The 115,343-nt window shown below is 43.6% G+C and carries 101 protein-coding genes, 1 tRNA gene, 1 other RNA gene and 1 pseudogene (2 of these 104 cut by a window edge); 60 read left to right on the top strand and 44 right to left on the bottom strand.

Going from position 1 to position 115,343, the window contains the following annotated elements:
• The 3 genes in view from dhaK to ptsP are tightly spaced (at most 15 nt apart) and all read left to right on the top strand, a layout consistent with a single transcriptional unit that may run on beyond the window.
• Nucleotides 1-119 carry the end of a dihydroxyacetone kinase subunit DhaK gene (dhaK, locus tag FR741_RS13575; protein WP_167426950.1) on the top strand. It extends 940 nt beyond the left edge of the window, so only the last 119 of its 1,059 coding nucleotides appear in the window; its start codon lies off the left edge, out of view; the stop codon is at nucleotides 117-119.
• 15 nt (nucleotides 120-134) lie between these two features.
• Nucleotides 135-770 carry a dihydroxyacetone kinase subunit DhaL gene (gene dhaL, locus FR741_RS13570; RefSeq protein WP_005379705.1) on the top strand — a complete coding sequence of 212 codons (636 nt, stop codon included), beginning with the start codon at nucleotides 135-137 and terminating at the stop codon, nucleotides 768-770.
• A 1-nt stretch (nucleotide 771) separates the two neighbouring features.
• Nucleotides 772-3,171, top strand: a complete 2,400-nt coding sequence (gene ptsP, locus FR741_RS13565; RefSeq protein ID WP_167426949.1) for a phosphoenolpyruvate--protein phosphotransferase — start codon at nucleotides 772-774, stop codon at nucleotides 3,169-3,171.
• A gap of 80 nt (nucleotides 3,172-3,251) precedes the next feature.
• Here the strand turns inward: ptsP and dhaR are convergent, their stop codons facing one another.
• The 6 genes from dhaR to FR741_RS13535 form a co-directional block, all read right to left on the bottom strand.
• On the bottom strand, nucleotides 3,252-5,177 hold the full coding sequence (gene dhaR, locus FR741_RS13560; protein WP_167426948.1) for a dihydroxyacetone kinase operon transcriptional regulator DhaR: 1,926 nt from the start codon (nucleotides 5,175-5,177) through the stop codon (nucleotides 3,252-3,254).
• Nucleotides 5,178-5,325: 148 nt separating this feature from the next.
• A complete protein-coding gene (locus FR741_RS13555) occupies nucleotides 5,326-5,856 on the bottom strand; it encodes an MltR family transcriptional regulator (protein ID WP_012841150.1) in 531 nt (176 codons plus the stop codon).
• Nucleotides 5,857-5,913: 57 nt separating this feature from the next.
• Complete coding sequence (locus FR741_RS13550; protein WP_167426947.1) at nucleotides 5,914-7,062, bottom strand: mannitol-1-phosphate 5-dehydrogenase; 1,149 nt, start codon at nucleotides 7,060-7,062, stop codon at nucleotides 5,914-5,916.
• Nucleotides 7,063-7,174: 112 nt separating this feature from the next.
• Nucleotides 7,175-9,127, bottom strand: a complete 1,953-nt coding sequence (locus FR741_RS13545; RefSeq protein WP_167426946.1) for a PTS mannitol transporter subunit IICBA — start codon at nucleotides 9,125-9,127, stop codon at nucleotides 7,175-7,177.
• Between the two features lie 603 nt (nucleotides 9,128-9,730).
• A complete protein-coding gene (locus tag FR741_RS13540) occupies nucleotides 9,731-11,479 on the bottom strand; it encodes a lysophospholipid acyltransferase family protein (protein WP_167426945.1) in 1,749 nt (582 codons plus the stop codon).
• A 136-nt stretch (nucleotides 11,480-11,615) separates the two neighbouring features.
• Nucleotides 11,616-11,882, bottom strand: coding sequence for a hypothetical protein (locus FR741_RS13535; RefSeq protein ID WP_031780245.1), 267 nt, complete (start codon nucleotides 11,880-11,882; stop codon nucleotides 11,616-11,618).
• A gap of 163 nt (nucleotides 11,883-12,045) precedes the next feature.
• Between FR741_RS13535 and FR741_RS13530 the strand changes: the two genes are divergently transcribed.
• Nucleotides 12,046-12,765, top strand: a complete 720-nt coding sequence (locus tag FR741_RS13530; RefSeq protein WP_005392213.1) for an SIMPL domain-containing protein — start codon at nucleotides 12,046-12,048, stop codon at nucleotides 12,763-12,765.
• 53 nt (nucleotides 12,766-12,818) lie between these two features.
• Here FR741_RS13530 and FR741_RS13525 read toward each other — a convergent pair whose 3' ends face one another.
• Entirely contained in the window at nucleotides 12,819-13,868 is a 1,050-nt protein-coding gene (locus FR741_RS13525) for a DUF4382 domain-containing protein (RefSeq protein ID WP_065644976.1), read from the bottom strand.
• A 229-nt stretch (nucleotides 13,869-14,097) separates the two neighbouring features.
• On the opposite strand from FR741_RS13525, the gene FR741_RS13520 reads away from it, so the two are divergent.
• The gene (locus tag FR741_RS13520) at nucleotides 14,098-14,373 is read left to right on the top strand and encodes a hypothetical protein (RefSeq protein ID WP_048626615.1); all 276 of its coding nucleotides are present in this window, start codon (nucleotides 14,098-14,100) and stop codon (nucleotides 14,371-14,373) included.
• A gap of 93 nt (nucleotides 14,374-14,466) precedes the next feature.
• Here FR741_RS13520 and FR741_RS13515 read toward each other — a convergent pair whose 3' ends face one another.
• Entirely contained in the window at nucleotides 14,467-15,270 is an 804-nt protein-coding gene (locus FR741_RS13515; protein ID WP_167426944.1) for a MetQ/NlpA family ABC transporter substrate-binding protein, read from the bottom strand.
• A 664-nt stretch (nucleotides 15,271-15,934) separates the two neighbouring features.
• Between FR741_RS13515 and FR741_RS13510 the strand changes: the two genes are divergently transcribed.
• From FR741_RS13510 to FR741_RS13480, 7 genes are all read left to right on the top strand, one after another.
• Nucleotides 15,935-16,405, top strand: a complete 471-nt coding sequence (locus tag FR741_RS13510) for a hypothetical protein (RefSeq protein WP_167426943.1) — start codon at nucleotides 15,935-15,937, stop codon at nucleotides 16,403-16,405.
• A 95-nt stretch (nucleotides 16,406-16,500) separates the two neighbouring features.
• Nucleotides 16,501-16,875 carry a hypothetical protein gene (locus FR741_RS13505; protein ID WP_025536544.1) on the top strand — a complete coding sequence of 125 codons (375 nt, stop codon included), beginning with the start codon at nucleotides 16,501-16,503 and terminating at the stop codon, nucleotides 16,873-16,875.
• A 70-nt stretch (nucleotides 16,876-16,945) separates the two neighbouring features.
• The gene (locus FR741_RS13500; protein WP_140319866.1) at nucleotides 16,946-17,125 is read left to right on the top strand and encodes a hypothetical protein; all 180 of its coding nucleotides are present in this window, start codon (nucleotides 16,946-16,948) and stop codon (nucleotides 17,123-17,125) included.
• A gap of 534 nt (nucleotides 17,126-17,659) precedes the next feature.
• On the top strand, nucleotides 17,660-18,400 hold the full coding sequence (locus tag FR741_RS13495) for a hypothetical protein (RefSeq protein ID WP_167426942.1): 741 nt from the start codon (nucleotides 17,660-17,662) through the stop codon (nucleotides 18,398-18,400).
• Nucleotides 18,401-18,610: 210 nt separating this feature from the next.
• The gene (locus FR741_RS13490) at nucleotides 18,611-19,468 is read left to right on the top strand and encodes a DNA polymerase (protein WP_167426941.1); all 858 of its coding nucleotides are present in this window, start codon (nucleotides 18,611-18,613) and stop codon (nucleotides 19,466-19,468) included.
• A gap of 20 nt (nucleotides 19,469-19,488) precedes the next feature.
• Nucleotides 19,489-20,937: an ATP-binding protein gene (locus FR741_RS13485; RefSeq protein ID WP_167426940.1), complete on the top strand. Its 1,449-nt coding sequence runs from the start codon at nucleotides 19,489-19,491 to the stop codon at nucleotides 20,935-20,937.
• Between the two features lie 212 nt (nucleotides 20,938-21,149).
• Nucleotides 21,150-23,018 carry an ATP-dependent nuclease gene (locus tag FR741_RS13480; protein ID WP_167426939.1) on the top strand — a complete coding sequence of 623 codons (1,869 nt, stop codon included), beginning with the start codon at nucleotides 21,150-21,152 and terminating at the stop codon, nucleotides 23,016-23,018.
• A gap of 1,154 nt (nucleotides 23,019-24,172) precedes the next feature.
• Here the strand turns inward: FR741_RS13480 and FR741_RS13475 are convergent.
• The 4 genes from FR741_RS13475 to FR741_RS13460 form a co-directional block, all read right to left on the bottom strand.
• Nucleotides 24,173-24,913, bottom strand: coding sequence for a hypothetical protein (locus FR741_RS13475; RefSeq protein WP_167426938.1), 741 nt, complete (start codon nucleotides 24,911-24,913; stop codon nucleotides 24,173-24,175).
• Nucleotides 24,910-25,935 (bottom strand): hypothetical protein, encoded by a 1,026-nt coding sequence (locus tag FR741_RS13470; protein ID WP_233059788.1) that lies wholly within the window; start codon nucleotides 25,933-25,935, stop codon nucleotides 24,910-24,912. Before FR741_RS13470 ends, FR741_RS13475 begins: the two co-directional genes overlap by 4 nt.
• A gap of 249 nt (nucleotides 25,936-26,184) precedes the next feature.
• On the bottom strand, nucleotides 26,185-27,375 hold the full coding sequence (locus FR741_RS13465; RefSeq protein WP_174856101.1) for a site-specific integrase: 1,191 nt from the start codon (nucleotides 27,373-27,375) through the stop codon (nucleotides 26,185-26,187).
• A 10-nt stretch (nucleotides 27,376-27,385) separates the two neighbouring features.
• Nucleotides 27,386-27,748 (bottom strand): hypothetical protein, encoded by a 363-nt coding sequence (locus FR741_RS13460; RefSeq protein WP_174856100.1) that lies wholly within the window; start codon nucleotides 27,746-27,748, stop codon nucleotides 27,386-27,388.
• A 314-nt stretch (nucleotides 27,749-28,062) separates the two neighbouring features.
• Between FR741_RS13460 and FR741_RS13455 the strand changes: the two genes are divergently transcribed.
• From FR741_RS13455 to FR741_RS13440, 4 genes are all read left to right on the top strand, one after another.
• Nucleotides 28,063-29,199: a hypothetical protein gene (locus FR741_RS13455; protein ID WP_025536704.1), complete on the top strand. Its 1,137-nt coding sequence runs from the start codon at nucleotides 28,063-28,065 to the stop codon at nucleotides 29,197-29,199.
• Entirely contained in the window at nucleotides 29,196-29,516 is a 321-nt protein-coding gene (locus tag FR741_RS13450; RefSeq protein ID WP_025536705.1) for an STAS-like domain-containing protein, read from the top strand. The genes FR741_RS13455 and FR741_RS13450 overlap by 4 nt, the downstream gene beginning before the upstream one ends.
• On the top strand, nucleotides 29,513-30,043 hold the full coding sequence (locus tag FR741_RS13445; protein WP_167426934.1) for a hypothetical protein: 531 nt from the start codon (nucleotides 29,513-29,515) through the stop codon (nucleotides 30,041-30,043). Before FR741_RS13450 ends, FR741_RS13445 begins: the two co-directional genes overlap by 4 nt.
• 1,100 nt (nucleotides 30,044-31,143) lie before the next feature.
• Nucleotides 31,144-32,436, top strand: coding sequence for a tyrosine-type recombinase/integrase (locus FR741_RS13440; protein WP_167426933.1), 1,293 nt, complete (start codon nucleotides 31,144-31,146; stop codon nucleotides 32,434-32,436).
• Between the two features lie 287 nt (nucleotides 32,437-32,723).
• Here the strand turns inward: FR741_RS13440 and FR741_RS13435 are convergent, their stop codons facing one another.
• The 12 genes and pseudogenes from FR741_RS13435 to FR741_RS13380 form a co-directional block, all read right to left on the bottom strand.
• Nucleotides 32,724-32,984, bottom strand: coding sequence for a hypothetical protein (locus FR741_RS13435; protein ID WP_167426932.1), 261 nt, complete (start codon nucleotides 32,982-32,984; stop codon nucleotides 32,724-32,726).
• A gap of 89 nt (nucleotides 32,985-33,073) precedes the next feature.
• Nucleotides 33,074-33,859: a DUF2860 domain-containing protein gene (locus tag FR741_RS13430; RefSeq protein WP_167426931.1), complete on the bottom strand. Its 786-nt coding sequence runs from the start codon at nucleotides 33,857-33,859 to the stop codon at nucleotides 33,074-33,076.
• Between the two features lie 63 nt (nucleotides 33,860-33,922).
• Nucleotides 33,923-34,348 (bottom strand): GFA family protein, encoded by a 426-nt coding sequence (locus tag FR741_RS13425; RefSeq protein ID WP_167426930.1) that lies wholly within the window; start codon nucleotides 34,346-34,348, stop codon nucleotides 33,923-33,925.
• 96 nt (nucleotides 34,349-34,444) lie between these two features.
• The gene (locus tag FR741_RS13420) at nucleotides 34,445-35,116 is read right to left on the bottom strand and encodes an EAL domain-containing protein (RefSeq protein ID WP_167426929.1); all 672 of its coding nucleotides are present in this window, start codon (nucleotides 35,114-35,116) and stop codon (nucleotides 34,445-34,447) included.
• A gap of 504 nt (nucleotides 35,117-35,620) precedes the next feature.
• Entirely contained in the window at nucleotides 35,621-38,056 is a 2,436-nt protein-coding gene (locus FR741_RS13415) for a TcfC E-set like domain-containing protein (RefSeq protein ID WP_167426928.1), read from the bottom strand.
• A gap of 12 nt (nucleotides 38,057-38,068) precedes the next feature.
• Entirely contained in the window at nucleotides 38,069-38,770 is a 702-nt protein-coding gene (locus FR741_RS13410; protein ID WP_167426927.1) for a hypothetical protein, read from the bottom strand.
• Between the two features lie 180 nt (nucleotides 38,771-38,950).
• Entirely contained in the window at nucleotides 38,951-39,514 is a 564-nt protein-coding gene (locus FR741_RS13405; protein ID WP_167426926.1) for a hypothetical protein, read from the bottom strand.
• 1,725 nt (nucleotides 39,515-41,239) lie between these two features.
• On the bottom strand, nucleotides 41,240-41,980 hold the full coding sequence (gene istB / locus FR741_RS13400; protein ID WP_167426925.1) for an IS21-like element helper ATPase IstB: 741 nt from the start codon (nucleotides 41,978-41,980) through the stop codon (nucleotides 41,240-41,242).
• A gap of 9 nt (nucleotides 41,981-41,989) precedes the next feature.
• Nucleotides 41,990-43,524, bottom strand: a pseudogene (gene istA, locus FR741_RS13395) (IS21 family transposase).
• Between the two features lie 336 nt (nucleotides 43,525-43,860).
• Entirely contained in the window at nucleotides 43,861-44,430 is a 570-nt protein-coding gene (locus FR741_RS13390) for a hypothetical protein (protein ID WP_167426924.1), read from the bottom strand.
• Between the two features lie 1,399 nt (nucleotides 44,431-45,829).
• The gene (bla, locus tag FR741_RS13385; RefSeq protein WP_167426923.1) at nucleotides 45,830-46,705 is read right to left on the bottom strand and encodes a carbapenem-hydrolyzing class A beta-lactamase; all 876 of its coding nucleotides are present in this window, start codon (nucleotides 46,703-46,705) and stop codon (nucleotides 45,830-45,832) included.
• A gap of 788 nt (nucleotides 46,706-47,493) precedes the next feature.
• Nucleotides 47,494-48,252, bottom strand: coding sequence for a hypothetical protein (locus FR741_RS13380; RefSeq protein ID WP_167426922.1), 759 nt, complete (start codon nucleotides 48,250-48,252; stop codon nucleotides 47,494-47,496).
• An 807-nt stretch (nucleotides 48,253-49,059) separates the two neighbouring features.
• On the opposite strand from FR741_RS13380, the gene FR741_RS13375 reads away from it, so the two are divergent.
• The 3 genes from FR741_RS13375 to FR741_RS13365 are packed head-to-tail and all read left to right on the top strand — an operon-like array spanning nucleotide 49,060 to nucleotide 50,577.
• Nucleotides 49,060-49,710, top strand: coding sequence for a winged helix-turn-helix domain-containing protein (locus FR741_RS13375; RefSeq protein WP_167426921.1), 651 nt, complete (start codon nucleotides 49,060-49,062; stop codon nucleotides 49,708-49,710).
• A gap of 28 nt (nucleotides 49,711-49,738) precedes the next feature.
• Nucleotides 49,739-50,134: a hypothetical protein gene (locus tag FR741_RS13370; protein WP_167426920.1), complete on the top strand. Its 396-nt coding sequence runs from the start codon at nucleotides 49,739-49,741 to the stop codon at nucleotides 50,132-50,134.
• A gap of 5 nt (nucleotides 50,135-50,139) precedes the next feature.
• Nucleotides 50,140-50,577 (top strand): hypothetical protein, encoded by a 438-nt coding sequence (locus tag FR741_RS13365; RefSeq protein WP_167426919.1) that lies wholly within the window; start codon nucleotides 50,140-50,142, stop codon nucleotides 50,575-50,577.
• 218 nt (nucleotides 50,578-50,795) lie between these two features.
• Here FR741_RS13365 and FR741_RS13360 read toward each other — a convergent pair whose 3' ends face one another.
• On the bottom strand, nucleotides 50,796-51,536 hold the full coding sequence (locus FR741_RS13360) for an AAA family ATPase (protein WP_198912749.1): 741 nt from the start codon (nucleotides 51,534-51,536) through the stop codon (nucleotides 50,796-50,798).
• A gap of 592 nt (nucleotides 51,537-52,128) precedes the next feature.
• Here FR741_RS13360 and FR741_RS13355 point away from each other — a divergent pair.
• The 5 genes from FR741_RS13355 (at nucleotide 52,129) to FR741_RS23725 (ending at nucleotide 55,676) form a co-directional block, all read left to right on the top strand.
• Nucleotides 52,129-52,419 (top strand): helix-turn-helix transcriptional regulator, encoded by a 291-nt coding sequence (locus FR741_RS13355; protein WP_332871189.1) that lies wholly within the window; start codon nucleotides 52,129-52,131, stop codon nucleotides 52,417-52,419.
• 178 nt (nucleotides 52,420-52,597) lie between these two features.
• Complete coding sequence (locus tag FR741_RS13350) at nucleotides 52,598-53,368, top strand: hypothetical protein (RefSeq protein ID WP_167426918.1); 771 nt, start codon at nucleotides 52,598-52,600, stop codon at nucleotides 53,366-53,368.
• A 464-nt stretch (nucleotides 53,369-53,832) separates the two neighbouring features.
• Nucleotides 53,833-54,120, top strand: coding sequence for a hypothetical protein (locus FR741_RS13345; protein ID WP_167426917.1), 288 nt, complete (start codon nucleotides 53,833-53,835; stop codon nucleotides 54,118-54,120).
• A 481-nt stretch (nucleotides 54,121-54,601) separates the two neighbouring features.
• Entirely contained in the window at nucleotides 54,602-55,477 is an 876-nt protein-coding gene (locus tag FR741_RS13340) for a phage integrase N-terminal domain-containing protein (RefSeq protein ID WP_167426916.1), read from the top strand.
• 67 nt (nucleotides 55,478-55,544) lie between these two features.
• Nucleotides 55,545-55,676, top strand: coding sequence for a hypothetical protein (locus tag FR741_RS23725; RefSeq protein ID WP_017634400.1), 132 nt, complete (start codon nucleotides 55,545-55,547; stop codon nucleotides 55,674-55,676).
• 225 nt (nucleotides 55,677-55,901) lie between these two features.
• Here the strand turns inward: FR741_RS23725 and FR741_RS13335 are convergent.
• The 5 genes from FR741_RS13335 to rpsU form a co-directional block, all read right to left on the bottom strand.
• A tRNA-Ile gene (locus FR741_RS13335) sits at nucleotides 55,902-55,977 on the bottom strand.
• Between the two features lie 155 nt (nucleotides 55,978-56,132).
• A complete protein-coding gene (gene rpoD / locus FR741_RS13330) occupies nucleotides 56,133-57,995 on the bottom strand; it encodes an RNA polymerase sigma factor RpoD (RefSeq protein WP_005395986.1) in 1,863 nt (620 codons plus the stop codon).
• A gap of 99 nt (nucleotides 57,996-58,094) precedes the next feature.
• Entirely contained in the window at nucleotides 58,095-59,861 is a 1,767-nt protein-coding gene (gene dnaG, locus FR741_RS13325; RefSeq protein WP_167426915.1) for a DNA primase, read from the bottom strand.
• A 149-nt stretch (nucleotides 59,862-60,010) separates the two neighbouring features.
• Nucleotides 60,011-60,454 (bottom strand): GatB/YqeY domain-containing protein, encoded by a 444-nt coding sequence (locus FR741_RS13320; protein WP_167426914.1) that lies wholly within the window; start codon nucleotides 60,452-60,454, stop codon nucleotides 60,011-60,013.
• Nucleotides 60,455-60,481: 27 nt separating this feature from the next.
• Entirely contained in the window at nucleotides 60,482-60,697 is a 216-nt protein-coding gene (rpsU, locus tag FR741_RS13315; protein ID WP_001145625.1) for a 30S ribosomal protein S21, read from the bottom strand.
• Between the two features lie 230 nt (nucleotides 60,698-60,927).
• Here rpsU and tsaD point away from each other — a divergent pair, with 230 nt between their 5' ends.
• Both tsaD and FR741_RS13305 read left to right on the top strand, forming a co-directional pair.
• A complete protein-coding gene (gene tsaD, locus FR741_RS13310) occupies nucleotides 60,928-61,944 on the top strand; it encodes a tRNA (adenosine(37)-N6)-threonylcarbamoyltransferase complex transferase subunit TsaD (protein WP_167427114.1) in 1,017 nt (338 codons plus the stop codon).
• Between the two features lie 175 nt (nucleotides 61,945-62,119).
• A complete protein-coding gene (locus FR741_RS13305) occupies nucleotides 62,120-62,935 on the top strand; it encodes an alpha/beta fold hydrolase (RefSeq protein ID WP_053808554.1) in 816 nt (271 codons plus the stop codon).
• Nucleotides 62,936-62,971: 36 nt separating this feature from the next.
• Here FR741_RS13305 and plsY read toward each other — a convergent pair whose 3' ends face one another.
• Entirely contained in the window at nucleotides 62,972-63,583 is a 612-nt protein-coding gene (gene plsY / locus FR741_RS13300) for a glycerol-3-phosphate 1-O-acyltransferase PlsY (RefSeq protein ID WP_167426913.1), read from the bottom strand.
• A gap of 250 nt (nucleotides 63,584-63,833) precedes the next feature.
• On the opposite strand from plsY, the gene folB reads away from it, so the two are divergent.
• From folB to FR741_RS13285, 3 genes are read left to right on the top strand one after another with little or no spacing between them, the layout of a single operon-like run.
• Nucleotides 63,834-64,193: a bifunctional dihydroneopterin aldolase/7,8-dihydroneopterin epimerase gene (gene folB / locus FR741_RS13295; protein ID WP_005395977.1), complete on the top strand. Its 360-nt coding sequence runs from the start codon at nucleotides 63,834-63,836 to the stop codon at nucleotides 64,191-64,193.
• Nucleotides 64,190-64,678 carry a 2-amino-4-hydroxy-6-hydroxymethyldihydropteridine diphosphokinase gene (gene folK, locus FR741_RS13290; RefSeq protein ID WP_145473220.1) on the top strand — a complete coding sequence of 163 codons (489 nt, stop codon included), beginning with the start codon at nucleotides 64,190-64,192 and terminating at the stop codon, nucleotides 64,676-64,678. Before folB ends, folK begins: the two co-directional genes overlap by 4 nt.
• A 9-nt stretch (nucleotides 64,679-64,687) precedes the next feature.
• Nucleotides 64,688-65,491 (top strand): undecaprenyl-diphosphate phosphatase, encoded by an 804-nt coding sequence (locus FR741_RS13285; RefSeq protein ID WP_167426912.1) that lies wholly within the window; start codon nucleotides 64,688-64,690, stop codon nucleotides 65,489-65,491.
• A gap of 228 nt (nucleotides 65,492-65,719) precedes the next feature.
• Here the strand turns inward: FR741_RS13285 and FR741_RS13280 are convergent, their stop codons facing one another.
• The gene (locus FR741_RS13280; RefSeq protein ID WP_167426911.1) at nucleotides 65,720-66,940 is read right to left on the bottom strand and encodes a multifunctional CCA addition/repair protein; all 1,221 of its coding nucleotides are present in this window, start codon (nucleotides 66,938-66,940) and stop codon (nucleotides 65,720-65,722) included.
• Between the two features lie 138 nt (nucleotides 66,941-67,078).
• Here FR741_RS13280 and FR741_RS13275 point away from each other — a divergent pair, with 138 nt between their 5' ends.
• The 3 genes from FR741_RS13275 (at nucleotide 67,079) to ggt (ending at nucleotide 71,383) form a co-directional block, all read left to right on the top strand.
• A complete protein-coding gene (locus FR741_RS13275; RefSeq protein WP_167426910.1) occupies nucleotides 67,079-68,695 on the top strand; it encodes an ExeA family protein in 1,617 nt (538 codons plus the stop codon).
• Nucleotides 68,695-69,378 (top strand): general secretion pathway protein GspB, encoded by a 684-nt coding sequence (locus FR741_RS13270; protein ID WP_167426909.1) that lies wholly within the window; start codon nucleotides 68,695-68,697, stop codon nucleotides 69,376-69,378. The genes FR741_RS13275 and FR741_RS13270 overlap by 1 nt, the downstream gene beginning before the upstream one ends.
• A gap of 274 nt (nucleotides 69,379-69,652) precedes the next feature.
• Nucleotides 69,653-71,383, top strand: a complete 1,731-nt coding sequence (ggt, locus tag FR741_RS13265; RefSeq protein ID WP_167426908.1) for a gamma-glutamyltransferase — start codon at nucleotides 69,653-69,655, stop codon at nucleotides 71,381-71,383.
• 91 nt (nucleotides 71,384-71,474) lie between these two features.
• Here the strand turns inward: ggt and FR741_RS13260 are convergent, their stop codons facing one another.
• The 3 genes from FR741_RS13260 to FR741_RS13250 all read right to left on the bottom strand — a co-directional run bounded on the left by FR741_RS13260 (nucleotide 71,475) and on the right by FR741_RS13250 (nucleotide 74,336).
• Nucleotides 71,475-72,086: a TIGR04211 family SH3 domain-containing protein gene (locus tag FR741_RS13260; protein ID WP_167426907.1), complete on the bottom strand. Its 612-nt coding sequence runs from the start codon at nucleotides 72,084-72,086 to the stop codon at nucleotides 71,475-71,477.
• A 178-nt stretch (nucleotides 72,087-72,264) separates the two neighbouring features.
• Nucleotides 72,265-73,524: an inorganic phosphate transporter gene (locus tag FR741_RS13255; RefSeq protein WP_005395948.1), complete on the bottom strand. Its 1,260-nt coding sequence runs from the start codon at nucleotides 73,522-73,524 to the stop codon at nucleotides 72,265-72,267.
• 131 nt (nucleotides 73,525-73,655) lie between these two features.
• Nucleotides 73,656-74,336 carry a TIGR00153 family protein gene (locus FR741_RS13250; protein ID WP_031780508.1) on the bottom strand — a complete coding sequence of 227 codons (681 nt, stop codon included), beginning with the start codon at nucleotides 74,334-74,336 and terminating at the stop codon, nucleotides 73,656-73,658.
• Nucleotides 74,337-74,548: 212 nt separating this feature from the next.
• Between FR741_RS13250 and FR741_RS13245 the strand changes: the two genes are divergently transcribed.
• Nucleotides 74,549-76,081: a CYTH and CHAD domain-containing protein gene (locus FR741_RS13245; RefSeq protein WP_167426906.1), complete on the top strand. Its 1,533-nt coding sequence runs from the start codon at nucleotides 74,549-74,551 to the stop codon at nucleotides 76,079-76,081.
• Nucleotides 76,082-76,121: 40 nt separating this feature from the next.
• Here the strand turns inward: FR741_RS13245 and FR741_RS13240 are convergent, their stop codons facing one another.
• Entirely contained in the window at nucleotides 76,122-76,895 is a 774-nt protein-coding gene (locus tag FR741_RS13240; RefSeq protein ID WP_006743197.1) for a potassium channel family protein, read from the bottom strand.
• A 105-nt stretch (nucleotides 76,896-77,000) separates the two neighbouring features.
• Here FR741_RS13240 and FR741_RS13235 point away from each other — a divergent pair, with 105 nt between their 5' ends.
• The 3 genes from FR741_RS13235 (at nucleotide 77,001) to hldE (ending at nucleotide 82,712) form a co-directional block, all read left to right on the top strand.
• The gene (locus FR741_RS13235; protein ID WP_005395942.1) at nucleotides 77,001-78,257 is read left to right on the top strand and encodes a methyl-accepting chemotaxis protein; all 1,257 of its coding nucleotides are present in this window, start codon (nucleotides 77,001-77,003) and stop codon (nucleotides 78,255-78,257) included.
• Nucleotides 78,258-78,370: 113 nt separating this feature from the next.
• Nucleotides 78,371-81,214, top strand: coding sequence for a bifunctional [glutamate--ammonia ligase]-adenylyl-L-tyrosine phosphorylase/[glutamate--ammonia-ligase] adenylyltransferase (gene glnE, locus FR741_RS13230; RefSeq protein WP_167426905.1), 2,844 nt, complete (start codon nucleotides 78,371-78,373; stop codon nucleotides 81,212-81,214).
• A 67-nt stretch (nucleotides 81,215-81,281) separates the two neighbouring features.
• Complete coding sequence (hldE, locus tag FR741_RS13225) at nucleotides 81,282-82,712, top strand: bifunctional D-glycero-beta-D-manno-heptose-7-phosphate kinase/D-glycero-beta-D-manno-heptose 1-phosphate adenylyltransferase HldE (RefSeq protein ID WP_167426904.1); 1,431 nt, start codon at nucleotides 81,282-81,284, stop codon at nucleotides 82,710-82,712.
• Nucleotides 82,713-82,890: 178 nt separating this feature from the next.
• Here hldE and tolC read toward each other — a convergent pair whose 3' ends face one another.
• A complete protein-coding gene (gene tolC / locus FR741_RS13220; RefSeq protein ID WP_012842165.1) occupies nucleotides 82,891-84,219 on the bottom strand; it encodes an outer membrane channel protein TolC in 1,329 nt (442 codons plus the stop codon).
• Nucleotides 84,220-84,448: 229 nt separating this feature from the next.
• Here tolC and nudF point away from each other — a divergent pair, with 229 nt between their 5' ends.
• The 6 genes from nudF (at nucleotide 84,449) to parC (ending at nucleotide 91,461) form a co-directional block, all read left to right on the top strand.
• On the top strand, nucleotides 84,449-85,099 hold the full coding sequence (nudF, locus tag FR741_RS13215; RefSeq protein ID WP_012842164.1) for an ADP-ribose diphosphatase: 651 nt from the start codon (nucleotides 84,449-84,451) through the stop codon (nucleotides 85,097-85,099).
• On the top strand, nucleotides 85,099-85,542 hold the full coding sequence (locus FR741_RS13210; protein WP_005395930.1) for a DUF1249 family protein: 444 nt from the start codon (nucleotides 85,099-85,101) through the stop codon (nucleotides 85,540-85,542). The genes nudF and FR741_RS13210 overlap by 1 nt, the downstream gene beginning before the upstream one ends.
• Before the next feature lie 61 nt (nucleotides 85,543-85,603).
• Nucleotides 85,604-86,410 (top strand): 3',5'-cyclic-AMP phosphodiesterase, encoded by an 807-nt coding sequence (gene cpdA / locus FR741_RS13205; RefSeq protein ID WP_046874001.1) that lies wholly within the window; start codon nucleotides 85,604-85,606, stop codon nucleotides 86,408-86,410.
• Nucleotides 86,411-86,457: 47 nt separating this feature from the next.
• Nucleotides 86,458-87,042, top strand: coding sequence for an esterase YqiA (yqiA, locus tag FR741_RS13200; protein WP_167426903.1), 585 nt, complete (start codon nucleotides 86,458-86,460; stop codon nucleotides 87,040-87,042).
• A gap of 249 nt (nucleotides 87,043-87,291) precedes the next feature.
• Nucleotides 87,292-89,172 carry a DNA topoisomerase IV subunit B gene (gene parE / locus FR741_RS13195; protein ID WP_005395924.1) on the top strand — a complete coding sequence of 627 codons (1,881 nt, stop codon included), beginning with the start codon at nucleotides 87,292-87,294 and terminating at the stop codon, nucleotides 89,170-89,172.
• A gap of 3 nt (nucleotides 89,173-89,175) precedes the next feature.
• Nucleotides 89,176-91,461 carry a DNA topoisomerase IV subunit A gene (gene parC / locus FR741_RS13190; RefSeq protein WP_005395922.1) on the top strand — a complete coding sequence of 762 codons (2,286 nt, stop codon included), beginning with the start codon at nucleotides 89,176-89,178 and terminating at the stop codon, nucleotides 91,459-91,461.
• Between the two features lie 37 nt (nucleotides 91,462-91,498).
• Here parC and degS read toward each other — a convergent pair whose 3' ends face one another.
• From degS to zapG, 3 genes are all read right to left on the bottom strand, one after another.
• Nucleotides 91,499-92,563, bottom strand: a complete 1,065-nt coding sequence (gene degS, locus FR741_RS13185; RefSeq protein ID WP_005395921.1) for an outer membrane-stress sensor serine endopeptidase DegS — start codon at nucleotides 92,561-92,563, stop codon at nucleotides 91,499-91,501.
• Nucleotides 92,564-92,753: 190 nt separating this feature from the next.
• Entirely contained in the window at nucleotides 92,754-94,121 is a 1,368-nt protein-coding gene (locus FR741_RS13180; protein WP_005395920.1) for a Do family serine endopeptidase, read from the bottom strand.
• A 203-nt stretch (nucleotides 94,122-94,324) separates the two neighbouring features.
• A complete protein-coding gene (gene zapG, locus FR741_RS13175; protein ID WP_005395919.1) occupies nucleotides 94,325-94,768 on the bottom strand; it encodes a Z-ring associated protein ZapG in 444 nt (147 codons plus the stop codon).
• Between the two features lie 195 nt (nucleotides 94,769-94,963).
• On the opposite strand from zapG, the gene zapE reads away from it, so the two are divergent.
• The 8 genes from zapE (at nucleotide 94,964) to sspB (ending at nucleotide 101,600) form a co-directional block, all read left to right on the top strand.
• Nucleotides 94,964-96,067 (top strand): cell division protein ZapE, encoded by a 1,104-nt coding sequence (gene zapE, locus FR741_RS13170; RefSeq protein ID WP_167426902.1) that lies wholly within the window; start codon nucleotides 94,964-94,966, stop codon nucleotides 96,065-96,067.
• A gap of 250 nt (nucleotides 96,068-96,317) precedes the next feature.
• Complete coding sequence (gene rplM / locus FR741_RS13165) at nucleotides 96,318-96,746, top strand: 50S ribosomal protein L13 (protein WP_012842158.1); 429 nt, start codon at nucleotides 96,318-96,320, stop codon at nucleotides 96,744-96,746.
• Between the two features lie 15 nt (nucleotides 96,747-96,761).
• The gene (rpsI, locus tag FR741_RS13160; protein ID WP_005372876.1) at nucleotides 96,762-97,154 is read left to right on the top strand and encodes a 30S ribosomal protein S9; all 393 of its coding nucleotides are present in this window, start codon (nucleotides 96,762-96,764) and stop codon (nucleotides 97,152-97,154) included.
• 618 nt (nucleotides 97,155-97,772) lie between these two features.
• A complete protein-coding gene (gene petA, locus FR741_RS13155; protein WP_005396462.1) occupies nucleotides 97,773-98,363 on the top strand; it encodes a ubiquinol-cytochrome c reductase iron-sulfur subunit in 591 nt (196 codons plus the stop codon).
• Nucleotides 98,363-99,628 (top strand): cytochrome b, encoded by a 1,266-nt coding sequence (locus FR741_RS13150; RefSeq protein WP_005372880.1) that lies wholly within the window; start codon nucleotides 98,363-98,365, stop codon nucleotides 99,626-99,628. The genes petA and FR741_RS13150 overlap by 1 nt, the downstream gene beginning before the upstream one ends.
• The gene (locus FR741_RS13145) at nucleotides 99,625-100,362 is read left to right on the top strand and encodes a cytochrome c1 (RefSeq protein WP_005372881.1); all 738 of its coding nucleotides are present in this window, start codon (nucleotides 99,625-99,627) and stop codon (nucleotides 100,360-100,362) included. The genes FR741_RS13150 and FR741_RS13145 overlap by 4 nt, the downstream gene beginning before the upstream one ends.
• A 96-nt stretch (nucleotides 100,363-100,458) precedes the next feature.
• Nucleotides 100,459-101,094 (top strand): stringent starvation protein SspA, encoded by a 636-nt coding sequence (gene sspA, locus FR741_RS13140; RefSeq protein ID WP_005372897.1) that lies wholly within the window; start codon nucleotides 100,459-100,461, stop codon nucleotides 101,092-101,094.
• Nucleotides 101,095-101,111: 17 nt separating this feature from the next.
• Nucleotides 101,112-101,600: a ClpXP protease specificity-enhancing factor gene (gene sspB, locus FR741_RS13135; protein WP_048626626.1), complete on the top strand. Its 489-nt coding sequence runs from the start codon at nucleotides 101,112-101,114 to the stop codon at nucleotides 101,598-101,600.
• A 70-nt stretch (nucleotides 101,601-101,670) separates the two neighbouring features.
• Here the strand turns inward: sspB and FR741_RS13130 are convergent, their stop codons facing one another.
• From FR741_RS13130 to FR741_RS13115, 4 genes are read right to left on the bottom strand one after another with little or no spacing between them, the layout of a single operon-like run.
• Nucleotides 101,671-102,339: a BON domain-containing protein gene (locus FR741_RS13130; RefSeq protein ID WP_054867253.1), complete on the bottom strand. Its 669-nt coding sequence runs from the start codon at nucleotides 102,337-102,339 to the stop codon at nucleotides 101,671-101,673.
• Nucleotides 102,340-102,360: 21 nt separating this feature from the next.
• Nucleotides 102,361-102,951 carry a phosphoheptose isomerase gene (locus FR741_RS13125; protein WP_005372901.1) on the bottom strand — a complete coding sequence of 197 codons (591 nt, stop codon included), beginning with the start codon at nucleotides 102,949-102,951 and terminating at the stop codon, nucleotides 102,361-102,363.
• Nucleotides 102,952-102,954: 3 nt separating this feature from the next.
• Nucleotides 102,955-103,323 carry a YraN family protein gene (locus FR741_RS13120; protein ID WP_005396457.1) on the bottom strand — a complete coding sequence of 123 codons (369 nt, stop codon included), beginning with the start codon at nucleotides 103,321-103,323 and terminating at the stop codon, nucleotides 102,955-102,957.
• Nucleotides 103,310-105,121, bottom strand: a complete 1,812-nt coding sequence (locus tag FR741_RS13115) for a penicillin-binding protein activator (RefSeq protein ID WP_167426901.1) — start codon at nucleotides 105,119-105,121, stop codon at nucleotides 103,310-103,312. Before FR741_RS13115 ends, FR741_RS13120 begins: the two co-directional genes overlap by 14 nt.
• A 68-nt stretch (nucleotides 105,122-105,189) precedes the next feature.
• Between FR741_RS13115 and rsmI the strand changes: the two genes are divergently transcribed.
• From rsmI to ftsW, 10 genes are all read left to right on the top strand, one after another.
• A complete protein-coding gene (gene rsmI / locus FR741_RS13110) occupies nucleotides 105,190-106,053 on the top strand; it encodes a 16S rRNA (cytidine(1402)-2'-O)-methyltransferase (protein WP_005396454.1) in 864 nt (287 codons plus the stop codon).
• A 167-nt stretch (nucleotides 106,054-106,220) separates the two neighbouring features.
• An RNA gene (rnpB, locus tag FR741_RS13105) (RNase P RNA component class A) lies at nucleotides 106,221-106,648 on the top strand.
• A 229-nt stretch (nucleotides 106,649-106,877) separates the two neighbouring features.
• Nucleotides 106,878-107,828: a 16S rRNA (cytosine(1402)-N(4))-methyltransferase RsmH gene (rsmH, locus tag FR741_RS13100; RefSeq protein WP_005396452.1), complete on the top strand. Its 951-nt coding sequence runs from the start codon at nucleotides 106,878-106,880 to the stop codon at nucleotides 107,826-107,828.
• 5 nt (nucleotides 107,829-107,833) lie between these two features.
• A complete protein-coding gene (gene ftsL / locus FR741_RS13095; protein WP_005396451.1) occupies nucleotides 107,834-108,151 on the top strand; it encodes a cell division protein FtsL in 318 nt (105 codons plus the stop codon).
• The gene (locus FR741_RS13090; RefSeq protein WP_174856099.1) at nucleotides 108,148-109,941 is read left to right on the top strand and encodes a penicillin-binding transpeptidase domain-containing protein; all 1,794 of its coding nucleotides are present in this window, start codon (nucleotides 108,148-108,150) and stop codon (nucleotides 109,939-109,941) included. Before ftsL ends, FR741_RS13090 begins: the two co-directional genes overlap by 4 nt.
• A 62-nt stretch (nucleotides 109,942-110,003) precedes the next feature.
• Complete coding sequence (gene murE / locus FR741_RS13085; protein WP_167426900.1) at nucleotides 110,004-111,485, top strand: UDP-N-acetylmuramoyl-L-alanyl-D-glutamate--2,6-diaminopimelate ligase; 1,482 nt, start codon at nucleotides 110,004-110,006, stop codon at nucleotides 111,483-111,485.
• Complete coding sequence (locus tag FR741_RS13080) at nucleotides 111,482-112,846, top strand: UDP-N-acetylmuramoyl-tripeptide--D-alanyl-D-alanine ligase (protein WP_047009074.1); 1,365 nt, start codon at nucleotides 111,482-111,484, stop codon at nucleotides 112,844-112,846. The genes murE and FR741_RS13080 overlap by 4 nt, the downstream gene beginning before the upstream one ends.
• Nucleotides 112,846-113,928, top strand: coding sequence for a phospho-N-acetylmuramoyl-pentapeptide-transferase (mraY, locus tag FR741_RS13075; RefSeq protein ID WP_005372931.1), 1,083 nt, complete (start codon nucleotides 112,846-112,848; stop codon nucleotides 113,926-113,928). The genes FR741_RS13080 and mraY overlap by 1 nt, the downstream gene beginning before the upstream one ends.
• Nucleotides 113,929-113,967: 39 nt before the next feature.
• The gene (murD, locus tag FR741_RS13070; RefSeq protein ID WP_167426899.1) at nucleotides 113,968-115,281 is read left to right on the top strand and encodes a UDP-N-acetylmuramoyl-L-alanine--D-glutamate ligase; all 1,314 of its coding nucleotides are present in this window, start codon (nucleotides 113,968-113,970) and stop codon (nucleotides 115,279-115,281) included.
• Between the two features lie 18 nt (nucleotides 115,282-115,299).
• Nucleotides 115,300-115,343, top strand: partial view of a cell division protein FtsW gene (gene ftsW, locus FR741_RS13065; RefSeq protein ID WP_167426898.1) — the beginning only. It continues 1,153 nt past the right edge of the window; only the first 44 of its 1,197 coding nucleotides appear in the window; the start codon lies at nucleotides 115,300-115,302; its stop codon lies beyond the right edge, outside the window.

Genomic DNA, 115,343 nt, shown 5'->3' with positions numbered 1-115,343 from the left:
TCGGTAACTTCTGTACGTCACTCGATATGGAAGGCGTTTCAATTACGTTGCTGAGAGCAGATAAAGAGATGTTGGAGCTGTTTGATGCTCCTGTCGATACGGCCGCGATCAAGTGGTAACAGGGGGGAGCAAACATGCAAATTGAAAAACAACATATCGTTCACTGGTTAGAGCTATGTGCAAAAACGTATCAAGAGAATCAAGATTTTCTGACCGACCTTGATCGTGATATTGGTGACGCCGACCATGGTCTCAATATGAACCGAGGCTTTAAAAAAGTCGCGGAAAAACTGCCGCAATTTGCGGACCAAAATATCGGCAGCATTCTCAAGAATACGGGCATGACCTTGCTTTCTAGTGTCGGTGGGGCAAGTGGCCCGCTTTATGGCACGCTGTTTATTCGCACGGCTGCCGCTGTCGGAACTCGAGAGCAATTAACGTTTGAAGAGTTAGTGGATGCACTAAAAAGCGGTGTGGATGGTGTGGTGTCTCGTGGTAAAGCGGAACTGGGTGATAAAACCATGTGTGATGTTTGGTTACCCGTTTTAGTTAGCGTGAAGGCGTCGTTAGAAAATGGCATGAGCGCTGACCATTTATTGAATGAAATGGTTGAGCTAGCAGAAACGAACGCGGTTGCCACGATTGAAATGTTGGCGAAAAAAGGGCGAGCAAGCTATTTAGGTGAGCGCAGTATTGGTCACCAAGACCCCGGCGCAACCTCTTCTTTGTTAATGATTAAAGCGCTACAGCAGGCAATAGCAGGTAATTAAGATGGTGGGAATTGTAGTTGTATCTCATAGTCGTCGCCTTGCCGAAGGGGTGGCCGAACTTGCCACCCAAATGACGCAAGGCAAAGCCAAGCTTGCGATTGCTGCGGGGATTGATGATCCAGAGAACCCGATCGGAACCGATGCCATTGCCGTGATGGAAGCGATTGAGCAGGTACAAGATCAACAAGGGGTTGTTGTGTTGATGGATCTTGGCAGCGCCCTGCTTAGCACGGAAATGGCTCTGGATCTGATTGATGATCACGTGAGGGAAAATGTCACCCTTATCTCGGCCCCCATTGTTGAAGGGACCATGGCGGCGTCGGTGGCTGCTGCCGCTGGACTACCTTTATCGACGGTAGTCGAAGAGGCACAGAATGCGTTAAGCGTAAAACGAGAGCACCTTGGTGATCAGCCACTAACATCCGCTGAGATAACGCCAGTATCAGAGAACTTTGAGCAAGAGCGGGCATTTGATTGGGTAGTGCAAAATCCGCATGGATTACATGCTCGTCCCGCTGCGGCCATTGTTGGTGCACTCGCGCCTTTTGACTGCCAATTATGGTTGAAAAAAGGCGAGCGCCGTGTGAACGCGAAAAGCTTAAACAGCATTGCGAAACTTGGCGTTCGTAGCCAAGAGACGATCACGCTGTGCGCACTCGGACCTCAATCTAGTGAAGCAATTCAGGCATTTGAAGCCTTAGCTCATGAGCACTTCGGAGAAAAAGAGGCGGTTGAGCAAGGCATTATCGAATCTGAAGAGAGCACGGATACTTTGCTCGATGACATGGTCCCAAATCAGATTGAAGGTGCTGTTGTTGGTATTCGAGTCAATGACGGTATCGCTACTGCTCCAGTTGTCCTTTTTACTCATGAAATGCCAGCTGTGCCTGAACGTGATTTCCAAAGTGAACAAGATGAAATTGAACGGGTTAAGCATGCGATAGGCGTGGTTGTTCAACATTTGCAGGAGCAAGCGAAGCAGCCGAAAGGGGAAATATTTTCTGCTCATAGCATGATGCTCAGTGACCCAGAATTATGGGCATCGGTCGAGTCGCGAATTCAAACGGGCATGATAGCCGAGCAAGCTTGGATAGAATCACTGCAAACGTTAGCCGACGAGTTTCGCCAGGCTGAAAGCCAGTACATGCGGGAACGCGAAGCTGATGTGCATGATATCGCACGCCAGGTTATGGTTGAAATGACAGGTGTAACGCCTAATGCCATCGACATTCAGGAACCGAGTGTTTTGTTGGCCCGCGACCTGATGCCTTCTGATGTGGCCGGGCTTGATAAATCGAAAGTGCTTGGTATCTGTTTGAGTGAGGGAGGGAAAACCTCTCACAGTGCGATTCTTGCTCGTGCGATGGGGATTCCTGCCATCGTTAAAGCTCAGGGTTGCCTTGATGCTGTGCGTGCTGGTCAAGTGGTGACTATTGATGGCTTCCGAGGGCATTTATGGTTCTCTCCTTCAGATGCCATACAACAGGAATTAGAAGCGCAACAAATTGAGTGGCAAAGCACCCGACAAAGTGCGCTAGCGAGTGCTCAGCAAGCCGCAGTCACCTGTGATGGTGTCCATATTCCAGTATTCGCCAATATTGGTGGACCGAAAGATATTGATGATGCACTAACATCAGGAGCTGAGGGCGTTGGTCTATTCCGGACTGAGTTTTTATTTCAAAACAGTGATGAGTTGCCGACTGAGGAAGCGCAATATCAAGTGTATCGTGATATTGCTGCCGCACTTGGTGATAAGCCACTTACGATTCGTAGTCTAGATGTTGGCGGTGATAAGCCTTTAGCCGCTTATCCTATGCCAGCGGAAGATAATCCATTTTTAGGTCTGAGAGGGGTGCGGTTGTGCCTTCAACATGAGTCATTGTTTACCGCCCAACTTCGAGCCATTCTGAGAGCCTTTCACGAGCAACCGAATATTCAATTGATGATACCGATGGTGGCTCAGGTTGAAGAAGTGAGAAAAGTAAAAGCGCTGTTGGCACATCAAGCAACCCAACTCGGCTTGGATGCGACTCATTTGCCTGTTGGTATTATGATTGAGGTACCAGCCGCGGTATTAAATGCAGATGCGTTAGCCCAAGAAGTCGACTTTTTCTCTATTGGCACCAATGATTTGACTCAATATGTTATGGCAGCCGATCGAGGCAACGCCGCCGTTGCCGAATTAGTGAACTACTTTGAACCATCGGTACTAAAAGCTATTGAACTCACGTGTGCAGCAGGCGATCGCGCGGGCATACCGGTCAGTATGTGCGGTGAGATGGCAGGCGATCCAAATGCTACAGAAACATTGCTTCGCGTGGGGTTACGAAAATTCAGCGCCAGTTCTAGTATGCTACCGGGACTAAAAGCGCAGATTCGTCAGTTGTCTGTTGATGTTTAATCGATACCTTATCGTTAGTACATGTGTACCGGCGTGCTTACGCCGGTTTTACTTTTGTTATAGGAACGCCACTTCTTGGCTTAATACAGCTTCATTTGCTCCTGCAGCCCAAACTTATTAATTTTTCTCCATAAGGTCGTGCGGCCAATTTGCAATGCTTTCGCCATATCATGCATTTTGCCATCACACTGATTCCAAGCCTGAACGATAGCTCTTCTCTCGGCTTCTTCTAGCGTGATTACCGGCGTATTCTCTGCGGTATGGCGAGAATTCAGTTTAATGTCTTCTGGAATATCGTTCAGCTTGATTAAGTTGGAACTGCGGTTAAGCAAAATTCGCTCAGTTCGGTTTCTTAATTCGGAGTTATTGCCTGACCAACGAAAATTCATCAACGCTTCCAGTGCGACTGGCTCTATCGAGATAGTCACATTGTGGCGGCGTTCATAATGGCTGATAAGCTGCTGGACGAGAAATTCAATGTCTTCTTTGCGCTTTCTTAGTGGCGGAATATGCAGCTCGTTCGAGGAGATTTCATAATAAAGTTGCCGACCAAATGAGCGCTGAGTGACATACTCGCTGATCTCTGAAGCGGTGCTGGTAATAAGTTGAAAATCTACGGGGATCAATCGCAAACTGTCGCTGCGGCTGACGAGCCCAGTTTTTAACAACTTAAGTAGCACGGCTTGTAAATCGGGTGACAGATATTCCAACTTTTCCAAAAAGAGCGTGCCGCCATGGGCGAGTTCAAACTTAGAGGGCATGCCTTGTCCCTCGTCGTATCCCAGGGTTTCTTTGACCAGTTGCTCTGTATTGATGGAGCGGCAGTTGAGTGTAATGAACGGCCCTTCTTTGTAGGCGCTTTCATTATGAATCGCCATGGCGAGAGTAGCTTTTCCTACGCCTTCTTCACCCGTAATTAGAATCGGTGATTTGGACTTTATGGCCCGCTTTGCCACGGTAATGACATGCTTCATTTTTCGTGAAATAACAGGCAAAGTACTGAACGTATAGCGCGCACTGCCACCTATTTGTTGTTGAGCAAGTTCGCGAATTTTATCGATAGGGTGCAAAAACAATAAGTGTGTGCCGTCGTTGAGTGGACGCAAGGTAATGATCGCTTCAACAAACTCGCCACGAACCTCTACCGTTGTGAGTTTGCGGTTGATGCTTGCACCCGACTCAATACTATTGAGGACATTTGGCGGGAAACGTAAAACCGAAAAGACTTCTTTATCCAAGACCTGACTGGCTTCAATGTTTAACAAGCGCTCTGATTGGTGATTTACCATGGTGATACGGCTTTCTTCATCCCAGGCCAGAAGGCCGTCATCCATGCATTCTAACGTTGCGTTGTGCGCACAAGTGAGGCGGTTAATGTTTTCTTGTTCCGACTGAATATGGATTTGCAAACTGACTTCTTTCGCGCTCGACGCGATGATGACTAAGTTTTCTTTCTTGTAGCTCTCTGCTTTTTTGAGAAGGCATGTTGTGCCGCGTAACTTGCCAAACTGGTCGAAAACAGGCGCTGCTACAGAGACATAAGGGTGTAAGTGGCGATTAAAATGTTCTGCTGCGAAAACTTCACACGGGATATGAGTACTAATACAGAGATTGACCGCATTTGTGCCAATTTTCCCTTCAGACAGAAAACAGCCTTGTTTAATACCGAGCGCCTGCATCTCTTGTTGCATTGAGTCATGTCCCACAACAGATAGAACGCAGCCGTTGCCGTCAGTCACCATCAATAGCAGGTCTTCGTCTCCTAGCATGTCGTAAGTGTCTTCAAGTACGGTCGTGGCGCATTCGATGAGGTGCTCGTTGCGTTTCATCAGAGATGAGAAGGTAAAGCCAGAGGCAATATGTGGTTTTGACCAGGTATAAGGGCTGCATTGCTTTATGCAACGCTCCCACGACTCAAGTACGGGAGTGCGGGAAAATTCTGGAGATACCCAATGGTGTTTCTGGAAAAACGCCCATTTGATTTTAGTGTCTTCGATTGAAAGCATGCCATACCGTTTCAATACCAGCGATAGATTGGTCTGATATTACAGAGACATACGAATATGGACTGTGATGGCTTTCACGCACGTCATACAGAAAGGATACGCAAAGAAAAGAGGCTAGTAGAGAAGGCGTTCCTTGCCGGAGATTGGGTTAAAAAGGGCTGTCCTTGCCCAGTTCATTGCAAATTTCGACAATGGCGAGCGAGAGACCTGATTTTATTATTTGTTGCTGGCGTTGAAGTTGGAGTTGATAAAACTCAAGGTCGATGTCGTCATCAGGTTCGTTGACTTCTAATTGCACCATGCCCATTTTCTTTACCAGATGCAGCTTTTTGATTGGCTCTAGAATATTTGGATCAGTGAACTCGTAGTCGGATGCATCGCTATTGAGTCGGTTTTTAAGCTTAATGATGTCTTCAATATCATGATAAATATCGTCTGGGAGTACGCCTAAGCCAAATAGGAGTTTCAAACGAACAGAGAGATCGCCCAGCGGTCCGGAGTCTTGCAGTAGGGGACCAACAACCGATTGCACGGCGAAGTTATCTTTACGAAAGATCCTTTGTATTAGCCCGTCGATGGAATCGTTGAACACATCGACTGCTGCAATAAAAAAGCCTCGTACCGATGGCGCGCTGTTTAATCGTTCAATGATCTCGGTTTCGTTGATGTTATCTGCCATATACTGAGTAACTGTTTAAAATTATATTTATGGGGAGCAGAGCTCCCCTTGATTCGATTAAAGCTGGTGGTAAATCGCTTCTATTTGAGCCACTTCAACACTGTCTTCAGCCAGACCGGTGTATTTCGCTAGCGTTTTTGTTACGCCAACCTCTTTTAATGAGGTCTGTAGCTCAACCGCTTGCGGATCGGTGTCGTTGGTGTATTTCAACGCCGCCGCGATCCCTTTCAAAAGTGTTTGATTTTCAGTGCCATACTCGATTGTACCGAGTAATGGCTTCACTAATCTATCATTTGCACCCAATTTACGAATTGGTTGTCGTCCAACGCGATCCACTTCATCCACTAAATATGGGTTGGCGAAGCGACCTAAAATCTTTTCGATGTAGGCATTGTGCATGTCGCGGTCGAAGCCGTAACGTTTGATCAGCACTTCACCACTTTCGTGCATTGCTTGTTTTACTTCGGCATGAATGCTTGGGTCTTCAATTGCTTCACGAATGGTACGGTGCCCTTTCAAACAACCTAAATAAGCGGTAATGCAGTGACCTGTGTTTAGGGTGAACAGCTTACGTTCGACAAAGGCCATTAGGTTGTTGGTTCTTTCCATGCCAGCTATGTCAGGGATATCGCCCTTAAACTGTTGCTCATCCACAATCCATTCACTAAAGCTTTCTACCGTGACTTCTAGTGGATCATCGTTGGCGGCTTCTGCTGGTGGCACGATGCGGTCTACCGCTGAATCAACAAAGCCAACCAACTCGTCTGCCTTTGTGTGCAGTGATTCATCCAAGTGTTTGTACACCTCACCTTTTAGGTGTGTGGTACCACGCACCATATTTTCACAGGCGATGATGTTAAGTGGCGCGTCATTGCCAGCTTCAAAACGTTTGGCGATGCCTTTCGCGATGGTTTTCGCGATGATATCTAATACGTTTGGACCGACCGCTGTGGTAACTAAATCGGTTTTGACGATGCGATCAATCACGTCTTCACTGGCTGAGTTTACCGCTGTGACATGGGTAACGGTGTCGATTTGACACTCAGTACCGACCACTTTTACTTTGTATTCTTGTTTGTGGCTGAGCTGGTCTACTAGCGGTACATCAACGTCAGCGAAAGTGACCTCGACTTCTGCGTCTGCTAAGAGTTTACCGATGAAACCACGACCGATGTTACCTGCACCAAAATGAACTGCGTTTTTCATAATTCTTACCTACCAATATCTGAAAATGTTGACTTACGAAACTAGGGTGAGGCCAACCGCATAGGGGGTGACAGCTGACCTCGTTTGCCTCAGGAGCAAATTAAAGGAGTGATTAAGCCGCTTGCTGGCCGCCAAGGATGTTTAGAATTTCTTCTACATCGTTGGTGCTGGTTAGCTTCTCAATTGCTTCCGGCTCATCGAGCGCGTTCGTAATGGTTGTGATCACCTGGATGTGCTCATCGTTCTTAGCGGCAATGCCGATAACCAGTTTCGCGACATCGTCGTCATCTTCAGTAAATTGGATACCCGATGGGTATTGGCAGATTACAATGCCGGTTTTCTTCACGCGATCTTTCGCTTCTACCGTACCGTGAGGTACTGCGATAGATTCGCCTAGGTAAGTTGGAACCAACGCTTCACGCTCAAACATCGCGTCTACGTATTCTGGTTCTGCGTAGCCAAGTTCAACCAATTTGTTGCCTGCAAAGCGAATGGCTTCTTCTTTGTTGGCTGCTTTCAAACCTAGGTGAATGTTCTCACGCTGGATTTGGAATACCGATGGTTGTTGTGGCTCAAAGCTGTCGTCGTTCGCCGCCATGACTGACACTTTTACCATCTGGTCGTCATTGGCTGCGGATTGGTTTTGTGCTGCTAGTAGTTTGGTGACTAGCTGGTTGTACATTTCGCTGTCTAGGAAGTTCGTCAATGAAATGTGGTGTGCGTTTGGAGCATGCTTACGTGCACGACCCGTTAAGTCTTTATGAGTAATCACGATATCTGCACTCTCTGGTAAGCTGTTAATGGCAAGGTTAGTTACGTGGATGTTCAGACCTGCGTCTTGAACCTTTTTGCGTAGCATGCTCGCGCCCATTGCACTCGAGCCCATGCCCGCATCACAAGCGACAATGATGCTTTGTACTGTCGCTAGGTCTACGTCACCTTTGCTTTGGCTGTTTACCACCGCATCGTTTTTAGATGCAGATTTCATGTCTTTCATTTGTGATGTTGCTTTCTCTAGTGCTGCTTCATCACCGTCTTCTTCTGTTGACGTTTGTGTCTTCATTAGCAGTGCTGCTACGGCGAATGACACGCCTGTTGCCGCTGCGATAGACGCTAGAACACCAACGATTGAACCTTTCTGAGTCATCAACAAGATTGCAAAGATTGAACCTGGTGATGCTGGAGAAACGATACCTGCGTTAAACATAGTTAGAACGAATACGCCAGTCATACCGCCTGCGATAGCCGCAAGGATTAGGCGAGGGTTCATTAGGATGTATGGGAAGTAAATCTCGTGGATACCGCCGAAGAAGTGGATGATTGATGCACCACCTGCAGTTTGACGAGCCGTACCTTTACCAAACACCATGTAAGCCAGCAAGATACCTAAGCCAGGACCTGGGTTCGCCTCGATCAAGAAGAAGATCGATTGACCAGTTTCAGAAGCTTGCTGAATACCCAGTGGAGAGAAGATGCCGTGGTTGATCGCGTTGTTTAGGAACAGGATCTTCGCTGGCTCAACAAAAATAGAAGTCAGTGGCAGAAGGTGCGCTGAAACAAGGAAGTTTACGCCTGCTGCCAATGCGCCTGAAAGCACTTTGACAAATGGACCGATAAGGAAGAAAGCCAAAATGGCGCACAGCATACCAATGATGCCCGCAGAGAAGTTGTTCACCAACATCTCGAAGCCACTTTTTACTTTACCGTCGATGTAGTTATCGAATTTTTTGATAGCCCAGCCGCCCATTGGGCCGACCATCATTGCACCCATAAACATTGGGATGTCGGTACCGACAATCACGCCCATAGTTGTGATTGCACCCACGACCGCGCCGCGATCGCCGCCCACTAATTTACCACCGGTGTAACCGATCAGTAGTGGCAGCAAGTAAGTGATCATAGGACCAACCATGGAAGCTAACGTCTCATTTGGTAGCCATCCGGTTGGGATAAATAGAGCAGTGATAAAGCCCCACGCGATAAACGCGCCGATGTTAGGCATTACCATGTTTGACAGAAAACGACCAAAATTTTGTATCTTGATCTTGGCATCTGGTGATATCATAACAATTCCCCGTTCGATGTTCTGATGAATATGTTGTCGTAAACGGTTCGCCAAAACCGCTTGTTTGATTGCTTAGTACCCAATCAATTTACCACACATTTTCCAATTGGAACTGACGACGGGTTTTTCGTGATCAACCCCCGCGTTTCTTCGGATGAAAAGCATTTTTTAAGTGATGATGATCAATTAATTGATATGTAACTTAATAACAAAAAATGACTTTCAAATCTGTCAATAAAAATATTAGTGATCAATTCGATCTTCTGACAAATATAAAATCAAAATTCATTGTGATTAAGATCACCTTTAATTTCTTTTTCAATTCAAATTAAATACTAGAAATGATCAATGTCACATTTTGTTTGATGTTAGGTTTGTTTGAAAGTGTGAACTATGACCATTTTGAGGTTTTGTGAAAGTTTATAACGTGAACGTTTGTGCGATGTTGGCGTTTTGTGGATTAAAGCTTGAGATGACTGGCCTTTTTGCTATGAGTTTAACTAAACACTTTGTTTTTAATGTCTTATGGGTAAATAACGCATCACGCTGCTCGCGTTGTGTTGTTTAGAGCGATTTTGAGCAGCGCGATACCTCCGACGACGGTTAATGGTTTAGAGCTAAATACTCGCGCGCGTTTTCGCTGCCCATATAACGTGCAAGCGTTTTCTCAGGTACATCGCGTAAATTCACCATAATCAATCCATCCAGTGCGTTGTTAAACGCCGGATCGACGTTAAAACACACCAACTTACCATTCAAACTCAAATATTGGCGTAGTAATACCGGAACGCCTTTGCCTTCGTCAATTCGAGCGATCACGCGAGATAGCAACTGTAAGTCTCCCAATGCGGTTAGCATGCTGGTATTCCAGTTTAAGTTGGTTTCTGGCAGTGGATTTGACGGAGTGACGTATTCGGCGCAGTCGTTGTCGTAGTGGTGTAGGGTCATTGATTGTGCCAGCAACTGACGCGCGGTATGGCTGTAATCGTTGCTGATGCTCACTGGGCCAAATAAGTGCGTGTATTCGGGATGTTGATGGACAAAAGTCGCTATGCCTTTCCAGAGTAAGAGTAGGGCACTCATGCTTTTTTGATATTGCTCGGCAATCACAGAACGACCCATTTCAATCGACTTACCCATTTGATCGAGAAAGCGTTGGTCATAGTTGAACAAGGTGCGCGAATACAATCCTTCTACGCCATATTTCGCCAATAATTGATCAACTAATCCAAGACGGTAAGCACCTACCATGCATTGGTTCTCACGATCCCAAACAAATAGGTGCAGGTAATCATGATCGAAATGATCGATGTCTATCGCTTGTCCAGTCCCTTCGCCAACTTGACGGAAATTATGTTCTCGCAAGCGGCCAATTTCATGCAGGAGAGATGGGATCTGCTGCGCGCTGGCGCAATACACGTCGAACTCGCCATTTTGAAGCAATTGGGTTTCTGTCGGTAAGCTGTGCAGCTCTTCAAGCAATTGGCCTATGGGTAACCCTGCCGCAATAGGTAAGAGATCATTGTCTGAGACCGTTTTCTGAGTGGCACTTACATCGCGGTTAAGCAGATAGGTGTTGAGCCTTAGATAATTGACGATCTGATCATCATTGAGGTTATTGAGTTCTTTAAACTTGATTGCTTGCCCAAAGGACAACTCAATGGTTTTTGCGCTCTTGTTGAGCAGCTCTCTTCCTAACATCAAGGTGCGTAAAAGAGGGTGGATTTTACCTGCCATGTAGAAGCGTTTTGAGTTCTGCCCACGAATGAAGACGGGAACAGTGGCGGCTTTGTTCTTACGAATTAACGCACTGACACTGCGGCTCCATTCTTTGTCTTCTAAACGCTGTTGTTTGGCATCCACCAACTGCGACACTTCACCCGCAGGGAAAACCAATAACAAGCCGCCATTCGCAAGGTGTTTGTTGGCTGCTCTGAGGGCCTTCATATTCGATTTGACGGCGTCTTTGCCTTCGAATACGTCGACACCAATAAAAAGTTGGTCGAGCTCTGGTACGGTTTTTAGGTACTGATTCGCTAAAATTTGGATATCGTCTCGTATCATCAATAGTAGCTCGGCGAGAATCACGCCTTCAACACAACCGAGAGGGTGATTCGCCACAATGACGGTTGCGCCTTGCTTTGGCACTGCGTCGAGCGAACCATGGGCAATGCGATAGTCGATCCCCAAAATATCCAGCGTAAATCGCAAGAAAGTTTTGGTATCCGCATTCACGGGGCGTTGGGCGTAGAATTTATCGAGCTGACTTAAACCCGTTGCCCATTCTGCAACGTTTTCACCAATGCCGAACGGCGTTTTACGAGGGAGACGAAAAGGGGTTGAACTATCCATATTTACCTCAGCATACAAGTGGCTGATCGGATAGTAGAAATTACAGATGACAGTTCAGAGGCAAATCCATGAGCCTTTGGTGACAAACTGGTGAAGCTTTGTTGACCAAAGGCGAGGGGATAGGGACGTATTAGCGTTACGTTTTGTCGCCAGCAAACATCAGGATACTCAGAGAGTTGAGCGTTTCACCGAGACTTTCTAGTGAGCTCAAGACCTGTTTGGTCGGCTCATTATCTAGCAGAATGCGACCATCAAAGCTTTTCCCTTCGCATTGATCTTCATCGCACATACCCGCTTGGGGGGCTTGTGTTGAGTTGTCATCCATTACTAAGTCGTCAGTACTCAAACAAGCCGTTGAGACAAATAATCCGCTCAGAACTACCAGCCATTTTATTTTCAACATAATCTTAAAAACCACAATGAAACACTGTTCAATTGTAATTTATTCTATTCACCATTTCGAACGACATGACAAAAACTTGGCTTTAGGTCGCCATTTTCTGGCCATAGTTGAGCTATGTTATCGATACGACGAATTGTTACTTTTGGCGAAATTAGGAGGATGAATGGAGAAGATTTCCAATAAAGCGTCAATATGGCTCGGGCTGTGTCTGATAATTGGTTTAGGAGTATTGGGCTTTTTTATTCAGCAAACGGCAGTCAAATACAAAGCCTATGAACGAGTGGTAACGGTGAAGGGATTGTCTGAACGAGAGTACTCTGCCGATACAGTGATCTGGCCAATTCAGTTCACCTTAGCGAGTAATGATATGGGGGCTATGTTTGATGACATCGATCAGCAAACGCGTTTGATTCTGGATTTCTTAAGTGCCAAAGGGCTCCCTGAAACGAGCGTTTCCCTTTCTTCTCCTGCTGTCATTGACCGAAAAGCACAGCAATACGGGAGTGAGCAAGATATCGAGTTTCGTTATTTAGCCTCGCGGACCGTTACGGTTTATAGTCAAAGTGTTGATGTGGTTCGAGCGGCAATTAATGAGATTGGTGAGCTAGGAAAACAAGGCGTACTGCTGAATCAGGACCCGTACGCGAACCGCATTGAGTACAGCTTTACTAAGCTAAATGATGTAAAGCCAGACATGATTGAAGAGGCGACCAAAAACGCCCGCGAAGTGGCGCAAAAGTTTGCGAAAGACTCACAGAGTTCACTGGGTAAGATCAAACGTGCCACGCAAGGGCAGTTCTCGATTTATGACCGAGATAGCAACACGCCTTACATTAAGAAAGTACGAGTGGTCTCAACCGTTCAGTATTACTTATCGGATTAAAATAATAGTCAAAAAGCCGCTCATCGTGTGAGCGGCTTTCGATAAGACGAGAGCTATAGGATAGGATTGATATCTTGCTCTGTATGCTCACCTTCGACCACATCAACAGGTGTGTAATGTTGATAAATCAGGAAGCCATCTTCTGATGTTTCATGGTTATCTGGTGTATCAACATACGCGGTACAGGTGTACCCAATACTGTAGGTGCCTGGGCCAATGTAACCAAACTCGTAGCTGTAGGTTGTATTACCTTCTTCGTCTTGCGATTCATTCACGTTAGCTACTGCAACTGGCGCTTGGAGTGGTTCCATCGCGCCCATATCGCCCATGGTTGAGCGATCCATCGAACCTGCGTAAAGATAGACTGAGTGAACGGCAGGAACGTCATTTATTGCATTTGATGCTGCACTGTCTGCTTCACACGCTTGATACTGAATTTCACTGACTTCACCACCGATATGACCTGATTCTGATGCGTTTACTAAGCTTACCGCATTAGAGTTCATGTTCATGTAATCTTTGCCTGTTGGATCTGCCAGGCCTTTACGCAAATCAAACTCGACAACATAGCTATTATGACCAGTATGAACTTTTACATACTGACCTTTTTGCGAAAACTTCAAGCGACCTTGATCGCTCGTATCTGGTTTAAAACCAAAACAGCTGCCTCGGCTAGGCACAACTAAGCCTTTGATGTTGCCGTCTGTCTTCTCTACGTATGACAGCGTTGTATCGTTTAATTGTTTGCCGTCTTTAGCGTACACACACATAGCATAATCACCAGGAGCGATGTCTTGCTCGCTAATGATCGTTTTAGCGTTACTTCCCTGATATTCCATTAGATCAACTTGGTGTAGTGCTCCATTGTCACTAACATCTAACAGAATATGTTCTCCAGTTTGTTCGCCAGTTTCTGGGTCAAATGGTACAAGGACAACATCTTTAAACGCTAAGACGACTTTGTTGGCATCGTCGACAGGCGCATCGGAAACGCTGAGAGAAAAAGTGGCTGCTTCTGTATCGGATGAAGAGTCGTCGCTACCACAGCCCGTCAATAAAAGACCGCCTGAGATGGCAAGTAAAGGGTAGGTATATTTTTTCATTATGATCTCTTGTTTACACTGCTGATAAATGTAAAAGGCTAGTCTCAAAGTCGAGAAGTGATGTCATTGTATTGTGATAGAGAGGTCAATCTTCAATGGCGTTATATACAAGTCCTTTTTTATAAAACTAAGTTCTTAACTGTGATGAGGGGAGTTTGATAATAGTCAAGCTGGCTTGTTTCTTATGAGCGTAAGTTAGTATGACTTACTGCTAGAAGGAATTAGTATCATGGCATACAAGCACTTTATTAGAGAACTACTGGGTTTAGCGATTGTTGTCTCTGTCGTCTTTGGCGTTTTAGGTGTGATGTTAGAGCTCTTTGCACTGACGGCACTCTGGGAGCATCAGCAAGCGATAGCCGATGTATTCTTCCATGAATCTCTCTACTTTGTCGTATTTTTAATCCCACCATACTTCCTTTGGAAGTTGATTAACCGCCCTGAATTGGTTTCTGCGGACCAAGCTTATTTAGCAATGAGATTAGAGGCTGAAAGTCGACAATAAGCCGATTGAGTGAGGAGTGAAAAGAAGAGGCTATGAGAAACATCAGCCTCTTTCCTATCTGATTAGTGAGCAAAGTATTCGTTGCTTTATTGATTAAAAAGCTGCTTCTATTGTGCCTTTGAACGTACGATCGAGATAATCACGAATTGCTTGAGATTGGTAAATAGAAACGAATTTTTTATACGCTTCATTATTTTTGTCTGCGTCACGAGTAGCGATGACCATGACGGCCAGCGGTGCGTCTTTTGCTTCAAGATAGATACTTTGTTTCTTCGGGTCTAAACCAGAAGACATTACGTAGTTCATTGTGATCGCAGCCGCGTCTACATCATCCAATGTTCGTGGTAACTGGGCGGCATCTACCTCGACAAATTCAAACGACTTTGCATTTTTTGTAATATCAGTTAGGGCGGCTTTGTGGCCAACACCTTGTTTAAGCTCAATTAAACCTGCATTGGCGAGTAGCAATAGACCGCGACCACCATTAGTTGGATCGTTTGGAATTGCTATGCGTGCATTGTTTGGAAGCTCTTGCAATGAGCGATACTTGTTAGAATAAAGTCCCATGCGCATCAGAATGGATTGACCAATCGACACTAATTGGGCGTCATGACTATTGTTGAAGTTGTCTAAAAATGGTTGGTGCTGATAGCTGTTAATGTCGATGCTACCATCGCTAAGCGCGGCATTGGGTGTCACGTAATCAGAAAACTCGATGACTTCTACATTCAAGCCTTGCTTCGCTGCTTCCTTCGCTACTGCTTCAACTACTTGAGCATGAGGCCCTACGGTTGCTCCCACTTTAATGATAGAGCCATCTTTTTCTCCACAAGCACTTAAGCCAACTACTGCCGTGAGAACCAAAGCTAGTTTCTTTAGGTGACAAATACTTTTCATTCTAACTCCATTTTTACTTTAGACGTCCATACGTTTACATGTCCATCCTATCAGAAGTCGAAAAAGGGTCAATGGTTTAAATAGCGAGCAGACATTTTGTTTCTACGACTATATAGAAAGATTGGTAATAAGCGAAAAGAAAGAGAGGGTAGAATCGAGGAAGATGATAAGTTTGAAGTTGTTGAGGATATGAGCAACGAATTACTACACCCACAACTGTACCCAAAGTCAGCAGACACAAAAAAGACGTAGTAGGTACTAACCTGCTACGCCTTTCAAAATTTGGTGGCCCCTCGCAGACTTGAACTGCGGACCAATCGATTATGAGCGAAGGTCTGACGCAACCTCACTGCACAATCAACATAGAAACCCTGCCCCGACTCACCCCGAAATCCACCAGCAAAATCACATCACCTGATTACCCGCATGATTTTACTGACGTCGCCGACGGGAAATCCGCCGAACCTATATCACCGCCGCCACCGTCGAGAAAATGTAGAAAACTGTGTTGGAAAGACAGGAACAGTACCGGAAAAAGACAGGAAAAATCCCTAGGCGTAACAAGCAGCAAAACGAATTTATATTATTGAATTGTAAGAGCCCTTACTGGATTCGTCCGGTAGGGGCTTTCTTATTTCTAGCTCAATGAAATAAAGGAGTTTCTATGAACCAAGCCAAAAACAGCAGGAAGAATGCAGGAGTTGATACATCTAAAACCACGCCAGAAGGCAATCCATTCTCTACCATTCTCGAAACAGGTGAAGCACCCAAACTAGGAGCAAAGGCCAAAGGAAAAATCCTCTATGAAATTGCTCAACATAATGAGGACAAGCAGCTCTATTTTCGAATTGCCGGACAAAGTGGTGGGGCAGGATTGCATTCAAAACACTGGGTTCCACTTAACGAACTGTTCCAGTTGATCGAATCTCAAGGTGATAACCCGTGGAAAAGTCAGGTCTATAAATCCCTATATCCTTCAGGTTCAGCCAATAACCAAGGTTTCTGTGCCTCAATAGTTAGAGACTTAGGTCTAGCCAAAAAGTCCGAATCATCAATTTATCTTCACGTACTAGGCGACGAATACCAACAACTAAAAGCAGAGCTATTAGCGCTCGCAGACAAGAAAACAAAATAACCCTTCCATTTATCGTCGTTGATGTCGTACCGACGACACCGACAACAATCACTATCAAATTCTGCAATCAGTAAACCTAATAAGGAAATGTAGTAATGAAAAAACTACTAATCAGTGCGTTAGTTCTAGCTAGCTTTGGTGCATCAGCAGGTCTATTTAGTTCGGATACAGATGATGCAATCCAGACAATTAAAGAAGGCAGCCCAGATGGTTGCCCTTACGTAATAGGGGACATGATCGACTCAGCATTCACCAATGAAACTTGGAAATCAGGTAAAACCAAATCGGGTCGAATCTTCGTGGATATTGAAGGTGATGTGAATTTCCGCAATCAAGAGCAGAAAGCATTTATGCAATTCGAAGTTGATGGGGATGAGTTCTGGCTCAATACATTGAAGCTAAATAACCAGTACCAAAGTCAGATGATGACTCGTAGCTTCGCAAATCATCTATGCGATTCAGTTAAGTAAGTTGGGACATTAAATCACTAAGGGCAGTATCGATAGGTATTGCTCTTCTTTACTTCCCGAAGGAGCAAACATGCAAAGCAAAACCTTTTCACAATCATCATCCCAATCCAAAAAGAACACAGGTATTCGTGCAGCGAAAATAGGTGCTGCTCTCGGAGCTAGATTCGGTCCATATCCATATTCCGTATTAATCGGTGGTATAGCTGGCTTCGTAATTGGTGTTGTCGCCGACGAGGTTATAGATGATTGACGGGCAAGCTAGGTGAGCAGGGGATAACCTCTGCTTTTTTTGTTGTTGTAGATAGATTAGCTCTGACTAATAACTCGCATTCAAAGTGATGTTTGTCACACAAAAACTCTTTTAAAAAAATAATTTCTCGAACAGTACCTTCTCAAAAGGCTTAAAACAGCGGCTAATTAACATCTGTAACGTGATTTTACATTCTTTTAACTGGTTGAATTTTACACCCCTCGTTTAAAGGCTTTTTAGAGCCTTCCAGCTATGTTTCTTTTTTTTCAACCCATTTTCGAACGCTTTTTATAGCTTGAATTTAGCGCTGTACATCTCGTTTACATAAGCTTCAAAAGCTTAAATCTTCGTGTTGTTATAGCAGCCATGGACAGAGGTAACCCATTGTTCATTAGGCTCTTTAACAATTTGGAAAGTAACGCTCTACGACTTTTGAATGTTGATTTTGCAACTTAATGGGTAGCTGAATGGCTGCCTATTGCGATGCTGAATTAAACCGCATTAATTTCTATTGATAACTTAGGAGAGAATGATATGAGTCTATTTGAAAAACTAAATGCACAGGCTGAAAAAGTAGCTAACTTCAAAGCGCAGATTCCTAGTAACGCATTGTCGAACATGATGCCGTCAGATGGTGTGCCATTCATGGCTAAGTTTGAAGTGCAGAAGTTGCTTACGGTTGAGCGATACGATGACGAGACAGGATATAAGTATACATATTATGTAGATGCCGATGTTGCACAGTCCTTACCAAAAAAAGAAGTATCTCAAAAGGTGCTTCATGTTCTGCAAACGACTAAAAACGATATTCGCTTTGTTCTATTGAGTAGCAACCCTTCAAACTCTTGGAACCGCAGTAAATTAGATGCGGTGAAGGTGAGTGATGAGGGTGCGGTTATCTCCGTAAAACGTAACAAAGAGGCTGGTGTCTATAGTTACTCGGTTGAGCATGATATTGCCCCATTCGATGTTGATATGTCTCTTGTAGCGAAAGCTTTTGATGAAACGTTTGGTGGAGAGTATCACATCGATTCCCTAGAACATCCTGTAGCTCAAGCGTTGTTGGAAAATAAAGGTGAGTTCGTTGACGTCGTCGACGGAGATACTGAACAAAAGCAAGCGAGTAATGACGACGCCGACGCTGAAAGAGTGAAAGATCCTTCCGAAGATGGAATTTTCTCTGACGACCCAGAGCCGTTAGAAGAATTGGAAGAAATTGAAATTGAAGATGAGATTGACCTTGATGATTTGGATTTCGATGATATTGCAGCATGAATCGCAATCGCACGTTATGGTCTCGGACCACATACCTATGCGCTGAATAAACAGTTACTTGCTCACTCAGCGCAAGGTTACTTACCTGACCATATTGTACAAGAGGTTAAATCTGTTTCGAGCTTGCCACCTTTGGATGTTCAACGTCGTATTACGCGGCATATAGAGCATCTAAAAAGCAGAGAAGCGATTAGAGTAAATCGTACTGCAATGCTTAAGCGAATTGGTTCGTACTCACAGAAAAAATCGGGTACAAGCCAATTCGTAGCTAAGCAATATCAAGGAATTGTTAAAGCATTAAACACAGATTCTACCGGACATTGGTATCGTCCAGTCGTCTCGGCTTTTCATACTAAAACAGGTCGTGATCATGCTCTTGGTTCTTCTCTGAACCAAGTCCCTAAGCAGTACTGGAAGTCTGTACTAAGCCCACCTAAAGGCAGTGTTTATGCCCTTTTAGATTACCAGCAACAAGAGCCTATGATTGCTGCTTATTTTGCGCAATGTCAGGTGCTCATGAATTGGTACCAAAAGGGGGACATATACAAAAATATCGTTCAGTTAGTTGGAGGCCAATTTAGCCGTGACCAGTGTAAGCAAATGCTCATTGGGCGCTTATATGGTATCGGTTATCGGACACTCGCTGAAAAGCTGGGTATTGCCTTGAGTCGAATTAGAGCCCTGTCTAATGAGCTATCTCGTCTTATTTACCCAATTGACCGCTATCTCACTAAATCTGCCGATGTTATTCGGAATCAAGGCTTCGCTCGTTCCTTAGATTGGAAATACACCATTTCGGATTTGGACGGGCAACTCTCGCTAACTAATTGGAAGATTCAAGCAACAGGTGCCGACATTATGCGCCGAGCCTGTCTACGTCTTGATGATGCCAACATTCCACTTCTACTCACCAACCATGATTCGTTCTTGGTGAGGTTAGAACAAGCACAATTTCAAAACCAATTGGATGCGGCAACTCAGGCACTCGCCGACGCCGCCGCCGATGTTCTAAATGGTTTTCGTTTAAAAGTGGCAGTCGAAATGACGCTGCCATCCCAAGAAAAATAGTATTAAAGGAGATTTTTACAATGGCTGATAAAAATGCATTCGCAGAGTTCTTAGAACAGTTTACCCCTAGCGTAGTTAAGCAGGACGAGTCACGTACACCATATTTGATTGAGCATACCGGAGAGTCTAAGCAAGCTATCCCATTGGCTTCTGATAAGGGAGAGCAGATGCTGCGTAAGTTCGCTAAGCGAGTAGAACTAAGATTGGTTGGTAAAAACGTGAAAGATGCATTCGAGGAAGTCAAAGCTATCGCATGGGAGCATGAGCAGCCGTTGATTAAACCTCAAATTCGATATGGTATGGCTCCGGGAGCTGAAACAGTGACCATTGACCTCTCGAACGGTCAGATTGCTCAACTTAGCGCTCAAGGTGTTGAAGTGTTGGATACAATGCCCGCTAGTAATGAGAATCTCTATTTTCAGCGACCGAGCTTTCAGTTACCAATGGTTACGCCTAAGCTGCCATGTGACGACACCAAGTCAGCCTTGGCAAAGCTGAGAAAGTTCATTAATACGGACACGAATACTTTCTTCTTGCTGGTCGCTTACATGACTTACTTAATGGCACATCCTAAGGCGAAAGGTGTCCCTTACCCTATCTTGATGATTCAAGGTGAAAAGGGGGCGGGAAAAAGCTTCTTCTGTAATAACGTGCTTCGTGGCTTGTTAGATCCTAGCGCTGTCTCAGCGATGGCTTTTCCTAAGCAAAGTGACTTTGTTCTGACCATCAACGGCATGTCGCTAGTTGTTATTGATAACCTTAGAAGCCTAACTAAGCGTCAAAGTGATTTGCTTTGTACCGTAGCTACCAAGGGAACCATGACGAAGCGAACACTGTACAAGACAGCAGAAGTGACGATGCTAGAGCTACATAGCCCACTAGTATTAAATGGTATTCATGATTTTGTTAAAGAATCCGACTTAGCTTCCCGTTGCCTCCGAGTCAACTTGGAACCGATGAAGAAAGGTGATCGACGTCCTGAACAAGAGCTGAAAGCAGAGTTAGAAGCATCAATGCCAGAGATATTCGGTGCCTTACTGACTCTTGCATCCAAAGCGTTGGCGGTATTGCCTGATGTTGAGGTGATGCACGAAGCGCGAATGATGGACTACGCCAAATGGATCGGAGCGCTAGAAAAAATCTGGAAACTTCCAGAGGGTAAGCTGCAAAAAGTGTACGAGAAGAATGTAGAGTCGCTGATGGCGTCGGGCATGGCAGATGATAGTCTAACTATTGCTTTTACGGCATTGCTTAAGAAAGCTGGAGGTAAGCCGTGGAAGGGCAAGCCTTCCGAGCTTCTGAATAAGCTTCAAGAGTTTGAAGAAAGCATGTACCTACCTAAAGGTGCAGCGGCGTTGTCAGCAAAGATTAAGGGGCAAGAATCGAGCTTGAATGCGAATGGCATCTACTTCAAGTTTGGACGAGATGCAGAGCGTTACATTATGGTTTCAGATAAACCTTTGATTTAATCAACACATCCGGTATCGGTGGCTTTGGTCATCGGTGTCGGACTTTTTGTTCTAGTGCCGCCGTCGACGACAATGTTGATATAACTCTTATGACTAAGGTAACAGTTTCATATCGGTGAGAAGATTAATATGAGCATCAAGTGTTACATATCGCTTATATTGGGTCTATCTAATCTAAGCGAAAAAATTGGCTTAGATTGTAAGGATAAGAAATGAAGCTATCAGCATTATTAATCGAAAATTTCAAAGGTATAAAATCTGAAGTAAAGATATTAATAGACAATGTAGTGATTTTGATAGGACCAAATAACTGCAGAAAATCAACAGTTCTTGATGCTTATGAGGCATATTATTCAGTCGGATCTCCTCTTTCCATAGATTACTTCCACAACCTTAATGATACATTACCAATATCAATAACAGGTGTATTTACCGATATATCGGATGCAGATATAGATAGTGTCGGACAGGAATGGTTTATTGCTGATGATCCAGAGTTTGGAGAGTGTGCAAAATTTAAATTTGTTTGGTCTCGAGCCGATGAAAAAGCTCAAAAGTATAGTTTCAGTAACAAAACAAATGACTTTAAAGCTGGAGGCGGTGGGGGATGGAATACCATCCTTAGCAGCCGTTTACCTATGCCTGTTCGAATCAATCCTACTGATAGTACAGATGCGTTAGAGCAGGTTGTTAAAGAGTTAATATCGAAAAATGCAGCCGTAAAAATTAAGCAAGATAAGTCTAAGTTAGCGAATATAATGGCTGAAATAGATACTTTAGCTAAAGAAGTTGAAAATGAGTTATCTGGTGACATCTCTGCAATTAGCACGAGTATTCAATCCGAGGTCAGTAAAATGTTTACAGGAATGACCGTAAGCTTTGAAGCTGGTGTGGGGAAGTTTGATCCAGAGAAAGCTATAAAAGAAGGTAGTCGTTTCATATTTGAAAATAATGGAAGTTCGGCACCGTTATCCAATCAAGGTTCGGGTGTACAGCGTTCATTTCTTTGGGCTGCAATTCAAACATTAAGTTCACAGGGATTGCTTAAAAGGGGGCGTACAGCAGTTGATGCGGGTAAGCCCAAAGTGTTGTTGATTGATGAGCCTGAGATCAATATGCATCCCGCAGTAATAAGGTCAGCATGTGAAGCTATTTATGCATTAGCAGAACTTGAAGGTTGGCAAGTAATATGTACCACACATTCGCCTGTATTCATTGACCTAACAAAAGACCATACGACTCTCATTAAAGTTTCAAATCAAAGTAATGATATTCTATATTATCAAACAGATAAATCTTCATTTTCTGACGATGAAAAAGAAAATTTAAAGTTTTTAGGTCGTTGTTGTCCAACAGTCAATGAATTTTTCTTTTATGACACATCTATACTTGTTGAAGGTGATACTGAATACTTAGCTTATCAAGATCAAATAAAAAGGCACGGTTTATCCATGTCTCACTGTGTGATTAATTGTCGTGGAAAAGCTAATATTCCAACGTTCATAAAAATATTTAACCAGTTTTGTTCACGTGCAATAGCTATACATGATCTAGATTCTAGGTTTAATGAAAATGGTAATAAAAATGCAATGTGGACAATCAATGAGAGTATTAGAAACGCCGCTGACACTGCAAATGGTCGAGTTATAACAGTTGTTCATAACCCTGATTTTGAAGGCTACTACCTAAATGAATCACCTAAAAAAGATAAACCTTATAATCTATTTACTCATATAACCTCCCCATATTTTGATATTGATACAAGGTATGACCTGTTACGTTTATCTCTTTGCTCCATTGAGGACGGTACTCATGATGGGATTTATCTGAGTGTTAAGGATTTGGAGGCAATGGTCGAATCAGATGATGAGATCGAGGATTATGACGATTATTTTGAAGAAGACCCTTGCCCTGTCTGTAATGGAACTGGTGGTGATATTGAAATTGAATGTAGAAACTGTTCTGGTACTGGATATGACCCTGAAGACGATAAGCCTTTTGCCCAATGCCATACTTGTTATGGTGATGGATTAGAGGAGCTGGATACTTGTATACATTGTGGCGGCTCAGGTGTGGTGTAATAAATATCTAATATTCTGCCGAGTCTAATATTTTAGTGAATGATATTTAACTCATGAGCATAATTCAGATATAGAATTTTCTCATCATTTCCTCGTCGGCGTCGTCGTACTAATCACCTTCAACAATTCCCGTCGGCGACGTCAGTAAAATCATGCGGGTAATCAGGTGATGTGATTTTGCTGGTGGATTTCGGGGTGAGTCGGGGCAGGGTTTCTATGTTGATTGTGCAGTGAGGTTGCGTCAGACCTTCGCTCATAATCGATTGGTCATGTGTTCAAGTCACATAGGGGCCACCATTATTCCTTAAGGCTTATGGAGAAATCCGTAAGCCTTTTTTCGTTCTAGTCCTTTCCATATCCGGTCTGCAATTACTTCCTGTAAGCTCTGGTCCATTAGCACCACTGAAACTCTCCACGTAGTCACCACAGAGTCACACTTCCCCTATCAGAGTGATATCCACCATTAGAACCTTCTCTCGTCTGTACAGTACGAATCAGAGCAGATACATACCACTCAACACCAGACCTAAACCTCAGAAAAACTCGCCGCCTGAACCAACAAAAATATAACCAACATCCGTTCCATTAGGTCCAGTTATTAATATAAATATAATTTAGATACCTGAATGGAGTTCTAGCTGAGATTACGCAGGAGACTCAGCACCGAAGATTAGAACAAGATGAATGTTGAATCATGATGACCGATTACCCTCAGTGGTAATCGGTCTGTTATCTCTTAAGTGATTTAGGTCAGCAGTAAGCAACACTCAACCACAGCCCCAGAAACAGCAGCTAATCACGGGGCTGGTATTCATACTCAGAACGGAATTACCAACGGCACACTGGGTTACAGCGCGAATCTGGTATGAGTTAGGGTGTCGAGTTAGGTCAGAGGAAGGGGATGGAACTACTGCCGCCGCCGTCGGCAAACTGGACGGAAAACCTAAATAGGAAATTTACATTAGGGTTCGTGTCCAGCTCGGTATCTAGCCAAAATCAGAGCTAAAGACCGGATAGAGACCGGACCGACGACGCCGTCGCGATAATTGCAGAAACTACATCATGCAGGAAGTCAGGCAGGATAAGCCTTAGAGAGAGATTACAGGGCCAGTCTGGTGTGACCGACCCAGCGTTCTAGGATTTTAGAGTGGCACTTAGATATTATCAGACCAAGTTGTTGAGTAGCCATTGTTTTGGCAGAATTGGTACATCCCAGCAAAGTCATGAATACCTAGACGGGTGAGCTCTCTGTGAATTTCTTTTAATATTATTACGCCATTATTTATATCAAGAGCTAACATTGGGTTGAGGGCTACACTTTGAATGTGTGCAAACTCAACAGACTGATTATTTAGAAACTGCTGGCCTGTAAACTCACAACAAGAAATATTAAATTCAGCGATCCTTTGTGTTTTCAGTAGTGGACGCTTGTTTTGTATATCATCTAAGAACAGCTCCTTGAGATTCCGAACTTCAGCTAAATTAATGATTCGTTCATATGAGCTCATGGCAATCGATAAATATTGCCTAGTTCGGCCAGTTGTGAAGGCTATTCTAGTATCAATTAGTGCCCTTAGTGAAGGGCCTGATATGTGCTCAACACCATCAATCTCAACAATTTCTGCGGCACCTAGAACACCCGGTATGCCCTGATAAATCAAAGGTCTTTCTGCTCCGGAATTCCCAGTCCTTAAAATAGAAGAAAGGCCACCGATTTTAATATAGGGAATTCCATTAACGCACACTTTAGTGTTAACAAAAAAAGCGCTCACTATTGCTGTAATATGCCCGCTATCTAGTGCTTGAGAGGCCGCACTTAACACCTGATTCAGCTCATCTCGTTTTGCAAGCTTATCTAAAGAATGATAGATAACCGTAGGTAGGTTTGACGTCATGCTTTACCTACCATTCTATTGTATATTTTGTTAATATAAGAAGAGACTTCATCATAGTCTAATGATGAGTCTTCTTGATTTTTGTCGGAGTGCAGTTCTTTTAGGAGTTTTATTTTCCACTCTTTGGCTGCTTTTCTATCAATATAGTGTTTTTTCTTAATTCCTAGCTCATCATCAAATATCCCTTTTTGGTGATTTCTTAGGAGGAATGCTAGTCTTTTTTTATCGTTTATAAAATATTTATTTTTGAGTTCAGAAAGTAAGCTTATTTTTCTAATAACAATATGATTAATATTTTTTAACTTAATGTAATCCTTACCGTTGGCTGAAGTTTTTTTAGTCCCAATGATCAATGTATAAGCCCCACTGAGTTCTTCCTCATCTTCTAGCTTGTAATGTTTATAAAAATCATCAACAAGTTCACAAGGAATTACACAACTAACTTCTCCAATCCCTCCAGCGTTGAGCCATAATGAGCCATTAGAGTCTAATCTAGCATCACTCAATATTCCCCAAAATCCGTATACATCTTCGTTGTTAGTATTATTTACGTCATAAAAATGAACAAAGAAATTGTCAACGTTTCTTGTTGTATTAGGATCTTCAATTACTATTTTTTTGTCAGATTTTCTGAACTCTGGAGAATTAACTAAATTCCGCAATAATTGACTTAGAGTCACGTGAGTTTTATTTTCAGATGGGGTCGGTAAAGTTGTTTGTGTTATTTCAACATTTATATCTAATTCAAAAGACTGGTTCAGGTTATGAACAATTTCTTCATCCACCTTACCGCTTTCTAATCCTTGTGTTTCTGAAGAGGATAGTGAGCAATCAATAGCATGAGTGCGACAAACAAAACAGGCAGACTGACCGTTACGAGAAGCTTTTCTAAAATACACATCAGCCTGACATTCTGGGCAAATGAGGTGTTTTCTCTTGTGGGCCAACTCATTCGGAGGCAGTGTTGAAAAAAGAGAAGCTGTGTATAACTCTCCATTGAGAGTGCATTTAGCTGTATCCATACACATCCTTAATAGTTAAGCGATTGAACACATAAATCTACTTGTTTACGCAAACTTTCGATATAGATAACGATAAATTTCAATGTTAGCAATAAGTTATCTATATGTGGTAGACGAAATAGCATATTCTCATCTTTATACAATCAACACAACAAAATGTAGAGTTTTCTACTTGAAGTGGCGAATTATCAGACCTTTTAACGTAAAGATGTGAAATACAGCGAGTACCTACACTCGCTGCTTTCAATACTAACTTTTGCTCACATCGCCAATCAACTCAGCCACATTAGCACTAACCTCCCTCAACCTACTCGAAGCTAAGTGAGCATATCTTGTACTGGTCTGTGGCGACTGATGTCCCAACAAATGCTGAACATCATAGAGCGTGGCATTACCACTATTGATTAAAATTGAAGCAAAGCTGTGCCTCAAATCATGAATTCGGAAGTTGTCTGTAATCCCGGCAGCTTTCTTGATTCGAGCAAAAGCCTTCTTCGGATGAGCGATAGGTCTACCGGGTGCATCTCCGGCAAAGATATAGGGGTTCTTCTGTTGTTGAAATCGTCGTTGATCATGGATGACTTCCTTAGCTAGGTGGTTGAGTAGGACAGTTCTCGACAGCCCCGACTTAGTGTGTGGTAGAAATAGGCTCCAATTGCCGTCGTCGTCGACGGTAAGACACTCCCATTTCGAACTGGTAATTTCACCTATACGCATCCCAGTAAGCAGGGCGAATTTCAATGCGTTAGATTGGGTGCGATTGGATTCTTCGTTACATGCCTTGATGAAGCTGGAAACCTCAGCCCGTGAGAGGAATCGCTGTCTTACATTGTTTTCCTTCAACTTCCTGATGTACTGACCGGGATTTGAGTCAACAAAGCGCCACTCCATTGCGAGCCTGAACATTCGCAGGATTAAGGACCGCAGACGGTTGACCGTGGCTGGCTTTCTACCTTCTAGTAATCCGTCTAACAATTTCTGAATATCTTGCTGACCGATATCAGTGAGAGGTTTCTTGCCCCATTTCGGATAGAAATGAAGCTTGAGACTACCTGCATCACTTTTGGCGGTGAGCTTATTCATCATTGCGTAGGGTAAGTAGTGCAGCTCCGCAAATTCTTGAAAAGTGAGCACGTTACGCTTCTCATCACGAATAGCCTTGGGATCATTGCCTAGAGCAATTTCCCGTTTATGGTCATTGGCAATCTGACGAGCAGTGGCGATATCTAGCGCCGGATATTCACCTAGTTGTATAGATTTTTTGACCCGATTATAGGTGTACCTAAAGAGGAAACGCTTCCTCCCCAGACGGTTGACGATTAATTTTAAACCGCTACACAATTCGTCAGTGTATTCCGTTTCCTTACTTTTGCTCGACGGCGGCGTCGGTGGTAGTGAATCTAGTTGGCGCTTATTGAATTTGAATTTTCGGGATTGCATCTTTGCCTCTTTAGTCATTCTCGATGGAGAAATACTGGCGTAATTCGGTGAGCAGTGTCTTAGGTAGCAGCATGTAAATACCCTTGCCACTGTCCTCGACAATGCTCAGGGTGAGTACTGCTCCGTAGTCCAGATCATCTTCGAATTCGGTGTAGGTCAATGCTCGCTTTAGCATTTCTATATCGTCGACGACGACAGCAGAGAGATCGGAAATTGATGTGAGGAACCAGAATTCACATTGCAGTTCATCCCATATCTGTTGGGTTTCAGATTCATCGTGAAATGGTTCGGTGAGTATGGCTTTGACTTGTGCTTGTAGGATTGTGGTGATTGGTAGTGTTGTGATTTGTTGAAGATTGTTTAGCTGAATCATAATTAACTCCATGATTATCAATATCATAGTGTTAATATGTACTTTAATTTAAGGATATTTCGGCTTCTAAAAATCGAGTGGAATGCGCTAGAAATTCGTAGGTACACCCCTTCCCCTTGGAGTGCCGTCCCACCAAACTACGGTTGACGCCAAATAGAGGCAAGCCTTACGTATCCTTGTAAAGCACTCCCCAAAGGGTCACACGTTAAGAGCTTAAATATTGTTAGATCTAACAGGATCAAGAATTTCTTTATCTTTCACCACCAACTAAAAAACTGCGTGGTATCATATGATTGCAGAAAGGAGTCACAAGAATGAAACAAACTAAGCCTGTCGCGCCAGCCTTCATAAGAAAACGCCAGTTAAGAACCAAGAAGCATAAGCTCAAACGCAAAATTCTTAACTGTTATTCCTGCTCTTGGAGCGTTATTGAAAAAAACAAAACCGCTTTACGACTGATTAAATATCCAAACCATAAAATTATCAGACCTAATGGGTTTTCATCCAATAAAAGAATCCTGCTAGTTGTTCCAGAGCATGTTGATTACTACACCAAAAGTAAATATGAAGCGACAAATGCATTTCTTGAACAAGTACGCGATTGCGCGCTTGAGGGAAAAAGAAGAATACACTTGGACTTCACATCTACTACGTTTATTAGTGCTGCAGCCATGCTTTCGCTTTTGGCAGAAGTTGATGTAATCACGAAAAAGAGCCCGCATAAAGCAAGAGCAATCTCATTTAATCACCCTAGAGAACCAAAGATGGAAAGCGTACTAAAACAAGTAGGCTTTTACGACCTGTTGAAAAAAGATAAACGGGATACGCCTGAATATGATGATGTAACTTTTTGGAAGTATACTTCGGGTGTTTGTTCTGAGCCAATTTTAGCTAAATCTATGATTGAAGAAATTAAGAATGAGCTAGAACGAAAAGCAAGCAGAAAACTTTACAGAGGCTTTGTTGAAGCGATGTCTAACTCTGTTGAGCATGCCTATAAATATGATTGTGAACATTGTGAGCAAGACCATACTGCTAAATGGTGGACCTTTGCTGGCATTCGAGGTTCTGAACTCGTAGTTGTAATCTGTGATAAAGGCGTTGGTATTCCAAAGACACTACCAATAACTCAGGGCGCAAGTGCGTTATCAAGTTTGTTTAGAACGCTGGGCTTCGACCCTCTCAAAGTTAAAGATTCCACTTTTATCAAAGCGGCCTCAAGCCTAACACGGACTAGCACAGGGAAGTCGAACAGAGGTAAAGGACTGACAGACATTAAGTCTGTCATTGATTCAATAGGTGCAGGGGTTCTCTCGATCTTTTCTAATCATGGTAGATACATCTACAAAGGCGACAAAGGTGCTGTGAAAGAAGTTATGCATGATCATAAACACTCCGTTTCTGGTACTATTATTGAGTGGACTATCCCACTAAAAGGTGGAGAAGAATGAAAATAATAAAAGTTTCAGATAGATACCCATGCCCTGGGCCAAGGTACATCAGTTTAGGTCCAAGCTCTGGTGAAGATTTTAAGAATTGGATAAAGAAAGAGCTTGAACGAGATAAAGATTTGACTGTTGATCTTGATGGCACTGAAGGTTATGGCTCATCTTTTTTGGAAGAAGCATTCGGTGGACTCATTCGAGATGGTATCAGCGCGAATATTGTTAGAAATATCAAATTAATCTCACATGAAGAACCTGAGCTTATTGAAGAAATTAATGAATATATTGAAGATGAGGTAGAAAAACAGGAGGGCCAAGAATGACCCTCTCATCCGCACCTGAAGCACTCACCGAGAGTTGTTCATGGACTGCAGACAAATTATGCTATCTAACTAACCTACTCAAAGATGATACTCAGTACATCACTTGGGGTTTAGTGTTTATTGGATGGTTGCTGACAGTTGTAATTGCTGTTGTGCAGCACAAAAAAAACAATAAAAAATTAAGAGAAAGTAGCCACAATGAGTGGGTACGCGAATTTAGAGAAAAGTTAGAAAAACTTGAGGACGAAGCACTGCGTTTCTGGACAACCGATACGCAAGAGCTTAGTGATACAATCACGATCACGAAGCTTACACGTAATGTTAAAGAAATCACTACTATTGCACGAGATATAAAAAATGTGGGAGGTGTCAATTATCCCCAAACATTTTTCAAAGAGCTCCGACAATCAGTCACTAATGATCAAGAACTTGGCTCTCGGCCTTTGGCAGATACACACTATAGAGTGGTAGCAATTAAAACAGCTTGTTCAAATCTTCGTCGTACCTACCGACGAAAGAGTACCTAAGACCCCCATTCCCCAATCTAAAATCCTAGAACGCTGGGTCGGTCACACCAGACTGGCCCTGTAATCTCTCTCTAAGGCTTATCCTGCCTGACTTCCTGCATGATGTAGTTTCTGCAATTATCGCGACGGCGTCGTCGGTCCGGTCTCTATCCGGTCTTTAGCTCTGATTTTGGCTAGATACCGAGCTGGACACGAACCCTAATGTAAATTTCCTATTTAGGTTTTCCGTCCAGTTTGCCGACGGCGGCGGCAGTAGTTCCATCCCCTTCCTCTGACCTAACTCGACACCCTAACTCATACCAGATTCGCGCTGTAACCCAGTGTGCCGTTGGTAATTCCGTTCTGAGTATGAATACCAGCCCCGTGATTAGCTGCTGTTTCTGGGGCTGTGGTTGAGTGTTGCTTACTGCTGACCTAAATCACTTAAGAGATAACAGACCGATTACCACTGAGGGTAATCGGTCATCATGATTCAACATTCATCTTGTTCTAATCTTCGGTGCTGAGTCTCCTGCGTAATCTCAGCTAGAACTCCATTCAGGTATCTAAATTATATTTATATTAATAACTGGACCTAATGGAACGGATGTTGGTTATATTTTTGTTGGTTCAGGCGGCGAGTTTTTCTGAGGTTTAGGTCTGGTGTTGAGTGGTATGTATCTGCTCTGATTCGTACTGTACAGACGAGAGAAGGTTCTAATGGTGGATATCACTCTGATAGGGGAAGTGTGACTCTGTGGTGACTACGTGGAGAGTTTCAGTGGTGCTAATGGACCAGAGCTTACAGGAAGTAATTGCAGACCGGATATGGAAAGGACTAGAACGAAAAAAGGCTTACGGATTTCTCCATAAGCCTTAAGGAATAATGGTGGCCCCTATGTGACTTGAACACATGACCAATCGATTATGAGTCGTGATAGTATTTGTTTTATCAAATTCCATTCTATCTCACGTTATCTTAAAGTTTTTGATAAATAATAAGTTATTTAACTTGCCTTATCTTATGATATCTCACAAACTGTCATTAAGAGACCTCCTAACTACACCCACAACTACACCCAATTTAGCCCTGGGTGTAGTTGCGCAACAAAGGATCTGTCATGGCAATTACGCAAAAAGAAATTGTGGGTTTAAAGCCTAAAAGTAATGCGTATTACGTTTGGGATGATGACCGAACTAAAGGCGCTGGACGTCTTGGAGTGAAGGTGTTTGCTAGTGGAAATAAAGGGTTTGTCTTTCGCTACTATCGCGAGGGTAAACGTCTCTTTATTCAGTTAGGGCGATTTCCAGCGCTTAGTCTTGTTGATGCGCGGAAAGAGTCGCATAAACTGGGCTTAATGTTAAAGCAGGGACTCGATCCTAAATTTGAATTAGCCAGCGCAGAGAAAAAGCGTGAAGTAGCTCGAAGAGAGGAGGAGAGCAAGGGAAGCTTAGAGTTGCTGTTTCAAAGTTATGTAAACCAAATGAGAAAAGAGGGGAAGCGAACTTATCAAAACGTTTATCGGTCACTGGAGAAAGAGGTTTATCCATTTATCTCTAGAGAAACAAAGGCTTGTGATGTGACGACATCTGATATCGTTACGATATTAGCTCATATGATACAACGTGGTGCCGCTACACAGAGCAACCGAGTCAGAAGTTACCTTCATGCCGCATTTAATTATGGCCTTTCACATGATAATGATCCTGCGAATTACTTGAGAGACGCTAAGTTTGGTCTCGTCTTTAATCCAGTATCTTCTATACCAAAACAAAAAGATGCAGAACGAGTAGGGGAGCGCTATCTAACGTTCACGGAATTACATCAGTTTATGCATGATATTGAATTTGATATAGAAGGAGTTCGAGCCTCAGAAATGATGCGATGCCTTATTCTTCTTTGTATTCATACTGGTGGACAAAGACCTTATGAGATTGCAGCATCAAAATGGACAGCAATCAATAGGGATGAACGAACGTTACTTATCACTCCTGACCTTTCGAAAAACAAGCGTAGCCATTTGGTCCCTTTGACTGAATCAGCGATGTGTATCTTAGAAAGGCTCAGAGAAAGCAACTCAGCTAGTCCATTTATTTTCCCTCATCATAAAGATGACAATGACCACGTTCGCTTAGATTCATTGAGCCAAACTATTGCTCGTTATAGAGATGATCACCCGCAATTTGAGTATTTTATCCCTAGGGATTTACGTCGAACCTGTAAAACCTTGATGGGAGAGATAGGAGTCAGCAAGTCTGTAAGAGACAGGTTACAAAATCATGCTCTAAACGACGTTAGCTCAAAACATTACGATAGATACGAATATTTGGCTGAGAAACGTCGTGCATTGGATATCTGGGAAAGAAAATTATTACGAGTAATAGAGCTAGGAGAAAACGTAATCAACTTGTGATAAAGAGTGGATTGACAACAATAAAGAAAACGCACCATATAGATATGTTATATTCCCAAGGTTAACTGGATTTAGCTCGTAAGTAATACGACATTTTTATTTTATAAATTATCTTAAGTAGTTTATGAGGTTATTAGATAGTCTAATGCTACTTGGAAAATGTTGCGGTAAATAATAGAATAACTCGTGATAAATATGTATGTTGTAAAGCCAATAACATGCCTGAAATTATCTATAATGCGAGTGTTTTAATCTGTATTTACAATAAGGATTTATTCTTAAAATACTTAGTTATAAAGGTTCTTACCTTCTAATGCTAAGTGTGTTTTTTTATCGTTCAATAAAGTTGAAAGTATTAAGCAGAAATTGATGCAATCCTTATTGGATTTTATTAAATACAACTCTTCTTGGTGATTGTTTAAATAAACTTCCAATGTTTCATTAAACTCAACAATTTCAAACTTTAGGCCATTGCTAAATATATAGTTACCATAAATAGAGAAACCTTCTTCCTCTGCATAACCTATTATAACTTTTAAGAAAGACATAAAACCTCTTTTAATATTATTTAGGGAATAAAATTACACCTAGATGTATACTGAATAGTGAGTAAAGGGAACGCTATTAACATATAACATTAAAACCTATAAACCGCGCCTACGAAAATCATATATTTTTCCTCATCAAAGAACGTGATATTGGATTCCGTTTGGCTGTAGCCGGCTAAAGAGATGAACGACCAGTTTTGCCAGTCAAATACGTTTTGATATTCATAGGCTGCAAATAGGCTGACGGTGTCGTCATTTCGTGTTTTAGCAAAAGTTTGGCTAGCGGCTTGATAGTCTTTCCATGCATAACCTGCGGTGAGGGCCAACCGATGGCGGTTGATAAATTTAAACCAACTGATGTCAAACCCGTACGAATCAAATGATTCCGCCTTACCGTCGGCATCTTGATTAATGTAGGTAAACGCCGGTTGCAACATGGATGTTTGATTAAGTGAAATCCGATAGTCACCTTTAACGTAGTAAAGTCTCGCATCGCGAGCGAGTGAACGGTCCGTTACTTCTTCTTGCTCAATGTCTTTCTCAGCATAAGCGAGATCAAGGTTGAAGTTTTTATCAATCAATCCTTTGATTTGAAAGCGATAGGCATTGCCGTCCACATCCGTTTCTTTACGGGCGGTTCCGACTTGATATGGGTTACGCCAAGTTTCGCTTTTGAGCACGGTCGGTAGATAGGAAATATCGAGCACGGTGCCGGACGGCAACTCGTGTTGATAGCCCTGCTGAAAAGCGAGTGTAACAACCGCGACATCGGAACGTGTGGTACTTTCACCGCCAAAACCTGCAGCTTCACTAAGTTGTCCCTCCGAGGGTAAGGTAAAAAATAATAAGCATAGTGGAGTGATTTTAGTTTTCATATAATAACTTTTCTTGGTATTAGATGATAATTTAACTTTAACCAAATGAAAGCGTGATTTATACTAAACAGTTGGGTTTATTTTATTTGAGAAAAAGGAGACGATATCTTCACTCGTCATTTCCTGAGTCTCATTTGTAAAGCAATAGTAATTAGGACGCATGTCGCTGAAGTACTGTATAGACATTTTTAACCCTGGCAGACTAGGAAGTAAACCTAAGGGTATATTATATTCTTGAGTATCTATTAACTTATAAAATAAATGAGTCCCGCATTCCCCACAGAAACCTCTCTTAGCCCAAGGCGATGAAGTGTATTGTTTAATTTCTCCCTTTCCAGAAAATACCACTTCGGATCCGCACTTTAATGCAAACAGCGGACCTCCGCCCCAGGTGCGACACATATAACAGTGGCAAACGGTAAAATTTGAGTCTGGATTGTCAATTTCTATTTTAACTGCACCGCAAATGCAGGATGTTACGTGTTTCATAATGCATGTTCTCAAAAGTTTTGTTATTGGATATGTTCATTAAGAACTAAAAGGTAGAAGGGAATAATTAATTATAAAAATAAATTTATGAGATTATTATTGACTTACTCTACCGTTAAAATCAATCTGGATATCAGGCCAAAGAAACCCTTGTACAAGTATACAATCAGATTTGGCTACCTTATTATAATGTTCGATACTTTCTACACCTTCTACAATAACTGAAATATTTTGCTGATTAAATCTTTCCTGTAAGCCGAAGAGGTTATCAATACTCCAAAAAAAAGTTTTATCTAATTTTACACCGTCAACACCTAAGGCTATTGCCAGCGAAGAATAAGTCTCGCTTATATCGTCTAGCCAAACCTGTGCTCCTGATGCTTGTAATAAGCTGATCTCAGTTTTTAATTCAGCTAAATCTAAATCACTTAACTGAAGTAATCTACATGGATTTTGTATTTCAATACAGAGTTTATCTGGTTGTATTCTATTATAGTTTGAATCATAAATCACGCCTGATATATAATGTTCAAGAAGAAGGTCCAATGGAGTGTTTACATAAAAACTGCCGTTAAGACTACTGCAGAGAGCTGATTGAAAAACAAATAACTTCTTAAATTCAATCAAAGGAAGTGTTTTAAAGAAAAATTCCAAATCAACCTCATGATTATGTAGATTAACTAACATTTCATATGCAATTATATTAGGGGATCCATAAGACAGCCTTATTATTGGTTGGAGTCTAAAGTTTCGTATTTTACTAAGCATGTTCATTATCTATTTTAAAGGGGGAAGTACATATAAAGTTTTATCTTAAAAAGCAAGTCCGTTTGCGTGATATAATAAGGTGGTGAGTATTTTATATTAAGGAGTAATTTCTACTACAGATAATTGGAAAGCAAAATTATGCATACCACTACTGATCTTATTTAAAGGAACTGTGCAGTATATGTACCTCTTAGAAAGAATACTACCTTTTATCTCTAGTTCTGATTTATCTAAGGATTCGCAGCTATCTAGTGACACGTTGCAAAGGTATATCTTTAATCTGCTACTTTGACCACTAGAATTTAGCTGTTCAATAGATATTTGATAGCTTGAATTACGTTCTAATATGATGTCTGGAAAGCTACTTATTGATCTACTATATGTTAAGTACTGTTCATCCAGTGACTCCGCCAATTTCCCGGTGATAGGGATAGCTGCAAGCACATTAAAAGGATTCAACAGCAGCAATACGGTAGTTAGAATTCTAAAACTCATATATAACCTTTATATTTTTTTACAAGAAGTTGTATTTACTTTATTTATGTCGTTACTAGTATCTATATTAGAAAACTTGCAAAAATAAGCTTCATTATCAATATGAATGTGAAAGCCATCAATATCAGAGTTTGAAATGATGAAGTAATTACCATAATCATCAATATCTAAGCTAGTTAAATTATTCATCTTAGAGTTAATAGTGTTTGCGGATAGTTTATGGTTTTTCCCTAAGTAATATCTTTCACTCTTAGATATAATATCATGAATATATAGGTGGCCTGGAGTTAGTAATATATCTCTTCGACCTGTTCCTCGTTTAATAGTGTCTATTTTCTCTTCATTAAACACTCTGCTTTCATTAATAATATAAGATGAATATTTATATCCTGGAAAAGGATAAGTAATTTTATTAAATGATGGTCTTATATCTTCGGCTTTTGAATTAGTCTTAATTTGGTGCGTAGGAAGCCTATCATTATCTGTTGTCAACATTACAGCCGATAAATTGTTGGAGAATGACGCTGGACCAGTTGAAAAAACGCCATTCTCGGTCAAGGCAAGCCCCAAAGAGTAACCTAAGAAAGCATTATGATTAGACTCGCTAACGGAAAAAGAAGTGCTGACTTTTCCTTTATCGTACATTTCGACTCTCGAAGAGCCTGAAAGCGTTGAACTTTGTCCTTTATTCGACACTGCTCTTAAACCTAACTCTTTATCTAAATCACTATAATTATAACCAGCACCGAGACCTATTCCTTCATTACTGTAACTAGAATTGACAGAGTAAAAGTCTGGTGTTCCTCGAAGCGACAACGATAAATTAATGTAAAAATTATTCTCTTTAAAATCATTGTTTATGCGAGTGTGAGAAATACTAGATGAAACTCTTGCTCTTACCTTTTTAATAGGAAGATAACGACTGAAGGATAATGTCGAACTTTCTCGCTTATTGTTTTTATAATATGTTTCTGATATATCGAAATACTTATTTCTTATATCATGACTCAATCTGATAGAATTTCCATATATAGATGTACCTACTGATAAATTAAACTCTTCGGCACATGAAATTATATCATTCCTTAAGCACCTCTCACTATAGGACCTTTTATAACCAATGTTTAGGTTTGATTTACCGTTTGATAAGCTTGAGTTTAGGCTTAAGTGGTTAGTACTATCCCCACTCTTATTTCCTAGCATAAAACGTATATTATTAGACCAACCTATGGCTATATTACTATGTGATATATAAGAGTTAGAAGTCGATACTCCTAATTCACTAAACCAACCATTATGATTCATTTGGCCAGAAAGAGAAATATCGTTTAACCAATTTATATGTCTATTAGCTTGGTACCATGTAGCAAACTCAATGATATCATCACCGTCTTCATCTATACCCGATTTTACAAGCCATTGTGGTAAACCGTCTGAAAGTCTTGAGTTAGAAACAAGTGAATGAGAATCGATTCGACTCAGTTTGCCATTTTCATAGATATGTATATCTATTTCACGAGAAAATCCACCTAAGATAGCGGAGGTGTCAATTTTTGTATAGCCCGGATATAAATTGGCAGAAGATATAAAGACATTATTTTGGTAAATATCCGCACGACCACCGACGACACTAAATATCTCGATTTTTTTATCATCATTGGAGAGATTAGTATTAAAGTATTGCATTCCGGTACCTAATTGAATGCCTCTAATTTCCTTTTGGGGTAGTAAGTTATAATTGAATAACCCCTCTGAAAAGTGTGATTGAGAGTTAGGTGATAGTTTACCAAACTTAAAGTACCAACGTTCATTTAACCCATGCCTCATGTAGGCTGAATCTATGTTTGATTCGTTAGACTCATGGTCGTGTGTCGTATATCCAGAAAAGAATAAATGAGTATCCTTATCAAGGCCTAGTGTTGAGTTTGTTCTTAAAGAAAAAGCATCACTCCCTTCGAAATTTGAACGAATAGATAGGGCGTTTGATTGGAGAAGTGCCCGTTCTTGACTTCTGTTTGGTGAATGATACTTATATTGCTTTACTTTTCTCTGTAAATCTTCTTTAATATGTACTTCCAAGCTATTATTTTCCACATCATAAACAAAAACAATACTTTCTGACTCAGGGTTGCACTGGTTTGGATAGGCAATGCAGTATCTTTTAGTTAATATTTTTTGTTCTCTAGTTAACCTGTAGCTAATAGAGTCTATGTTACTTGAAATAAAAGGTTCAATGTCTTTTATTAATGCTTGCGGTTCCATAAATTGGAAACTATTTGTAGATGTTTTAATAAGTTGAGTTGATATATTAGAACCCTTATATATCAAATCAACTACAACAGTTTCATTTTTTTGTAAATCCACAAAATCCTGAGGTATCGACAATGAATCATGAGATGCGGAAAGGCATAAGAAAGATAATAAAATCTTGAATATAATACGCATTATAAATCACCTTCACTTAGAAAAGGTAAGCTCATCGTCATGAGGGGGAATTATGTATTTTATATGTTTTGAGTCGCCCAAAGAGTCACTTTCCCAGGGAAGCTCATTCATAGAATATAAGTTTATATACGGTGTAACTTTCTCCCATACGCATTTTCCGATTGTAGAGGTAGAGCATTTCTCAATGACTCGGATATGTCTCTCACCTAAGTTCTTTAATGAACCGCTTTCATTTGACAAAATAGGTTTAGATGAAGCTGGGCTAGCCTTTATTAATGCTGAAAGAATATATCTAATAGGAATATTACCTTTTGTATCTGAGAGTACATCGGTTTCCAACTTTTCAAAGTCGCTAACTTGCTCAAAGTAAAGTCTATAGACAGCTTCACTTTCTTGGCTCCCTAATTGCAAAAACGCTCTTACCTTTTTCTCTTCAAATGGGCGTACAATCACTTTTCCAGGACTAATTATAAGTTCAGAGTTATCTTTAATTTCTTTTTCTAGTTGGCTTTCAAGCTTGGGATTGATAACTTTTTTAGCATATAACTTAATATATAAAGGCTCGGTTGAGCGGGATTTTATAGTGAAATAGTTAGATGACACTCCCTTTTTATCAAACTCTATCTCCTTTGTTACAGGAGAAATGCTGAAGTTAGCTGAAAGTGCGTCAAAAGCAATTAACGCATTAATTAAAAATAAAATAGACATTCTCATTTTGTTTCTTACCTTTTTATTTCTTACTTTTGCTTTAAAGTAAGTTTCTTTGTGTATATCTTATAATATACTTAATATAACTAGTGTTTCCTTTGAAATAATTACGAAATTAGATAGTATATGGAGAGTAAAAAGGAGGAGATGACTATCTCCTCCATGCAAATTACCTATAAATATAATCTATAGGCTTGGATTAACATCAATCGTTAAAGTGCTTGCATAATCACCGGCTTCCAGTGGGCTTCCGAATCTAAATAGCACAGACGTATCGCAAAGTCTGCCACCGTTTTGAAGTGTAGTTTTTAATGCCACACTTCCGTTATCAGTACTGGCTTCGCCGTTAGTTTTATAATTCTCAGTACAGGAGTTAGTGTTCTGAGCAATTCCGATATTGTTTGATGAAAGTCCAGGCACATCGCTAAGACCATTAAAAGAAAGTGGAGATAGAGTTCGAGTGATTTCAAAAACCGCATCCGCCCCTTCATTTGATTCAATTTTTAAACCATCAATAAAATCTTTCGCCTGCAAATAATAATTGGTGCCATTCTCAGCGTGTAATAATTCAACATTTTGAGTTGCTGGTAGTGGGGCGCCTGAGTCGTCGATTAGTTGGACAGATAAAGATGACTCAACAGTTTTAGTTAGCTCTACTTCATACGTATTCGTAGCTCCTGCTGCTAGAGAGGATGCAGAAAACGCAAGAGCAGCAACAAGGGTGCTAATGGTAGTCTTTTGAAGTTTCATATTCTTGTTCCTATGTAATGTTAAAAATAAATTTTCGTCGAGCTGGAATTTCCGGCTAGCGACGAGTGCACATCATACATTTGGCGTCAAAAATTCAAACGAAAATAAAATAACTAATGATAAATTTTTAACTGGTTGTTTTTTATTGTTTTTTAATGCTATATATTTGTTTATATTGCCTTGTGAAGGGGGGGGGGAGGCCATAAGTTATGACCGAATATACCCATTGGTCTCTGTAGTCGAATCCCGAAATCTTGTTACAAAAATAACTGTAAATTTTATAATCAAGCCTTAATAAATCTCGGTTCCCTATTCTTTTTGATTGATGAGCAAGAGAAAAGAAGTTAAGTGAGGTAGAACTCGCCGATTCAGTGACTTAGTTATTACTAAAACTCTTTTTCTCTATACCATTGAGAGTTCTATAAGGTTATATAAATTCAGCATTCGTGCTGGTTAATACTCCGTTTGTAGGTTTTTATTACACCCTGTATGAGTCATCGATTTAAGAAAGTTGAGGTTTCATCTAAAATCAAAGCCAGAAGCGCGTGCAGTATTTGGCTATTGATGCTATGGGTTTCAAGGCCTACAGTGGAGGTGAGTACAAAGTTAAGATGCACCGAACTAACGGGAAACGCAGCGTCTATCGTAAACTTGATATTGCTGTAGATACAGCACCTACGAAATGGTCGCTTCGGAGTTGGGGTTGATAACTTAATCTATTTAGAGCCCTTATATAATATCAACCACAACAGTTTAATGTTTTGTAAACCCACAAACTCCTGAGGTATCGACAATGAAACATTGGATATGGAAAGAGATAAAAGCGATAATAAAATCTTATGAATAGGGTTCATTGCGGATTATCCTCACTTAGAAAAGATGTATTCATCGTTATGAGGGCGGGGGGTATTTTATATTTTTTGAATCCTTCAAAGAGTTACTTTCTCAGGGGAGGTCATTCACAGAATGTAAGTTTATATACGGTGTAACTTTCCCCCATACGCATTTGCCGTTTGTAGAGGTAGCGCATTTCTCAATAACTCGTATATGTCTATCACCTAAGTTCTTTAATGAGCTGCTTTCATTTAGCAAAATAGGTTTAGATGAAACTGGGCTAGCCTTTATTAATGCTGAAAGAATATATCTAATAGGAAGATTACCTTTTGTATCTGAGAGTACATCGGTTTCCAGCTTTTCAAAGTCGCTAACTTGCTCAAAGTAAAGTCTATAGGCAGCTTCATTTTCTTGGCTCACTAATCGTAAAAACGCTCTTACCTTTTCCTCTTCAAATGGGCGTACAATCACTTTTCCAGGACTGGTTATAAGTTCAGAGTTATCTTTAATTTCTTTTTCTAGTTGGCTTTCAAGCTTAGGATTGATAACTTTTTAGCATATAACTTAATATATAAAGGCTCGGTTGGGTGGGATTTTATAGTGAAATAGTTAGATGACACTCCCTTTTTATCAAACTCTATTTCCTTTGTTACAGGAGAAATACTGAAGTTAGCTGAAAGCGTCAAAAGCAATTAACGCATTAATTAAAAATAGAACAGATATTTTCATTTTATTACTTGCCTTTTTATCTCTTACTTTTGTTTTAAATTAAGTTCCTTTGTGTATATCTTATTACATATACTTAATATAATGCGTATTCCGCTGATTCCGGACACTGATTCCGTGTTTAACCGGACGCCCTTTTCCCCAAGCTTTTCTCTACCTCTATTTTTACTCTACCTGTCCGGTTTGTGCCAGTTTTCTCATTGATTCACCTTTCAGCTCTATACGGTGACTATTATGGATCAACCTATCTAGCAGAGCGTCAGCGACTGTGGCATTACCGATCATGTTGTACCACTCCTTAACGGGCAATTGACTGACCATGATCGTGCTGCTCGTTTGGTATCTATCTTCAAGAAGCTCTAGTAGATGGCCTGCATGATCTGGACTCAGTTTTTCCATTCCCCAGTCATCTAAGATCAGGAGATCTTTTCGGGCTAGCGTCTGTAGTTGCTTTTGGTACGTGCCATCAAGACGACCGGAACTAAGATCGTCGAGTAGTCGGCTGAGGCGGTAATATCGTGCGCTATACAGTTGCTCACAAGCTTGTCCCGCTAACGCGCAAGCGAGGTAAGTTTTACCAGCTCCGGTTGGGCCGGTGATCAGAACATTTTGTTTCTTCTGAAGGTATTTGCCAGTGAGCAGTTCGCTTATTTGTACTCGCCGTAACCCTCGACCTTCTTCGTAGATAATTTGACTAGCAAGCCCTTCTAACCTCAGCTTTGCCTGTCGCTTAAGTCTGAGGATCTTAGCTTGGTTTCTACCCAGTATTTCACTTTCTAGCAGCAGAGTGAGCCTCTCCTCGAAGCTCAGTTCTGCATAGGTCGAAGCCTGTTCTCTTTGCTGCTCTAATGCTGTCACTGCATGGCCAAGGCGCAGGGCTTTAAGTTGTTCATTGATTGAGTTCATAGTGTGCTCCTAGTGATAACTATCTGGGCCGCGAACATTACTGTGCTGGATGTCCGGTGTAAGGTCTGGTGAGGTCGACAACCGTCCCTCACGGTGATTTTGCAGTAGGTTTTTGATGAACCTCAGGTACGGTTTATTGACGGTGAGAGCGTCTTTGCAGGCTTGCTCTAGGCGCTGGTCACTATGTTTGGTTGAGAGGTTCAGTAGCCCTAAGCAGCTGCGGGTTGCCTGGGCGGGATGGCCTTTGGACTGTGGAGCAGATGGCAGATGACTTCTTTCGTTGCGGGACCTATCCTCGCCGCCCAGCGCTGTAGCTTCTCCGGCGACCATTTCTGATACTGGTGGTTACTTGGCATATGCTCCGTGTAGGTACTTTGGCCACGCACCTTTGCGCTTGCTGGGTGTTGAGTAACACATTGACCTTGATGGTAGATACGGACAAGTTGGCGACTAACTTCTAGTTGAACATGCTGTCCAACCAACTGGTGCGGGACGGAGTAGTAATGTTGCTTATATTCGATATGGTAGTCGGGCCCTACCTTCGCTTGCTTGAACTCTGTGTAGAGGAAGCGCTCAGCTGGCAGAGGTCGTAAAGCAGGTTTATCGAGCATATTGAACAGCTCGGCCCGACTTGCATCCAGCTCTTTCATTCGTCGTTGATTTAATGACTGCATGAGCTCTTTAATCGCCAGGTTAAGTTCTCTGAAGGTATGGAAGACCTCATTACGAAGCCGCATCATGATCCAACGCTCGACAACAAGAACTGCATTTTCAGCCTTGGCCTTATCTTTAGGCTTGTATGGCCGTGCTGGCATGACTGCGGTTTGATAGTGGTAGGCGAGCTGGCGGTAACTGTCGTTAAGCTGAGGCTCATAACGATCGGTTTTGGTGACAGCAGCCTTGAGATTATCGGGGACCAGTAATGCAGGCACACCACCGAAGTGCTCAAAGGCATTGGCATGTGCCTCTAACCAGTGCTCCAGCCTTTGGCTTTCACAGGCTTCGACATAGGTGTAGTTTGAAGCGCCCAGTGTTGCCACGAAGGTTTGAGCGTTGCGAACTTCTCCTGTCTCTGGATTGATAATTGGGATGGTGGGACCACAGTAATCGATAAAGAGCTTGTCTCCGGCCAGATGGCTCTGGCGCATACTGCGCTTTTGCTTTTTAAGCCAACGCCGATAGTGCTCACAGTACTGACTGTATCGATAAGCACGCTCTTGATGCTCAGCGACATATTCCTCCCAAAGCAACTGCTTGGTCATTGGGGGACGGCGCAGCTCTTTGTGGATATAACTAAAGTTTGGCATCACCTTGCTAGCGGATGTGGTTTTATCACGATACAGCACTTGAGCAAGTTGAGCTTCTGAGTGGTTGTCTGGTAATGGCCAACCGACGCCGTAGTGTTCAAAGCGAGTGAGGATCTCGGAGATCGTTGACCGGCTTACCTTCGTGCAGGAAGCGATTTTTCGCAGTGATAGGTGACATTCGTATTTGAGGCGCAATACCTCTTTGATTTTATCCATAGACGTTCTCTTTTTCGGCATTCTCACTTCCTTGCTGCATTAAAATCGACAGCAAAGATTGTGAGGTATTGATTTAAAAGAGAAAAGATTGGTATTCCGGAGTATCCGGACAGGGTTTCCGCTAAACCGGACAGCGATTCCGGAGTTAGGCCAAAATCGTCCGGATTAAAACGGAATCGGTGTCTGGATTAAAACGGAATGCGCGTCCGGATAATACCGGAATGGGTGTCCGGTTTGCTCCGGCGCACGCAATATAACGGGTGTTTCCTTTAAAATAATTATTAATTTAGCTAGTATATGGAGGGTAAAAAGGAGGAGGTAATTACCTCCTCCATGTAAATTACCTATAAATATAATTTACAGGCTTGGTTCAATATCAATCGTTAAATTAGCTGCATAATTGCCGGCTGGTGCTTTGTCTTTGAATTTAAATTCCACACTCGTATCGCAAATTTTGCCGTTGTTAGGAACGCTTGACGTTAATGCCATAGTCTGGTTTTGCTTAGTCGTCCTCGTAAAAGTATAGGGAAAAAGCTCATTGCAACCGGTAGGTATAGTTATTAACTGGTTCCAGAAAAGTACAGACTGTGCATCGGCTTCGCTACCATTTAAAGAAAGTGGAGATAAAGTTCGAGTGATTTTATACCTGGCACTCTCCGCTTCATTTGATACAATGTTTAAATCATCGGCAAATGCTTTCGCAAGCAGTAAATCTCGATCACCCGTCGTGTCATGTACTAGTTCAAAAGATTTAGTTGATGGCATTTCAGTGCCTAAACCGTCAACTAGTGCGACACTGATAGCTGGCTCAATAGTTTTAGATAGATTTACTACATACGTTTTTGTAGCCGATGCGTCGTTTGCTAGGGATGGTGCAGAAAACGCAAGGCAAGTAAGAGTTCCAATAAAAGTCCTTGTAAGTTTCATATTGCTGTTCCTCGAGTTTTAAATTAGATAAATATCCATTGCGCCGAAATGTTCAATTCACGACGACCACTCTAGAATAAATTTGGCTCCAAAAAAATAAACGAAAATAAAATAACTAATTATAAATTTTCAAGTGATTTTTTAAATTATTTTTTTGTTGCTATGTGTTTATTTTTGCTGTCTTATAAAAAAAAGGGGGGGAGACTATAAGTTATGACTGAATATGCCCATTAACCTCTGTAGTTGAATCCCGCAATCTTGTTATAAAAATAACTGTAAATTTTATAATTAAGCCTTAATAAATCTCGTTTCCCTATTTTTTTGATTGATAAGCAAGGGAAAAGAAGTTAAGTGAGGTAGAACTCGCCGATTCAGTGACTTAGTTATCACTAAAACTCTTTTTCTCTATACCATTGAGAGTTCTACAAGGTTATATAAATTCAGTATTCGTGTGGGTTAATACTCCGTTTGTGAGTTTTTATTACACCCTGTATGAGTCGTCGAGTTAAGAAAGTTGAGGTTTCATCTAAAACCAAAACCAAAACCAGAAGCGCATACAGTATTTGGCCATTGATGCCACGGGGTTCAAGGTCTACAGTGAGAGTGAGTACAAAGTTAAGATGTACCGAACTAACGGGAAACGCAGCGTCTATCGTAAACTTGATATTGCTGTAGATACAGCACCTACGAAATAGTCGCTTCGGAGTTGGGGTTGATAACTTAATCTATGTCGAAGTACTCCCTAACTTACGTAAGCAAACAGATAGGAAAATCATTAAGATATTTGTGTGATAGAGCTTATAACACTAGACCTCACAATGATGCAGTACGGCTCAAGCGATCGTTTACTCTCGTTTCTTTCATAGAGGGGCAGCTTCCCGGAAATGGGAATATCTCCATAACTTAGTTGTTAGGTGTCTAAATCTCTACGTATCTAACAAGAATTTGAAACAGTGTTATGGGCACTATATAAGCGATCTCTATCACAGGCAGCAATGTATCGTATGAAATAGTTGGGTGGGAAGTTTGTCACGAAGTAAAAAGCTCAAGTTGCTAGATTTACTCTATGAGTTTAGCGCTGAATAAATTCATAGTGCTAGATATTCATAAAGGCTATAGTGTGGGTTTAGAACAAGCAAAATAGCAAGAATTTCATTACTCGACAAAACCAAGTCATACTAAATAGTAGCGGTCTATTGAGCACTCTGTTTATTTACGTTTGACTTCTTATAACCTATTCAATAAGTGAACTACGGTTGATTAGGGGAATGTTGCATTGTTTACAAAACTATAAAGGTTGTTCTATTTAGCTACTCAGAGAATACTGGACCAGTTTAGTTTCATCGGATTACGAAATCATTCCCCTAAATATCACATGGTTTCAAGTGGTTGTTTGCGTTTACTGACTAGCTATATACTGGAAAGTTTTGTCAGCGACCTCTGCTATTACTTTATCGTTATGTTTAGCTGTTGGATCAGTTTTATGAGTGTATATAGCCATAACTAACGGTGATGACTTTTCTCGCCAAATAACTGCAATGTCACTTGCAGCTCCATAGACACCACAAGACCCTGTTTTGTCACCGACTATCCAACTTTTATCTGCTGCGGCTCTTATTCTATTATCTCCAGTAGTGTTGCCTATTAGCCAATTATTAAACAACTCTCGGTTTGTATCATTTAAAACATCGCCGAATGATAAATTCCCGAGGCTGGTAGCCATAGATTTGGGTGTGGATGTGTCTCTTATATCTCCAGGAATCGCTGTATTAAGTTCTAGTTCCCAACGGTCTAAGCGAAAGTTGTTGTCTCCAATGCTTTGCATGAAGTTATTCATCCCTTTAGGGCCGCCTATGTAACTTTCTAATAGAATATTAGTCGCACCGTTATCACTATATTGAAGAGCTGCTTGTGCAAGTTTGCCTATCGTCATTCCATATTTCTGGTTTTCTTTAGTAATTGGAGACCAGTACTCTAGTTCACGATCGCTAAAATCAATTAAGGTATTTATATTTAAAAGATTTTCTTGAGACTTGGCTAGAATAGCAGCAGAAAGAAATGACTTAAATGAACTACATAACGGAAATCTCTCTTTATCTCTATAGCCAAAGGTAAAGTCTCCTTCTGTGTCATAAGCATAAACGCCGATACGACCTTTCCAGTCGTTTTCGATATTTTTAATAGTTTGTGTTAATTGTGCATCTGACTTCGCAGAGACTTCAAGCGATATTGATATAAGCGTAATTGCACAAAGTAATAGATTTGTTTTCATCATAAAATAAACGTATCATAGATTAAATTTAGTACTTAAGGTATCACCTCTGAGTTTTTGTTGTGAATTAAATAGATATAAAATAAAGTGATTTACTGATTTTATTTTTGATGCTTGATTTTGTGTGGTTTTTTCTGATTAGTTGTATCTATTTCCCATGCTTTTACTAAAAACGCGTGTTTCGGTGATTGAGTTCGCTCGTCCTCGCTGTTTTTCAAGCAAGTTGTAGGTTTTTTACAATTTAGTAACATGAACGATTACGTTGCACACTTTTCAGGAATCAAGTTCACCTCATCGGTATAACTCCAGTCTCTCGCCTGCCGAATCCATCTGCCTGGGTGAGGTCCATTGAGCACGTCGTTAGACTTGCATACGCTGTCGGAGAATTTCACTATCCTCGCAGCAATGCCTCTGCTGAGGTGTTACATACTTTGTGCCACTGTGTTTATGCTATCAACATAAGTACCAACCCAACACCGAGAGTCTTCAATAGTAGAAAACCCATCCATTGGACATCAAGGACAATACTTTATTGTTTTTGAGCAATGACTCAAAGTATGGGGTGTCATTGCTTACTCTTGGCGTAGAGTAAGAGCTTATGACCCCAAGATCATGCATCTTTGCAAGCATGGTGTAACTTCTCATAGGAGCACCGTTGTCATTGTGCAAAGTAATGTGTCCTGCGAACTTGCTCCGCCATGCTGTTCTTTGGAGTTACTCCGCTGCATATTCGCCTAGCTCCTGATCATACACTTCTGCATCTACTACTTTTCTACTGAAGATATTTATTATCAAATAGAGGTAATAGTGCCTTCCCCGTATTTTCGATGGCAGATAACTGATATCCCAGCTCCATACCTGATTTGGTCTGCAGGCTTTTTGAATCCTTGGTCAGCATGGCTTGTGATAGCTTTGTTACGAGTTCGCTTACCTAGATGGGTATTTGCTTTTAATGCACGATAAAATGCGGACTCTCGCCCAATGTAAATGTCTTCATCAGCCAACATTGGAACGATGATATTCAGCAGTAAATCGGTACACTCTGGCGTATTGCAGATATCTAATATCTGCAGCATTTCGGCTTCTGATAGCTTATTATGAGGCTCGTGCTGCCGATGATTCTGACGCATATCACTTGCGACTTTGGTAGAGTTCCGTGTCCTGCGCTGAAATGTTAGTATTGACAACCCTACGGTGGAAAAAGCCTTTGTTTTTGTTGCCACTTTATGCACAGCTTCATCACAAGTGTGACTATTTAAGCCGCTTTGAGATAGGAATCTGTATTCCTCGCAGGTCTCCCTGAGGGCATTGAACTTTTCCCGCAAAACCTGTAGCGCAGTCGTTTCAGCAAGTGCTTTCTCTTTACGTGCCAATTCCTTCTCCATCGCTTTTATCTTTCTGAGTTCCTTACGCAGTTGCTTATTTTCTTTGTGTGATATTGACGTCGCTGTTGCGCTCTGCGCCTTGATAGATAGTGCTCGCCAAGCTTTAACGTCATCTATAAATAACCCTTTAGACCTACAGTATTCAGCTAACTCGCGTTCAGACATAGTTACAGTTTCCAATCACTATGGAAAAATCTGCTCCGCTGAATAATCAGTAGTAGTATTTCCTAACGGCGGCTCTGTAAACAATAGGCCGCTTTCAACAAGTTCATTTCTCTACTTAGATATTACAGAAGGACTCACATCTAATTCTTTAGTAATTCTTAGATGAGACTAATTATATGGTGGTAACACCCAAGTTTGACCTTTTTGTTTTCAAGCCAATTGGAACTGGATTAGCCGGCATGGTTATCTCCTTAAAAATTTAGGCGACAACTATGCTGACACTGGGGGAAATGACTACTCGTAATGCTCTTGAATATGCATTAAGGTGCGGTTGAGAGGTTTGCTTTGTTTGGTTGGATGCATTCATGATCTATATTATGCTATCAAGCGTAAGCCTATAGTGTCAAAAGACAAACTTTAGGGCATAACTATTAGTCAGTCCTCGAGCTAACTACTATACTTGTGTGACTATTTGTTTTTATTTTCAATGCTTTAAAAACAAATTAGTAAGTGATTATGTTTTGATTAGTAGTCGTCATTATTACGATGATGCTAGGAAGCAAACCGAAATGACCTGTAAGCTTATGATATTTTTGGTTTATTTTTTTTTATTTAACTTTCTTTGTTGTGCGCTTGATGTGTTCCGTTATAGCGTTTTATCATTTTGCGCATACCTGTTGAGAGTTATGCAATTGATCTAAACGTAAAAAGGTATCAATTTCTATTCGAGACCCAACTATCGATGGATTTTAGCTTGCTGTAGCTGTGAATGACAGTTAAGACGAGATGGCATGAGAGTTATTGATTGTGAAAAAGTATATAAACAAAGAAACAAACTTGCTAACAGATGAGAATGAATTAGTTATTAAAAAACTAAGTCAGGCTGAGTCAAATCTTTTGCTAGAGTTTATGTCTCATAGAGGTAAGTGTTTATCTAGAACGCATCTGATTGGCGTTGCATGGCCTGACACTTTTGTCGTCGAAAATTCACTGAATATGGCGATTAGAAAACTAAGAGCTGTAGGAGTCAATATAGAAACAGTTCCTAGAAAAGGATACGCTCTTGTAGATGATAATATTAGACTTAAACATGAAATAAAGTCTACAGCTCCCACCAAGGAGAATCACTTAGCATCATCTTTAGATATTACTCTTCCCTCATCTGTTAGCACGCAAGGGGAAATACCATCAGAAAATACAAGTATAAGCTTTTGGGGGAAAGTTCAGTTAACTACTTTAATTATATATGTTTTTTTTCTAGTAGTGATAAATCTTATACTAGAAGGAGTTAAGCCAGATATAGATTGTTATAAATATAATGAGGTTAAAGTTTGTACTACTTACGAAGGGTTCAATATTAATGATGATGAAGTTCTAAAGCTAAGTCCTGGAGTGTATATATATGGGAAAAAGTATGATGATGGTGCGAAGTACCAATTTATTCCTGTTAAAGAATAAGGTTTTCCTAAGTTTTTTATGCTTTTTTATGACCTTATTTGTGTTCAGAGCGTTTATAAATGGCTTAGGATGTAGTTTTTCACTTGAAAGTGAATCTGTTAACTATTTTCGGAAAAGTCAATGTGAAATGGGGGTTCTAGTTATCGAAACGCAAGACAAGTTAAGTGGAGAAGTTAAGATTAAAAAAATGAGGTGGGGTTTTTGGGGGGGGAATAACTATACATGGAATATAAGCACAAGTATAATTGTTCCTGCTAATGTTGCTGAATTTAGCAAAACGGTACGTTATAGTGCATATAACTTAATTAGTGGCAAAGCGTACAAAATAAAAGATGAAGAAAAGATAGCTTGGATATATGAAGAGCCCTTTCAGGTTGTATATTTAACTAGCAATAAAGCAAAGCTCGCGTTTTATGAGAAATAGACAAGATGAACAAGTATTTGATTTTTTTAATATTGGCTTTCACTATATTTACGATTAAGCCGTTTATTAACGGTTTAGGATGCGATTTTAATTTTATAAATGAAAATAAAATAATTTATCATGAAATGACATGTAAGAGTGGCGTGTTGGTTTCTGATTTTTTTGAGAAAAATACAAATACAAGAACTCTAAGGAAGTCTATATATGGGTATTGGGATGGTTTTGCTTTCAACATCCCCGTTTATCAAAAAAAATACGTAGTTAAAAATTCTGGTAAGAGTGGTATAACTCCTATAACTAAGTATGAGATTTATTCTATTTGGTCGATTTATCCATATCAATCGTCTTATGATAAAAAAACATATACATTCCTTGATTCAAATTCCGGTATTTTACTTGATTCAAATTTTATATATGTCCCTAGTCACGGATTTATAGACTAGAATACTAAACGCCTACAAAATTAAATTATTATCAAATGTTGACAACTTCAGCATTTTATCTTTTGCTTTTACGCTTTGGGCTTATGATATTTTTTATAGTCTTTAGGTGAAAGATAAGCGCGTTGAGGCGTAATTAGACTTATTATACTCTCTATTGTAAATAATAGATTCTGTTAATAATTAGGACGATTATTTTGATTATATTTATTAGGTTTTAACTATTGTTTTCCAAGAATAATTTGATTTATTCTATACTGATGGTTATTAATAAAGTCCTTCATCACTCTGTATTGTTCTGTGTCCTCATACGAAATGTATGAAACCCCTGTTTCTGTAAGCTCTATAATTTTAGCGGATGGATAAGCTAGTAAGATTGGTGAGTGAGTAGCTATAATAAATTGAGATTGCTGCTGTGAAAGTTCATGTATAGCGGCTAAAGCGTTCAACTGATTTGTAGGAGATAAAGAACCCTCAGGTTCATCCAGAAAATATAAGCCGTTGCATTTCAATTTGTTTAATAGCAATGACATAAAAGACTCACCGTGAGACTGGTCGTGTAGTGACCGATTACCATACGCACCTAAATATCCTACTTCATCCATGTAAGTGGCAACATTATAAAAACTTTCGGCCCTAAAGAAGTAGCCATTTTCCGGTTTTTTGTAACTACGTACTGGCCGAATGAAATTAAATAGTTCGGAAGTAGTCTGAGCATTCTGTAAGCTAAAATTTCTTGTTCCTCCTTCTGGACTAAAGCCCAATGATAGGGCTATAGCTTCTAAAATTGTTGATTTTCCAACACCATTTTCACCAACCAAAAAAGTAACGTCTGAATGAAAATCAATGCTTTCTAAGTCTGCTACTGCAGGTATTGAAAATGGATAATCGCTCCAATTTATAGTCTCTGATTTTTTAAATTTTAGTGATCTTAGGTAAGGTTTTATATTAAAATTACTCACTCTTCAATATCCAGTAATTAAATGATTTCATTTTCCCAATAAGTTGTTAATTATAAACTATATGCTTCAGTTTGAATCTACATTAAGCTTCTTCACTATCCAGGTGTTTGTCTGAAGTCGGTAGTAAAGCAACTTCTCCAGCTTACAATGGTTCTACTGGAATTTATATGGTAATGGAAAAGGTTTAAACCCTATAAGATATAGTTATTTTAAAACGGTACAAATAACAGGATTGATTGTCAAGTACTTAAATTTTGGTATAGGAAGATATCATGAGCATAATTATAGAGCTCTATTTAGATGAATTTTTTAGACTGTTCTAATCCAGTCTCGGCGGTTGAGATGATAAATTTTAAGTGAGTGTTAAATTCACTTTCCTTTTGTGTTTACTTTCTGGACGAAAGACAACTAGTTAGGCATTGTCATTATCTTATAGTAGTAAATTGATAGAAATTGCGCTCGATAGGCGTTTTACTCCTAGGTAAGCCAAAGTTTTAATACTCTAATATGCAACATTATCTATTGATTTTAAGCTGGTGAGTAGAGGTAACTCTTGAGAGAGTTCAATTGTAGCTAATTTCTACCAAAAGATATCTTATTAATTCTAGTAATCGACTTCTTAAAACCGTTTTGCGCCTCTTTATTAAAGATAATAGTTCTGTCACAGAGTGAAATAAGGAGGATACTCATGGCAAGAGATAGAATCATGTCCTTAAAAGAGGTTTCAGAGTCACTGGGCCGCAGTCCAAGGACTATTTGGCGTTGGTGGGCGAAAGATAAGTGTTTTCCTAAGCCAATAAAGATAAATGGGCGTTGTTTAGGCTGGCGTGAGCGAGACTTTGTTGACTGGCTAGTAGAGCAAGAACAGACTTTTAAAGATTAAATTTATGTACGCGAGGCTATAGGCCTCGCTTTTTGTTCGCACTGCGAACGTTAATTCCACTTTCTGGGATAAATGCAGTAATCGTTAGCTTAAAAAAAATATTTATCTTTATCGGCTTTAACATTCTTTCTGACATTGAGGGGCAGTTCGCCTCTCACTCATCAAGAAGGAAGGAAATATGAATAGTACTAAGCGTAATTGGAGCAAGCAGTTTGATTCTGCATCAGTTAAATATTGTAACCAAACAAGTATAGCTATGTCTTGTCATGTTGACATGAGAAACGTGTTGTTTGGTTATTATGAGGAGTACTTATCTCCCATGACTCCGTTAAATCATGATAATGCTCTCTGTTCTGTGATAGAAGACATTGATTGTGTAATAGTGGATTACGGTAAGGACACAAAGCAGTTTTTGAATCTTAGTACCGCTTTAGATTGGGCTAAGTCAGTTATGGGGGTTAAAGTATTTAGATATGTGGACCTCTCATTGTTTGGTGGGCCTGGATTCTATCTAGATGATTACATGGATGCCTTAAGAGATAATGCTGATAACTTAATCGATTTTTTTGTTGATAGCTTTAATCGTTATGGTTGGAGCATATCCCCATTTCAACTTGCCCATGATGTAGAGATTACGTCTGAATTTAGTAAACCGGAGCTTGTTGAGGCGGTATTTAACTTTGCTAGGAATATCCATTGTTTTAGCGCAGTAGGGCCAGAACGCTCACCTTGGTTTATGAGCCAACCTACAAATGAAGGCTCTTACTACGTTTGTAGATTTAATGGAAAAGTTGAGCTTGTTGACCTTAAACTGGTTCATAGTGTAGATGGAAGAAGCAGTAAATTGATGATCTTTGGCTTAAACCAAGAGCCTGTGCCTTTAGATGAAGCGTCAGCTGGCGATTGGTTATGGTCTTTCTCTTATCACCAAACAAATACACTTGACTGAAGCATATAATTAGAATGAAGTGACTTAATGTACAGTAAATGTTGAGTCACTTTTCCCCAGCTACCAATCTGAATTATCTCTATGGCGTTTTTCTGTAATCCTATTCCTCAACTTACCCTCTAAATTCCGCTCGAATTCACACCCGATGTCATCAAAGTAGGTGTTGTCTGAAATACCATCATCATAGCTAATATGTTCGCGATCGATGTTTGAGCTTTTACTTGAAGCTTCCAAAACACAAACAGTAACTTTAAGCAATGAAATGAAAATGCTCCCAAAGATTGAGATGAGCGTAGGGCTTTTTTTATATTCCATATTCAATCTGCCAGATTTATGCATTTGTCACGTAATAGGTTACGCTTTCTACTTAAGATTAGCAGAGGAGTGAAATGTTCGCAGTGCGAACAAAACAACGTAAAGGTGTATGTATGGTGCAGATGGACGAATTTATTTGGAAGCGCTACATGGAAGATATAGAAGGTATGTTTAGAGATTCTATTACAAGTTTGGATTTACAGCATCGCGCCGTCATGGCTAAAGCAATTACGGCCATGTTAATCCAAGAGCCACCATTTAAGCTTACAGATGAAAATATAATCAATTACTTGAAATCTCCAGATGACATCAAACGTCAGATATTCGTTCAGTATGGTTACTTTGATCCACGCCTTGAATCGTCTTTGCAAGAAGCTGTCCTATGTATTGATAATATCAAAGAACCACTGCTCAACAGCATAAAGAACGCACGTTGAAGCCCTCCTGTCACTAGCTGTGAAATAGGTAGTGACAGGAGGCATACCGCGAGCGCATCACCTTATTTTTCTATATTTCCGTTATTTCTTTTAAGCGGGGTCACTTGGTGACAGCCAAGTGACGGCTTGGTAGCCTCATCACGTAAATAAAAAAGTAGCCGTCGCTATAAAGACTCTTCATAAATCATAAATGTTCAATAGGAGAAAGAAACGTAACCAGCATTGTGACGTCACAATGCTCTTCTCGTAGATGCTCACGCTTCTTCAAGTAGATCATGTACGACATTCGTAACTATCGATACACAAACCATCACTCTTGCCCTAATCGCCTCTGAGGCATTCATCTTACTAACCATAAGTTTGAATTGGGCTTATCACTAACCATCAGGTTCACGTGGTTTGATTACGTTTCTCCATCATTTTCTCAAGTAGATAGAGCCATATGAGCTATATGGCTCTTATTTGTTTAGGAGTAAGAGTCATGAGCAAACCAAACTTACGACACGGCCTAGTTTTGTTAATGAAGCACAACATTGATGGGAGTTATGCATCTCAAGCTGCACGTAAAAACATCCTCATCCAAATCGAAAAACAATTAAAGAGAGGAGGGTACAGGCACTTAACTCCACATACACTTAAGTTAAAGCACGTAAAATTTTTGGTTGAGCATTGGCAAAGTCAAGGCTTAAGCGTTGGAACTATAAAAAACCGAATGGCACATATTCGTTGGGTATTCGAAAAGACTGGACGTGAGCATTTGTTACCCAAGTCCAATGAAGAGTTGGGGATAGGAAAGAGAGTTTTCAGTGACAATAGTACCAACAAGGCGAAAGAGCTTGATGAAGTAAAGTTTAATGCAATCTCAGACCCATATATAAAAATAGCGTTAGAGCTACAATCTGCATTCGGTCTGAGGCGGGAAGAAGCTTTGAAGTTTAACCCCAGTATAGCGATTAAAGCAGATAGAATTCATTTAATGGGCTCTTGGACTAAAGGTGGCAAGGCGCGAGAGGTACCAATCAGAAACGAATATCAAAAGCAGGTGTTAGAACGAGCTATAGCTATTGCCTCAAGAGGCTCTCTGATTCCCGCAAGCAAAAAGTACATTCAACAGCTAAAGCACTACGAAAATACTTGTAGGAAGGTTGGGTTATGCAAGAACCATGGTCTACGCCATCAATATGCTCAACAGCGATACATAGAACTGACAGGAATGAATGCACCTAAAGCGGGTGGTTTAACTAGCAGAGAACTGAGTAGAGAACAAAAAAGTGCAGATAAAGAAGCTCGCCTTATTATTAGTAGAGAGTTAGGGCATGAGCGAGAAGAGATTACAGTTATCTATCTTGGCCGGTAAGCACATTATCAAGTTTTGTATTTTTAGGTTAAAATATAACCACAAGAACATTAGGGCGGGTTTCAATATGTTAGTACAACTTTTGGATGTAACGGGTATGACTTTAGCTCAACTTTTATTTTTAGCTCTAGTTACCGTTGGTACAATCGGTTTGCCTTTGTTAGCTATTTGGTATGATCGTAAACACGGAATTGAGTAAAATAGGCAGATAATAAAAAAGCGCCCCCTTTTCACATAAGGGGGCGCTTTTTTATTATCTTATCGAATTTTCTGTTCTGCTCGTGATGGAAAAATGTTGGCAAGCTCAGCAAAGCGTCCAAAATTGTGAGCTAAGCAACTTCCTAACTACACCCACAACTACACCCAAAATCACTAGGTACAAAAAAAGCGTAGCAGGTACTAACCTGCTACGCCTTCTAGAATATGGTGGCCCCTCGCAGACTTGAACTGCGGACCAATCGATTATGAGTCGACTGCTCTAACCACTGAGCTAAGGGGCCTTAATAGGACAACGATTATAGGGGAAGCGTTGCAAGGTGTCTAGATACCAACTAGGGCAATTGCGCTTAGTTTTTATCCACTTAGCACAGTAGATAATAAAAAAGGTGACCTAAAGTCACCTTTTTTGATTTCTAAAAGCTTGCATGCGCTGCGATTATTCGTCTAGGAAGCTGCGCAGAGTCTCTGAGCGGCTTGGGTGACGAAGTTTACGTAGTGCTTTTGCTTCGATCTGACGGATACGTTCACGAGTAACGTCGAACTGCTTACCAACTTCTTCTAGAGTATGGTCAGTGTTCATGTCGATACCAAAGCGCATACGAAGTACTTTCGCTTCACGTGGCGTTAGACCTGCAAGCACGTCTTTTGTTGCCACTTTAAGGCTAGTTGCAGTTGCAGAATCTAGCGGCAGTTCTAGCGTTGTATCTTCGATAAAATCACCTAGATGCGAATCTTCGTCGTCACCGATTGGTGTCTCCATTGAGATAGGCTCTTTAGCGATTTTCAGAACTTTGCGAATCTTGTCTTCTGGCATCTGCATGCGCTCAGCCAGTTCTTCCGGTAGTGGCTCACGACCCATCTCTTGCAGCATTTGACGAGAGATACGGTTTAGCTTGTTGATCGTTTCGATCATGTGTACCGGGATACGAATCGTACGTGCTTGGTCCGCGATTGAACGAGTGATTGCCTGACGGATCCACCACGTTGCGTAAGTCGAGAACTTGTAACCACGACGGTATTCGAACTTATCTACCGCTTTCATCAGACCGATGTTACCTTCCTGGATAAGATCCAAGAACTGTAGGCCACGGTTGGTGTATTTCTTCGCGATAGAAATTACAAGACGCAAGTTCGCTTCAACCATCTCTTTCTTCGCACGGCGAGCTTTTGCTTCACCGATAGACATACGACGGCTGATGTCTTTAATGTTCTGTACGTTTAGAGAAGTCTCTTCTTCAATCATTTTTAGCTTAGCGATTGAACGACGGATTTCTTCTTCGTTACGTTTGATCTTTTCAGCGTATGGCTTGTCTGAAGCAAGAACTTCATCCAACCAAGCTTCACTTGATTCATTACCAGTGAACAGCGCGATGAATGATTTCTTCGGCATTTTGCCGTATTCAACCACAGACTTCATGATCAGGCGTTCTTGAGTACGAACGCGATCCATAGCAGTACGCAGTTCATTCACTAGGTGATCAAACTGTTTAGGCGTTAGACGAAACTCGCGGAATACGTCTAGCATCATTTCATTAGCAACGGTTGCTTTCGGGCTGTTATAGCCGTACTCGTTGATTGCTAATTGAAGATTTTGATAGGTGCTGCGTAGTTGGTTGAATTTCTCTAGCGCTAATTCTGGATCGATACCTACATCTTCTTCAGAATCATCTGAATCGTCATCGCTATCTTCGTCGTCATCAACGTCTTCATCGTCTTCTTCTTCTAACTGAGATTCAGTCAGTTCAGAACCGATGTGTGTTGCCGTTGGTGCAGCGGTGTCGTCAGCATCTGGGTCTACAAAACCTGAAATAAGGTCAGTAAGACGCAGTTCTTCAGCTTGAACTTTGTCAAATTGCTCAAGAATGTACGGAATCGTACCTGGGTATTCAGCAACAGACGATTGAACTTGGTTAATACCTTCTTCAATACGTTTTGCGATGTCGATTTCGCCTTCGCGAGTTAGAAGTTCGACAGTACCCATTTCACGCATGTACATACGTACAGGGTCTGTGGTACGACCAATCTCACTCTCTACGCTAGACAGTGCAGCGGCTGCAGCTTCGGCTGCATCTTCATCGGTAATATTTGTGTCATCGTTCAGTGCTAAATCATCAGCATCAGGAGCAGTTTCTACTACCTTAATGCCCATGTCGTTGATCATCTGAATGATGTCTTCTACCTGTTCTGAATCTACGATTTCAGCAGGTAGGTGGTCATTTACTTCGGCGTAGGTCAGATAGCCTTGTTCCTTGCCTTTAATAACAAGTGACTTTAGCTGTGACTGCGGATTGTGATCCATAGACGGTATCCAACTTCGTAATCTGGTGAAGGAATCAGTATGCGAAATGCAAACCACTTACTATAACAAATTAAATCGTTGCTGACTAATTAAACAGGGTTACGCTTTTAAATCTAGCATAAGTGCTAGCAGCTCCCTTTTCTCTTCGGCTGATAAACCGACACTTCTTGCTTTGGCCTGCAGGTTTTCAATTTGTTTTTCTACGCACTGGGCAATAATTTTATCCAGTGAGTCTAAAAATATTTCTTCTTGGTTGTCCTCATCGAGTGGAATGTCCCAACTCGCGAGACGAGACAGAAGGGTCTCATTTTGGCTGTTTCGCCAATGCTCTAATAATTGGCCTGTGTTGATATGGGGATGCGCTTGGCATTTATCAAGTACATCAACAAATAAACTTAGACCAGGAATGGGTAAATCTCTAACGCTAGTTAGATCTGGCACCATAGTTACGTATTGTGGGTTTTGAATCAGTAACGCGATCACTTCTCGCATCGGCGTTCGCTTGATTTCTTTATGAGGTTGAGGCCTTTTATCCTCTTTACCTTGTTTTGAAATTAGCTGCTGTAGTTGGCGTTCATCAACCAAACCCAAACGGCGGCCAAGCAGTTCTCTCAAGTATAGTCTTAAAGTGCCGCCAGGGACTTTGTCGATGAGAGGAACAGCAAGGGTACTGAGTTTTGCCATGCCTTCTTTCGTGCTCATATCGACTTGCTGAGTCAATGAGCTGAACATGAATTCAGACAAAGGCATCGCATTAGACACTTGTTGTTCAAATGCTTGTTTTCCGTTTTGTCGGATATAAGAGTCGGGATCTTCTCCATCCGGCAAAAACATGAATTTTAACTGGCGACCATCAGTTAGGTAAGGCAATGCATTTTCCATGGCACGCCACGCTGCTTCACGGCCTGCTCGGTCACCGTCGTAACAACATACGACGGTGCTTGTTTGCCTGAATAACACTTGCAAGTGATCGCCCGTTGTAGAGGTACCCAATGAGGCAACGGAATAATCTACGCCATATTGAGCAAGCGCGACAACATCCATATAGCCTTCAACCACTAAAATTTGTGGTGGCTCACGGTACGCTTGTAGTACTTCATAAAGGCCATACAATTCTTTACCTTTATGAAATATCGGGGTTTCGGGTGAGTTGAGATATTTCGGTGTCCCATCACCTAATACTCGACCACCAAAGCCTATTACTCGGCCGCGTCTGTCTCGAATAGGAAACATCACTCGACCACGGAATCGGTCGTAGCGGTTGCCTTTGTCGTTTTCGATCAAAATGCCGCCTGTGACGAGCATGTCTTGGTTTTCTTTATTCTGGCCAAAGTTCTTACGAACTAAATCCCATTCATCAGCCACATAGCCGATGCCAAACTTCTGGACGATTTCACCAGACAGGCCGCGATCTTTTAGATACTCAATCGCCACTTTACTTGCTGGCTGCTTGAGTTGGTTACGATAAAATTGAGCAATGCTGCCCATTAAGTCGTATAGATTACGTTTTTCACTGCTGCTTGCTTGTGGGCCTGACTGGAACGAACCATTACCGCCGCTACGTTGTTCGCGAGGAACATCTAAGCCCAAGTATGAAGCGAGTTCTTCAATGGCTTCGACGAATTCTAGCCGGTCGAATTCCATCAAAAAGTCGATGGCATTTCCGTGCGCACCACAACCAAAACAATGGTAGAACTGCTTTTCTTGACTGACGCTGAATGACGGCGTCTTTTCGTTGTGGAACGGGCAGCATGCGCCGTAGTTTTTGCCTTTTTTCTTAAGTTTCACACGTGCGTCGATGATATCGACAATATCAAGTCGAGCTAGAAGGTCATCGATAAAACTGCGAGGGATGTGTCCAGCCATAAAACCTAACAAAAAAAGAAGATGATGAGTGGAGTGAATGCTTTAAAAGAATAAGCGTGTTGCTCACTTATTTCATTCCATTCATCCAGATACAAACAAGCCGTGCGTTCCAAAGGATAGCACGGCTTGCTGCAATTGGGTGGGGTATCTTAAGCCAGTTTAGCGCGAACTAAACCGCTTACTTTACCCATATCTGCGCGCCCTTGAATTTGCGGTTTCAGAACGCCCATTACTTTGCCCATGTCTTGCATGCCAGCTGCGCCAGATTCAGCAATCGCGTTCTCGATAAGAGCCGCTACTTCTTCGTCTGCCAGTGGTTGAGGCATAAAGTCCTCAAGAACGGTAATTTCTGCTTGTTCCGCATCAGCAAGATCTTGACGACCCGCTGCTTCATACTGCGCTACAGAGTCGCGACGTTGTTTAACCATTTTGGTCAATACTGCAAGAATGTCGTCATCGTTCAGAGTAATCTGCTCGTCAACTTCACGTTGCTTGATTGCTGATAGGGCTAAACGAATAGTACCAAGGCGCAATTTGTCCTTGGCTTTCATCGCTAATTTTTGCTCTTCTTTGAGTTGATCAATCAGAGCCATAACTAAATTCCTTTTGGAGCTCAGTTATTAGTACAGGCGAACGCGACGAGCGTTTTCGCGAGCTAGCTTCTTAGCGTGACGCTTTTGAGCTGCTGCTTTAGCGCGTTTGCGAACTGTAGTTGGTTTTTCGTAGTGCTCACGACGACGCACTTCAGAAAGGATACCTGCTTTTTCGCAAGAGCGCTTGAAACGACGTAGAGCAACGTCGAACGGTTCGTTTTCACGTACTTTAACTACTGGCATATGCCTTTCACCTCAGGGGTTATTCGTTAACGCTGGTATTCAACAGACCAAATCACAATTGTTTGGTCTCTTACCAGCTTGATCAAAAATGGTGCGGAATTTTAATCCGATCACAACTACTTTGTAAAGCCTTTTGTCGATTATTGTCTGTACAAAATTTGTTTGCAGCACCAAGGCGAGGTAATATGACGCCCAAATTTCCTCTATACAGAAAGCATACTGAGAAAACCATGCGCATTATCGGTATTGAAACCTCTTGTGACGAGACTGGCATCGCGATTTATGACGATGAAAAAGGTCTGCTGTCACACAAGCTTTACAGCCAAGTAAAACTGCACGCAGATTACGGTGGTGTGGTGCCTGAGTTGGCTTCACGTGACCATGTAAAGAAAACCATTCCTCTTATTAAAGAGGCACTAAAAGAAGCGAACTTAACTTCGAAAGACATTGATGGTGTCGCGTACACCGCGGGGCCGGGTCTCGTTGGTGCACTATTAGTGGGCGCTACTATTGGTCGCAGTATTGCTTATGCTTGGGGAGTGCCTGCTGTACCTGTTCATCATATGGAAGGTCACCTGTTGGCTCCAATGCTGGAAGATAACCCACCACAATTCCCGTTTGTGGCAGTGTTGGTGTCGGGTGGTCACTCGATGATGGTCGAAGTGAGAGGCATCGGTGAGTACAAAATTCTGGGTGAGTCGATTGATGATGCGGCGGGCGAAGCGTTTGATAAAACAGCGAAGCTAATGGGGTTGGATTACCCAGGCGGCCCGCTGTTGTCTAAACTGGCAGAAAAAGGCACGCCGGGTCGCTTTAAGTTCCCGCGCCCAATGACTGATCGCCCTGGCTTGGATATGAGTTTCTCTGGCCTGAAAACCTTTACAGCAAATACGATTGCTGCGAATGGCGATGACGAGCAAACTCGCGCAGACATCGCACTGGCATTTGAAGAAGCCGTGTGTGCAACATTGGCGATTAAATGTAAACGCGCGCTTGAGCAAACAGGCATGAAGCGTATTGTTATTGCTGGTGGTGTGAGTGCTAACCGTCGTTTACGTGCAGAGTTAGAGAAGCTAGCGAAGAAAGTTGGCGGCGAGGTTTACTACCCACGAACTGAGTTCTGTACGGATAATGGTGCGATGATCGCTTACGCTGGTATGCAGCGTTTGAAGAATGGCGAAGTGGCCGATATGTCGGTAGAGGCTCGCCCACGTTGGCCGATTGACCAACTTACGCCAGTTGCTTAATCAAACTTATGCGGTAGGTTTGAAATAGATTCACAACGATAAAGGTCTCTGCTCATCAGAGGCCTTTATTTTTAGCTATTCAATGAAAAGCTTCGTTTACATTCTGACTGATGCGAGCAGTTCGGTATCGCTTCAGTGATAGGATAGTGCGGAAGAATAAGAAATGGATATAACAATGAATAAGTTTGAAATTGAAGGTCAGCAACTTGCTTACCTTGATAAAGGTGATGGTCCAGTATTACTGTTTGGTCACAGTTATTTGTGGGATAGCCAAATGTGGGCGCCACAAATTGAAGTTTTAAGCCAGTCATATCGTTGTATTGTGCCAGATTTGTGGGCACATGGTGAGTCAGAAGCGGCCCCTACATCGACAGAGTCATTAGTTGATTATGCACAACATATGTTGGCGTTGATGGATCATTTGGATATTGAAGAGTTTTCTGTGGTGGGCTTATCTGTTGGCGGCATGTGGGGAGCGGAACTGACGGCTCAAGCACCGCAACGTGTGAAATCACTGGTATTGATGGATACCTTCATTGGCTGGGAGCCAGAAGTTACGTATAAGAAGTATTTTGCAATGCTGGATACTATCAGCCAAGTTCAAGCAGTGCCTGCGCCAATTATTGAAGCCGTTGTGCCGCTGTTCTTTGCCAACAACGTCAATCAGGATAACCCTAAACTTGTCGCTTCATTCAAACGCAGTTTAGAAGACCTGAATGGTGAGCGTGCAGTGGAAGTAGCTCGCATAGGGCGCATGGTGTTTGGTCGCCGTGATGTGATTGAAGATTCGGAAAAATTCGCTCTGCCGACGTTAATTGCGGTGGGCTGTGAAGATAAGCCTCGCCCGGTTTTCGAATCGTATTTAATGAAAGACTGTATCACGGGCAGTGAGTTGGTAGAAATTCCGCAAGCGGGACACATCAGTTGTTTAGAACAGCCGGAATTCGTCAACCAAATGTTGTTGAACTTCCTGAATCGAGTTCATGCATAACCAATGAATGCATCGCTCTCTAAACAAAACTCGGCATTAAGCCGAGTTTTTTTGTGTCAGTTTCTTTTCGCCAATTTTGGGCTCATCGCCAGACAAAAGCCGCCGAATATTTTGATGATGCTTAAATACGATTAAGCAACACAGCATAGCAACAGGTAACGTGTATTGCGGTTTAAACATCCAAGTATAAAACGGAGTGACCAAAACCGTGACGAGAGCCGCTAAGGATGAATAGCGGAATAGCGCGGCTACTGACAGCCAAGTTAACATCACTAATCCTGTTAAGTCCAAACCAATCGGAGCGATAGCGCCAAGCGCTGTTGCGACACCTTTTCCGCCTTTAAAGTGGAAAAAGATGGGGTACATGTGGCCAAGACAGGCAGCAGTGGCGATGACGCCAAGAATGATAGGGTCGATACCAAGAAAGTATCCGCCCCATACGGGGATGGTGCCTTTGAGCATATCGCACAACAAGACTGAAACAGCGGCTCCTCGTCCGCCAATACGCAATACGTTCGTTGCTCCAGGGTTGTTGGAGCCTACACTGCGTGGATCTGGCAGTTTTAAGAGTCGACAGATCAAAACCGCACTGGAAACCGAACCCAGTAAATAGGCGGCCATTGTCATTATCAGTGCCAGTGCGTCCATAGAAGTCCTTGATGGATTGGAATTTAATGCTCGGTTCCCGCGTAGTTGCTATCATACCTCGAATTCACATAATGCAGAAATCCTCACTGTGATAGAGCTTGCATTATGTGATTTCTTGTATATAAAGATGCTTTCGCAGTTTATACCTAAGTAACATTGTGATGACCCAAGTAAATGTTACTTAGGTATAGAATACTACGATCAAATTACCCCTCACGGGTATCCGACCTCTGTAATAGAAGGACATAAGATGGCTCTGGATAAAGTTTTTATTGAACAATTAGAAGTAATCACCACGATTGGCGTGTACGACTGGGAACAACAAATCAAACAAAAGTTGGTTCTAGATATTGAAATGGCACACGATAATAAACCTGCGGGCAAAAGTGATGATGTGCAAGATGCGTTGGATTACTCGCAAGTGAGTGAGGCGGTACTGAGCCACATTGAAAATGGTCGTTTTCTGTTGGTTGAACGTGTAGCCGAAGAAGTGGCAGAGCTTATCATGCAGCGTTTCTCTGTACCTTGGGTGAAAATCCGTTTAGCAAAGCCTGGTGCAGTGCCACAAGCACGCGCTGTTGGTGTTGTGATTGAGCGAGGTCAAGCATGATCACCACCTATATCGGTGTTGGTACGAATGTAGAAAGAGAGCAACATGCGCTCGCTGCGTATCAGGAGCTACTACAGCTTGGAGAAAATCTCCTCGTATCGCCGGTATATGAATGTGAACCTATTGGTTTTAGCAGCCAGAACTTCTACAACTTTGTCGTTGCAATGCGTACCGAGTTGTCATTAGAAGAGTTGAGTCATCAGCTACGTGAGATTGAATTTAAGTGGGGACGCGAAGAAAATGCGCAAAAGTATCAGGATCGAACACTGGATCTCGATATAGTGTTGTTCGGTGAATGCGTCTCCACGAAAAAACCTGAGCTACCTCGCAGTGATATCTACAAATATCCTTTTGTCACAAAGCCTCTGTATGATCTCGAACCTCAATTAGTGATCCCAGGCGATGGACGCACAGTCGCAGATATTTGGCATGGAATGCAGCCAGTCGATTCACTCAAACCTGTTTCTTTTTCATTTTTAATTTGAGTTGTTTACATGAGTTATTTTGAAGCCTTTATTCTGGCTCTGATTCAGGGTCTGACAGAGTTTTTGCCTATTTCGAGCTCTGCCCATTTGATCCTGCCCTCCGCCATTTTGGGATGGGAAGACCAAGGTCTAGCTTTTGATGTTGCTGTTCACGTCGGTACATTAATGGCGGTAGTGATCTATTTTCGCCATGAAGTGATCACTCTGTTCCAGGCATTATTTGCTTCGATCTTTAAAGGAGATCGGAGTAAAGAAGCAAAACTTGCTTGGATGATCGTGATCGCCACGATTCCAGCTTGTGTGTTTGGCTTGTTGATGAAAGACATCATTGAAGTGTATCTACGTAGCGCTTATGTCATCGCGACCACAACGATCGTATTTGGTTTGTTGCTTTGGTGGGTAGACAAAAACGCTAAGTTGGTTGCGGATGAATACCAAACGGGTTGGAAGAAAGCCGTGTTTATCGGTATTGCCCAAGCCTTAGCGATGATTCCTGGAACGTCGCGTTCAGGGGCGACCATTACGGCTGCACTTTACCTCGGCTTTACTCGAGAAGCGGCTGCGCGCTTTTCATTTTTAATGTCGATCCCTATCATTACATTGGCTGGTAGCTACTTAGGTATGAAGCTAGTGACCAGTGGTGAACCTGTCCATATTGGCTTCTTGCTGACTGGTATCATCACATCGTTTATCAGTGCATATATTTGTATCCACTTTTTCTTAAAGATGATTTCACGAATGGACATGACACCGTTTGTGATTTACCGTCTGATTCTAGGTTTCGGTTTGTTTGCGTTCTTGCTTAGCGCTTGATAACGCGACGGATTGGCAGCTTGCTTAACCGCAAGCTGCATACCTAAACCACAACGTCATTCTGAACAGCGACGAAGGCGCGAGGTTCAGAACCTTCTCTCCGAGTTTCTTGTAGCGTTGGCCATTTCTAAAACTTCCCTGCGTGCTGATATTAGATTCCTAATCTCGCTAAGGCTCGCTGGAATGACCTGGCATGAATACAACTCGGTTAATTAATCTTAGCTCAGATCACTTATTCAAAGCGACTCTTACCGCTTCAATCCGTCTCTTTTCTTGTTCATCACGTATTGCCGGGCCTTTAAATCCATCCTTAATGATGCTCTGAACATCTACGGCGGCTGCGGCTTGATAAGCGTGGGTAAAAATCTCAGCTTGAGGATAAGGCTTCTCTTCTAACCCTTTTCGACCCGCATGGTCAGCCTGACAGCATATTAAAATATCTTCTAAGCGCTCAGCTTTGCGCCACACATCGAATTTGTTGAGTATTTTTATGATGGTTTGCGGCTTTAACTCGGCCGCACGATGGATATTGGAGTGCTGTTCGCACACCATCAAGGCTAAATCACGAAACTCATTCGGTACACGGACACGCTCGCACAGCTTTTTGATCAGTTTTAATCCTGTATGACAATGCATTCTGTGGCTTGGCCATTCGCTCTCTGGCGTCACCCCTTTGCCCAAGTCATGCACTTGAGCGGCAAATCTGACGGGGAGTGAGTCACTCAATCTTGCGGCTTGCTCTGCCACCATCAAAGTATGGATGCCTGTATCGATTTCTGGATGCCATTTTTCTGGTTGAGGTACGCCAAATAGTGCATCAATTTCAGGTAAAACAACGGTCAATGCACCACAATCTCTTAGAACCGATAAGAAAATATCAGGGCGAGGGGTGGAGAGGGACTTATGCCATTCTTGCCAAACACGCTCGGGAGTCAGTGTGCTCAGCTCCCCAGACTCTGCCATGTAGCGCATTAACTGCATGGTTTCGTCGGCAACCGTAAAGTCTAGATCAGCCAGCTTGGCTGCAAAGCGAGCGACACGTAAAACGCGTAGAGGATCTTCGACAAAAGCGTCTGATACATGGCGTAGCAGTTTATTATTGAGATCTTTCTGGCCGCCGTAAGGATCATGGAGCTTACCTGCATCATCCATTGCCATCGCGTTAATGGTTAAATCACGACGAATTAAATCCTCTTCTAAGGTGACACTTTGATCAAAGAAACACTCAAAGCCAGTGTAACCACACCCTGACTTTCTTTCCGTTCGCGCAAGTGCATGTTCTTCTTTACTTTTTGGGTGCAAAAATACAGGAAAGTCTTTGCCAACGGCGGTGTACCCTTGGGACAGCATCATCTCGGGAGTCGCACCTACGACCACCCAGTCGTTGTCATAACTATCAATTCCGAGCAATTTATCTCGAACTGCGCCACCTACTAAATAAACTTGCACGAATTACCTCTTAATTTATTGATATGCCGTTGGACATTGTAGCAAGCAATGGTACTTTTCTTTACTCCCGAGAGTAGATGCAGCTATGTTTATATTATATCTGACTATTCCCTGGTGGTTTTTTAGCTGGAGAGCCTAATGTATAAGGACTTTTTTGGGTTTGTAGAACAACCATTTTCGATTGTTCCAAACTCGCGTTATTTGTATTTAAGCCAACGTCACAAAGAGGCAATCACACATCTCCAAGCCGGGCTAGGCGATGGCGGTGGTTTTGCTATGCTTACTGGCGAAGTGGGTACAGGCAAAACGACCGTCGCAAAAGCGATGCTGGCGAATTTAGGTGATAACACCAAAGCGGGTCTGATCCTAAATCCCACGTTTTCGAGTCGAGACTTGCTCGAAGCTATTTGCGATGAATTCAAAATTACTTACCCGCCAGATGCAAACCTCAAACAGCTAAACCAAGTGATTCACAAATACTTGCTGCGTAATTATCGTTCAGGCTGGCAGACATTGCTGGTCATTGATGAGGCTCAACACCTTGCTGCCGACGTTTTAGAGCAGCTACGTTTGTTGACCAACTTGGAAACCGATACCAGAAAACTGCTCAAAGTGTTGTTGGTCGGACAGCCTGAATTACAGCGGTTATTACAAACGACGCAACTACGCCAGCTCGCTCAGCGCATTACTGGGCGTTATCACTTGTTGCCGTTGGATGAAAAAGAGACAGAAGATTACATCGCGTTTCGATTACATACGGCAGGTGGTGACCAGCAACTGTTTAATCGTGCTTCTTGTAAACTCATTGCCAAATACAGTCACGGCATCCCGCGCTTGATTAATCTTATCTGTGATAAATCTCTCAACATCAGTTATCACCAAGGTAATGTGGTGGTGGATAAGCAAACCGTTCAGCAGGCCTGTGAAGAGGTGATGCAGTTTCAGGCAGATATTTATCAGCAAGATAAAAAAGAGCGCCGTACTTTCCGCTGGCCTGCTTGGGGCTCTGTTACGTTGGGTCTTATTGCTGCATTAGGTACGGGGTGGGCGGTCGTTAATTATATGCCAGCTCAAGCAACGTCAGTGTTGGCGCAAGTGACCGCACCAAGAGAGGAGCCAACGCCAATAGTCGTCAACCAACAATTGACAGATGATCAGCGTGACTTATTGTTAGCACAAAAACAGTCGAATCTCGCCGTGAATGATTTGTATCGTTTGTGGGGTTATCAAGCATCGGTTCGCGACAATCTTTGTTTATCAGAACCCCAATCGACCATGCGTTGTGAGCGTAAAATGGCGACCTGGCCGCTGCTGATGCAACAAAATCGCCCTGTGATTTTGGAGTTGAATTATCAAGGTGATGTTGGGTATGTCATTTTGTACGCCGTCGGTAATGACAAAGTCGAAGTGCTCAATGGCAAGCAGCGTCTGCGTCTGCCTATTTCGTGGCTAAAGCCGATGTGGCAAGGCAATATCATTGAACTGTGGCAAGCGCCGTTGAAAGAGACATTACGTTTAGACATGGAAGGCCCTGCGATCGAAGTATTAGACCGATTATTAGCAGAAGCGGTAAGTGAGCCACTGCTTGAAACGTCTATTTTTGATGGTGCGATGAAAGAGCGAGTTGAGTTATTCCAACGTTGGCAAGGTATTGGGGTCGACGGCATTGCAGGTAAGCGGACGCTAGATCGTCTTCAACAAAACGTGCAGCCAGATGCGCCTCAACTGGCACGAATCGAGAAGGAGGACGCATAATGTCAGCCATGAAACATATTGGTTTGTTCTTGTTGCCGATCACCGTTGCTGCAATCGGAGTTGCTTGGTATTTAGATCTCCTTACGCCTCATGCTGAAGTTAGTACTTCCGCCCCTAAGGCTAAGATGGAAGCGGAACAACCGTTCAAAGCATTGGACTATCCTGAAACTACTCAGTTGGCGCAATTGCCAAGAGAGTGGCCAAGTGCAGAGCTGTCTCGTGATTTTGGTACGTTTGCAACATCTGATGAATACGTGAGTAATACAGCAAACAAAGACGAGATAGAAACATCTGTATCAACTCAAGGCACTTCAGTAGTTGAAGAGGACCTAGGTTTGTCTCTGGATGATCTTGACTTGTCCTCATTATCTCCTGATTTGGCGCGAAAGGTCGAAAATGCGTTATCCCGAGATGATGCGCCTTCACCACAAACGGTGCGCGTGAACGATTTAGAGCGCAACGCTCACCAATGGCAAGGGCGTTTACCTGCGCTCAATTTGCAAACTCACATGTACGCCAGTGATGAAAATCGGCGCTGGGTGAAAATTAACAATGTTGAATATCATCAAGGAGACGTTGTTGATGGGCAGGTCACATTAAGAGAAATACAACCGCAAGCGGTGATTGTCGAGTTCCAAGGTGAGCAAATTCGTATACCAGCGTTGTATGAGTGGAAAGGGTAACTGTTATAGCAACACATCAAGCCAGCGAAATCATATCGCTGGCTTTTTTATTTTTCAGAACACCTTTTGCATCTATTCTGGTGATGATTTTTAGATACTCAAACAAGCAAAATATAGCTTTTCTAAGTCGTTTAAATAGCACCAATATCGTTCAACTATTGATAGCGCGATTCCAGTCAGCGTTGTGTAAAAAAACGCCACATTGACGAACTTCGTCATCACGACCTGGTCCACGTTAGACCCCATGAAATAACAGGAGTCTACACAGAGACACATGCGTATTCTGATTTTTTCTTTAAGTGTTGTTGCGTCGTTAAGTTACGCAGCAAAGCCGCCCCCTTTCCCTATAACACCAGATAATAACGGACAAGATTTTATGGTCAGCGCGACCAACCCTTACGTGAGCAGCACTGGTTATTCAATATTGAAAGAGGGCGGGAACGTCGTTGATGCCATGGTCGCGATGCAGATGGTGATGTCTGTGGTTGAACCGGATATGACGGGAATTGGCGGCGGTACTTTCGCGCTGTTTTATCAACATGACAAGCAGAAGTTTTTAGCCCTTGATGGGCGAGATGAAGCGCCGTCTAGCGCTCACCCTGAGATGTTTATTGAAAATGGGAAAGCACTCAGCCGCGATGAAATTTTGGGGCCTCGCTCCGTTGCAGTGCCGGGCACCTTACGTCTGCTTTATTCCACTCATGAGCAATACGGCAAATTACCATGGTCTGAGTTGGTTCAACCTGCGATTAAGCTCGCGCGTGATGGGTACGCGATGAACAGCTATACCTATGATATCGTCGTGCGAGAGCAATCCCGTTTGGCTCGCGATCCAGAAATTAAAGCCTTGTATTGGCAAGATGATGAAGTGAAGCCAACAGGGACGTTAATGAAGAACCCTAAAATGGCTGAGACGCTAGAGAAAATAGCTCAGCAAGGCGATCGCTATTTGTATGGTGGTGCACTTGGTCAACATATTGTTGATACGGTGAATCGTCGTATTAACGATCAGCATGAGAAATTGTCGTTAGAGGACTTTAAAAACTATCAGGTGAAATCTCGCGATATTATTGAAAGCGATTATCGGGGCAGCAAAATCGTTTCGTTTGGTTACCCGGCCTCTGGTGGTGTGATGGTCGCTCAAAGTCTGAAACTGCTGGAGCCGTACGATATATCTCAGATGGCACTAACTGATGTAGAGCCTTGGCGTTTAATGACCGAGGCGATGCGCTTAGCAAAAGCTGATCGTATTGCGTATGCCGGAGATCCGGATTATGTGGAAGCACCAGTTGAACAATTGTTATCTAAAACCTATTTGGACCAGAGACGTGATTTAATCCCTGATAATGGCACCTCGAAAGAGAATCCAAAAGCCGGACAGATAACGCAAACTCAGTATGCGCAATATCAAGGCTTCGAGAGCAAAGATACAGGGCACATTTCTATCGTTGATAGGGAAGGTAATGCGATTGCTATGACCAGCACCGTTGGTACGGGAATGGGATCTGGTGTCATGGTTGATGGCGTTATCTTGAATGCACAAATGGCAAACTTTTCACCTCAACCAACGGTTAACGGCAAGCCTACTCAAAACTCGATTGAAGCGGGTAAGCGTCCACGCTCAGCCATTACGCCATTAATGGTGATGGACGGCGATGGCAATCTGCGCTTAGTAGTTGGCTCTCCGGGCAGTTCGCAAATTCCAGGTTATGTGCTTAAAACTGTGGTTGGGGTACTGGATTGGAACTTATCAGCGCAAGAGGCTATTGACTTACCAAACATCCAGTACGGCACCAAGATAGACCGCACGAAGCCGTATGACCCAACAGGCTTGCTAGTGGAGAAGAAAACCTTCGCAGAAATGTTGGTGCCGGAGTTTATGGAGCTTGGCTACCCAGTACACGTTATTCCAGTGGTAAGTGGTTTGAATGCAATTGAGCTAAAAGATGGCAAGCTTTATGGCGCAACGGATCGTCGTCGAGCGTCTAGTTCAATGGGGGAGTAGTGCAGATTTCTGTAAAACTAAGCAAACAAAAAAGCCAGTCGAATATCGACTGGCTTTTGCATTCTTTTTTATAGATAAAAGGGCGAAGGACTTATGCCCAACCCGCAGGTGAACGTTTTCTACGAGGCATGATATGCGGAAGAATCAAACCAAATAGCAAACCTAAACCTGCAACACCGCCGCCATAAGTGAAGTACTTAAGCAGCATGTCGTCTTTTTGTGTATCCAGTTTAGCGCGCAGCTCGCGGTTTTCTGTCTCAACAGAAGTAAGCTGGTCGCTGATCTCAGAGTATTTATTCTCAAGATCGGAAATTTGTTGGTTGCGCGTTTCTAGAGAGGTAACAAGGCCAGCTTTCTCTGCATCAGAAGTTTTACGAGCGTTAGCAAGCTGCTCTTTCACTTCTGCTAGTTCTTTCTCAATGCGAGGAAGGCGAATCGCCATGCTTTCTTGGTTTGTCACAAACTTGCTTTGTACCCAACCAGTACGACCTCGGTCATCACGAACTTGCGTATAGCCAGTATCTCGGTTGGTTTTAATCAGTTGTACTTTAGAACCGGCATTAACACTACCAATAATACGGTAGGTGTTATTTGGACCTGAGTGCATAAAAGTGAAGAGGTCATCAGAAATATAACGGTCTGCTGCTAGGGCCGCTGGCGCTGCTAGCAAAGTAAACAAAACCGTGATGATTAGTTTTTTCACAGTAAATCCCTTAACGATTTTTCTTGGAGACAGCGTTGGCACCGAATGATTGGAGCCGGAAATAGACGAATAGTATGCAGTTTCAAACTTCGGTGCAACAAAGAAGGGAGGCAAAGCCTCCCTTTCTGTGCGTTTGAGTCAATAATGACAAAGCGCTTACATTCTATTGACGAGTGTCTTAAGCGAACATCGCTTGAAGTCCGTAGAAGAATACAACGGCCAATAGTGCACCTGCTGGTAGTGTAACGATCCATGATGCCACGATGTTACGAACCACGCCCAGGTTTAGTGCCGCGATACCACGAGCAAAGCCAACACCGAGAACCGCACCAACCAATGTTTGAGTGGTTGAGATTGGCAGACCAGTACCAGAAGCTAGAACAACAGTACAAGCGGTTGCTAGCTGAGCTGCAAAACCACGGCTAGGAGTTAGCTCAGTGATACCTGTACCAACGGTTGCCATTACTTTGTGACCCAGTGTCGCAAGACCGACCACGATACCAATACCACCAAGAGGTAGAATCCACCAAGCGATGGTGCTTTTCGTGCTGATTTCGCCCATATGTTCAACAGTCGATACGACAGCAGACAGTGGACCAATGGCGTTTGCAACGTCGTTTGAACCGTGTGCAAATGCCATTGCACAAGCGGTGATAACCATCAGAACGCTGAAGATACCTTCCACGCCAGAAAAGCTGCGGTCTTCTTCGCGATTAGCGAATTTTTTCTGGATGTATACGTAGCCGCCAACCATCACGAGTGCTGAAACTGCTGCTGCCCACATCCAAGCTTCGCCATTGGTTAGGTGAAGACCAACGTGTTTTAGACCTTTTTTGATAGTTACAAGTGCAATCACCATTGTTGTGATGAACATGTAAACAGGAACAAAACGTTTGGCGTTGAATAACGGGTTCTCAGTATCAAAAATCAGACGTTGTGCGCTGACAAAGATAACGTACGCAAAGAAACCTGAAATCACTGGTGTAATAATCCAGCTACCAACAATGCCTTGAACGCTGCCCCAGTCAACCGCTTCAGTACCTACTGATACGCATGCAAAACCAATGATTGCACCGATGATTGAGTGAGTCGTAGATACTGGCCAGCCCATGTAAGAGGCAAGAAGTAACCATGTACCCGCAGCCAAAAGAGCAGACATCATACCGTAGACAAGAACGTCAGGTTGACTAGCAAATAAAGAAGTTTCGATTACACCTTTACGGATAGTGTCGGTTACTTCACCGCCTGCAAGGTAAGCACCTGCAAATTCGAAGATCATCGCAATGATGATAGCTTGTTTTACGGTTAGCGCTTTTGAACCTACTGATGTACCCATCGCATTAGCAACGTCGTTCGCGCCAATACCAATCGCCATCATGAAACCAAAAATCGCTGCAACAATAATCAGGACAGTGCCGTAGTTCGCAAGGATATCCATCGTAATACCTAGTTGTTTTATAACAAGCGGAACAAAATTTTACGCGCGCCAAACCATAAGACGATGAAAATAGTCATCATCCCTATGACACGTGTTTATTATGCTCTTCGTTATGTCGTTAACTTTATGTTTTAAGATCGAGATAGCATGACTTCCAAACGAGCACCTACGCGCTGCGCTTGGTCGGCAATACCACCTACCCATTCAAGAATCTTGTACAAGAACATGACATCGATAGGGTTCATGTCAGACTCAATCGCCATCAACTGTTGACGAAGTTCAATCTGCATAGCATCGGTATCATCTTCGATGACATCTAATTGATGAATCATTTCAGCGACGAGCGTCACTTCACGACCTTTGAAGCCGGTTTCTAGCAATTCATCAAGTTCATTGATTACCTTTTGCGCCTGATCGGCCGCATCAAGACAACGTTGAACGTAAGCGAGGAAGTTTGGTTGGAGAGCCTCAGGAATGACAAGTTGACGACCATATACACGGCCAGCAATGTCTTTTGCCAGGTTTGCAAGTTTGTCCTGCTGAGTCAGAAGCTCAAGCATGTCAGTACGGTCTACTGGCATGAACAAACCGCGAGGCAGTTTTAGACGGATTTCACGTTTCAGCACGTCCGCTTCTTTCTCTAGGTGAGAAATTTGTGCACGGATTTCAGATGCTTTTTCCCAGTCACCCTTTGAAGATACTTCAAAGAATTTCACCAAGTGTGAACAACATTCGTTGACACACACAACGTGGCGTTGCAAAGGCTTAATTGGGGACTTTGCAAATAACCCCATAATTGTATTTACTGGCATGGTCATTCAACCTAATAACTATAACCTTAAAAAAACATACACCATTTCTGAGTGCTTGGCGAAATGTTGAACGATGGCTATAAAGGCGCGCATGGTAACGCATTAAATCGCTCATTAAAACTGTTTTAGATCATCATTCCGGCGATATTTCTCTCTTGCCGTGCGAGAAATTACGCAATATCCTGTTTCTATCTGCTTTGAAAGGTATAGCTATGGAAACCGAAATAGAACTGAAGTTTTTTGTTTCTCCTGAATTTTCAGAAACTTTAAAAGAAAAAATTTCTGAGACAAAAGTACTTCAGCATAGTTGTCGTGACTTGGGTAACACCTACTTTGATACCGCCGATAAATGGCTGAGAAAGCACGACATTGGTTTAAGAATTCGCCGTTTTGATGATGTATTCGTCCAAACCGTAAAGACAGCAGGACGCGTCGTCGCAGGCTTACATCAAAGACCAGAATACAATGCTGAGCACACTAGCGACGAGCCTAACCTGTCGCTTCATCCTGTAGACATTTGGCCGCCAGATAAAGACGCAGCAACGCTGCAATCTGAGCTTATGCCGTTATTCTCGACCAACTTCACACGCGAACAGTGGCTGATTGGCATGCCAGATGGTAGCCAAATAGAAGTGGCGTTTGACCAAGGTATGGTCGTAGCCAAAGGTGAAGATGGGGAAGAGAAACAAGAACCGATTTGCGAAGTTGAACTGGAACTTAAATCGGGCCAAACCGATGCCCTATTTACACTAGCACGTAGCTTTTGCGAGCAAGGTGGCATGCGTTTGGGTAACTTGAGTAAGGCGGCGAAAGGCTATCGACTTGCAAGTGGCTATGCAGGTGATGAAGTAAAATCGTTGGCGCTTGTGGACAGTAGCCCGACGGATACCGTTGAATACTGCTTGATCAACTCTTTAGAACACGCCCTATCTCACTGGCATTATCACGAGCAAATTTATGCTGAGCGTGACAATGTGGAAGCGCTACGTGAAATCAGCAATGCTATTCGTTTTATTCGTCAAACATTGACCATTTTTGGTGGTGTTGTCCCTCGTCGCGCGAGTGCGATTCTGCGCCAAGAGCTTAAATGGTTGGAAGAAGAACTGAGTTGGTTGGATGAACATGCACACCTTGAAGAGCTCTTAGATGACAAAGGCAATGTGCTGCGTAAGTTGGATGCGCGTAAGTTCTTAGTATCTGAGTTGACTCAGCAGTTACAAGAGTTGCCAAGCCGTGAAGAAGTGCTAGGGTTGCTCAATTCCGCACGTTACACAGGGTTACTGCTGGATCTAAGCCGCTGGATCTTAGCACGCGGTTGGCAGCCATTTCTTGATGAAAAAGCACGTGAAAAAATGGCAAGTAACATCATGCCGTTTTCAGTCACTCAGCTCGATCGCACTTGGGCAGAACTAATGGAAGCTTTCCCTGCAGAGCGCGACCTGACGGCGCAAGAGTACGTTGATCAGCGCTATCGCTTGCTGCGTAATCTCTATACTGGTATTGGTTTCGCGAGTCTATATAACTCGGATGAGCGTAACAGCTTCCGTTTGCCATGGGCGGATCTGGTGCATGGTATCGATGATCTGCTAATGCTGAACCACTTGCTTCCGTTGGTAGATATGTTGGAAGACGCAGAAAAAGAGCAATTAGAACGCTGGTTGCACCGTCAAGAGCGTTCAATTTTGCATGCAATGGATCAAACCCGAGCGATCAGTGTGGAAGTTCAGCCTTATTGGCGTGAATGATCACCTTGACTACCTGTACAAAAAATAGGACCGCATGGTCCTATTTTTTTGTCTTTGTTTTGCTTTGTTGCAGTTCTTTTTCTATGAAGTCGAGTCGTTCTAGTATTTGGGCTTGTTGATTCAGGAGCTGCTCGAGCATACGTTCTTTATTGATTAAGCTGTGCGTCTGTTGTTTCGTCGGAGCGGTAAGAATAGAGGTGATAAGACCCGAAATCATGCCAAAGATCCCCACACCACAAACAATGATGATGACGGCTAAAAACTTTCCTATTGAGGTCACCGGATAATGATCGCCGTAACCAACGGTTGAGATCGTTACGAATACCCACCACAAAGCATCGGCGCCAGTGCGAATATTCGCTTCTGGGTTTTTCGCTTCGATAAACAGCATTGCACTAGAACCGAGCGTAATGAGGATCACCATCAACAGTAATATTGAGGCGACCGTGGTTTCGCGGCGGTTTTCTTTGAGCTGATGCAAAATGAACTTCGACGAGCGCAGTACTAATACCACTCGAAGAATATGAAAGATACGAGCAAAGCGCAGTGGCTCTATTAATGGGATGCTCGCCACGAAATCTATCCAATGACGTTTAAGAAATAACCACCGATCTGTGGACCGGATCAAATCAATGGTGAGCTGTAATAGAAAAATACTACAGATTATGAAATCCAGACCGATAAGAACTTGACGGGTTTCGTGATCGATCGGGAAAAACAACAAGCCAGAGATCACAAATAGTGCCATAAAAGACAATATTAGTGACAACAGGCCCATCGGTCGTGTGCTGTCTTTGATATCATTGTTTTTCATACGAAGCTCGAAATAAATCGCGTAACCACGCTAAACGCGAACATAACTATAAGTAATATAAAGATTATAGATAAAGACTATATAAGACTCGGTGGAGAACTGACAATGGAAAAGCTGGCATTTAAGCCATGGGAAAGGGTCATATCCGACATTCGACTGGTTCCTAAAATGGTCATGTTGATGGTCTTCAGTACTGTCCTGATAGTGGCAAAACAACTGTGGGACGCGAACACCTTTTACGATTCACTTTTAGCGGCGACACAAAACGCGCAAGTTGCCCAACAGCATTACGAAGCATACTTAACGCAAGTTGCTTGGCAAACCGCCTTATTGATTGTGGTTTTTGTCGTACTCTTATTAGCGGCGGCTAGAGTGATGCTGCGTCAAACACAGTATCTGAGCGACGCGATCAAACTGATGGCGAGCAAGAACCTCTCCGTGCCATTTGGTATGGATTGTAAAGATGAATACGGAGACGTGGCACGTGAATTAGAAAAGACACGTCGCCAATTGCACGATGTGATTCAAATGCAAATCAACGCTTCTGATGAGTTATCCACACTCACGGAAGTGATGACGCTGAGCATGTCGGAAACGAAAGAGTCGGCGCAAGAAGAGTTTAACGAAATTGATCAACTTGCGACGGCGATGAGTGAAATGTCGTCGACGGTGCAAACCGTCGCAGAACATGCCCAGACGGCGTCTTCTCTTACAGAGCAAGCTTCCGCACAAGCGATTTCTGGTCAACAGTTCTTGCAAAGTACGATGGCGAAAATGAGTGAACTCTCGTCGGACATCGCTTCATCGGCGCAGGCGGTTAACCAGGTCGAAGAACGTGTTGAATCCATTGGTAGTGTTGTGGGTACGATTCAAGGTATCTCTGAACAAACTAACCTGCTTGCACTGAATGCGGCTATTGAAGCGGCGCGAGCTGGCGAGGCTGGGCGGGGTTTTGCGGTGGTTGCAGATGAAGTTCGTAACCTTGCACAACGCACACAACAAGCTACGGTAGAAATTCAAGAGATGATTGCGCAGCTGCAAACCAGTGCAGAATCTGCTGTAGAACTCATGGAGAAAAGTGTAGTGGAAGCGGCCGATGGAAACGAGCTGGTTTCTAATGCTGGATCTGAGCTCGATGGTATTGTTGGGCAAGTGACGCAAATCAATGACATGAACTTCCAAATCGCGACCGCGTCTGGTCAGCAAAGCAGTGTTGCAGAAGAGATGAGTCAAAACCTCACCAATGTACGTGAGCTGGTAGAAGCCTCGGTTGTGGTTGTGACAGAGCTGCTAGAAACTTCTGAAATGATGCAAAATAATGCTGGCGAGTTAGACAAGAAGATCAAATCTTTCCAAGTTTAATATTCCATCCAGAACTTTTGATAAAACGCCCACAAACCTTTTGTGGGCGTTTTTATTTGCTTTAAGTCTGGTATAAAGAATGAGTTACCGTGCTTTTCAAACAAGGAAGAAAAATGCAGCTGCCTTCGCCACTGATTTCTATCGCTGAATCTGCCGTACAAAATGCTCAAGAGGCAGGTTATTTTCCCCTTTGGCCAGATGAGATTGCGCAGCAATTTCGCTATGTGGCGGGCTTAAGCCAGTTTATCACCGAAGCCATTCATCGCGATGAAGTCCTAGCGCGTGAGTTGCCAAACATGTTAGCGCAACCAAGTCGTCAAGAGTCTTATCGTTCACGTCTTGCGGCACTGCTGGGAAAATGCCCGGATGAGATGTCTGGTCATCGCATGTTGCGTCAGTTTCGCAACCAAGAAATGGTGTACATTGCGTGGAAGGATTTCACGCATACATGGTCGCTAGAAGCTTCTTTAAGCCACTTATCCGAGTTGGCAGAAGCGATGATTTTTGAAACCTATCAATGGCAATATCAAGCGTGTTGTCAGGAGTGGGGAACGCCGACGAGTGAGGAAGGTGAAGTACAGCCGATGTTGATTATCGGCATGGGGAAACTAGGTGGCGGCGAGCTAAACTTTTCATCCGATATTGATCTAATTTTCACATATCCAGAGAATGGCGAAACCCAAGGCGCTCGCCGCAGCATTGCCAATGCCCAGTTCTTTACTCGCCTTGGTCAACGCATCATCAAAGCGCTCGATCAACAAACCTTCGATGGTTTTTGTTACCGTGTCGACATGCGACTTCGCCCATTTGGAGAAAGTGGCCCATTAGTCATGAGCTATGCGGCACTAGAGGATTACTATCAAGAACAGGGACGTGACTGGGAGCGTTACGCGATGATCAAAGCTCGAGTGATGGGGTGCGAAATGTACCCGCAATACCAAGAGCTACGCCAAATGCTGCGTCCTTTTGTTTTTCGTCGCTATATTGATTTCAGTGCGATTCAGTCTTTGCGTCGGATGAAATCGATGATCAGTAGTGAGGTTCGCCGCCGAGGTTTGAACAACAACATCAAGTTAGGCGCAGGTGGTATCCGAGAAATTGAATTTATCGCCCAAGTTTTTCAATTAATTCGAGGTGGTCGCGAGCCTTCTCTTCGTAATCGAGGGTTGTTGGAAACGCTGCAAGGCATTGAAGAGCTGGCGTTACTCACTTCGCAAGAAGTCAGCAGTCTAGAAGCCGCATACAAGTACTTGCGTCAATTAGAAAACTTGTTGCAAGCGATGGCGGACAGGCAAACCCAGACGCTGCCTGATTGCGAAATCGAACGCTTAAAGCTCGCTACCGCGATGCAAATGACCTCTTGGGACCAACTGATTGAGCAAACTCAGCAGCACATGGCGAATGTTCATCAAGTATTTGAGTCGTTAATTGGTGATGATGAAGAAGACGAGGGCACTACGGTTGCTCGTCATTTTCATGAGTTATGGGATATGGCGAACAAACAAGATGTGCTTGAACATATCTTGCAGCAGGATATTCAGGTTGAAGACTTTGCTTCATGCGCGAAAACCATCATCAACTTTAAAACTGATCTGGCTAAAAAAACGTTAGGACCGCGTGGACGCGAAGTGTTAAACCGTTTAATGCCGAAGGTGTTTGATGCGGTGTTTGCCCACCCTGATGCACAGTTTGGTTTACCGCGAGTGCTGCATTTACTGCACAATATCTGCACTCGTACGACTTATCTGGAGTTATTGGATGAGCACCCAGCGGCTCTAGTACAGCTAGTACGTTTGTGTACCGCAAGCCCAATGATTTCAGAGCAGCTATCTCGGTATCCGATCTTACTCGATGAGTTGATCGACCCTGCACAGTTGTACAATCCAATCCCATTAGACAGTTACCGTACAGAGCTGCGTGATTATCTGGCCCGTATTCCAGAAGATGATATGGAGCAGCAAATGGAAGCGTTGCGCCAGTTTAAGCAAATCTGCATTTTACGTATTGCGGCGGCGGATATTGCTGGTGCATTGCCGGTGATGAAAGTGAGTGATCACTTAACCTATTTGGCGGAAGCTATCGTTGATGCTGTGGTCAGTCAGGCTTGGTTGCAAGTGTCCGAAAAATACGGCGAGCCAACGCATGTAAAAGATCGTGAAGGCAAGGGTTTTGCCGTCATTGGCTATGGCAAAGTCGGTGGTTGGGAACTCGGCTATAACTCCGACTTGGATATCGTCTTTATGCATGACTGCCCAGTCAATGTTTATACAGATGGCAAAAAGGAAATCGACGGTCGTCAGTTCTACCTTCGCCTAGCGCAGCGCATCATTCATATTTTCTCGACTCGCACCGCTTCCGGCATTTTGTACGAAGTCGATACCCGCTTGCGCCCATCTGGCGCGTCAGGTTTGTTGGTTAGCCCAACCGATGCGTTTGACGATTATCAGCATCAAGAAGCCTGGACATGGGAGCATCAAGCACTTGTGCGCGCGCGCTTGATTTATGGCGATGAACCCCTTGCTATTGCATTTCACAATACGCGACATGATGTGTTGTGCAAAGCGCGCGATCGGGCGGAACTGAAAAAAGCCGTTGTCGAAATGAGAGAGAAAATGCGCGGTCATCTTGGGGGGAAAAAGCCCGGCCGTTTTATGCTCAAGCAAGATGTGGGAGGGATTACCGATATCGAATTTCTCGCTCAGTACTTAGTGCTCAACTATAGTCACGATAAGCCGAAATTAACGCGTTGGTGTGATAATGTGCGCATCTTTGAAACGCTCATTGCACAAAATGTCATGGACGAAGACCAGGCAATGCAGTTGATACGTGCCTACACGACAATGCGAAACGAAATACACCGGAGAAATCTACTCAATTTAGATGCTGATGTGGTGGAAGATAAGTTTGTTGCCGAAAGGGAGTGGGTAAAACAGGCTTGGAATCAGTGGTTCAGTTAAGACCATATATTTAGCCTCGATAAGGGCTGTGATAAACTCACTTCGATTTAATTTTTGGAGACCAATAATGAAACCAATTCTACCTGATTACAACAGCGCTGGTGTGCTCATCATCGGTGATGTCATGCTAGATCGTTACTGGTATGGCCCAACCGGACGTATTTCTCCTGAAGCGCCGGTTCCTGTTGTAAAAGTAGAAAACAATGAAGAGCGTCCTGGTGGTGCTGCGAACGTTGCGATGAATATCGCATCACTAGGTGGCCATGCTCACATTGTTGGTCTAACAGGGGAAGATGAGCCTGCAAAAGTGCTGACGGAGACGCTGAGCTCACTCAATGTGAAATGCGATTTCGTTGCACTGCCGGATTACCCAACGATTACGAAGCTTCGCGTAATGAGCCGTGGACAACAGCTTATTCGTCTCGACTTCGAAGATAAGTTTGAAAACACGGATTCTGCACCTGTGCTATCGCGTATGGATGCCGCTCTGCCAAACGTTAAAGCCGTGATTATGTCTGACTACGCAAAAGGCTCGTTAGAGCATGTTCAGGCATACATCCAAAAAGCGCGCGCAGCAAACATTCCAGTTTTCATTGATCCTAAAGGTGCGGATTTTGAACGCTACCGTGGCGCAACACTTCTTACGCCAAACATGAAAGAGTTCGAAGATGTCGTTGGCAAAGTAAAATCAGACCAAGAGCTGGTTGAAAAAGCACTTCAGCTTGTTGAAGAGTTTGATTTTGAAGCGCTACTGGTTACGCGTAGTGAAAACGGCATGACGTTGATCCGCCGTGGTCAAGAGCCATTCCACCTTCCGACTCAAGCGAAAGAAGTGTACGACGTGACTGGTGCTGGTGATACGGTGATTTCTGTACTTGCAGCTTCAGTGGCGGCGGGTAAATCCTTCGAAGAAGCGTGTGCACTAGCGAATGCGGCGGCAGGCGTTGTTGTTGGTAAGCTTGGTACCTCGACCTTGTCTGAAATTGAACTAGCAGAAGCGGTACATGGTAGCCAAGACACGGATTACGGTGTGATTTCAGAAAAAGCGCTGATTGAAGCAGTGAAAAAAGCACGTGCACGTGGCGAGAAAGTCGTTATGACAAACGGCTGCTTTGATATTCTTCACGCTGGGCATGTGTCTTACTTAAACCATGCTGCTGAACTTGGTGATCGCCTGATTGTTGCGGTGAATACCGATGAATCAGTGAAGCGTCTTAAAGGGCCTGGTCGTCCTGTGAACCCAACCGATCGCCGCATGGCGGTATTGGCAGGTTTGGGCGCTGTGGATTGGGTAGTACCATTTAGTGAAGATACGCCGCAACGTTTGATCTCGGAAGTTTTGCCAAGCTTGCTAGTAAAAGGTGGGGACTACAACCCAGAAGAGATTGCTGGTGGTAAAGAAGTCATTGCTGCAGGTGGCGAAGTTCGTGTATTGAACTTTGAGGATGGTTGCTCAACCAGTGAAATCATCAATGCAATCAAAGGCGGTAAGGGCTAAGCCTACGATTTGTTGGCATTGAAACGCTATTTGTTTGTAAAAGGTCGCCAAGTGCGGCCTTTTTGATACTTGATGTTCTGAGACACTTTTCGTCTCTTAACTGCAAGCAATAAAAAACGCCAGCTGATAAATCAACTGGCGTTTTTATTTATTGAGAACTGAAGCATTCAGTCAGCAATTATTTTGCTGCTTTCAAACCTGCATCAACGTCTAAGATGTCTTGTTCGCTTAGCGTACCAACGGCTTGGCGTAGCTGAAGAACACTTAAGATGTAGTCGTAACGAGCGTTCGATAGGTTTTTATTCGCATCGTATAGACGACGAGTTGCGTCTAGCACGTCAACGATAGTACGAGTACCCACATCAAAACCTGCTTCTGTTGCTTCTAGTGCAGAGCGCGCAGAAATAACGGCTTGCTCATAAGCACGTAGTGCGCCGATAGAGGCGTTAATGTTGTTGTTTTGTGCGCGAACATCTTTTACTACGCTACGGTATTGTGCTTCAAGATCTTCACTTGCAGCCACGTACGCGTATTCAGCCTGTTTGGTTTGAGAGGTGACGTTACCACCCGTGTATAGCGGCACCGCAAGGTTCACACCGATATTGAAGTTGTCTGTGGTGTTGTCACGAGAGCTATGAGACGTATCACCGTAGTTGTAACCACCGTCTAGAGACAGCGTTGGTAGATGACCAGAACTTGCTAGTGAAATATTGTCACGTGCGATATCTTGAAGAATACGTGAAGACAGCAAGGTCAGGTTTTTGGTTTTTGCTTCGTCAATTAGCGACTCAGCAGGCACGGTCGATGGACTAGCAGTGAAGCGGCGAGTGTCCAAGATGTTGAGATCTTTGTGCTCTTGACCGGTGATTTCACGTAATGACTCGTAGCTGTTAGTCAGTGCGTTTTCTGCTAACACTTCATCCGCCAGTACTTGGTCGTACTGAGCTTGCGCGTCGTGTACGTCAGTGATCGCAGATAAACCTACTTCAAAACGCTGTTTTGTTTGCTCTAGTTGACGACCCACTGCGGCTTTTTCTGCACGGACGAAAACAAGGTTGTCTTGTGCGCGTAGAACTTCAAAATACGCTTGTGAAACACGAAGAATTAGTGCTTGTTGAGTCGCAGCGTAAGTTGCGTCTGCTTGGCGAGCACTTTTCTCAGCGGTATCTAGCGAGATCCAAGATGCGCGGTTGTAAAGTGCTTGTGAAAAGCTAACACCAGCGGTTAGGGCGTTGGCATCGTTTGATACGTCATTGACTAGATTTGAGTCGTATTCAGTATCGCCACGAGTTAAGTTGTAACCTGCTGTTAGGTTAATTTGTGGTAATAGAGCACTACGGCTTGAGGTGATTGCTTCGAAAGCTTGGTCACGTTGTGCTGCTACACTGAGCAATTGTGGATCATTTTGTTTTGCTAAGTCGTAGATTTCAGCCAAAGAGTCTGCGAACGCAGACGTACTCATGCTACCTAGCGCTGCACTGATAAATAGTGGAAGCAATTTTTTCATTTTCTATTCCCGCGGTCAATAGATTGGTTAATTCTCAGTAGTTTAACTCAATTTGCACGATATTTACTCTAAAGTTTGCACTTTTTTACACGTAATTATCCAGTCGTGCAATAAATTTTCACCAAAGACTTAAATTAATTTGTAACTATTGTACAAAAAGTTGAGCCAAGTCCTTTGAGCAAGCGAATAACAATGAGTAAACTACAAGATTCACTCAGAGAGGTGTCGAATGCAACAGTGTGACAAACAACAAAAGGATTTTACTTCGCAAGATGTAAAAGTCATCTCGAAAGAAACCTTATTTGAAGGCTTTTTCAAAATGGTGAAATATCGCTTTCAGCATAAGCTATTTGCTGGAGGTTGGAGCGAGGTTGTCGAACGAGAAATGTTCGAGCGTGGTCATGCTGCAGCGATGCTTCCTTATGATCCAAATACGGATCAAGTGGTTATCATTGAACAGATTCGAGTAGGAGCCTTAGAGCATCAACACCCATGGCAGCTAGAGATTGTCGCGGGTATGATTGACCGTGATGAATCAGCTGAAGCCGTCATTCGCCGAGAAGCTGTCGAAGAGGCGGGGATACAAGTGGGGCGTGTTGCGCCAGTCACCTCTTATTATCCTTCTGCTGGCGGTTGCTCGGAAAAGTTGGACGTATTTGTTGGTGAAGTGGACGCATCTAAAGCGCACGGCATTCATGGTTTAGACTATGAGAATGAAGATATTCGCGTACATGTTTTGAGTCGTGAGCAAGCATATCAATGGGTGAAAGACGGAAAATTTGAAAATGGTGCGTCGATTATTGCGTTGCAATGGTTGCAATTAAACCATCAAGAGTTGAAGTCACAGTGGGGGCAACCCCAAATGGTGGAGAGTAAGTAATGGCACAAGTGGCTGAAAAACAGAGGTATCATGTTGATTTAGCGGGTCTAATGAGAACCTATGAGACCAACTACGCTAAATTGAACGCCTTATTGCCTGCTTCTGCCGAAGTTGGGGATGTACGCTGCTATCAAGCGGCGAACATGGTTTACCAACTGACCGTGAATGAAATCACAAAATACACCACAGTTGTTGAGATATGTCAGAGTGATGAAACGCCAGTGTTTCCTTTACCGACGATGTCTGTCAGGCTTTATCACGATGCGAGAGTAGCCGAAGTATGCTCAAGCGGAGAGTTCTCTCGCATAAAAGCTAAGTATGATTATCCCAACGACCAACTGATGCAGAAAGATGAAAAGCATCAACTAAACACATTCCTCGGTGAATGGCTGACGTTTTGTTTACGAAGTGGTATCAGTAGAACACCACTTGCCTTCAATTGATCGTCACGTCACTAAAGGAAAATAACAAATAACGATATAGTGGACGAATCAGGTTTTCATTTTGCAATCATCTAGTGACAGCATCAAACTTTTACAAATTACGGATACTCATCTGTTTGCTGCCGATGAGGGAAGTTTGCTGAGCGTAAAAACGGCCGATAGCTTTAACGCTGTTGTTGCTGATGTTTTACGCCGCAACGTGACGTTTGATTACATCTTGGCGACAGGGGATATTTCCCAAGACCATAGTGCAGAATCTTACCAGCGCTTTGCCGAAGGCATTGAACCGCTAGAGAAAGACTGCTTTTGGCTGCCTGGTAATCATGACTACAAGCCCAATATGGGCAGTGTATTACCTTCGCAACAAATCAAAGCGGCAGAGCATGTATTGCTTGGCGCGCATTGGCAGTTGGTTCTTTTAGACTCGCAAGTTGTTGGCGTTCCCCACGGACGCTTGAGTGATCAGCAGTTAGCGTTACTCGAAGAAAAGTTAGCAGAACACCCAGAAAGGCACACACTTGTGTTGTTGCATCACCATCCATTATTAGTGGGAAGCGCGTGGCTTGATCAACATACCTTAAAAGATGCCGAAGCGTTCTGGCAGGTTGTCGATCGTTTTGATAACGTGAAAGGCATTCTCTGTGGACATGTTCATCAAGACATGAATGTGCTTCATAATGGTATTCGAGTGATGGCAACACCCTCGACGTGTGTTCAGTTTAAGCCTAACTCGGATGATTTTGCCCTCGATACGACTTCGCCTGGTTGGCGTGAACTGCAGTTGCACGCTTGTGGTGATATTACGACCCAAGTGGGCCGACTTCCTGACGGCCAGTTCCAACCAGACTTCTCTTCTAACGGATACTAACGCGCCCGAGCTCTATGTTCGGGCTCGCTTTTTTGTGCGAGATATCTATGAGTAAACCTTCACTTCTTCTGTATATCCATGGCTTTAACAGTTCTCCATTCTCAATGAAAGCCAATGTGATGAGAGCATACTGCGAGCAGCATCGTCCTGATATCAAAGTGATTGTTCCCCAGTTACCTTGTTATCCTCAACAAGCGGCGAAAATGTTGTTGGATATCATCGAGCAACATAAAGACGATTATAACATTGGTCTGGTGGGCAGCTCATTAGGCGGCTTTATGTCAATGTGGCTAAATGACAAGTTTGGATTTAAAGCGGTTGTGGTCAACCCCGCGGTTAAGCCCTATGAGTTGTTAGTAGATTATTTGGGTGAGCAAACTAACCCTTATACGCACGAAACCTATACACTTGAAGCTTGTCATATTGACGAGTTAAAAGCTCTTGATGTACAAAGCATCGCGTCGCCACATTCTTTCTGGTTGTTACAGCAGACAGAAGATGAGGTTTTAGACTATCGACAAGCGGTAGATAAGTTTGCAGACGCTAAGCAAACAGTAGAACAAGGCGGTGATCACAGTTTTGTAGGCTTTGAGCGTTATCCTGCACAGATTATCGAATTTCTAGAACTGTAATTCGAAAGCGATTGGAAAAGGCTCATAGTTTTTATTGATATATCCAACCGTTTCTTGACATGGGCGGTATGCTTTCCGACTATGTTTTGCCAAAAGATCTTAAGGGTCGAGGACCCTGGCTACTTTGTTATGCATCATGTTTACAAGCACTTAGTGATGTGAACAGGGTGGCTTTTTCGTTTCCTGAGTATGGGTTCACCCATTGGTGATATTCAGGCAACAAGTAAACTTTGAGAATAATTCCGTATTATGACTGAACAATATAATGCTGGTGCCATTGAAGTACTGAATGGCTTAGAGCCAGTACGTCGCCGACCAGGGATGTATACGGATACAGCGCGCCCAAACCATTTGGGCCAAGAAGTTATCGACAACAGTGTCGATGAAGCGCTAGCCGGACATGCCTCAAAAGTACAAGTCATCCTACATGCCGACCAATCACTAGAAGTGATCGATGATGGTCGAGGCATGCCTGTTGATATCCACCCAGAAGAGAAAGTGTCAGGCGTAGAGTTAATCCTATGCAAGCTGCACGCAGGTGGTAAGTTCTCTAACAAAAACTACCAATTCTCTGGTGGTTTGCACGGGGTAGGTATTTCGGTAGTAAACGCGTTGTCAAAACGCGTTGAAGTAACCGTTCGTCGTGATGGTCAAGTGTATGAAATTGCATTTGAGCACGGTGATAAAGTCTCTGACCTGACCGTAACCGGCACATGTGGTCGTCGCAATCGCGGTACCAGCGTGCATTTCTGGCCTGATGCGAAGTACTTCGATTCGGCTAACTTCTCTGTTACACGCCTAGTCAATAATCTGCGCGCAAAAGCGGTTTTGTGCCCGGGCCTAGAAATTACATTAACCGACAAAGTTAATGGTAAAGACTATAAGTGGTACTACGAAGACGGTCTTAAAGACTATCTTGCGGAAGGCGTAAAAGGCTACCCAGTTATTCCTGAAGAACCATTTACTGGTGAGTTCTTGGCGGATACCGAAGCGGCAAACTGGGCGGTAATTTGGCAGCCAGAAGGTGGTGAGATGATCACCGAAAGCTACGTTAACCTGATCCCAACTGCTCAAGGTGGTACGCACGTTAATGGTTTACGCCAAGGCTTGTTAGAAGCGATGCGCGAGTTCTGTGAGTTCCGTAATCTATTACCTCGTGGCGTGAAGCTAACGGGTGATGACGTTTTCGACCGCTGTTCTTACGTGTTGTCGGTTAAAATTCAAGATCCGCAATTTGCAGGCCAGACCAAAGAACGTCTGTCTTCTCGTCAAACCGCGGCATTTGTCTCAGGTGTCGTAAAAGATGCGTTCAGTCTTTGGTTGAACGAAAAGCCTCAGCTAGCAGAGCAATTGGCAGAAGTCTGTATCGCTAACGCGCACCGTCGTATGCGTGCAGCGAAAAAAGTCGTACGTAAGAAAGTGGCGTCCGGCCCAGCACTGCCAGGTAAGTTGACCGACTGTTCAGCACAGGACTTAAGTCGCACTGAAATCTTCTTTGTGGAGGGTGACTCTGCGGGTGGCTCGGCAAAACAGGCACGTGACCGTGAGTTCCAAGCCGTGATGCCACTGCGTGGTAAGATCTTGAACACGTGGGAAGTCTCTGCTGACCAAGTATTAGCATCTCAAGAAGTACACGATATTTCAGTGGCTTTGGGGATTGATCCTGACAGCGATAACCTTGATGGTCTTCGTTACGGTAAGATCTGTATCCTTGCCGATGCGGACTCGGATGGTCTTCACATCGCAACGCTGCTTTGTGCACTGTTCACTCGTCACTTCCGTGCACTGGTTGAAGCGGGTCATATCTACGTGGCGATGCCGCCTCTGTATCGAATCGATTGCGGGAAAGAAGTGTTCTACGCCCTCGATGACGATGAAAAAGATGGCATCTTAGAGCGCTTGTCGAAGAAGAAAGCCAAAATCAACGTGCAACGATTCAAAGGTTTGGGTGAGATGAACCCACTTCAGTTGCGTGAAACCACCATGGATCCGAACACGCGTCGCTTAGTGCAGTTAACCATTGACGACTCTACGGCGACCATGGAAATGATGGACATGCTGCTGGGCAAAAAGCGTGCAGATGACCGTCGTTCTTGGCTACAAAACAACGGCGACTTGGCAGAGGTGTAACGGATGTCTACAGAAATTACCTACGATGGCGTCGAACAATTGCCAATGCGCAAGTTCACTGAAGACGCTTATCTGAACTACTCGATGTACGTCATCATGGACCGCGCCTTGCCATACATTGGTGATGGCTTAAAGCCGGTTCAACGACGCATCATTTATGCGATGTCAGAGCTTGGTCTCTCTGCATCAGCAAAATACAAAAAATCTGCACGTACCGTTGGTGACGTGTTAGGTAAATACCATCCGCACGGTGATTCAGCGTGTTACGAAGCGATGGTATTGATGGCTCAGCCATTCTCTTACCGCTATCCATTAGTCGATGGTCAAGGTAACTGGGGTGCGCCAGATGATCCGAAATCATTCGCGGCAATGCGTTATACCGAAGCAAAACTGTCTAAGTTTGCTGAAGTATTGCTAGGCGAACTGGGTCAGGGTACGGTCGAATGGCAACCTAACTTTGATGGCACAATGAAAGAGCCACAAATGTTGCCAGCACGCCTGCCTCATATCCTGCTTAACGGTGTAACCGGTATTGCAGTTGGTATGGCAACAGATATCCCACCGCATAACGTTCGTGAAATCGCAGATGCGACTATTCATTTGATCGACAACCCGAAAGCAGAACTGCCGGACGTGATGCAGTATGTTAAAGGTCCGGATTACCCAACAGAAGCAGAAATCATCTCGCCGCAAGCGGATATTGAGAAGATTTACCGCAACGGTCGCGGCAGCATCAAGATGCGCGCGGTATGGCACAAAGAAGGGTCTGATATCGTTATCACCTCTCTGCCACACCAAGTATCGGGTGCAAAACTGCTTGAGCAAATCGCTAACCAGATGCGTGCGAAGAAGCTACCAATGGTTGACGATCTTCGTGACGAGTCGGATCACGAGAACCCAACGCGTATCGTTGTGGTACCTAAGTCAAACCGCGTCGATTGTGATTTGTTGATGAACCACTTGTTCGCATCAACGGATCTTGAGCGCAGCTACCGCGTTAACTTGAACATGATTGGTTTGGATAATCGTCCTCAAGTTAAAGGTCTGGTGCAAATTCTGTCAGAGTGGATTGAGTTCCGTCGCACGACCGTACGTCGTCGTCTACAACACCGCCTAGACAAAGTCATGGCTCGCTTACACATTTTGGAAGGTTTGTTGGTTGCTTACCTAAACCTAGATGAAGTGATTGAGATCATCCGTACCGAAGATGATCCTAAAGCGGTATTGATGGCACGTTTTGGTATTACCGATATCCAAGCGGATGCGATTCTAGATACCAAACTTCGTCATCTAGCCAAGCTAGAAGAGATGAAGATTCGTGGTGAGCAAGACGAGCTAGAGAAAGAGCGCGAGAAGCTAGAACAGCTACTCGGTTCTGAGCGCCGTCTAAACACACTACTGAAAAAAGAAATTAAAGCAGACGCAGAGAAATACGGTGATGACCGTCGATCTCCATTGGTTGAGCGTGCAGAGGCAAAAGCGCTCACTGAACGTGATCTTGTTCCAAGTGAACCAATCACGGTTGTGCTTTCTGAAAAAGGTTGGATTCGTCACGCGAAAGGCCATGACGTAGATGCAGAAGGCCTGAACTATAAGTCGGGTGATAAATACTTAGCGCACGCACGAGGTAAGAGTAATCAGCCTGCGGTATTCCTAGGTAGTGACGGTCGAAGTTACTCTCTGGAATCACACTCGCTGCCTTCTGCTCGTAGTCAAGGTGAGCCGATTACCGGTCGTTTGAATATTACGGCTGGTAGCAGTATTCGCCAAGTGATCATGAGTGAAGAAGATCAGCTGTGGCTGGTGGGCTCTGATGCAGGTTACGGCTTTGTATGTAAAGGCGCTGACTTGCTGTCTAAAAACCGCAGTGGTAAAGCGCTGGTCACTTTGCCGGCTAACTCTGAGGTCATGACGCCAAAAGCGATTGAAGATTTAGATTCTGATGAAATCTTAGCAATCACTAACCAAGGTCGCATGCTGCTGTTCCCAATCAAAGACCTGCCACAACTGGCGAAAGGTAAAGGGAATAAGATCATCAATATTCCTGCTGCTAAAGCAAAAGAGCGAGAAGAAGTACTATCTCACTTAATGTCTTTACCAAAAGGTGCATCGTTAACGCTGTACGCGGGTAAGCGAAAATTGGGTCTTAAACCGTCTGACCTTGATAACTTCCGTGGCGAACGTGGTCGCCGAGGTGGGTTACTACCAAGAGGTTTGCAGCGAGTCACTCGCATTGAGGTTGAGCTGGACGATTCCGATACGACGGAAACACCGAGCGATAGCGAGTAACGCACAAATAAAAATCCCAGCCAATGGCTGGGATTTTTTATGCTTCTTGCTTGTCTTCAGCAATCGTGACTTTCAAGCTCATCTCTTTTCCTTTGCGAATGATGCCGACGTCCACGGTGGTGCCAGGACGTAAATCGGTGACGATATCCATGACGCTCTGACGCCCTTGCACTTTATTGCCATCAATACTGATAATGATGTCCTGCTTTTGGAAGCCTGCTGCATTGGCTGGACCATTTGGATCAATACCAAGCACGACAATACCACCTATGTGTTCATTTCCAAGTAGGCGAGCAGTGACCGCATTAATGTCTTGGCCGTCGATACCAATATAGCCACGAATCACGCGACCATCAGCGATGATTTTCTGCATGATCTTGCTGGCTAGTGGCGCAGGGATCGCAAAGGAAATACCGTAAGTTTCTAAATCAGTCGCTTGTTGGAAAGAGGCGGTATTGATGCCGACGAGCTCACCTTGAGTGTTCACTAGGGCGCCACCAGAGTTCCCCTCATTGATGGCGGCATCGGTTTGAATAAATGCTTGGCGACCGTCGCTAATAGATGAGCGTCCTGTTGCTGAAATAATGCCGAACGTTGTGGTTTGCCCAAGGTTGTATGGGTTACCGATGGCTAGGACCACATCACCAACTTGTGGTTTGTAATTAGAGTTAAGAGGAATAACAGGTAAATTCGAACCTTCGACACGAAGTACGGCAATGTCTGTGCGTTTATCCGTGCCAACTAGCTGAGCTGCCGCGGCTCTACCGTCTTGTAATGCGACAACAATTTGGTCTGCTTGAGCAACCACATGGTAGTTGGTAATGATGTAGCCTTTCTCACTGACAATGACACCTGAACCCAGACCTTGAGTCGAGAGTTTACTGCGATCATTTTCAACATATTTACGGCTGTAGATGTTTACTACGGCAGGTGCTGCTCTTCGCACCGCCTGATTAAATGTCAACTCAACGGACGCGATATTAACAGGTTGCGGATCTAGCGCGGCAGGAATTACGTTGTTGCGCAAAGATGGTACCGCCAGTAATACCACTGCGGCAGTAGCCAAGCCTAAAAAGACAGAACGTAATAAAAAGCTGAGCATATCCTCTCCATGCATGAGCGCCAAAATGGCATAGAAGATGAAGAATAGCATTACATTGAAAAATAACAAAAGGGCAGCACGGAATCGTGCTGCCCTTTTCATTAGCTATTGAGCGATAAGGAAAAGTATTCGAGGCTTATTACTCGATGCTATGCATCGAAAACCTTATTTCCTATCACTTTGAAAGTGACTAACGAATAACAAGATAAATAGTACGTTCGCCACGCTGAATATTCAGAGCTAATACGCCTTTGTGCTTATCCACGATTGCACGAAGCTCAGCAAGGTTTTTCACGCGCTGACGGTTTACACCGATAATGATGTCCCCTTGTTGTAATTGATATTGAGCAGCCGGAGAGTTATCTGCAACGCTCGATACTTTAACGCCTTGAATTGCATCACTTGGTGTCGTATTGCTTAACTCAGCACCCTTGAGCCCTTCGTGTAATGTTTCGGCTTTGGCTTTCATATTTGTAGATTCGCCAAGCGTTACATCAAAGGTTTTATTCTTACCATCTCGAACTACACCTAACGTGATTTCTTTTCCTGCGCCCAGCGTTGCCACTTTTGCGCGGAGCTCTGAGAAAGTATTAATCGCTTTACCGTTTACCGATACAATTACATCACCGGCTTTCAATCCAGCTTTATCGGCTGCGCTGTCTGGTACGACTTGGCCAATAAAGGCCCCTTTACTTGACTCGTAACCCAATGCATCAGCCAGCTCAGAGGTTACTTCACCGCCCTGTACACCCAACATGCCGCGTTTGACTTCACCAAACTCTAGAATTTGCTCGGTGAGGTTTTTCATCATGTTGGACGGAATCGCAAAGCCAATCCCCACGTTACCGCCGTTAGGGCCTAAAATCGCAGTATTAATACCGATCAGCTCACCATTAAGGTTGACCAATGCACCACCAGAGTTACCGCTGTTAATTGCGGCATCGGTTTGGATGAAGTTTTCGAAGTTTTCAACGTTCAAGCCACTACGGCCTAACGCTGAGACGATGCCCGACGTCACGGTTTGACCGAGTCCGAATGGGTTACCAATCGCAACCGTAAAGTCACCTACGCGAAGTTTGTCGGAATCTGCGACTTTAATTTGCGTTAAGTTTTTCGCTTTTTCTAATTTAAGCAACGCAACATCGGCCATCTCATCTCCGCCAACGAGCGTAGCGTCATACTCGCGACCATCATAGAGGCGAACTCGAATCTCATCCGCGCCCTTGATTACGTGGTAGTTAGTGACGATATGCCCTTTTTTCGCATCAATAATGACACCAGAACCTAAACCTCTGAACGGGCGCTCGCGCCTTTGCTCCATCGGAAAGTCCGGTCCAAAGAAGAATTGAAATTGTTCGGGAATACGGCTGGTTTGTACTTGTTTGCCTTCTACAGCAATACTCACAACAGCAGGGGTTACTTTCTCAAGCATGGGCGCCAAGCTAGGTAACTGTTGGCCATCCACATTTAAAGGTAATGCTGCGGTGGCTTGAACTGGCGCAATAATAGAGCCCAAACTCAGAGATAGAACGGTGAGCGCAAGCAGTGGTTTTTTCATCCAATAACTCCTCTTGAAACATGTCTGCCAAAAAGAAATATCCGAACGGTTAGTTCACTTTGTTAATAACTAATATAGGGCCTAGTTCGGATAATCAAAGGGGGAGGCAGTTCACATCCAAGTTAGAGCAAAGGTAAGAAGAAAAAGTTCAAAAAAGGGCCGATACAAATGTATCGGCCCTAGTAGGTAGAGGTAAGAGAAGGTTATGATGCTTTTGCGGTTACCGCTTCGGGAGCATTAATGATTTCTTTCTCTTGATCCTTTAAAAGACCCGTTGCGCCATTGGCGTAGTCTTTTGGCTGTTCGTTAAACTCTGGTTGATCTTCTGCAATAGCTTCAGAAGACATTGCCGTTTTCTTATCAAACGGGTTGTCTTGCTCTGGCAAGTTTGGCAAAAGCTCAGAAGAGGTCTTAGCCATATGTTGGTACAGCTTGGTGTAATCTTTACCTAGTGTATCCAACATTTCTGCGGTTTGTGCAAAATGATCGACGAGCTCTTGACGTTGTTGCTCTAGTTCAAACTTGGCCGCTTCAAGTTCTTTCTGCACAGACTTTTGTTTCTTGTATTCAGGGGTGGTTAGTCTACTAATGACTACGCCTACGATTGTACCGACCAGCAAACCCACAATGGCATAAATCCAAGGCATAACTGCTCCTTATAGTTGTTTTAACAAGTCTTTTACTACTTAGTTACACGCGGTGCTAGTCCATGTTACTATGGCTTGAACAGCCGATAAAGAAAAATAGCAGTATGTCTTCGGGGACTGATAACTACTTCTCTCTATTCTCAAAGTTGACCCCGAGGTAACCCTTTTCCCAGTACCTCTATACGACTTAATACGATGACACCACTACAACAATATCAAAAAGACATAGCGGAACACGGGTTTCAGCGTGATGAAGCTCAGTATCAAGCGGTCGTTGCATTAGATAAGCTTTACCATGCTATCGTTGAATTTCAGTCAGCTCCTGTGTCCCAGCTTTCCAAATGGCAAAAGCTCATGGGGAAAAAAATCGACATGCCTGAACCCCCAAAAGGTCTTTACTTTTGGGGAGGAGTCGGACGCGGTAAAACGTACCTCATGGATGCGTTTTTTGATGCTTTACCAACCCAAAGAAAAATGCGCGTACACTTTCACCGCTTCATGTATCGAGTACATGATGAGTTGAAGCTGTTAGGTGATGTCGAAAATCCGCTAGCAAAAGTAGCGGATAAATTCAAAGAAGAAGCGGATGTGGTTTGCTTTGATGAATTTTTTGTCTCTGACATTACGGATGCGATGATCCTTGCAACGTTACTCCAAGAGATGTTCAAGCGACAGATGATCCTAGTCGCGACTTCAAACATCGAACCGCAGAACTTATATCGTAATGGCTTACAAAGAGCGCGCTTTTTGCCTGCAATTGATATGATTTTGGCACGTTGTGACGTGTTGAATGTTGATAGTGGCGTTGATTATCGCTTAAGAACGCTTGAACAGGCCGAAATATACCATTATCCACTTGATGAACAGGCCAACATTAATCTCAACAAGTATTATCAGCAGCTGACGGGCGAACGTCAGATCGTCGCTCATCAAATCGAAGTTAATCACCGTCAGCTTGAGGTAATTGAAGCGAGTGATGGGGTTCTGCATGCGTCGTTTGCTCAGTTATGCCAAACCGCTCGCAGTCAAAATGACTACATTGAGCTGTCCCGAATTTATCACACGGTATTATTGGCGGACGTTCAACAGATGAACCGAAAAATAGATGACGCTGCGAGGCGTTTTATCGCACTGGTCGATGAGTTTTACGAGCGCAATGTGAAGTTGATTATTTCTGCTGAAGTGCCAATGGAAGACTTATATACTGAGGGGCAGCTCGAGTTTGAATTTAAGCGCTGTTTGTCTCGGCTCACTGAGATGCAAAGTCATGAGTACCTCGCGCGTGAGCATTTGGCCTAAATCTAGTGTGTTCTTAAAAAGTGAAGAAAAAATTAGTGATTTGGCGCAAAAAAAGGTGATTTTTTCTTCGCTCTTCTCTATAATCCTGCGACCCACCGTTACTGCAGACCGGATTATCGAAGTTATTTCGAAATTGAAGGTCGAGAGTACCAACGACTCGAAGGGGTGATGACTGGGCTCTTAGACAGTGTGGGAGCACCAGAACGGTGTTCCTTAAAGTTTAAATTTTAATTAACGGGTTATTATTAGCATGAAAACTTTCGTTGCTAAACCAGAAACTGTAAAACGCGACTGGTACGTTGTAGACGCTGAAGGTAAAACTCTTGGTCGTCTAGCAAGTGAAATTGCATCTCGCCTACGTGGCAAACATAAAGCTGAATACACTCCTCACGTTGACGCTGGTGACTACATCATCGTTATCAACGCTGAGAAAGTTGCTGTAACTGGTAACAAAGCTAAGAACAAAGTGTACTACCGTCACTCTGAGTTCCCAGGTGGTCTAAAATCTATCACTTTTGAAAAGTTGATCGATCGTAAACCTGAGATGGTTCTTGAGCTTGCAGTTAAAGGCATGCTTCCACGTGGTCCTCTAGGCCGTGCTATGTACCGTAAGCTTAAAGTTTACGCAGGCGCTGAGCACAACCATGTTGCTCAACAACCACAAGTACTAGACATCTAATTGGGGATTTCGAAAATGGCAGAGAATCAATACTACGGCACTGGCCGTCGCAAAAGCTCAGCTGCACGTGTTTTTATTAAACCAGGCAGCGGCAACATTGTAGTAAACAAGCGTAACCTTGACGAATACTTCGGTCGTCCAACAGCTCGCATGGTTGTACAACAACCTCTAGAACTTGTTGAACTAACTGAAAAGCTAGACCTTTACGTAACAGTTAAAGGCGGCGGTATTTCTGGTCAAGCTGGTGCTATCCGTCACGGTATCACTCGCGCGCTTATGGAATACGATGAGTCTCTACGTCCTGCTCTACGCGCAGCTGGCTACGTTACTCGTGACGCTCGTTGCGTTGAACGTAAGAAAGTTGGTCTACGTAAAGCACGTCGTCGTCCACAGTTCTCTAAGCGTTAATTTCCTCTTATTGGAAATTCTGCTTTTCAGAGTTATTCTGGAAACTGTGTACCAAAAGCTCGGCTCTATGCCGGGCTTTTTTGTTTTTAAAGAAATAATACCTGCCTATCAATATCCATTTGTATTCACTTATAACTAGGCTCAGAGTAAGGCTTCTTCCTTACCATACGTCATAAGCTTATTTATCTGCTGTGGGTGCCTTTGCGTCTTAATATCCCTGCAACATGTTTTAAAATGCCTACTCGTCTTTTTTGCGTATGCGGCGTGCTACAAAAGTGAAAATACAAATAACGTAAGTTGAATGTGCACTAAGAAATATTTTGCTGTGTAATTAACTGAAAACTACCAAGATAAAAGGTTTGAATAGCTTTCAGCAGAACTTCCATGTTGTGCTTTCTTGTTACAAATCACATCAATTTTTTATAATTCTGCCGCTTTTGTGACGACGCGAGCGATTTGCCTCACAAATGTTACAAAAAGGTAGCTTTATCTTGTCAAAAAGTAGGGTTTTCTTTATCATTTCCCTCCAATAAATAGAACTAAATTCATTATTTGTTAGCCATGCTCTTATAAGCGGAATAATAACGATCCAAAGGGAGCAAATGGGAGAATGTTTGGATGAGCAACGCGCCTTTAAATAACGGTCGCAGGCGTTTTCTAACCGCTACAACGGCAGTTGTTGGTGGGTTAGGGGCAGTCGCCGTCGCCGTGCCTTTTATCAAATCATGGAATCCGAGTGCTAAAGCCAAAGCGGCAGGTGCACCGGTGGAAGTGGATATAAGTAAAATTGAACCAGGTCAGCTGGTTCGTGTCGAGTGGCAGGGGAAACCTGTATGGATTGTTCGCCGCACTCAAAGCGTTCTAGATAACTTAAAAACGATCGGCGATAAGCTTCGTGATCCGCAATCTGAAATGGAACAGCAGCCTGAGTACGCTCAGAATGAGTTTCGTTCGATTAAGGAAGAGTTTTTTGTCGCTGTTGGTTTCTGTACTCACCTAGGTTGTTCACCAACCTATCTACCAGACTCTTTCTCAGAGCAGGTCCAGGGCGTAAGATCTGGCTTCTTCTGTCCTTGTCATGGTTCTAAGTTCGATATGGCTGGTCGAGTGTTCCAAGGGGTACCTGCTCCATTGAACCTTGTCGTTCCTAAGCACATGTATTTGAGCGACACCAAGCTCATTGTGGGTGTTGATGAGGGGGATGCATAATGCAAGCAATGTTAGACTGGGTTGAAAAGCGTATTCCTGCAATGAATGCTTATAAAAAGCATTTGTCTGAATACCCAATGCCTAAGAACTTCAACTTTTGGTACCTTTTCGGTTCTCTGGCGATGCTGGTTCTGGTTAACCAAATCCTAACGGGTATCTGGCTAACGATGAACTACGTTCCTTCTGGTGACGGTGCGTTTGCTTCTATCGAGTACATCATGCGTGATGTAGAGTACGGTTGGCTTCTACGTTACATGCACTCAACTGGCGCATCTGCGTTTTTCGTTGTTGTGTACTTGCACATGTTCCGTGGCCTGATCTACGGCTCATACCAAAAACCTCGTGAACTACTGTGGATCTTCGGTATGTTGATCTTCCTCGTTCTAATGGCTGAAGCATTCATGGGTTACCTACTGCCATGGGGTCAGATGTCATACTGGGGTGCGCAGGTAATCATTTCTTTGTTTGGTGCGATTCCTGTTATCGGTGATGACCTAACGCTTTGGATCCGTGGTGACTACATCATCTCTGGTGCAACGTTAAACCGTTTCTTCGCACTACACGTTATTGCACTGCCTATCGTTCTACTTCTTCTTGTGGTTCTGCACGTATTGGCGCTGCACGAAGTCGGCTCAAACAACCCTGATGGTATCGAAACTAAGCTACCAAAAGGTTCAATGGGCGATGATTACAAGACACAGTTCAAGTTCCACGATTACTACACGAAGAAATACGACATTATCGACTCTATTCCTTTCCACCCATACGGTACGGTTAAGGACTTAGTTGGTGTGGCTGGTTTCTTGTTCTTCTTCTGTTACGTGCTGTTCTTTAACCCAGAAATGGGAGGATACTTCCTTGAACCGCCTAACTTTGAAGCGGCCAACCCACTGAAGACACCAGAGCACATTGCTCCTGTATGGTACTTCACGCCGTTTTACGCAATTTTACGTGCGGTTCCAGACAAACTATTAGGTGTTATCCTAATGGGTGCGTCAATTGCAGTGCTGTTTGTTCTACCTTGGTTGGATCGTTGTAAAGTTCGTTCATACCGTTACCGTAGCAAACTTCATCTGTTGAATATTGTACAGTTCACTATCGCCTTTATCGCTCTGGGTATTTTAGGTGCGTTACCTGCAACACCAACGTACACACTACTATCTCAGATCTTTAGCTTGTGTTACTTCATGTTCTTTGTGTTGCTGTTCTTCTACAGCAAAAATGAAGCAACCAAACCATTACCAGAGAGGGTGACATTCAAATGAAGAAGTGGATTGTAATTCTATTTGCTATGTTGCCATCACTAGCGATGGCAGCGGGGGCTAACGTTCCGCTTGATAAAGCGAATGTTGACCTAACGGATAAAGCTTCGCTACAAAACGGTGCGAAGTTGTTCATGAACTACTGTTTTGCTTGTCACTCAACGCAGTATCAGCGTTATGAGCGTGTAGCAACAGACTTGGAAATTCCAACAGACTTAATGAAAGAAAACCTGATTTTCAATCCTGAAGCGAAAATCGGTGATCTAATGGTCAATGCAATGCCACCGAAGCAAGCGGCAAACTGGTTTGGTGCTCCACCACCAGATCTTACGTTGGTTGCACGAGTTCGTGGTGCTGATTGGTTATACACTTACTTACGCTCTTTCTATGTTGATCCATCTCGTCCATTCGGCGTGAACAACATTGTCTTCCCGAGTGTTGGTATGCCACATGTGCTTGAAGAGCTACAGGGTATCCCGACGCCGATTTACGATACGAAAATCGTAGATGGCGAAGAAGTACAAGTTGTTGTTGGTACTGAAACAGATGGTACGGGTGAGCTGAGCGAAGGCGAATACGACAAAGCGGTTGGCGACCTAGTGAACTTCTTGGTTTATTCAGGTGACCCAGTGCAGCTTGAGCGTCATGCTTTAGGTTGGTGGGTAATGGGCTTCTTAGTGCTTCTAACCATCGTTGTCGTGATGCTCAAGAAAGAGTATTGGCGCGATGTGCATTAATTGTGCTAAAATACCGTGCTAATTCCCAATTTTAATTGATGTACAATGGAGGCTTAGCCTCCATTGTTTTTATTTGTAAGTGTACTGGAGGGCTCCATGGCTGTAGCTGCCAATAAACGTTCTGTGATGACTCTTTTCTCAAGTGCATCAGATTTGTATAGCCATCAGGTTCGCATTGTACTAGCTGAAAAAGGCGTAAGTGTTGAAGTTGAGCTTGTTGACGAAGCAAACCTTCCTGCTGAGCTTGTTGAGCTAAACCCATATAAATCAGTGCCAACTCTTGTTGACCGTGAGCTAGCTCTTTACGATTCAAAAATCATCATGGAGTACTTGGACGAGCGTTTCCCTCATCCACCTCTAATGCCGGTTTACCCTGTTGCTCGTGGCAACAGCCGCTTGATGATGTACCGTATCGAACGCAACTGGTATTCACTCGCTGAAAAAGTGATGAAAGGTAATGCGGAAGAATCAGAAAAAGCACGCACAAAGCTGCGTAATGATCTTCTGACATTAGCGCCAATTTTTGCTGAATATGAGTACTTCATGAGCGAAGAATTCAGCTTGATCGACTGTTACCTAGCTCCATTATTGTGGCGTCTGCCTCAACTTGGTATCGATCTGGTTGGCCCTGGTTCAAAAGAAATCAAGGTGTACATGAACCGCGTATTTGAACGTGATTCGTTCCTTGCTTCTTTAACTGAAGCTGAACGTGAAATGCGCCTAGTTCGCTAAGCGATTTTAAACACGTTATGGATATTGCAAAAATGACTGCTCGCCGCCCGTATATGCTTCGCGCATTTTACGATTGGCTAGTAGACAATGACTTGACTCCTCACTTAGTGGTGGATGCAACGATGCCGGGCGTACGTGTACCGGTTGAGTTTATTCAAGATGGTCAAATTATTTTGAATATTGCACCACGTGCGGTGGGTAATCTTGAGTTAGGTAATGATGCGATTACCTTCCATGCTCGCTTTAGCGGTCGTCCGCACTCAGTAATTGTGCCGGTGTATGCTGTCCAAGCTATTTATGCGCGTGAGAATGGTGCTGGTACTATGTTTGAACCAGAAGAAGCGTACACTCACATCGAAGAAGAAGAAGCGATGACCGAGGAAGAATCATCCCCATCGTTTACAACGGTTAGCGATGAGCCTTCTGAGTTTGCCTCTGATTCGGATGCCGAAGAGGACGATGCTCCTCGACCAAAAGGCAAACCAAGCTTAAGAGTGATTAAATAATAAAAAAGCAGCGTAACGCTGCTTTTTTTCTTTTTAGTGTCTTGACGTGTTTTCAAGTGATGTTTCGCAATTACTCACTGATCGTAAATGCTTCGACGTTGGCTTCATTTTCCGCGTTTGTCTCACTTTCTATTGTTTGTACACCGTCACTCGGTAAGTCCACTTCAACAGGTTCCATTTCGCCATATTGGAACCCTTTAATGACTTGTTTTACGCCAGAGATATTACGCGCGATTTCTGTCGCTCGCTCGCCTTGCTCTGGTGTGACATAACCAAACAGAAAAACGTCGCCGTCTTCGGTGATCACTTTAACCTTAACGCCATTGAGTTCAGAGTCGGTCAGCAAGGCTGATTTTACTTTGGTTGTGATCCAACTGTCGTTGCTAATTTGAGTGACAGTGAGTGGCTCTTTTTGTTTGATTTGATTGTGTATGACTTTCACACCACTAACTTCTCGAGCTCTTCGCTCTAAAGCATGGATAAGGTCTTGCGTTGGAGCCTGACCCATAAGAACAACCGTACCGTTATAGGAGCTGGCAACCACACGAACCTCACCTTTAAACGGCGCCTTATTCCCGATCGCCGCAACTTCGAATTCGATGTTGTTGTCCTGCCAAATTTGTTTTGTACTGCGTGTGTCCGTGACAATATTTGCTGTGGTTGCAGCGCCAGCGATAAACAAGCCAGCGCAACCACTTAAACTCAATGCTGTTAATAAGATAACGAGGCTACGTATCATAATTCTGACCCTCAGTCTTGGTTACTCTTCATGAGCAGGGAAAAGCACCTGGTCAATAAGATCACAAAGACAATGGAGTGTCACCATATGTACTTCGTGAATACGTGCAGTGCGGTGTGATGGAATGCGAATTTCGACGTCGTTCTCACCAAGCAGGCCTGCCATCTCACCGCCATCTTTTCCTGTTAGCGCGATAATCGTCATGTCTCGAGTTACGGCCGCTTCCATCGCTTTGATAATATTTTTGCTGTTACCGCTAGTCGACATGGCAAGCAGAATGTCGCCTGGCTGGCCAAACGCTCGTACCTGTTTTGAGAAAATTTCCTGGTAGTGGTAGTCGTTTGCAACAGCGGTCAGGGTTGTATTATCGGCTGTTAAGGCCATTGCTGGCAGGCTAGGGCGCTCAGTTTCAAAACGGTTTAAAAGACAAGAAACAAATTGTTGAGCGTTTGAAGCACTGCCGCCATTACCACAACATAAAATTTTGTTGCCATTGAGCAAGCTTGAGACCATCGCTTGGGCCGCGTGAGTAATGGCATCGGGCAGCGCCTCTGCTGCTGCGATTTGAATTTGAATACTTTCTGTAAAGCTGTCTTTAATGCTGTCTAGCATCGCTTATCCTTCAGAGATTGCGTTTTCTATCCAGTTGATATCTCGCCCATTGTCATGAATAGCGATGACATCAAACCGATAATCGATATTGTGTTTTAAGCGCTTTTGTTGGCTAAGCCAAACTTGTGCAGTTTTGATTAGCTTGCGCATTTTTGCGTGCGTTACCATTTCTGCTGCTGAGCCAAAGTGATCGTTCTTACGATATTTGACTTCAACAAACACGATAGTTTCACCTTGTTGGAAGATTAAATCAATCTCACCGACCTTGGTCAGGAAATTTTGTTCAATAAAGCTCAAGCCCTGGCGTTGCAAATAGTGCTTCGCCAGAGCTTCATATTGATTTCCGATTTGGCGCTTACTAAAGAGCCCCACGCTCAGCCCAGCTCAATTCACGCTGTACAACACAGTTGTTGTCGATACTTAAAATACCGGTTTGGCCACCGACTGAGTAACCAGGAACGACCTTCATTTGTGGAAGTTCACCGATCAATTTATATGCATCCATACCGAGTGCTTTCAAACGTTTTTCCATGTTAGATTGCTCTGACCAAAGCTCGTTCATTTCAGCGGTTACGCTAGGATCTGGGTCAATCAGCAATGGAATGTCGCTGTAGATGATGCCTGTTAGATCTTCGTATGTCGCGCCGCCACTGTTGCTACGCGAACTAGAGAAGATTTGTGGTGCTTTCGCATCAGGGTTAATCGCTACTTCGATAAACGGCTTGATCAAAGTCAGCTCAGTGCTTCTAGCTACGATATAAACCGCATCAACATCACGACGGCTACGTGGCTGTGTTTCAAGCTTAATTCGCATTAATGATTGCATCTGGGCGATACGCTGCTTGCTCTCTTGCAGGCCAAATACTTCATTGATGTCTTTTTGAAGTTGGCGCTTGTCACCAAAGTAACTTGCTGCGACTTTGTTAGAGCTGTACTTTCGCCATTCTTTGTTGAAAGCCTCAGTTACACGCTCTCCAAAGCTGCCTTTTGGTGCAAGAATAAGAGGGAAGTTGTAGCCTTCGCTGAACAAGTGTTTTGCAGCTTGTGCGGCTTCTTGTTCCGGTGATAATGCCAAGTAGCAAATATTGCTATCTGGTTGCACATCCTCGGGGATATTTAGCGCAAGGGCTGGAATGGTAGGGCCATTTGCTGAGCCATCCATGGTTGTGTGCAACAACTCCACGTTCTCTTTTTCTAGAGGGCCAACAACAAAATCGATGTTTTCATTGATCAAGCGTTGTTTAATTTGGTCAGCGTTATACGCATTGGTGTCAATCACCGTAAGTGTTGCACTAGGATCTCGATTACGATCATTCATCATCGCAAATACAAAACCATCACGAATTAATTGCGCTTGTGGCGAGAACTTACCCGTCAGCGGCAGCAATAAAGCAGTATTGTTTGGCTTCACGATATCAAGAGAGAGAATGTTTTGAATCTCTTCTGGTGTATAGATAGCAGCTGGGTGCGAAGGGTTTTCGCTTAACCAGCGCTCTAGCGTATTTTTAAGTTGGGACAGGTTGCCCGACAGCGTTTTTGCATAAACAGCCAGCTGAAGCCAGCCGTCTAGAACATCCTCATTCGGCTCTGTTTCTAATGAGGTGAGTTCATATTCTGAGTAGCTGCCAAAGTTCATCCAAATACGGCTAGAGATTTCCCTCTGCTCTGCTGACGAGGCGTATTGACCAAATGCAACCAGCTGGCGGCTTGCTTCAAACGCTTGGTTGAGGCCTTGATAAGCGTCGGCACGCATCAAATAATAGTCTTTCCATTGCTCGTTTGGCAATTTCCACCAAGGTTTAAAGTTTAACAATTGCAGCAACTGCGAGTAATTACCTTGCTTTTGCTGTATGGTCGCACGCGCCAGTTGCCACTCCGCTTGCTGAACTTCGGTCAACTGTTGTCGAGCCAGACGTTTGATCAACAGTTCTGCTTGATCAAACTGGTTCGCTTGAATAGCGGCTTTGGTTGCCATGATCAACCAGTCATTTTGTAAACTGCCTTCCGTGCTATCAGCTTGGATCATATAGTTCTGAACAGACTGAGTAGGCTCAAGTGTTACATCAACGCCATCAGGCTGTCTTGGACCTGAAGAACAGGCGGCGAGCGTAATTGCTAGTGCAACAGGAGTAAGTATGCGTGGTACACTGAGTCTCTTATGGTTAATCATTGCCGTGAGTTCTCTATAATTTTGTACAAAATTGTCTCTATATTAATCGTTGAAGTGATGGTAAACAAATGACAGATAAAAATAAGTTGCCGAATGAGGGGCCAACTCTCTATATCGTACCGACTCCAATCGGAAATTTAGCGGATATCACCCAACGTGCTATCGAAATTCTGTCGACGGTGGACATCATTGCTGCTGAGGATACTCGTCATACGGGTAAATTACTGTCTCACTTCAATATTCAAACCAAAACTTTTGCTCTGCATGATCATAATGAGCAGCAAAAAGCACAGGTTTTGGTAGAAAAGCTGCTTTCCGGTCAGTCTATCGCGTTAGTTTCTGACGCTGGTACGCCACTTATCAGCGACCCAGGATACCATTTGGTGACAAAATGTCGTCAAGCGGGCGTTAGAGTTGTGCCGCTTCCTGGTGCTTGCGCGGTCATTACGGCGTTAAGTGCATCAGGCTTGCCATCCGATCGCTTTAGCTTCGAAGGCTTTTTACCACCGAAAAGCAAAGGCCGTAAGGATAAATTCCTAGAGATTGCTTCGGTAGAGCGTACGTGTATTTTTTACGAGTCACCGCACCGTATTTTGGACTCTCTACAAGACATGTTAGACGTTCTTGGCCCAGATAGAGAAGTCGTGTTGGCGAGAGAACTAACGAAAACCTTTGAAACCATTCAAGGCATGCCATTAGGTGAGTTAATTGAGTGGGTGAAAAGTGACGATAACCAACAGCGTGGTGAAATGGTGTTGCTGGTGCATGGCCATCGCGAAACCGCGGACGACTCATTGCCAGATGATGCTTTGCGTACATTAGGGATTTTAACCAAAGAGCTGCCTTTGAAAAAAGCAGCGGCTTTGGTGGCAGAAATTCATAACTTGAAGAAGAATGCGTTGTATAAGTGGGGCTTAGAAAACTTAGACTAAGCACGGCTAACGAGACACATGGTAAAGCGGGTCGATGTGAAAATATCGGCCTTTTTTAGGCTCAATGTTTGATGGTTAGGTTAAAAAAACACCACTCAATGCATTCATTTCATCATATCTGTGATCTCACTAGACTCTGAGTGGATAACTCTATACAATCCGCCCTCGGAGTTGACTGGGTAGTCGCTGCTTTACTGATGTCCTTCGGGAGACTGACGTTGAAGTCCTTTGGGAGACTGACGTTGACGTCCTTCGGGAGACTGGTAAAGGGGAGGAAAGTCCGGGCTCCATAGAGCAGGGTGCCAGGTAACGCCTGGGAGGCGCAAGCCTACGACAAGTGCAGCAGAGAGAAGACCGCCGATGGCCCTAGGGCACAGGTAAGGGTGAAAGGGTGCGGTAAGAGCGCACCGGACGACTAGCAATAGTTCGTTGCAGGGTAAACTCCACCCGGAGCAAGACCAAATAGGCCTCCACATTGCGTTGCTCGCGTAAGGAGGCGGGTAGGTTGCTTGAGCCAGTGAGCGATTGCTGGCCTAGACGAATGGCTACCGCCGCGCAAGCGGAACAGAACCCGGCTTATGTGTCGACTCCAACTATTCGAGACCCATCACTACTTTTTGTAGTGATGGGTTTTTTGCATTTTATTGACGCAAACCCTGTCATTACCAATAAACTTGGCGTTAAATCACGTCTGACTTTAGACTTGAGGTGGCGATGATGTGGGAAATCAGTACACTATGGTAGGTTGATCTTTTGCTATAAATATTCAGCATGAGAGAGCAACATATCTTAAAATCGCTTCAAGATCATTCAACGAGAAAGCTATGACCGAAACCTTCCAACATATTTCCGTGTTATTAAATGAATCCATTGATGGCTTAGCTATCAAACCAGACGGTATCTATATCGATGGAACATTTGGCCGTGGCGGTCACAGCCGGACTATTCTATCTAAACTCGGCGAAAACGGCCGACTGTACAGTATCGATCGTGACCCTCAAGCGATAGCTGAAGCAGGCAAAATCAATGATCCTCGCTTCACCATCATTCATGGTCCATTTTCTGGTATTGCTGAGTATGCTAAAGAGTATGACTTGGTTGGCAAAGTTGATGGCGTTCTACTGGATTTAGGTGTTTCTTCTCCGCAGTTAGACGACGCAGAGCGTGGCTTTAGCTTTATGAAAGACGGCCCGCTAGATATGCGTATGGACCCAACATCAGGTATTCCCGTATCTCAATGGCTAATGGAAGCTGACTTAGATGATATTACTTGGGTAATTCGTGAGTTTGGTGAAGACAAACACGCGCGCCGTATTGCCAAAGCGATTGTTGCCTACCGTGAAGACGAAGAAAATGAACCACTGGTACGTACTGGCCAGCTCGCGAAGCTGATCTCAGATGCTGCACCCAAAAGCTTTAAAGAGAAAAAACACCCTGCGACTCGTGCGTTCCAGGCATTTCGTATTTACATCAACAGTGAGTTAGAAGAAATTGATACGGCACTAAAAGGCGCGGCAAGTATTCTGGCTCCTGAAGGTCGTTTATCTGTCATCAGTTTCCACTCTCTGGAAGACCGTATGGTCAAACGTTTTATCCGTAAAGAGAGCAAAGGACCTGAAGTGCCACATGGCATTCCAATGACTGAAGAGCAAATTCGTGCTCTTGGTAGTGCGAATATGAAAGCGGTGAGCAAAGCGATTAAGCCAAGCAAACAAGAAATTGAAATGAACCCTCGTTCGCGCAGCTCTGTGCTAAGAATTGCAGAAAAGCTTTAATTATTATGACGAAACCCACTCCTAACCTTGCTAAGTTGATTGCAACGGATCTTATCACCGTTGGTCGCTGGCCATTAGTGTTGTTGCTATTGATCGTGGCATCGGCAATGGGAGTGGTATTTGCTACCCACCATGCGCGTCAAGCGATCACCGAAAAAGATCACACTTTGGTTGAACGAGAGCGTTTAGATAGCGAATGGCGCAACCTGATGTTGGAAGAAACGGCCCTCGCGGAACACAGTCGTGTTCAAGACCTTGCCAAAAAAGAACTTGAAATGAAACGACCTGATGGCGATAAAGAAGTGGTTGTCACGCTCAAATGATTAGAAAGAAAACCAACACGAAACCAAGCAACAAGCGTAAACCTGTCGCGAAAGAAAAAAACGCTTCGGGGGATACGAAAACCGAGAAAAAAGCAGTGAAAGTGGCGGTTGAAGAATCCTTTCTGATTCGTTGGCGCTTCCATCTATTACTGTTTTTTGTCTTTTGTGCATTTGCACTTTTGGTGGCGCGCGTAGCCTATATTCAAATCATTGAACCGGATAACCTGATTAAACAAGGTGACCTACGCTCGGTTCGTGTGAAATCCATCCCTTCTGCACGCGGTATTATTTCGGACCGAAATGGTGAGCCGCTCGCTGTCAGCGTGCCTGTTGAGGCCGTTTGGGCGGATCCCGTGACGATATTTAAAGAAAATGCCTTAAGCCAGACCAAGAGTTGGTATGCATTAGCGGATGTTCTTGGTGTTGACCGACAAGGGTTGATAGACAAGATCAAGCACAATGAAAAGCGCCGCTTTATTTACTTGCAGCGCCAAGTGAGTCCAGCCATGGCGAACTATATTCGTGAGCTAAAGCTGCCTGGTGTGGGTCTTAAGTCAGAATCTCGTCGTTACTATCCTGCCGGTGAGGTTAGTGCTCACTTAGTTGGGGTGACGGGGATTGATGGGCATGGTCTAGAGGGTGTTGAGCGTAGCTACGATGAGTGGCTTACTGGCGCCGCAGGTAAGAAAACCATTCGTAAAGACCGTTATGGTCGCGTCGTAGAAAACATTGCGTGGCAAGACAAGCAAGAAGGTAAGTCACTCCAGTTGACAATCGACCAGCGCCTACAGGCGATTGCTTATCGTGCGATTAAACAAGCTGTTGCGGACCATCGCGCCACGTCAGGCTCCGTTGTTATGTTGGACGTGAAAACCGGCGCCGTATTGGCCATGGTGAATGCGCCTTCCTACAACCCTAACAATCGTAGCGACTGGCAAAGCTATAAAATGCGTAACCGAGTGATCACGGACTCGATGGAGCCAGGCTCTACCATTAAGCCTTTCGTTATTTTAGCCGCCTTAGAAAATGGGGTAGCCGATAAAGATACCATCGTAGATACCGGTAATGGTGTACTTCGTTTAGGTGGTAGCCGAGTAAGAGATGTATCCCGCGTGGGTAAAGCGAGCTTGACCACGATCCTCAAAAAATCGAGTAACATCGGTGTGACGAAGCTGGCAATGCAAATGCCAGTAGAGGCGCTGCTCGGTCTGTACAGCTCTGTGGGCTTTGGTGAGCTTTCTGGTCTGAACCTCGTTGGGGAAGTGACTGGTATCTTCCCGACACGAACACGATGGTCTCCTATTGAACGTGCCACGATTGCGTTTGGTTATGGTCTATCGATAACGCCAATCCAGTTAGCGCATGCCTATGCGACGCTTGGAAATCTCGGCAAATACGAGCCAATCCATATTATCGAAAGCAATGATCATGACATGTCGCGCCAAGTAGTGAGTGCAAAGTACGCACGCCAGGTCTTGGACATGCTGGAAACCGTAACCCAAAAAGGAGGCTCGGCTCGTCGAGCGGCAGTTCCTGGTTATCGAGTGGGAGCCAAAACAGGTACCTCACGTAAAGCGTCTGCAGGTGGATACAGCGATGAGTACATCACTTATACGGCAGGGCTTGCTCCGGTTAGCGATCCGCGAATTGCATTGGTTGTGATCGTAAACGAGCCTCAAGGTGATGATTACTATGGTGGTTCGGTAGCGTCTCCTGTCTTCTCTGAAATCATGAAAGGCGCGCTACAAATACTCAATGTTGCACCAGACGAAAACAAATTCCAGCAGTAAGCCGAGTGGCTTACTGAGCAAACAAAATTAAGAAAACCTGAGCCAAAGCTCGGAGAACAAATATGACTAAAGCCATCAGTATGGACGTGCTGCTTTCCCCTTGGGTGGATTGCCCTAGCTTATCGTCCGTTCTTGTTTCTGAATTGGAGCTCGACAGCCGAAGAGTTCAGCCTGGAACCACGTTTGTTGCGGTGATTGGCCATGTTGTGGATGGGCGTAACTTCATTGCCTCTGCCATTGAGCAAGGCGCCAATGCGGTTCTAGCGCAAGCCTGCGATCTAAAAGCACACGGCACGGTGGAAATCATCGATGACGTTCCCGTTATTTACCTCGATACGTTGGATCAACGTTTATCTGCAATTGCTGGAAAGCTCTATGCTTACCCAGATATGGATTTGATTGGTGTCACCGGCACCAACGGCAAAACCACCATTACTCAGCTAATTGCACAATGGCTAGAGCTACTTGGCCACAAAGCGGCAGTGATGGGCACGACGGGAAATGGTTTTCTCGACAATTTACAGCAAGCCGCGAATACAACAGGGAATGCTGTAGAAATTCAGAAAACGCTCTCTTCTCTCGAAAATCAACAAGCCGCATACACCGCGCTAGAAGTCTCTTCTCATGGCTTAACGCAAGGCCGTGTCAAGGCGTTGTCGTTTGCGGCGGGTGTGTTTACTAATCTAAGTCGTGATCACCTAGATTATCATGGCACGATGGAAGAGTACGCCAATGCAAAGCTGGGGTTGTTTACACAACATCAATGTGAACGTGCCATTATCAATATCGATGATGAAGTCGGTCATGCATGGGCGTCGCAGTTAAGCAATGCGATTGCGGTGTCACTCAAACCGAACACTGAATTTGAAAGCGCAATTTGGGCGACAGATGTCCGTTACGCGGAGTCGGGGATTACTATCCAATTTGATGGTAAATTTGGCTCAGGTCAATTGCACGCGCCACTGATTGGTGAGTTTAACGCAACCAACATAATGCTCGCTTTTGCGACCTTATTAAGCTTGGGTAAGGATAAACAAGCGTTACTCGAAACCGCAGGTCAGTTACAACCTGTACTCGGCCGAATGGAGTTATTCCAGACAGAGGACCGTGCCAAAGTCGTGGTCGATTATGCCCATACTCCTGATGCACTAGAAAAAGCACTGCAAGCTTTACGAGTTCACTGTGAGGGGCAGCTGTGGGCTATTTTTGGTTGCGGAGGCGATCGCGATGCAGGTAAGCGCCCAATGATGGCGGAAATTGCAGAGCGTCTAGGCGACAGAGTGGTGTTGACTGACGATAACCCACGCAGTGAAGATCCGGTTCAGATTGTAAAAGACATGTTATCCGGGCTGTCAAAACCTGCCGAAGCGATTGTGCAGCATGATCGTTTCAAAGCACTGTCTTATGCGGTTGAGAATGCTTCGCCAAAAGACATCATCTTGTTAGCGGGTAAGGGCCACGAAGATTATCAAATTCGGAATGGCGAAACGATTCATTACTCCGACCGTGAGTCTGCTATGCAGCTTTTAGGATTGGCCTTATGATCAAAGTAACGTTATCTCAAATTGCCAACATCACTCGCGGTGAGTTATTCGGCGATGATCTACTTATCGACGCGGTTTCTACTGATACACGAGCGATTGACAACGGTGCTTTATTTGTTGCGCTGGTGGGTGAGCGCTTTGATGCGCACAACTTTTGCCAACAAGCGGTGGATGCAGGCGCTGGTGCTTTACTCGTACAAAAACGTCTAGATGTGAATGTGCCACAAGTCGTGGTGTCGGACACCAAAATGGCACTGGGTGAGTTGGCCTCTTGGGTGCATCAAACTTGCCAAACACCTACCGTTGCCATCACAGGCAGTTGTGGTAAAACGACCGTCAAAGAAATGGTCGCGAGCATTCTGCAATTGAAAGGCAAAGTGCTGTTTACTGCAGGTAACTTCAATAATGATATTGGTGTTCCGTTGACGTTATTGCGCTCACAGCAGGATGACGACTATGCCGTGATTGAGCTTGGTGCTAATCATATCGGTGAAATTGCTTACACAACGCAGTTAGTAAAACCAGATATCGCGTTAGTGAATAATGTAGCCGCCGCGCACCTTGAAGGCTTTGGTTCTATTGATGGCGTGAAACAAGCCAAAGGTGAAATTTACCAAGGTCTTGCTGCAGGTAGTATTGCGATTGTCAATTTAGACAGCAATGGCGAAACAAAGTGGGAAAGCGTGCTGGCGGATAAGGAAGTTATCACCTTCTCACAAAGTAATTCTGCGGCTGATTACTATGCATCAAATATCGTGATGAATGCCGCGGGAGAGGCCAGCTTTAACCTACATATCGCAGCAAGCTCACAAGAAATTGAACTGTCTCTGGGTATTATAGGTCAACACAACGTGGCGAATGCAATCGCAGCTTCTATTATTGCGTTACAAATGGGCGCCACATTAGAAGAGGTTCGCGCTGGCCTTAAACATTTAAACAAAGTGAAAGGTCGCGTCGAGGTTGAAGCGCTGAGCGAAAAAATCAAATTGATTGATGACAGCTACAACGCAAGCGTGCCAGCCATGAAAGCGGCGGTTGACTTATTGGCTGCTTTCCCAGGTCAGCGCTGGCTGATTTTAGGTAATATGGCGGAATTGGGCGAGGAAAGTCTTGCACTTCATCGTCAAGTCGGGGAACATGCTGCCCCACAAAAATTTGAACATGTTCTCACATATGGTGCAGACGCCAAGGTGATCAGTGAGCTTTGCCAAGGCATTCATTTTGAGACGCACCAAGAGATGATTGAATACATCAAGCAGCATCTAGACCAAGCCGTTCCTGAAAACCATACGATTTTGGTGAAAGGAGCGAACGGTGCACGTATGTTTGAAGTCGCTGCTGCTTTGAAGGAGTATTATTAATGATTATTTGGCTTGCCGAGCTGCTACAGCCATACCTGTCTTTTTTCCGATTGTTTGAATACTTGTCTTTTCGAGCAATTCTAAGCGTATTAACCGCTCTGGGTCTGTCATTATGGATGGGACCAATCATGATCAAGCGTTTGCAAATGCTGCAAATTGGTCAGGTAGTACGTAACGAAGGTCCTGAATCTCACTTTAGTAAGCGTGGTACTCCAACTATGGGCGGTATCATGATCTTAGCGGCCATCTCAATCACAATCTTGCTTTGGACTGACTTATCCAACCCATATGTATGGGCGGTATTGACGGTCTTGCTTGGCTACGGTGCAGTCGGATTTGTTGATGATTATCGTAAAGTGGTGCGCAAAAATACCGATGGTTTGATCGCGCGTTGGAAGTACTTCTGGCAATCGTTGATCGCGTTTGTCGTGGCTTTTGCATTGTACGCTTACGGTAAAGACACTGCAGCCACTCAGCTCGTGGTGCCATTCTTTAAAGACATCATGCCGCAACTTGGTTTGATGTACATTATCCTGACTTACTTTGTGATTGTCGGTACGAGTAACGCGGTTAACCTGACCGATGGTCTAGACGGTTTGGCAATCATGCCAACGGTTCTTGTTGCTGCAGGCTTCGCGGTTATTGCATGGGCGACGGGTAACGTTAACTTCTCTGAATACCTTCATATTCCATACCTACCACATGCTTCTGAGTTGGTTGTCGTATGTACAGCAATCGTGGGTGCGGGCCTTGGTTTCTTGTGGTTTAACACGTATCCAGCACAAGTGTTCATGGGTGATGTCGGCTCACTAGCGCTTGGCGGCGCATTAGGCACTATTGCTGTTCTCGTTCGTCAAGAGTTGGTGTTGGTGATCATGGGCGGTGTGTTTGTGATGGAAACGCTGTCGGTAATTCTACAGGTGGGTTCATACAAACTGCGTGGTCAGCGGATCTTCCGTATGGCACCGATTCACCACCACTACGAATTGAAAGGTTGGCCAGAACCTCGCGTAATCGTGCGCTTCTGGATTATTTCTATGGTTCTTGTTCTGATTGGTCTTGCGACATTGAAAGTGCGTTAATCGCACTTTCCAAGAACAAGATTTACAGTGTGATCAAATATGGAACGTTGGCAAAACATACATAGTGTTGTCGTCGTAGGGCTCGGTATTACCGGGCTCTCTGTCGTTAAACACCTAAGAAAAAATCAGCCACAGCTTGTGGTCAAAGTCATTGATACTCGTGTAAACCCTCCAGGTGCAGAGCGCTTGCCGGAAAGTGTTCAACTGCATAGTGGTGGTTGGAATACAGACTGGCTTTCTGACGCGGATCTTATCGTGACCAACCCTGGTATTGCGCTAGCGACACCAGAGATCCAAGCCGTATTAGCAAAAGGCACGACAGTAGTTGGTGATATTGAGTTATTCGCCTGGGCGGTGCAGAAGCCTGTGATTGCGATTACGGGCTCAAACGGTAAGAGCACTGTCACCGATCTCACAGGCGTGATGGCCAAGGCCGCGGGTTTGGATGTTGGCGTTGGTGGCAATATCGGCGTTCCTGCCTTGGATTTACTAGAACATGACGCAGACCTATATGTGCTTGAACTCTCAAGCTTCCAGTTGGAAACAACGTCAAGCTTAAAGCTCAAAGCCGCTGCGTTTCTGAATCTTTCTGAAGATCATATGGACCGTTATCAAGGCATGTCTGACTATCGACAAGCCAAGTTGCGTATTTTTGATCATGCTGATCTCGCGGTAGTGAACCGTGATGATCAAGAAACCTTCCCAGATGCAGAGATGCCATTGGTGACATTTGGCAGCGACAATCAGGACTTTGGTCTCGAGGTGGATGGCAATCGCACTTGGCTGCTCGATCACGGTCAACGAGTCGTCGCAAGTGATGAGCTTAAGTTGGTTGGTAAACACAACTTATCCAATGCATTGGTCGTTTTAGCGCTCTTAAAGGCTGCGGGCGTTGATTATCACAACGCATTGAATGCACTTAAAAATTACACGGGACTGACACACCGATGCCAGGTGGTTGCGGATAATCAAGGCGTAAAATGGGTGAATGACTCTAAAGCAACTAATATAGCCAGCACTATGGCTGCGCTATCTGGTTTGGAGTCGACAGGTAAGCTCTACTTGCTCGTTGGTGGTGTTGGCAAAGGTGCTGACTTCTCGCCATTAAAACCGATCTTCGCGACGCTTAACTTGCAACTGTGCTGCTTTGGCGCTGATGGCGATGACTTTATGCCACTGCATGAATCTGCAATACGTTTCGACACCATGGAAGATGTGATTCAACAAGTATCTTCGCAGTTAAAACCAGGTGATATGGTGATGCTGTCTCCTGCATGTGCTAGCTTTGATCAATTCGACAACTTTATGGCAAGAGGTGATGCTTTCGCTGCTCTTGCTCAGAAATATGCATAATTAAAGGTTACACACTTCGTGGGTTTAGGTAACGTTAAACGCAGTATTGGTCATTGGCTCAA

It is taken from the genome of Vibrio diabolicus, from assembly GCF_011801455.1.
In the GTDB taxonomy this organism is placed as follows: Bacteria; Pseudomonadota; Gammaproteobacteria; order Enterobacterales; family Vibrionaceae; genus Vibrio; species Vibrio diabolicus.
This window is presented reverse-complemented; position numbering and strand designations above follow the sequence as displayed.

Coding starts and splice junctions, on each gene's coding strand:
- FR741_RS13115 (WP_167426901.1), bottom strand. CDS start 105,121: ATGATTAACCATAAGAGACTCAGTGTACCACGCATACTTACTCCTGTT.
- FR741_RS13415 (WP_167426928.1), bottom strand. CDS start 38,056: ATGCGTATTATATTCAAGATTTTATTATCTTTCTTATGCCTTTCCGCA.
- FR741_RS13340 (WP_167426916.1), top strand. CDS start 54,602: ATGAGCAAACCAAACTTACGACACGGCCTAGTTTTGTTAATGAAGCAC.
- tsaD (WP_167427114.1), top strand. CDS start 60,928: ATGCGCATTATCGGTATTGAAACCTCTTGTGACGAGACTGGCATCGCG.
- FR741_RS13380 (WP_167426922.1), bottom strand. CDS start 48,252: ATGTCTGAACGCGAGTTAGCTGAATACTGTAGGTCTAAAGGGTTATTT.
- FR741_RS13390 (WP_167426924.1), bottom strand. CDS start 44,430: ATGAAACTTACAAGGACTTTTATTGGAACTCTTACTTGCCTTGCGTTT.
- rpoD (WP_005395986.1), bottom strand. CDS start 57,995: ATGGATCACAATCCGCAGTCACAGCTAAAGTCACTTGTTATTAAAGGC.
- murE (WP_167426900.1), top strand. CDS start 110,004: ATGACTAAAGCCATCAGTATGGACGTGCTGCTTTCCCCTTGGGTGGAT.
- FR741_RS13475 (WP_167426938.1), bottom strand. CDS start 24,913: ATGACGTCAAACCTACCTACGGTTATCTATCATTCTTTAGATAAGCTT.
- FR741_RS13080 (WP_047009074.1), top strand. CDS start 111,482: ATGATCAAAGTAACGTTATCTCAAATTGCCAACATCACTCGCGGTGAG.
- FR741_RS13535 (WP_031780245.1), bottom strand. CDS start 11,882: ATGTTGAAAATAAAATGGCTGGTAGTTCTGAGCGGATTATTTGTCTCA.
- petA (WP_005396462.1), top strand. CDS start 97,773: ATGAGCAACGCGCCTTTAAATAACGGTCGCAGGCGTTTTCTAACCGCT.
- FR741_RS13365 (WP_167426919.1), top strand. CDS start 50,140: ATGAACAAGTATTTGATTTTTTTAATATTGGCTTTCACTATATTTACG.
- FR741_RS13445 (WP_167426934.1), top strand. CDS start 29,513: ATGACCCTCTCATCCGCACCTGAAGCACTCACCGAGAGTTGTTCATGG.
- FR741_RS13435 (WP_167426932.1), bottom strand. CDS start 32,984: ATGTCTTTCTTAAAAGTTATAATAGGTTATGCAGAGGAAGAAGGTTTC.
- FR741_RS13525 (WP_065644976.1), bottom strand. CDS start 13,868: ATGAAAAAATATACCTACCCTTTACTTGCCATCTCAGGCGGTCTTTTA.
- hldE (WP_167426904.1), top strand. CDS start 81,282: ATGAAACCAATTCTACCTGATTACAACAGCGCTGGTGTGCTCATCATC.
- FR741_RS13425 (WP_167426930.1), bottom strand. CDS start 34,348: ATGAAACACGTAACATCCTGCATTTGCGGTGCAGTTAAAATAGAAATT.
- FR741_RS13285 (WP_167426912.1), top strand. CDS start 64,688: ATGAGTTATTTTGAAGCCTTTATTCTGGCTCTGATTCAGGGTCTGACA.
- rpsI (WP_005372876.1), top strand. CDS start 96,762: ATGGCAGAGAATCAATACTACGGCACTGGCCGTCGCAAAAGCTCAGCT.
- FR741_RS23725 (WP_017634400.1), top strand. CDS start 55,545: ATGTTAGTACAACTTTTGGATGTAACGGGTATGACTTTAGCTCAACTT.
- FR741_RS13430 (WP_167426931.1), bottom strand. CDS start 33,859: ATGAAAACTAAAATCACTCCACTATGCTTATTATTTTTTACCTTACCC.
- FR741_RS13410 (WP_167426927.1), bottom strand. CDS start 38,770: ATGAGAATGTCTATTTTATTTTTAATTAATGCGTTAATTGCTTTTGAC.
- FR741_RS13180 (WP_005395920.1), bottom strand. CDS start 94,121: ATGAAAAAACCACTGCTTGCGCTCACCGTTCTATCTCTGAGTTTGGGC.
- FR741_RS13420 (WP_167426929.1), bottom strand. CDS start 35,116: ATGCTTAGTAAAATACGAAACTTTAGACTCCAACCAATAATAAGGCTG.
- nudF (WP_012842164.1), top strand. CDS start 84,449: ATGCAACAGTGTGACAAACAACAAAAGGATTTTACTTCGCAAGATGTA.
- zapE (WP_167426902.1), top strand. CDS start 94,964: ATGACACCACTACAACAATATCAAAAAGACATAGCGGAACACGGGTTT.
- FR741_RS13345 (WP_167426917.1), top strand. CDS start 53,833: ATGGAAGATATAGAAGGTATGTTTAGAGATTCTATTACAAGTTTGGAT.
- FR741_RS13440 (WP_167426933.1), top strand. CDS start 31,144: ATGGCAATTACGCAAAAAGAAATTGTGGGTTTAAAGCCTAAAAGTAAT.
- FR741_RS13450 (WP_025536705.1), top strand. CDS start 29,196: ATGAAAATAATAAAAGTTTCAGATAGATACCCATGCCCTGGGCCAAGG.
- rsmI (WP_005396454.1), top strand. CDS start 105,190: ATGACAGATAAAAATAAGTTGCCGAATGAGGGGCCAACTCTCTATATC.
- sspA (WP_005372897.1), top strand. CDS start 100,459: ATGGCTGTAGCTGCCAATAAACGTTCTGTGATGACTCTTTTCTCAAGT.
- folK (WP_145473220.1), top strand. CDS start 64,190: ATGATCACCACCTATATCGGTGTTGGTACGAATGTAGAAAGAGAGCAA.
- FR741_RS13550 (WP_167426947.1), bottom strand. CDS start 7,062: ATGAAAAACGCAGTTCATTTTGGTGCAGGTAACATCGGTCGTGGTTTC.
- FR741_RS13270 (WP_167426909.1), top strand. CDS start 68,695: ATGTCAGCCATGAAACATATTGGTTTGTTCTTGTTGCCGATCACCGTT.
- FR741_RS13540 (WP_167426945.1), bottom strand. CDS start 11,479: ATGGATAGTTCAACCCCTTTTCGTCTCCCTCGTAAAACGCCGTTCGGC.
- degS (WP_005395921.1), bottom strand. CDS start 92,563: ATGCTCAGCTTTTTATTACGTTCTGTCTTTTTAGGCTTGGCTACTGCC.
- FR741_RS13510 (WP_167426943.1), top strand. CDS start 15,935: ATGAACCAAGCCAAAAACAGCAGGAAGAATGCAGGAGTTGATACATCT.
- FR741_RS13480 (WP_167426939.1), top strand. CDS start 21,150: ATGAAGCTATCAGCATTATTAATCGAAAATTTCAAAGGTATAAAATCT.
- FR741_RS13130 (WP_054867253.1), bottom strand. CDS start 102,339: ATGATACGTAGCCTCGTTATCTTATTAACAGCATTGAGTTTAAGTGGT.
- FR741_RS13465 (WP_174856101.1), bottom strand. CDS start 27,375: ATGCAATCCCGAAAATTCAAATTCAATAAGCGCCAACTAGATTCACTA.
- glnE (WP_167426905.1), top strand. CDS start 78,371: ATGCAGCTGCCTTCGCCACTGATTTCTATCGCTGAATCTGCCGTACAA.
- FR741_RS13245 (WP_167426906.1), top strand. CDS start 74,549: ATGGAAACCGAAATAGAACTGAAGTTTTTTGTTTCTCCTGAATTTTCA.
- FR741_RS13490 (WP_167426941.1), top strand. CDS start 18,611: ATGCTTAAGCGAATTGGTTCGTACTCACAGAAAAAATCGGGTACAAGC.
- FR741_RS13455 (WP_025536704.1), top strand. CDS start 28,063: ATGAAACAAACTAAGCCTGTCGCGCCAGCCTTCATAAGAAAACGCCAG.
- bla (WP_167426923.1), bottom strand. CDS start 46,705: ATGATGAAAACAAATCTATTACTTTGTGCAATTACGCTTATATCAATA.
- FR741_RS13145 (WP_005372881.1), top strand. CDS start 99,625: ATGAAGAAGTGGATTGTAATTCTATTTGCTATGTTGCCATCACTAGCG.
- sspB (WP_048626626.1), top strand. CDS start 101,112: ATGGATATTGCAAAAATGACTGCTCGCCGCCCGTATATGCTTCGCGCA.
- parC (WP_005395922.1), top strand. CDS start 89,176: ATGTCTACAGAAATTACCTACGATGGCGTCGAACAATTGCCAATGCGC.
- FR741_RS13495 (WP_167426942.1), top strand. CDS start 17,660: ATGAGTCTATTTGAAAAACTAAATGCACAGGCTGAAAAAGTAGCTAAC.
- plsY (WP_167426913.1), bottom strand. CDS start 63,583: ATGGACGCACTGGCACTGATAATGACAATGGCCGCCTATTTACTGGGT.
- ftsL (WP_005396451.1), top strand. CDS start 107,834: ATGACGAAACCCACTCCTAACCTTGCTAAGTTGATTGCAACGGATCTT.
- FR741_RS13210 (WP_005395930.1), top strand. CDS start 85,099: ATGGCACAAGTGGCTGAAAAACAGAGGTATCATGTTGATTTAGCGGGT.
- FR741_RS13460 (WP_174856100.1), bottom strand. CDS start 27,748: ATGATTCAGCTAAACAATCTTCAACAAATCACAACACTACCAATCACC.
- FR741_RS13515 (WP_167426944.1), bottom strand. CDS start 15,270: ATGAAAAGTATTTGTCACCTAAAGAAACTAGCTTTGGTTCTCACGGCA.
- FR741_RS13250 (WP_031780508.1), bottom strand. CDS start 74,336: ATGCCAGTAAATACAATTATGGGGTTATTTGCAAAGTCCCCAATTAAG.
- FR741_RS13320 (WP_167426914.1), bottom strand. CDS start 60,454: ATGGCTCTGATTGATCAACTCAAAGAAGAGCAAAAATTAGCGATGAAA.
- ptsP (WP_167426949.1), top strand. CDS start 772: ATGGTGGGAATTGTAGTTGTATCTCATAGTCGTCGCCTTGCCGAAGGG.
- FR741_RS13530 (WP_005392213.1), top strand. CDS start 12,046: ATGGAGAAGATTTCCAATAAAGCGTCAATATGGCTCGGGCTGTGTCTG.
- tolC (WP_012842165.1), bottom strand. CDS start 84,219: ATGAAAAAATTGCTTCCACTATTTATCAGTGCAGCGCTAGGTAGCATG.
- ggt (WP_167426908.1), top strand. CDS start 69,653: ATGCGTATTCTGATTTTTTCTTTAAGTGTTGTTGCGTCGTTAAGTTAC.
- FR741_RS13275 (WP_167426910.1), top strand. CDS start 67,079: ATGTATAAGGACTTTTTTGGGTTTGTAGAACAACCATTTTCGATTGTT.
- rplM (WP_012842158.1), top strand. CDS start 96,318: ATGAAAACTTTCGTTGCTAAACCAGAAACTGTAAAACGCGACTGGTAC.
- zapG (WP_005395919.1), bottom strand. CDS start 94,768: ATGCCTTGGATTTATGCCATTGTGGGTTTGCTGGTCGGTACAATCGTA.
- rsmH (WP_005396452.1), top strand. CDS start 106,878: ATGACCGAAACCTTCCAACATATTTCCGTGTTATTAAATGAATCCATT.
- istB (WP_167426925.1), bottom strand. CDS start 41,980: ATGAACTCAATCAATGAACAACTTAAAGCCCTGCGCCTTGGCCATGCA.
- FR741_RS13125 (WP_005372901.1), bottom strand. CDS start 102,951: ATGCTAGACAGCATTAAAGACAGCTTTACAGAAAGTATTCAAATTCAA.
- FR741_RS13255 (WP_005395948.1), bottom strand. CDS start 73,524: ATGGATATCCTTGCGAACTACGGCACTGTCCTGATTATTGTTGCAGCG.
- FR741_RS13545 (WP_167426946.1), bottom strand. CDS start 9,127: ATGATATCACCAGATGCCAAGATCAAGATACAAAATTTTGGTCGTTTT.
- FR741_RS13500 (WP_140319866.1), top strand. CDS start 16,946: ATGCAAAGCAAAACCTTTTCACAATCATCATCCCAATCCAAAAAGAAC.
- FR741_RS13470 (WP_233059788.1), bottom strand. CDS start 25,935: ATGGATACAGCTAAATGCACTCTCAATGGAGAGTTATACACAGCTTCT.
- yqiA (WP_167426903.1), top strand. CDS start 86,458: ATGAGTAAACCTTCACTTCTTCTGTATATCCATGGCTTTAACAGTTCT.
- FR741_RS13150 (WP_005372880.1), top strand. CDS start 98,363: ATGCAAGCAATGTTAGACTGGGTTGAAAAGCGTATTCCTGCAATGAAT.
- FR741_RS13405 (WP_167426926.1), bottom strand. CDS start 39,514: ATGAAACTTCAAAAGACTACCATTAGCACCCTTGTTGCTGCTCTTGCG.
- rpsU (WP_001145625.1), bottom strand. CDS start 60,697: ATGCCAGTAGTTAAAGTACGTGAAAACGAACCGTTCGACGTTGCTCTA.
- FR741_RS13520 (WP_048626615.1), top strand. CDS start 14,098: ATGGCATACAAGCACTTTATTAGAGAACTACTGGGTTTAGCGATTGTT.
- dnaG (WP_167426915.1), bottom strand. CDS start 59,861: ATGGCTGGACACATCCCTCGCAGTTTTATCGATGACCTTCTAGCTCGA.
- murD (WP_167426899.1), top strand. CDS start 113,968: ATGGAACGTTGGCAAAACATACATAGTGTTGTCGTCGTAGGGCTCGGT.
- mraY (WP_005372931.1), top strand. CDS start 112,846: ATGATTATTTGGCTTGCCGAGCTGCTACAGCCATACCTGTCTTTTTTC.
- FR741_RS13090 (WP_174856099.1), top strand. CDS start 108,148: ATGATTAGAAAGAAAACCAACACGAAACCAAGCAACAAGCGTAAACCT.
- FR741_RS13370 (WP_167426920.1), top strand. CDS start 49,739: ATGACCTTATTTGTGTTCAGAGCGTTTATAAATGGCTTAGGATGTAGT.
- FR741_RS13350 (WP_167426918.1), top strand. CDS start 52,598: ATGAATAGTACTAAGCGTAATTGGAGCAAGCAGTTTGATTCTGCATCA.
- FR741_RS13305 (WP_053808554.1), top strand. CDS start 62,120: ATGAATAAGTTTGAAATTGAAGGTCAGCAACTTGCTTACCTTGATAAA.
- FR741_RS13235 (WP_005395942.1), top strand. CDS start 77,001: ATGGAAAAGCTGGCATTTAAGCCATGGGAAAGGGTCATATCCGACATT.
- dhaL (WP_005379705.1), top strand. CDS start 135: ATGCAAATTGAAAAACAACATATCGTTCACTGGTTAGAGCTATGTGCA.
- FR741_RS13240 (WP_006743197.1), bottom strand. CDS start 76,895: ATGAAAAACAATGATATCAAAGACAGCACACGACCGATGGGCCTGTTG.
- FR741_RS13555 (WP_012841150.1), bottom strand. CDS start 5,856: ATGGCAGATAACATCAACGAAACCGAGATCATTGAACGATTAAACAGC.
- FR741_RS13505 (WP_025536544.1), top strand. CDS start 16,501: ATGAAAAAACTACTAATCAGTGCGTTAGTTCTAGCTAGCTTTGGTGCA.
- folB (WP_005395977.1), top strand. CDS start 63,834: ATGGCTCTGGATAAAGTTTTTATTGAACAATTAGAAGTAATCACCACG.
- dhaR (WP_167426948.1), bottom strand. CDS start 5,177: ATGCTTTCAATCGAAGACACTAAAATCAAATGGGCGTTTTTCCAGAAA.
- FR741_RS13485 (WP_167426940.1), top strand. CDS start 19,489: ATGGCTGATAAAAATGCATTCGCAGAGTTCTTAGAACAGTTTACCCCT.
- parE (WP_005395924.1), top strand. CDS start 87,292: ATGACTGAACAATATAATGCTGGTGCCATTGAAGTACTGAATGGCTTA.